Genomic DNA, 115,343 nt, shown 5'->3' with positions numbered 1-115,343 from the left:
GAAGACGCCGAGGCTGTGCCCGCGCGGGCCCCAGCGGCGCGCGTACACGCCCGCTCCGACGACGGCGAGGAAGGTCAGATCCCTGGCCACCGGGTGGTCGTGCAGCTCGGCCGCGGCCGTGAGGACGGGCAGGCCGACGGCGGGCAGCAGAGCGGTCGTGACGGCCTGGCCGCGGACCGTGGCGTCGGTGACGGTGAACAGGGCGAGAAGGGCGGCGAGACCGCCGGTGACGGCGCCCGCGAGGGAATGCCCGGCAAGGCCGCACACGGCGACCGCGAGCGTGATGCCGAGCACGGCACGCGCGGCGAACCGCAGCCGCGTCCGCCCCGGATCCGGAGCCATGAACACCCTCTTCAGCACCGCTTACCGCCCCTCTCGCCACACCGGCCATGAGCACGCATGAAAAAGGCGCCGCGGGGTCCGCAGCGCCATCGACGCATCCATATCAGCATCCCGGTGGCCAGTGGCTCAACCGGCACCTTCTAGACTGGGCCATTGGTCCAGTGCGAGCGGTCGGCGAACGGCCGCGGCAGAGCCAAAGGACGAGGAGGAGGCGCCATGCCCGTGGACGAGCTCGACACCCGCATCCTGCGGCTGCTGCTGGAGCAGCCGCGCACGAGCGTGCGCGAGTACGCCCGGATCCTCGGCGTCGCCCGGGGCACCCTGCAGGCCCGGCTCGACCGGCTGGAGCGTGACGGCGTGATCACCGGCACGGCACCGGCCCTCTCCCCCGCCGCACTCGGGCATCCCGTGCTCGCGTTCATCCACATCGAGGTCACCCAAGGCCATCTCGACGAGGTGGGGGACGCTCTGGCGGCGGTGCCGGAGATCGTGGAGGCCTTCTCGATCACCGGTGGCGGGGATCTGCTCGCCCGGGTGGTGGCCCGGGACAACGCGCACCTGGAGGACGTCGTCCAGAAGCTGATCAGCATGCCCGGAGTGGTGCGCACCCGTACCGAGGTCGCGCTGCGCGAGCGCGTGCCCCACCGGATGCTGCCGCTGGTGGAGTCGATCGGGCGATCGGCCCGCGGGTGATCTTTGAGAGCATGACGGCATGAGCAGGCTCCGCGGAATATCAGTCATCTTCGATCTCGACGGAACACTCGTGGACAGCGAGCCGAACTACTACGAGGCAGGCCGCCGGACGCTCGCCCAGTACGGCGTCGCGGACTTCACCTGGGCGGACCACGAACGCTACGTCGGCATCAGCACGCAGGAGACGGTCGCGGACTGGAAGCACCGCTACGGCCTGTCCGCCCCGGTCGAGGAACTGCTCGCCGTGAAGAACCGCCACTACCTGGAGCTGGCCCGCGGTGCCACGCGCGCCTACCCGGAGATGCGTGCGTTCGTCGAGTTGCTGGCCACCGAGGGCGTGCCGATGGCCGTGGCCTCGGGCTCGTCGCCGGAGGCCATCGCGGCGGTGCTGACCGGGACCGGGCTGGACGCGCGGCTGCAGACGGTGGTCTCGGCCGACGAGGTCGCGCACGGCAAGCCGGCTCCGGACGTCTTCCTGGAGGCGGCCCGCCGGCTCGGGGCGGCCCCGGACGACTGCGTCGTGCTGGAGGACGCCGCTCCGGGCGCCGCCGCCGCGCACGCGGCCGGCATGCGCTGCATCGCGATCCCGTACGTCCCGGCCCAGGCGGACGCACCGGAGTTCGCGACCGCGGGCCTGCTCCTGCCGGGCGGTCAGGAGCAGTTCACGGCACGGTCGGCGTACGACTGGCTCGCCGGCTCGGCCGACCTGTCCTGATCTGCTCCGTCCCGCCCCGTACAACGGACCATGGCGGGCGGACTCCGCGAACTTTTTTGCGGCAGGGGTGATTGTTTCGCCCCCGGCGTCCGTACCTCTTGGTGTTGGGCCGTTCATATCCCAGGAGGCACGATGCGCATCTCGCGCAGCACGGCAGGAACCGCGTTCGTGGGCGGTGCGTTGATCCTTACGCTCACCGCGCTCGCCTACCCGAGCATGCTGGGCGTGCAGAACGCGGCTTCCGGCCAGGACCGCATCATCGCCAACACCCAGTGGGGTCCGCTGACCGAGGCGGACCGCGACTTCGTGGTGCGCGTGCGCGCGGCCGGACTGTGGGAGTACCCGCTGGGTCAGCTGATCAAGCAGCGGAGCACATCGCCGGAGATGCAGGAAGTCTCCAAACATCTGCTCGTCGGGCACGGTCGGCTCGACGCGGGCTGCCGCAAGATCTCCACGGACCTGGGCATCACCCTGCCGAACGAGCCCTCGCCTCAGCAGCAGCAGTTCGTGGCGACGGCCGAGGGCAGCAGCGGCAAGGAGTTCGAGTCCACGGCCGTGACGATCATGCGCGTCGCGCACGGGGGCATCTTCCCGACGATCGCCAAGATCCGGGCGACCACTCGGAACAGCCTCGTGCGAGAGCTCGCCGACACGACCAACGACACCGTTCTCGATCACATCACGGTGCTGGAGAAGACCGGCCTGATCAACCAGGAGCAGGTCAGCTTCCAGATCACCGCTCCGCCCAAGCTGCCCGGGGACCAGACGACACCGCCGCCGCCGCAGCAGGGTGCGCCGGTCCGCGTGCTGCCGATCCCCGACGACCTGAAGGACTTCCAGACGGTCGCCCCCAATCCGTCCTACGGGGCACCGGCGCCTTCTCCGTCGGCGGGCTGAGCGGGTACGACCATGCCTCCGGGGCCGCGGTCCGTCCAGCAGCCCCGGAGCTACGAACGGCGGCGGGGCTTGCCCCGCCTGTTGCCCTTGGGAGCGCCGCCCCCGCTCTTCCCCGTACGCTTCGCCCCGGCCGACTTGCCTGCCGCCGACTTGCCGGGCACCGGCTTCCGCCGGGCGCCTTCCCGGGCCCCCTCAGTGGACCGGTCCCGCGCCGGGGGCTGCTGACGGCCCCGGGTGCTGTTGACCGTGCGGCCGCGGACGACGCCGATGAAGTCCTCGACCTGATCCGTCTTCGCGTCCTCCGGCCAGGAGAGGGCCACGCTCGACTCGGGAGCGTCCTTGAGGGGCCGGTGGGTGAGGTCCTTGCGGTGGTGCAGCCGGGCGAGCGACAGCGGGACCACGAGGACGCCGATGCCCGCCGCGACCAGTTCGACTGCGTCGGCGGTGGTGGCGGGCCGTTCGAGAGCGGGACGCCCGGGGAGGGTCTGCCAGTCGAGGACGTCGTCGAGCGGGTGCAGGACGATGTCGTCCGCCAGGTCCTCCGGCGCCACCTCGTCCACGGCCGTGACCAGATGATCCTTGGGCACCACGACGACCGTCTGCTCGGTGTAGAGGGGAATCGCGCTGAAGACCGCCCGGTCCACCGGGGTGCGGACGAGGCCCGCGTCGGCGTCCCCGCCCAGCAGCCGCTCGGCCGCCTCTCCGGCGGGCACCTGGGTGAGGATCAGCGGGACATCGGGCTGCCGCTCGTTCCAGATGCGCACCCACTTGTCGGGCATCACCCCGGGGACGTAGGCGAGCCGGAACGAGGGGGTTTCATCCGAGCCTGTCACCTCGCCAGGTTACCGGGCGTGGTCAGGGGTCGTGCACACGCTCGATACCCTGGGAGCCATGACGTCGCACCAGAGCACCCAGACGATGAAGCCCGCGACCGCGGCGAAGAAGCTGGGTGTGTACCTCGAGGCCACACCCGCCGAGTTCCGGGAGGGTGTGGTCTCGCGCGCCGAGCTGAACGAGCTCCAGGCGAACCCGCCGCAGTGGCTGCAGGACCTGCGGCGCAACGGCCCGCACCCCCGTCCGGTCGTCGCCGCCAAGCTCGGCGTCTCCATCGCCGGTCTCGCCCGCGCGGGCGTCACCGAGCCCCTCACCACCGAGCAGATCGAGGCGCTGAAGCAGGAAGGCCCCGAGTGGCTGGAGCGGGAGCGCACCACCCAGGCGGAGGTCCGCAAGGAAGCGGTCCGGATCAAGAAGAAGAACGCCGAGCGCAAGGCCTGACCTCAGCACCCCTCGTTTTCGGCCCCCACCGGATGATCCGGTGGGGGCCGTCGCTGTTTCCTGGGTGGTCCCGGGCGTCGTGTGGCATCGGTGAAATCTTTCGGCCATGTCTTGACATGGCCAGGAAGCGATCCGTAGCTTGGCCGATCATTTAGATTCGTGAAGCGGGTTCACGAATATGAACGGAGAACCACCCATGCGGGATCGCCGACGAAGTCTCCGCCTGGCTGCCATGCTCGCCGTCTCGGGCCTCCTGTTCGAAACGGCCGGCTGCGGCTCCGGTTCCGGCAGCGCCGGGGCCGGTGACCCGAACACCCTGGAGGTGTGGACCCGGAGCGATCCGGACTCCGCCAAGACCTACGACCGTGTGTTCGCCGCCTTCACCAAGAAGACCGGCATCAAGGTCGACTACCAGCCGGTCATGAACTTCGACCAGCAGCTCCAGAGCCGCGCGTCCGTCAAGGACCTGCCGGACGTCATGATCAACGACACGGCCCTGATGGGCAGTTACCAGTCCCAGGGGCTGCTCGAGCCCATCACCCCGGCCTCCATAGCGGGCCACGGCGAGATCACCGCCAAGTCCTGGTCGTCCACCGTGGGCCGCGACGGCAGGCACTACGGCATCCCGTACTCCCGCCAGGCCATGACACTGTTCGTCCGCAAGGACTGGCGCGAGAAACTCGGCCTGCCCCAGCCGAAGACCTGGCAGGACATGCTCGCGCTCGCCAAGGCGTTCGCCTCCCGTGACCCGGACGGGGACGGCAGGAAGGACACCTACGGCATGGTCGTCCCGGGCAGCGCGCAGAACGGTTACGTCGCCTGGTGGGGCGCCAGTTATCTCTGGCAGGGCGGGGTGCGGATCCTCCAGAAGGAGGGCTCGGGATTCCGGCCCGCCATGGACTCGGCGGCCGCGGTGCGCACCGTCACCTGGTTGAAGAAGAACCTCTTCTGCGGCGACAAGGGCGTCGTCCAGCCCAGCGCCCTGACCTCCGTCACCTCGAACACCACCAACTTCCAGGACGGCAACGCCGGGATGTACCTCACGGGCCCGTACAACATCGCGACGTTCGACGAGGCGCTCGGCAAGGGCAGGTACGAGGTGCTGCCGGCGCCCGCGGGCCCGGCCGGATCCACCGTGCTGGCCGAGGGCGAGAACATCTACTTCGGCGCCAGGACCGGCAAGACGAAGCAGGAGCGGACCCTCGCCGCCTTCCTGGTCTCCCCCGAGGGCCAGAGGCTCGCCATGACGGGCGCCCACCAGCCGGTCGTGCGTATCCCCGTCAACTCCACGCTCGACGCGGCGAAGGTGCGCGACGACCCGCGCTGGAGCGTGGTGCAGAAGGCGTACGAGAACCACGCCGCGCAGTTCCCCAACGCGCCCGACTTCGCCCCGATCAAACAGGACACCGCCGACGCGCTCAACGCGATCTTCACCTACTGCGGCAGCGACGTCCGCGCCGGCCTCAAGGATCTCGACGACACCCTCGCCGGTGACCTCAAGGACCAGGAGCTGCTGAAATGACCGCGACCGCGACGACGCCCGGGCCGCGCAGAGCCCGGGGCATCGGCAAGAAGGCCGTACTGCCCTGGCTGTTCCTCGCCCCGGCGCTGCTGCTGGCCCTCGTCTTCAAGTTCCTGCCGATGGGCAAGGGCGTCTGGCTCAGCTTCTTCGACGTACGGCCCTTCCTCGGCGACCAGTGGGTCGGACTCGACAACTACACGCGAGTTCTGACCGACCACCGCTTCCAGGACGCCATCGGCCACACCCTGGTCCTCGGCATCGGCATGTCCCTCGGCGGGATCGTCGTCGGCTCCGCGCTGGCGCTGCTGCTGGAGGGTCAGGCCCGCTCGCTGAAGATCATCCGTACCGCCGTGTTCCTGCCCGTCGTCACCGCCACCGCAGTGGTGGGCGAGATGTGGCGGCTGATGTACTACCCGACCTCCGACGGCCTCATCAACAGCGGTCTCGGGCTGTTCGGCCTGGGCCCGGTGCCCTACCTGGACAACCCCGGCACGGCGCTGTGGGCCACGATGGCCATGGGCATCTGGATGCTCGCCCCGTACAACATGGTGATCATCCTCGCGGGTCTCGCGGGCGTGGACCGCTCGCTGTACGAGGCCGCCGCGATGGACGGCGTCTCGCTGTGGCAGCGCCTGCGGCACATCACCCTGCCCGCCATCCGTCCCGCCCTCGGCATCGTCCTCACCCTCGCGGCCATCCGCGGACTGCGCGTCTTCACCGAGGTGTACGTCCTCACCGGCGGCGGCCCGGCCGGCTCCACCGACGTGTGGATGACCCGCGCCTACACCCTCGGCTTCACCCGTAACGACATCGGCGGCGCCTCGGCCGCCTCCGTGGTCCTGCTCTGCGTGACGCTGCTGCTCACCGTCACGGTCAACTACCTCCGCACGAGGGGAGACGCGAAATGAGCGCCCCTGCCATCGAACCCGTCCGCACCCCGGTGACCGCCTCCCCCGCGCGCAACTCCGGCGGGGACCGGCGCACCACCCCCGCCCGTTTCGACACCGCCCTCGGCTGGAACGACCGGCCGGGACCCGCCTGGGCGCTGCGCGTCCTGCTCTGTCTGCTCGCCCTCGGGGTCTTCGCCGCACCGTTCCTGACGATCTTCTCCGGTTCCTTCAGCGAGAAGGCCAGCGGTTCGACGCTGTCGTTCCTCCCCCACCATCCGACCCTGCTGAACTTCCAGGTGGCCGGCGAGCGCGGCATCTGGGACTACTTCGGCAACTCACTGGTCATCGCCGGCGGCGGGCTGCTGCTCCAGCTCGCCGTGTGCACGCTGGCCGCATACGCGCTGGCCCGGCACAGATTCCGCGGTCAGGCGCTGGTCCTGACCCTGTTCATGCTGACGATGATGCTTCCCGAAGAGGTCATCGCCATCCCGCTGTCCCTGGTCCTCGGGCATGTGCCCGTGCTCGGCATCGACCTCAAGGGCACGGTATGGGGCGTGATCCTGCCGCTCGGCGCGTGGGGCTTCTCGGTGATGCTGCTGACCGAGTTCATGAAGGACATCCCCACCGAGATCGAGGAGGCCGCCCGCATCGACGGCGTGGGCGAGCTGCGGATGCTGTGGCAGGTCGTCCTGCCGCTGTGCAAGCCCGCCCTCGGGGTCGCCGGGGTACTCGGCTTCATCATGATCTGGGACCAGTACCTGCTGCCCCTGATCGCCGCCAAGGACCCCACCGACTACACGGTCACCGTCGCCCTGTCCATCCTGCGCACCGACCCCCAGGTCGGCTCCGGGGTGGTGCTGGCCGGTGCGGTCATCGCCCTCGTCCCCAGCCTGATCGTCTACCTGCTCCTCCAGCGCTCGCTGGTCACCGGCATCGCCGCCGGGGCCACCAAGGGCTGACCACCCACCCCCACGTTTGAGGGAGACATGAAGTTCCACGGAGTGCTGTTCTTCCCGGTCACGCCGTTCGCGGCGGACGGTTCACTGGACGAGGAACGGCTGGCCCAGCACATCGAGTCGGGTGTCGCCGCGGGCGCGGGAGGTGTGTTCGTCGCCTGCGGCACCGGCGAGTTCCACGCGCTGTCGACCGAGGAGGTCGAGCGGGCCACCCGGGTCGCCGTGCGGACCACGGCCGGACGCGTGCCGGTCCTCGCCGCGGCCGGCGGCCCCGCACCGGTCGCCCGCGACCAGGCCGCCCGCGTCGAGCGCGCCGGTGCCGACGGTGTCCTGCTGCTGCCGCCCTACCTCGTCAGCGCCCCGCAGCAGGGTCTGGTGCGTTACGTCGAGGAGGTCATCGCGGCCACGGACCTGCCGGTCGTCTTCTACCAGCGGGGCACCGCCCGGCTCACCGACCGGACCGCCGCCGAGATCGCCGCCCTGCCCGGGGTCGTCGGCCTGAAGGACGGCATCGGGGACATCGAGCGGATGCACCGCATCGTCCGAGCGGTGCGAGCCGTGCCGGGCACGGAGGACTTCCAGTTCTTCAACGGGCTGCCCACCGCCGAGATGACCGCGCCCGCCTACCGGGGCATCGGCGTGGAGCTGTACTCCTCGGCGGTGTTCGCCTTCGCCCCGGAGATCGCACTGGCCTTCCACCGGGCCCTCGCCGAGGGCGACGAGGCCCTGGTCTCGCGACTCCTCGACGAGTTCTACGGCCCGCTGGTCGCCCTGCGCGACGAGGTCCCCGGGTACGCCGTCTCGCTGGTCAAGGCCGGTGTGACCCTGCGCGGCCTGGACGTCGGCGGCGTACGGGCGCCCCTGGTCGACGCGGCGCCGGAGCACATCGCCCGGCTCGCGAAACTCCTCGACCACGGCCTGGAGGTGGCCGCCGCATGAGTGCCACGCGGATCCGCGAACTGGTCGTCACCCCGATCGCCTTCGGCGACCCGCCGCTGCTCAACTCCAACGGCGTCCACGAGCCCCTCGCCCTGCGGATCATCCTCCAACTCGTCCTGGAGGACGGCACGGTGGGGCTCGGCGAGTCCCCGGGCGGTGCGGCCCGCCTGGAGCGGCTGCACGCCGCCGCGAAGGTGGTCGCCGGCATGGACGTCTTCGACACCACCGCCGTGTCCGCCGCGATCGACGCTGCCCTGCTGCCGAACGTGCCGAGCTCCCACGAGCGCGGCTGGACCACGTCCGCGGTCGAGGTGGCCTGCCTGGACGCACAGGGCAGGCTGCTCGGCCGTCCGGTCAGCGACCTGCTGGGCGGGAAGGTACGCGACGCGGTGCCGTTCGCCGCCTACCTCTTCTACAAGTGGGCCGAGCATCCCGCGCTCGACGGCCGTGCGGCGATCTGCGACGACTGGGGCGAGGCCCTCGACCCGGCCGGCGTCGTCGATCAGGCCCGGCTGATGCAAGAGCGCTACGGCTTCCGGTCGTTCAAGCTTAAGGGCGGTGTCTTCCCCCCCGACGAGGAGATCGCGGCGATGCGGGCCCTCGCCGAGGCCTTCCCCGGGCAGCCGCTGCGGCTGGACCCGAACGTGGCGTGGACGGTCGAGACCTCGAAGTACGTGGCGCGTGAACTCGACGGCGTGCTGGAGTACTTGGAGGATCCGACCCGGGGCATCCCCGGGATGGCGGAGGTGGCGAAGGGCTCCCCCATGCCGCTCGCGACCAACATGTGCGTGATCGCCTGGGAGCATCTGAAGCCCGCCGTCGAGCAGAATGCGATCCAGGTGCTGCTCACCGACCACCATTACTGGGGCGGGCTGCGCCGCACCCGTGAACTGGCCGCCGTGTGCGAGGCGTTCGGGCTCTCCCTGTCGATGCACTCCAACTCGCACCTGGGCATCAGCCTCGCCGCGATGACCCATGTCGCCGCCGCCATCCCCAACCTCGACCACTCCTGCGACACGCACTACCCGTGGAACTCCGCGGACGACGTGATCGTGCCCGGCGCGCTGGAGTTGCGCGACGGTGAGGTCGAGGTGCCCACCGGACCGGGACTGGGAGTCGAACTCGACCACGACCGGCTGGAGCGACTGCACCGGCGGTACCTCGACTCGGGGAAGCGCAGCCGGGACGACACCGGTTACATGCGGCGGTTCCGGCCGGAGTACGAGTTGAAGCTCCCCCGCTGGTGACAGCCGTACGCAACCCGTGCAAAGTTGAACGCGGTTGTACGGAACGTGCCGTCTGCTGCCCTGGTTCGACCGGGACCGGCACGCCCCAAACGCCACACCGCGCCACCCCTTCCGACGCGTAGAAATATCTACCAGCATGGCTACGGCCGGGCGGCACGCGGGACCCCGCGGGCCACCGGCCGTGTCCAGCGCGCCCGACCGCGGCGCCACCGACTGTGCCTGGGGTGGCCATGCAGAGCGTCATGTGGAAGCAAGCCGTCGAGTGGCTCGCCGCGGCCGCCACGGACCCCAAGGAATGCAAGCGGGAGTGGGACTACGGCGCGGGGACCATGCTCGTGGAGGCCGGGCGGTACTGGGACGTGCTGAGCGTCCCCGACCGGCTCGGCCTGCTCGCGCTGGACATCCTGTGGCGCGATCCGCTGAAGGTGCCCGGCCCCACCCTGGTGGACTGCGCCGCACGCAGAGTGGGGTTCTTCCTGCCGCCCGATCCGGTCAGCGAGTGGATCGGATTCGGCGTACGGCACGTCGGCCGGGGCTCCTGGGTCGCCGTGCCGCCGCCGTACCGGCCCGCGGGCCGGCTGGAGTGGCTCGTGCCGCCGGACGGATCCGGCACCCTGCACACTCCCGGCCCCCTCGAATCGGCCCTGCGGGAGGCCAGCGGAACCCTCGCGGTGCTGGCACCGGTCAGCGCGGAGCCGGTGGCGACGGACGGCTGGTGAGGCGGGCACCGGACGACGGCCCGGCTGCCCCCGGGTGCCGGCCGGAGGCCGGGCGGGTGCCCGCGGGCGCGACCGGGCCCGGATGCCGGCCGGTCGCCGAGTGCGGGGTGGCGGCGTGGTGAGGCGTGGCCGCCGGACGGGGGGTGCCGGGGACGACCGGGCCCATGTGCCGGCCGGCGGTCCATGAGGGGACGGCCGTCCAGGTCTCGCTGTCGGCCGGCGCGGCGAAGGAGACCCACTGGCCGTCGCGGTGCTCCGGAACCGCGTGGCCCCTGGCCTCCCACTCGGCGACCAAGGCCGCGTAGATCGGCGGATGTCCCGCGTATCCGCTGGTGAGTTCGGCGTACGAGCGGGGCGTCGCGTGATTCCCCGGACGGCGCCGCGCCGTCTCCGTGCTGTCCATGCCGGGGGAACGCGCCGCCGCGCACCACTGGTACGCGGGCCGGACCCCGTCCGTCGGGTCGAGTGAACCCGTCACCCGGACGGCGGTACGTGGGCACCGGACAAACATCCAGTCAGGCGGTCGCCCGTTCAGAACGTCTCACCCCGGGCCCGACGGAGTTCTCGACCGGGGCCCGCGCGCCCGGTACCACTGACCTCACCCCGAGGAACCGGTACGACGGCAGGGAGAGGCCATGTCACAGCGCCCTGACCTCACGCGGCGCAGGGCCGTGCTGGAGCACGAGTGGTCCCACTGGGTGCCGCGGCTGGGCGTGCCGGGCACGCGGCCCGGCGGCTCCGCGGCACTGCGCCACGAGGTCAGCGAGTCCTGGGCGCGTTCGCTGGGCAGCGTCGACCCGGGCCGCGACAGCGCCCCCGTCACGGACGACGGCCGGGTGCACCAGCGCTGGACGTCGTCACCGCTGTACGGACCCGTCTCCACACTCGCCGGGGAGCTGCACAGCATCGCCGAGGACGCCGGATTCGTCACGGCGGTCACCGACGAGTCCGGCACCATCCTGTGGACCTGCGGCGGCCGGACCATGCGCCGCCGGGCGGAGCGGGTCAACTTCGCGCCGGGCGGCCGATGGGACGAGCAGGCCATGGGCACCAACGCGCTGTCCCTCGCCCTGCGCACCGGCCGTCCCAGCTCCGTGTTCTCGGCCGAGCATCTGGTGTCGGCCCTGCACGGCTGGGTCTGCTACTGCGCACCCGTGCACGGCAGGGACGGCAGCGTCCTCGGCGTACTGGACCTGTCCACGACCTGGGACCGCTCGCACCCCCTGGCCATGTCCACCGTCCGCACCCTGGTGTCGGCGATCGAGGCCCGCCTGGCCACCGAGGTCTCCCGCCCGGCCCGGCTGCGGCTCACGTGCCTGGGCACCGAGCGAGCCGTGCACGAGGGACGGCCCCTCCCCCTGCGCCCTCGGCAGTGGGAGATCCTCACCCTCCTCGCGCTCGAACCCGACGGCTTCGCCCCGCAACGGCTGCGCGCGGCCCTGTACGGTGACCGGCCGGTCACGCCGTCCACCTTCAAGGCGGAGATCTCCCACCTGCGCCGGGCGCTGGGCGGCGCGATATCCCCCCGCCACTACGCCCTCACCACCCCCGTGTCCTGCGACGCAGCCGACGTCCTGCGCGCGCTGGAGCAAGGCGACACGGACACCGCCCTCGGCCGCTACGGCGGCCCGCTCCTGCCCCGCTCCGAGGCCCCCGGCATCGAGGAGTGGCGCACCCGGCTCGAAGTGGCGGTACGCGAGGCCGTCCTGGCGAGCACCCGGCCGGAACACGCCCTGCGCTACGGCGAACGGGCCCCGTACGACGCGCAGATCCATGAACACGCGCTGCGGCTGCTCGGCCCCGAGGACACCCGCCGCGCGATCGCCCGGGGCCGGCTGACGACGGCCCTGCGCGACTGACATCCGTGTGCTGCGGGCGCCAACCCCGCACCAACCTCCCGGCAGCACAGTGAGGGACGTCGCAACCGCCCCGCCCTTCACCGAGGAGAGCCGCCATGGTGTACGCGCAGCCAGGAACCGAAGGCAGCATCGTGTCGTTCGCCCGCCGCTACGACAACTTCATCGACGGCGATTGGATCCCTCCGGTCGAGGGCCGCTACTTCGAGAACCCGACGCCGGTGACCGGCAGGACCTTCTGCGAGGTCGCCCGTTCCACCGCGGCCGATGTCGACCTGGCCCTGGACGCCGCGCACCGCGCGGCCGACGGGTGGGGCCGTACGTCCCCTGCGGAACGCGCGAACGTCCTCAACAGGATCGCGGACCGTATCGAGGAGAACCTGGAGAAGATCGCGGTCGCCGAGACGTGGGAGAACGGCAAGCCGGTCCGCGAGACCCTGGCGGCCGACATCCCGCTGGCCGTGGACCACTTCCGGTACTTCGCCGGAGTCGTCCGCGCGCAGGAGGGCAGCATCGCGGAGATCGACGCCGACACGGTCGCGTACCACTTCCACGAGCCCTTGGGCGTGGTCGGGCAGATCATCCCGTGGAACTTCCCCATCCTCATGGCCACATGGAAGCTCGCCCCCGCGCTGGCCGCCGGCAACTGCGTGGTCATCAAGCCGGCGGAACAGACCCCGGTCAGCCTGCTCTACGTCATGGAGCTGATCGCCGACCTGCTCCCGCCGGGCGTGATCAACGTCGTCAACGGCTTCGGCGTGGAGGCGGGCAAGCCGCTGGCGTCCAGCCCGCGGGTGGCGAAGGTGGCGTTCACCGGCGAGACGACGACCGGCCGTCTGATCATGCAGTACGCGAGCGAGAACATCATCCCCGTCACGCTGGAACTGGGCGGCAAGAGCCCGAACATCTTCCTGCCCGACGTCATGGCCGCCGACGACGACTTCCTGGACAAGGCCGTCGAGGGCTTCGTGATGTTCGCGCTCAACCAGGGCGAGGTCTGCACCTGCCCCTCCCGCGCCCTGATCCCCTCCGCCATCTACGACGACTTCATGGCCCGCTGTGTCGAACGCACCGAGGCCATCGTCGGCGGCGACCCGCTGGACCCGGCCACGATGATCGGAGCGCAGGCGAGCAACGACCAGTACGAGAAGATCCTTTCCTACCTCGACATCGGCCGGAAGGAGGGCGCCGAGGTCGTCACGGGCGGCACGTCCCGCGCGGTGCCCGGCCTCGAGGGCGGCTACTACGTCGAGCCGACCATCTTCCGCGGCACCAACGACATGCGGATCTTCCAGGAGGAGATCTTCGGCCCGGTCGTCTCGGTCACGACGTACGACTCGGTCGACGAGGCACTGAAGATCGCCAACGACACGCTGTACGGCCTCGGCGCGGGTGTCTGGACCCGCGACGGCAACACGGCCTACCGACTGGGCCGCGAGATCAAGGCGGGCCGCGTGTGGACCAACTGCTACCACGCGTACCCGGCGCACGCGGCGTTCGGCGGTTACAAGAAGTCGGGCATCGGGCGCGAGACGCACAAGATGATGCTGGACCACTACCAGCAGACGAAGAATCTTCTGGTGTCGTACTCGCCGAAGAAGCTGGGTTTCTTCTGAACACGACATGGATCTCCCTGGCCGGCCGCTGTTCGCCCCGTGGGCTAGGCGTGCTGTCCGGACGGGCCGGTGACGCGGCGGAGTTGGAATCGCTGGTGGGTGCCGCCCGTGACTGCCCACTGGGAGATGCGGGCTCCGTCGGCGGTGGAGGCCTCCCACACGTCCAGGGCGAGGCCGCTCTGCCGGTTGACCACACTGATCACGCCACCACCGTGGTCGACGATCCGCCACTGCTGGCCGGCGGCGTCCGTACCCGGCTGCTGGGTGATGTCGGCGCCGCTGCTGCTACTGGAGACCTGCAGGACCAGACCACTGTGCCCCACCCGGATCTTGTAGTGCCCGCCGTCGGAGGGCAGGAACTCGAAGTGCTGGTTGGGACCGGTGGTGATCTGCCACTGGATCAGCCGGGCACCGGCGGTCGTGGACGCACCGTTGATGTCGGCGGCCTTGCCGCTGTGCTGGGCCACGAGCCGATAGGCCACGCCGGTCTCCACCGGTGATCCCGACCCGAGCGCGGACGCGCGGTAGGTGGTGCCGGCCCGGCCGGGGAACTCGATGAGATCGGCCTCGAGCCGCTTCGGCTGGACCGGCTCGCCGCTCGCATCGTCCTTCAGCGTGAAGTCACCGGTGAAGATCCGACCACGCACCCGGACGGGGCCGGTTCGGTCGGGAGTGACGACGAACTCGGTCCGTCCGCTGCTCCACTCGGCGCCGACCGTGTATCCGCCCCGGCCGCGCAGTCCGCTCACACGCCCGGCGGGCCAGGCGGCCGGCAGCGCCGGCAGCACGTGCAGTTCGCCGTTGTGGCTGTGCAACAGCATCTCCGCGATGCCCGAGGTGGCGCCGAAGTTTCCGTCGATCTGGAACGGTGGGTGCAGGTCGAACATGTTGGGCGCGAGCCGGTCCGTGCGCACCAGGTCCCGGATCAGCTTGTGGGCGCGGGAGCCGTCCTCCATCCGCGCCCAGAAGTTGATCTTCCAGGCGAGCGACCATCCCGTCCCGTCGTCGCCGCGCAGTTCCAGCGTCCGCCGCGCGGCCTCGTGCAACTGGGGTGTCCCGCGCTTGGTGATCTGGTTGCTCGGATGCAGGCCGTACAGGTGGGAGACGTGCCGGTGAGTCCGCTCGGTCTCCACCCAGTCGGCCAGCCACTCCTGGATGTTGCCCCTTGACCCGACCCGCGTCGGCGCCAGCCGGTCCCGGGCCGCAAGCGCCTGGGCGCGGAAAGTGGCGTCCACGCCGAGGATTTCGCCGGCGCGGGCGACGCTGCTGAAGAGGTCGCGCAGGATCTGGTTGTCCATGGTGGGCCCCGCGCAGACGGTGGCGTTCGTGTGGTGAGGGAGCTCCGGGGAGTTCGACGGGTTGGTGACCAGGTGTCCGAGCGTCGGGTGGGCGACCAGGGTGTCGAGGAAGAACCGGGCGGCGCCCTTCAGGGCCGGATAGTTGGAGCGGAGGAAGTCGATGTCACCGGTGAACAGGTAGTGGTCCCAGATCAGCGTGGCCAGCCATGCGCCACCGGTCTGCCACATCCCCCACTGCGCTCCGTCGACGACCGAGGCGCCCCGCCACGCGTCGGTGTTGTGGTGCGTCACCCAGCCGCCCGCGCCGTACTGTGCCTGGGCAACCCGGGCGCCGGTCACGGTCAGGTCGTCGATCATGTCGAAGACCGGGCGGAAGCATTCGGACAGGTTCGTCGTGTCGGCGGGCCAGTAGTTCATCGGCAGGTTGGCGTTGATGGTGAACTTCGAGTCCCAGGACGGAGCCATCTGGTCGTTCCAGATGCCCTGCAGGTTCGCCGGCTGGGTGCCCGGCCGCGAGGACGATATGAGCAGGTACCGGCCGAACTGGAACAACAGGGCGGAGAACTGCGGGTCGTTCACCTGCGCGTGCTGTGCGATCCGTACGTCGGTCGGCTGGTCGGCCGCCGCCGTACGTCCCAGGTCGACCGATACCCGGTTGAACAGGGCCTGATAGTCGGCGCGATGCCGACTGCGTAGTTCGTCGATGCCGATGTCGCGGGCGGCGTTGAGGTGGCGCCGCGCGATCCCCTGGTAGTCGCCGTCGGCCCTCCGGAAGTCGACGTAGCTGGAGCCGATCGACACCAGCACCGTCACGCTGGTGGCGCCCGAGACCCGCAGTGTGCCGCCCGAGCTGCTGACCGTGCCGCCCGTCACGGCGGCGTGGGCCAGGGCAAGGAACCGGACCCGCCCGGTGATGCCCTCCATGGTGCCGGAGATGCCGTCGAGGGCGATCGTGGCCCCGTCCGGGCTGGACACCGTGGTCCGCTGCGGACTGTCGAACGTGGCGTTGAAGGCGATGGAGTTGGCCCGGTCGGCCGTCAGCCGGACCACGAGCACCTGGTCGGGTGCGCTGGCGAACACCTCACGCTGGTACCGCACGCCGCCCAGCACGTAGGTCGTGACGGCCGTGGCGGTCGTGAGGTCGAGCATCCGGTTGTACTGCGACGCGCCGGTAGCGCTGCCGACGGAGAGCAGGAGGTTCCCGACCGGCTGGTAGGCCAGTTGCCCGGCCGGGCTGCCCAGCATCGTCTGATTGATCAGGTCCTGCGCCGGCCCCCACTGATCCGCGAAGACCCGCCGCCGGATCTCAGCGAGGTCGGCGGCGCCGCGGGGGTTGGCGGAGTCGTACGGACCGCCGGCCCAGACGGTGTCCTCGTTGAGCTGCAGCCGTTCGGTGTCGACGTTGCCGAACACCATCGCGCCGAGGCGTCCGTTGCCGATCGGCAGGGCCCGCAGCCAGTCCGCACCCGCCGGCTTGTCGTACCACAGTGCGAGGTCGTTGGCGGCCAGGACCTTCGGCGGCGCGGCCGAGCCGCTCCTGGCAGTGGCCGTCCACCCACCCGGCACGATCCCGATCCCCGCTCCAGCCGCCGCCCCGGCGGCGAGAAACCGTCTGCGTGTCACCTCGGACATGTCGTTTCTCCCTTCACTTCACGGACTGGAGCAGGTCGCCGGCGGTCACCGTCCACGGTGTCCGCCGAGTCGGGCGTCGCGTCGCGCGTCAGTGTTCGGGATCTGCCACCTCTGGTTGCCGCCGCCCCAGCACGTCCACAGCTGCACCTTGAAGGTGGTGGTGTTCACGTCGAGGCAGAGGCCGGAGCGCACGCTGCGGACGGTGCCGTCGGCGCCCACCGTCCAACGCTGGTTGTCCCCGCCGTTGCACGCCCACGTGCCGACCACGGTGCCGTTCGCCGTCCCGCTGTTGTACGCGTCCAGGCACTTCTGGCCCCCGAGTGCGGTGATCTGCCCGCCGGCCGTCGAGGTCCACTGCCGGCCGACCGTGCCGGCGCAGGTGTCCACCTGGACCTGGGTGTTCGCGGTGGTCCCGCCGGGGACGTCCAGACAGCGCCCGGTGCCGACGTTGCGCAGCAGGCCGGCCGGGGCCGGGACGCCGCCGTCCAGACCCCAGCCGTGCCTGAGGCGCTCGCGGCCGCTGGCGTTGGGGGTGCTGAGCGTGAGGCCGGTGCCGGTGCCGTGCAGTTTCTGCATGGCGTACCAGTCGTCGCCCTGACCGGCGCGTATCTTCCCGCCCAGCCCGGGCCAGTAGATGGAGCCGATCCGCAGTTCCCGAAGCACCGTGGTGGTGGCCCGGAAGTAGCGCACGAAGTTGTCGGTGCTGCCGGCGTCGTGGTAGTCGAGCCCGGTATCCATCGGCGCGCCGAACTCGTCGACGACCGTGCGGTCGGCGCAGGAGCCGATCGCGTTCCGCAGGTACGCCACCCACTGGTCGTAGGTCTTCGCGCCGCTGAAGAAGGTGTAGTGGTGCAGCGACAGGAACGTCCCGTCAAGGCGGCGGTCCGCGCACATGGACTTGATGTCGGTGTTCAGCCCGGCGCCGCTGACGAAGACGCGGTTCCGCGGAATCGACGGGTGGCTGCTGACCCAGTTGCTCACCACGTTCGCCCACTCGGCGGCGCTGTGCCCGCCCGGTTCGTTCATCGGCTCGAAATGGACGAGGCTGTTGGTGCCGTACCGGGCAAGAACGGTGTTCCACATGGTGTCGAAGGCACTCGGGTTGACGATGCGACCGTCGCGGGCGGCCACCCCGTCGTCCCAGTAGGAGAGGACGACCTTGAATCCCTTCGCGGTGGCCGCGTCTATCGCTCCCGCGTACGCGCTCCACCAGTTCGTCCCGACTGTGTAGGTGTTGATCGGGAGCCGAACGGTGTTGGCACCGAGGTTGTTCTCGAAGCCGGTGTAGATGGCGCTCGCCTTCGCCACGACCGTCTCGTAGCTGTCGGAGGCGCTCAACCCGTGCAGGACCAGTGGTCCACCGTGGAAGTTGTCGCCGAGCCGGGCCCAGTTGACGCCGCGGAACCGGGCGGTGTCGGCGGCGGCCGGCGAGGCGCTTTGGTGCTCGGCGACCGCGAGCGCGCTGAGAGCGGTCAGGACGCAGGCGAGCGCCCGGGCGAGGTGGCGCCGACGAGGGGTGTGGGGCATGGTCGTGCCTTCCCGGTTGGCGGTGTGGTCACGTCTGCACTGTGCGGATCCGCTGACGCGGGCCGCCCGGCGGCAGCCGGCCGAGCCGGCGCGGAGCTTGCCCTCTCCGCGCCGGCCCCCTCCCAGATCGCTCGCGCGGCGAGCATGTCAGCGTCATGCCGCTGCCCTGGCGCCTGGAAAGCCTCGCTCCTTCGATTCGCCCGGATCGCCGGGCCCGCGCCCAGCCGGGCCGCTGGGCATGCCAGAGCAGCAACGGTCGCGGATTGTCATGCCGTTGGCCCGGTCATGGCTGACCGTTCGGACCTTTCTTTTTGGGCTTCCGCTTTCACAGGTCATGAATGGGGAAAGCGGCGGGTAGACGACTAGAACATAGCCAGATTGTCATGGTCCATTCAAGAGGGGAAGCGTCGATATATCGGGGCTTGAGCCGTCGCACAACCCACTGGAGAAGCACGACTATTGGCCGCCGCCCCGCATAACCTTTTCAGGCGGTGAATCGGAGTGACGGTCGCATGGAAATCGCGGCAGTTCTCTTTATGGGCGGGTACTCGGGTGCCGACTCCGGCGGCGTCGGGCGAACTGGCCGAGTAGGCCCGCCACAGGTTGGCCGGGCACCGCGGCCGACCGCCCCGGCGGTACGGGGAGCAGCGCCAGGGCGACACTCAGCCGCTCGAGGGGGACCAGTTCGTCGGCGGCCCGGCCGCAGTCCGCACAGGACCGGGTGTGCCGGGTGATGCGCTTGCGCCACAGCGCGCTCGGCACGCCGTCCCAGCCCCCCAGCGCGACGGTCAGCAGTGGGCACCGGGGGCCGGCTTCCAGCGCGGCGACGAGTGACCGGCTCAGCTCCAGTTGGTTGCGCATCCGCTGGACCCGCACACCCGCGTGAGCCACGCTCGTTCCCAGCGCCGCCGCGAGCTCGGCTCTCGTCAGGCGGCCTGCGGTCTCCAGCCACCACAGCGACAGCAGCGCCCGGGCGTCCGGGTCGAGCCATCGGCTGGCACGTACGGTCCTTCGGCGATGACCGGACAGCTCGACGTGGATCAGGGCCAGGTTCTCGGTGTCGGCGTCCGGCGGGTCGGTCATCTCGTCTAGTGGGGCCGTCCGTTCGGCATCCGCCTGCCGCCGGTGCAGATGGGTGCTGATCTGCCGTGTCGCGATCGTGGCCAGCCAGGGCCGGAAGCACTCCGGGGCGCGCAACGTGCGCAGCTCGGGAAGTGCCCGCAACATCGTCTCCTGCACCACGTCGTCGACGTCCGCGAGCTCGCCCAGCGCCCTGCGCACGATCGCGTACACCAGCGGCAGGTACGTCGCGGCCAGGTCGTCGAGCGCTCGTGGATCGCCGGCCTGTGCGGCGACGACCAGGCTCGTCTCGTCGGCTCGGCCGCTTCGCATCACAAGCCCGTACGCGTTGCCTCGGGCGAGGCCGCCCCGCATGCCTCGCACGTCGCCACCCTCGGGTTCGCAGGCACGGTCGACTCGGGCGCGGCCGGCTGGTAATGCCTGGCAGCCCGTCATCGCCCCGGCCGTCCGCCGTCGACGGGAAGAACGACGCCGTCGATTCGGTCCGGTGCCGGGGAGGCGAGGAACACCGTGGCCGCGGCGAGATCGCCGGCGTGGCTCCGGCGACCGGCCGGGGTCCGGCCGAGGACGGCCTGGTCGTGCCGGGATTCCGCGCATAACGCCCTGGTACTGTCGCCGGCGACGCGGCCCGGTGCGGTGGCAATGACGTCGACGCCGCGCCCGCCGCGCTCTTTCGCCGGGGCCGGCGCCTCGGCGGCCCGGCTCTCGATCTCCATGGGCCAGGGCCCGCGGTGGACAACCGCCTTCATCGATCCTCCATCCCCATGGTGTCGAACGTCCCTTCCGCGGTGGATCGGGTCGGCCCAGGAGCGACCGCGAGCAGCCGCCGGCCGGCCCGCTCCGGCCGTATGTGCGGTCCGTCGGGTGCGTGTGCCGTTCTCTGACGGGCCGGGGTCATCGCCGTTTCGTCGATCCGGATGCCCAGGCCCGGTGTGTCGCCGAGCACGAAGGCGCCGTCGTCGACGTGCAGGTCCATCGCGACGCCGATCGGAGGCCGCAGGCCCTGCAGTTCGCTGACGAGGTGGTTGGGCACCGACGTCGCCGCGTGCAGCAGCGCGACGGGCGTGTCGCCGATCGGGCTGACCGGCAGGTCGTAGGCGTGAGCCAGGGCCGCGACACGCAGGAAGTGAGTGACTCCCCAGACCGCGGCCGTCTGGACGATGTCCACGCCTCCCGCGGCGATCAGAGGGCGGAACTGTTCGAGGCCGGTGAGGTTCTCCCCGCTGGCGACCGCCGCCCCTACGCCACGGCTGACAGCGGCCAGGCCGTCGGCGTCCCAGCGCCGGACCGGCTCCTCGATCCAGGTCAGGTCAAGTGCGCGTTCCAGTTCACCGACATGGCGTACCGCCTGCTTGCGGCTCCAGCACTCGTTCGCGTCCAGCATGAGCCCTGGCCGCCTCCCGTGCGCGGCCTCGGTCAGTACCTCGCGTACGAGCAACAGCCGGTGCCGGTCACGCTCGATGTCCAGGCCGCCCTTGAGCTTCGCCGCCCTCAGCCCCCGTTCGGCATAGACCTCGTAGGTGGCGACGAGCTCGTCGTCGGTGAGGCCGATGTCCAGGCCGGAGGCGTAGGCGTCGACCACGCGGTCGTTGCCGCCGAGCAACCGCCACAGCGGCTCACCCGCCGCCTGTGCCTTGATGTCCCACAACGCCGTGTCGAACGCGCCGATCGTGCCGAACACCGCGCCCGCGTGCCCGGCTTTGAAGGTGTGCCGGAGCATGCGGTCGTAGAGGGCGGTCACCGCGCGCGGGTCCTGGCCGTCGATGGCGGCGAAGATCGTCTCGGCTTCCACGTGCGGTCCCAGGCCGACTCCGGTGATCCCCTCATCGGTCTCGACGACGACGACCGGCACGGGCACGACGCCGTCGGCGTGGACGCCGTTGGCGTCACCGACGGGTCGGCCCCATCGCTGTGCCGTCGTCAGGGTTCGGTACCCGGTGATGCGCATGCGTCAGCCCTTCGTCGCGCCGGCCGTCACGCCTTCGGCGATCTGGCGCTGCAGGAACAGGTAGGTCACCAACACGGGCAGCCCGGCGATCAGGACACCGGCTGCGAAGGTGGGGATGTCGGCGGAGTACTGGCCGCGCAGTGAGGTGATGCCCACCATCAGGGTGCGATGGTCGGCCGACGGCATCATCAGCAGTGAGATGAGCACGTCGTTCCAGCAGAACAGCGCGTCGAGGATGCCCACCGACAGCAGTGCCGGGGCACCCATCGGCAGCATGATCCGCCGGTAGACGCCGTACAGGGTGTTTCCGTCGATCCGTGCCGCGTCGACGAGCTCGGTGGGCACCGCTCGGTAGTAGCTCGTCAGCAGGAAGACGGTGAAGGGCAGGAACTGCGCGACATAGGCGAGGACCAGTCCGGGATAGGTGTCGATGAGACCGCCCTCGGCCATGATCCTGGCCAACGGCACCATGATCACCTGGAACGGGATGAACAGTGCCGTGAGGCCGACCAGAGCCAGCGCGGACGAGCCACGGAACCGCACCTGGGCCAGCGCGAAGGCGGCCATGGACCCGATGAACAGCAACAGCGCCACGGCGCAGGCCACCACGATCAGGGAGTTGAGGAAGTACCGCCCCATGCCGACGCTGTTCCACGCGGTGCTGAGGTTGTCCCACCGGAGAGTGCTCGCCAGGGAGAACCGGTCGAGGATGTACTCCCGGCGGGTCTTGGTCGCGACGTTGGCGGTGAACAGCAGCGGGTAGACCGTCGCCATGGCGAGAAGCCCCATGGGCACGGCGACCAGCCATCTGCTCCACCCCAGGCGGGACATCAGTCCTCCCTCCCCGCCCGGCGCAGCAGGCCGACCTGTACGAGGCCCACGACCAGCATGACGAGGAAGAGGACGGTGGAGGCGGCCGAGGCGAGCGCCGGGCGGCTCATCTGCCCCTGCTGGACCCAGATGTAGTACTCCGGCAGGTAGGTCGACCCTTCCGGGCCACCACTGGTCATGACGTAGAGCAGCCCGAACATCGAGGTCAGCATTCCGATCATCGTGGTGACGACGACGAACTGGATGGTTCGGGACAGACCCGGGATGATGACGTGCCAGATCATCCGCGCGAGCGAAGCGCCGTCGACCCGGGCGGCGTCCAGAAGCGCGGGGTCCAGGGTCGCGAACCCGGCCAGGAAGACCACCAGCGCCATCCCCGCCGTCGCCCAGATGTGCACGCCGACGACGGTGAAGATGGCCACGTCGGGATCGCCGAGCCAGTCGACCCGGCCGACCCCCGAGCCGCCGAGCACGGTGTTCAGCGGACCGTCGAAGGCCAGGAGCAGGTTGAAGATCGCGCCGACGATCACCGGTGAGAGTACGGCCGGGAAGAAGTAGACGCTTCGGAAGAACGAATGCCCGGGCACCCGCAGGTGGATGAAAGTGGCGAGCAGTCCCGGGATCGCGACCGCGACCGGCAGCAGCAGCACCAGCCATCCGACGTTGCGCAGCGCGGTGCGGAACAGCGGGTCGCCGAGAAGCTCCGCGTAGTTGTCGAGCCCCACCGTGGCGCCGTTGCGTTCGCCGTCACCGGTGAAGGAGAAGCTGACGCCCAGTCCCAGTGGCCAGAGCCGGAGCACCACGATGATCAGGACAGCGGGAGCGACCAGGACGTAGGGGGCGAGGCGTTCGGCGCGTCGGCCGACCGGTGACATGGCCTCAGCCCGCTCGGTCGGACGCCGCCAGCTGCTTGACCGCCGCGTCCACCGTGACCGATCCGCTCAGCAGTTGCTGAGACAGCCGCCCCATCAGCTCCACGGTCCTGGACGGCAGGGCCACGTGCAGAGCGGGCTTGCCTCGGTCGATCTCGGACACGATGGTGGCGACGGCCGGGCCGCCGCTCGAGACGTCCACGGTGCGGTCGGCCGCGATGGCGCCCGCGTCGGCGTAGAACGACTCCAGTGCGCCGGTCGCGGTCAGGGAGCGCACCAGGTCGGCGGCGACCCCGGGATCCCTGGTCCACTTCGCTACGGCGTAGCCGATGCCGCCGTCGTAGGGAAGGCTGGGAGTGGCGCCGGCCAGGACGACCGGCGACTTCATGACGCCGATGTCGTCGGCGTCGAGGAATCCGGCGAAGTCCTTCCAGTGCCCGGTGTCCGACATCAGCCCGACGACGTGGGCGGCCTCGGTGGACTGGAACACCGCGAACGCGTCGTTGAACATCGCCGTCGAGTTCGCCCCGTCGTTGTTCAGGCCTTTGTCGTTGACCTCTTTCCAGAGCGAGAAGACCCGCTTGACCGCCGGCGAGGACCAGTCCCGTCTGCCGGCGATCCAGTCGTCGTACTGCCTGGGCGACAGGACCCCCGAGCCGAGCCCGGACAGGAAGAACTGGATACCGATGCCTTCCTTGTTGCCCTGCGCGAAACATCTGGCGCCGGTCTTCTTGGTGAGGGTCCGGCAGTCGGCGACGAACTCGTCCCAACGGGTGGCCGGCCGCTCCGGGTCCAGCCCCGCCTTCCGGTACAGCGACTTGTTGTAGTAGATCGGGTGACCTTGCAAGGTCACCGGGGCGGCGTAGGTCTTGCCGTCCTTGGTGAAGGCATCCCACCCGGCCAGCCGCTTCCTGTCGTCACGGACGTACTCGTCCAACGGCAGGAGGGAGTCCGCGCGGTCACGGATCTGCCCGCCACCGTTGAACAGCATGACGTCCGGCCCCTTGCCTGCCTGGATGGCGGCCCCGAGCAGGGTGTAGTACTGATCGTACGGCTGCGCGACGAACTCGACCGTCACGCCGGGATGCCGCTGGGCGAAGTCGGCCTTGGCCTTCTTGACGTAGGAGGACGCTGTGGCGTCGCCGGACTTCCAGTCCCAGACGACGAGCTTGCCCTTCGAACCACCGGACGCCGCATCCGGGTCGGAGGCGCCGCCGCAGCCGGCTAAGACGACGAGACCGGCAACCAGGGTCAGCGACCCCAGTGTTCGCTGTTTCATTGCTGCCCCACTCTCCTGAGGTGGCCGGCTGTCCGGCGGTTGAGGTTGAGGAGGAACGCAACTCGTATGACGTATGTAACTCGTATGACGTATGACGTCAACCGGATGCCGTATAGTGGGCCAGCATCCGTGTGGTAAAGCGCGGGTTTGGGGGGTGTCATGACGGCAGAACCGCAGCCATCCGCAGAGGCATCCGAGGCCCCCGCATGGAGCCGGCGCCCGGCGAACCTCGCCGCCGCGGTCACGGCTGAGCTGGTGCAGCGGATCGTCCGTGGAGTGCATCCATCCGGTTCACCGCTCCCCCCCGAGCCCGTGCTCTGCGCGACCTTCTCGGTCAGCCGCACCGTGGTCCGCGAGGCGGTGAAGATCCTTCAGGAGAAGGGGCTGGTACAAGTCCGCCAGGGCGCGGGCACGATGGTCACCCCGCCGGCGATGTGGAACATGCTCGACGAGCTGGTCCTCGGCGCGACCATCGCCGAGGACGAGAGCCTGGCCGTCCTCGATCACCTCGTCGCGACCCGCCGGGTGCTGGAGGCCGACATGGCCAATGTCGCCGCCCGTCTGGCGGACGCCGAGGTGATCGACCGGCTGGGCGGTCTGGTCGAGCGGATGGACGAGCTCGTCGACGACCCCGCCGCGTACCACGAAGAGGACCGGGCGTTCCACGACATCGTCATGCAGGCGTCGGGGAACCGCATCGGCCGTGCCGTGGTCCGTTCGCTGGAGCGTCAGGTCATCGACTCCGCCCGTTACGTGGGCCGAACCGGCCGCGCCTTCTGCGTGGCCTCCAACCAGGGCCATCGGCGCATCTACGAGCGGATCGTCGCGCACGACCCCAAGGGTGCGGCCGAGGCGATGTTCACCCACATCACCGAGGCGTGGGTGGTGCGCCGCAGCGGGCCGGGCGAGCCGACCCGGCTGCGGCGTTAGTTCCGTGCCCGCTCGCGACTCCCGTCGCGAGCAAGGCCGACGGGTTCCGCTATCGCTGTGCCCACTGCTGGTTGGTGCCGCCGTTGCAGGACCAGAGGATGATCCTGGTTCCGTTGGCGGTGCCACCGGCGTTGGCGTCGAGGCACAGTCCGGACTGGACGCCGGTGATGCACTTGCCGCCCTGGACCGTCAGCTGTTTGCCGGTGGTGTAGGTCCAGGTCTGGCCGGCCGCGCCGGTGCAGTCCTGGAGTTGGGTCGGCGTGCCGTTGACGGTGCCGGGGACGGTCAGGCAGCGGCCTGACTGCACGCCCACGATCTGCTGGGCCGTCGTCGGCGGTGGGGTGGTGTCCTGCGGTCCGGCGGACGCCATCACATCCTGGGCGCCGGAAGGCCAGTTGCCGTTGGTGACCGTCACATTGCCGGAGACCACGTTGCCGCGATCCCCGTTGGTCACGTTGGTGCTGCCGTTGGTCGACCAGTTGTCGGTGACGGTCCAGTTCCCCATGTTCTCGCCACCCCAGTAGTTGGCCGTCGCCCACGTACCGGTGTTCGAGAAGACGTTGTTGGTGGCCTTGTAGTACTTCGAACCCTCGTCGAAGTACACCCCGAAGTATCCGTTGGTCCGCAGGCAGTGGTTCCGGCTGATCTGCGCGCCCGGGTTCCATCCGAGCGTGTAGATGCAGCCACCGTCGTTCATCTGCTGCATGACGTCGTGGATGTAGTTGCCGATGAGCCGGTTGTCGGACGCGGTGGTCGGTGTCGTGTAGCGCGGCTGGTAGTTGTACAGGCCGCGGTTGGCATAGTGGTTGCTGCCGCCCGCGTCGTTGGCGCCCCAGCCGTACCCGATCGACATGCCGGAGTACGGCATGTTGTAGACCTCGTTCCGGGCGACGGTGCTGCCCGCGACGTACGTGGTCAGGACGGAGACGACGCCCCGGTAGTCCGCCCCGAGGTCGTGGATGCGGTTGTTGCTGATCGTGATGTCCCTGTTGACCATGCGCTGGTCGCCGGGGTGGTGGGCGTCGGCGCGCACACCGCCCACGAGGATGCCGCCGGCTGAGCTCCGGGCGATCTCCGACCGGGTCACCGTGATGTTGGCGGCGCCCAGGCCGACGCCACTGGCGTGCGCGCCCGCGTCGTTGCCGATGCCGATGGCCGTCTGGCCCAGGTTCACGAACCGGGAGTCGCTGAAAGTGATGGTGTCGGCGGCGGAGACCTGCACGGCGGCCGGCATCTGCGACCAGTGCGGCCGGGCGGCCTCGAACTGCGTGCAGCCGTTGTGGCAGGAGTCGAAGCCCGGCCGGCTCCAGTCGCCGGCGAGGTAGGCGCCGGTCTGCTGGTCCACGTAACCCTGGTTGCTGCTGGGGCCCAGCCAGCTCGTACCGGTGAAGGTGATTCCGCTGAACGTGATGTGGTGCGCCGGCTCGCTGTACGTGCCGCCGACGTGCACCAGCGACTGCAGCGTCGGCAGTTCCACGTCGGCGGTGCTCATGTTCTGGCCGGCCCGGGGGATGTAGTACAGGGCCCCGGCCCTGGGGTCGAGGTACCACTCGCCGGGCGCGTCCAGGAACTCGTAGGCGTTGGACAGGTAGAACGGACCGGCCCGGTGTGGCCGCATCAGAGTGTCGTAGCCGAAGTTGTTGTTGCTCCACGCCGGCTGCTGCATCGTGATGAAGTTCGCGTTGATGCTCTGCACCGGCGAGTACCGGTCGGTGAAGGAGTTGACGCCCTCCACCTCGATCCGGCTCTGGTCGGCCAGGTTGTTCAGATAGCTCAGCGCACCGCTCGAAAACCTCATCCCGGTGCCGGAGGCCGTGAAGTCGGCCCTGTTCACCTGGGTGCGCGCCCGGGTGGCGACGGCGCCGTCGACATAGAGCTGCCTTGCGTCGAGATCGGCGGGCACATCGGCCTTCCAGATGTTCCTGGCCGCGTCGGCCACCGACCAACCGGTGACCGCCCGGGCACCGGTGATCACCGGACGCGCCGACGGAGCGGCCTGCCACACGACCGTGTGACCGCCTGAGCCGGAGTCCTCCGCCGTCAGCCGGAAGGGCTGGGACAGTCGGTACACACCGTCGGCCAGCTGCACCACGACGTCGTCCGACATGGTGTCGTTGAGCGATCTCACCGCCGCCTGCGCCGCTGTCAGTGAGCACGGCCGCGCGCTGGAGCAGTCGGTGCCGGTGCCGGACGGCGAGACGTACACGGTGCGGGGAGCCGCGGACGCGGGCGCGGGGAGCGCCATCACGGCGGTCGCGGTCAGACCGGCTGTGGCGGCTCCGGCCAGAAGCCGCCTTCGTAACCTGAGAGTGATGAACACGATTTCTCCTTTTGGCGGTTCCCGGGCCGAAGGGGAGGACGGCGCGAGCGGCACAGCGACCCCTAGGACCCGTGTGAGGGAGCGATTTCCAGGTCGCGCAGGACAGTTCGGAGGTAGGCCAGCCCGTCACGGGCCAGGGAGTCCTGGGACGGGGCGAGCGACCGCCAGATCGAGGCCGCGGTGGCGATGGCCTCGTTCCGCGCGGTGAACGACTCGATGCACAGCGCGCCGCCGTAGCCGGTCGTGGCCAGGCAGGCGAGGAAGCGTGGCCAGTCGAAGTGGTCGCCGCCCGGGGCGCCTCGGTCGGTGCCGCTGACCTGGACGTGCATGATGTGCGGACCAGCCGCTACAAGCGCCTCGTAGGGGTCGGCCTCCTCGATGTTCATGTGATAGGTGTCGATCATGAGACCGACGTTCGCGGGCAGGCCGTCGATCAGCTCCACCGCCTGCTCGACGGTGTTGACGACGCTCGTCTCATAGCGGTTGAGGGCCTCCACGCCGATGCGCACGCCCCGCTCCCCCGCGTGGTCGGCCACGGGCCGCAGGGCACGCCGGACATCTGCGTAGCAAGCCGCGCGCTCAGGCGGTGACATGCGCCAGGTCCGCCCCACCGCGGCGTAGACCGGGCCGCCGACGCAGGGCGCGCCGACGGCCTCCGCACTGTCCACACACGCCTTCAGGTACGCCACGGTGGAGGCGACGGCCTCCGGCGGGGCGTTCACGAGGTCACGTCCGGGCGAGGTGACCGCACAGACGCCGGCCGCGCGCAGGCCGTGCTCCGCCAGCAGGTCCCGGGTGCGGGCCGGGTCCCAGTCGCCGGGGCGCTCGACCGGCAGCTCGACCGCGTCGAATCCGAACGCGGCGATGCGCGGCACCAGTTCGGCCAGGGCCTCGTCGTCGACCGGCGAGGCCCAGACCCACGGGTTGACACCGATGGTGTACATCGCCTACTGCCAGCGCTTCGGGTAGCCGGGCAGGTCGGTGCAGCCGCACATCGCGTAGTGCAGCGGCGGCATGGTGGGGTCGACGTACTCGTCCAGGTTGTCCTGGGTGATGGTCGGCTGGGGCAGCTTCCACGGGTTCGGCACCCGCTCGCCGTCGAGGATCTTCAGGGCGGCGATGACGGGGGTGCGCCACTGGTAGGTCGGGTAGGTCGGGGCGATCGCCGTGAGCCTCTTGTCCTTCCACAGCTTCAGGAAGTCGAGCTGGTCCTCGCCGTTGATCGGCGGCACGGGCTCGCCGGCGTCCTCGAACGCCTCGACCGCGGCGCCCGCGACCGCTCCGGCGTCCATCCAGACGCCGTCGATCGTGCCGTACCGCTGGATGTAGTCGTTGACGATCTTCTTCGTCCTGGCCGGGTCGCCGTCGGTGAACTCGACGCCGACGACGTCGACGCCCGCCTTGTCGAAGGCGACCTTCGCCGCGGACCAGCGGGTCTCCAGCACGTCGACGCCAGGCAGGATGCGCAGTGCGAGCACCTTGCCGCCCTTCTTCATCTTCCGGGTGACGAACTCCGCCGCGACATGGCCGAATCCGTAGCCGCCGATCGGGTTGATGAACGTCACCGGGCAGTTCGTGTCGACACCGCGGTCGAAGACGATGACCGGCAGGCCCTTCTCGCAGGCGGCCTGCACGGCCGGGGTGAGCGTCGCGGTGGTGTTCGGCGAGACGATGAGCGCGTGGCAGCCCTTGCCGAGGAGGTCGTTGATGTCCGCGATCTGCTTCTGGTCCTTGCCTTCGGCGTCGACGTGGACGAACTCGGCGATCCGGCCGCGGTGCGTGTCGACCTCGGCCTGCATGGTCTTGAAACCGACCTGGCGCCAGGGGTTGTTCAGCCCCGCGTTGGAGAAGCAGATCTTGTACGGTCCGGGCTTCTTGAACTTCGCGGTCTTCACCGTCTCCGCGTCGAGCGCCTGCTCCCAGGGCTTGCCGGCCGGCCCGGTGGGCGCGGCGTCCAGGAGCGCGAGCTGCTCCTCGTAGTCGGCCCGCACGAAGAACTTCGACTGCTTGCCGGTGCCCGAACCGCTGCCCGCGGAGGGAGAACCCGATGCGCCGGTGGTGGGCTCGTCGGTGGCGCAGCCGGCCAGCACCAGCAACGTGCTCACGGCCAGCGCCGTCATGGAATGCCTCACTGGACCCCCTTTACCGGGACGGGAAACGGAAGGACGCCGTCGCCACGGCGAGCAGGATGATCGCGCCCTGGACGGTCGGTCTGAGGGCGCCGGAGACGCCGTAGAAGTTCATGAGTGTGAAGAGCGTCTCGAGGGTCAGCGCGCCCAGCATCGCGCCGAGGACCGAACCGCGGCCCCCGCCCAGAGCGACACCGCCGAGGACCGCCGCGGTGATCGCGCCGAACTCCAGGCCGGCGCCGGCCTGGAACGACACTCCGCTGTATCCGCCGATGAGGACGGCCGCGAGCGTGGCGGCGAGCCCGCTGAGGACGAACGCCGTGGTCTTGGCGCGCCACACGCGCACGCCGCTCAGCTCGGCGGTCCGCGGGTTGCCGCCGACGGCGACCAGGGTGCGGCCGAAGTCCGAACGGGTCAGCGCCAGTGCCAGGGCGGCCGCCGCCAGCAGGACGAGAAGGGCGTAAGGGATCCGTCCCAGCACGGGCACGTCCTCGAACGCCGACCGGCCGAGCCGGCGGAACCCCTCGGAGAGGCCGCCCTTCGGGGCACCGTCGGACCACAGGTACACGGCACCGACGAGGATCAGGAACGTGCCGAGGGTCGTGATGAACGAGGGCACCCGCAGCCGCGTGGTGACGAGACCGTTGAGGAGGCCGACGGCGATGCCGGACGCGAGCAGGAGCACCACGACGGGCCAGCCGGCCGACGGGTCGCCGTCGATCAGCCGGGCGGCGACGACCACCTGCGCGGTGACCAGAGAGCCGACGGACAGGTCCAGCTCGCCGGAGACGATCACGAAGTACTGACCGGCGGCGAGCAGGACGACCGGCGCCGAGCGGCCGAGGAACGACATCAGCGACGGCGGCGAGAGGAAGTCCGGCTGGCGGGCGGTCAGCACAACCAGCAGCACCGCCAGGATCACGACGATCGGTGCGAGACCGCCGGAGCCGAACGTAAGGAGCCGCCGTGGGCGCGTGATCCGCATGCTAGGACGCCTTTCGCATCGCCCGGCGGGCATAGACGGCGACCGCCGCGATGATGATCACGCCACGGATCACCTGCTTGAAGAACACGTCGACCTCGAGCTGGTTGAAGATGGCGTCGATGCTCGCGAGCAGCAGCACGCCGCCGACCGTGCCGACGACACCGCCGCGCCCGCCGGCCAGGGCGGTGCCGCCGAGCACCACCGCGGCGATCGACTCCAGGTCGTACAGTGACTCGGTGCCCACCCTGGGCGCTCCGGCGCCGAGCCGGCCGGCGAGGTAGACCCCGGCGAGTCCGGCGCAGAGGGCGCACAGCACATGGGCGGTGACGAGGACCCGGTTGCCCCGCACGCCGGAGAGCCGGGCGACCTCTCGGTCACCGCCCACGGCGAACAGGTGGTGACCGAAGCGGGTGCGCGTCAGCACGCACCAGGCCGCGGCGGCGACGGCGAGCAGCAGCAGGAACGACAGGGGCACCGGGCCGACGCGCTGGTACCCCAGGCCCTGCACCAGGGCGGGTGCGGTCTTGCCGGCCGGGCCGTCGTATCCGTTGTCGAGGTATCCCTTGAGCAGCAGTCCGACGCCGACGGTCGCGATGAAGGGGTTGATGCGCGCTGTGGTGACGAGCAGGCCGTTGACGAGGCCGATCGTCGCGCTGACGGCGAGCGTCAGGCCGATCGCCGGCAACAGCGCACCGTCGTCACCGGCCATGGTCTCGGCGGCGACGAGGGTGCTCAGACTGACCACGTACGCCACCGACAGGTCCAGCGAGCCCCCGACGACGACCAGGGTCTGGCCGACCGCGACGAGGCCCAGACCGGCGGCGACGTGCAGCAGGCTCACCGTCGTCGGCAGGCTGAACAGCCGGCCGCCGTCGAGAGTGACGACGATCCAGCCGATCGCCAGGGTGAGGACCAGGGCGACGAACACGCCGGGCGGGGTCCGCCGGGCCGGCAGGGACGGCGCGGCGCTCATCCGGCCGCCTCCCCCACGGTGCCGACCGCGAGGGCGATGACATCCTCCTCCGTCGCGCCGGCGACCAGCTCGCCGGCGATCCGGCCGTCGCGCATGACGACGATCCGGTCGCTCATGCCGAGCAGTTCGGGCAGCTCGGACGAGACCATCAGCACGGCGGCGCCGTCGCGGGCCAGCCGGCGGACGAGGTCGTGGATCGCCGACTTGGCGCCCACGTCGATACCCCGGGTCGGCTCGTCGAAGAGCAGGATCCTCGGTGCGAGCGCGAGCCATCTGGCCAGCACGGCCTTCTGCTGGTTGCCCCCGGACAGGTAACGGATCTCCTGGTCCTCCCCGGCGGCGCGAAGGTCGACGGCCGCGAGCAGCTCCCGGACCCGCGCGGTCCGGGCCTGGCGGCCGCTCCCGCCCGGGTGAACGGCGCGGACGGCCAGCAGCGCGTTGTCGAGCACCGACTGCTCGGCGACGATCCCCTCGCCCTTGCGGTCCTCGGAAACGTAGGCGATACCGGCCCGTATCGCGGCGCGGGGCGAGCGCAGCCGGACCGGCGCTCCGTCGACGGTCACGTGGCCGGTGCTGAACGGTGCGGCGCCGAACAGTGCGCGGGCCAGCGCCGACCGGCCGGATCCCTGCAGGCCACCGACGCCGAGCACCTCACCCGCGCGCAGCCGCAGGTCGATGCCGTGCAGCTTCCGGTTGCCTCCGCCGCGGACGGTCAGCCGCACCGGGCCCAGCTCCTGCGGTGTCGCCGGGTCGGGGTAGTAGGTCGACAGCTCGCGGCCGACCATGTGGCGCACCAGCTGATCGGCGCCGGTGTCCGCGGTGTCCAAGGTGGTCACCGCCCGGCCGTCCTTGAGCACGGTGATCCGGCTGGACAGGTCGAAGACCTCCTTGAGGCGGTGCGAGACGTACAGCACGCCGATCCCGTGCTCCTGCAACCGCCGTACGAGCGCGTAGAGCTGGTCGACCTCGTGGTCGGCGAGAGCCGCGGTGGGCTCGTCCATGATGAGCAGCCGCGCGTCGAGGGCGAGTGCCTTGACGATCTCGACCACCTGTTGTTGTGCCACGCCGAGTCGTCCCACGCGGGTGCCGGGCGGTAAGGAGCCCTCCCCGACGGAGGCGAGGAGCCGCGCGGTGTGGCTGAGCATCGCCTTCCGGTCGACAAGCCCACGACGCAGGGGCTCGCGGCCCAGCCAGACGTTCTCCGCGACGGTGCGCTCGGGCAGCAGGGTCAGCTCCTGGTGGACGGTGCCGATACCGGCCTGTTGGGCCTCACGCGGGGTGCGGAACGTCCGCGGTGCGCCGGCGAACTCGACCGTTCCCTCGTCGGGCTGGTGGACGCCGGACACCACCTTCATGAGCGTGGACTTGCCGGCGCCGTTCTCGCCGACGACCGCGTGCACCTCGCCCGGCCGGACCTGGAGGTCGACGCCATCGAGCACCCGCACGCCGAGGAACGATTTGCCGATGCCTCGCAGAGCGAGCAGCGGCGAAGGCGGCAGGCCAGACATCGTGGGACCCTCTACATTCGCGTCGTCAGCAGGATTGCGTCACCAACAGCTGAAGCGTTCGGGTACGACCGGCAGGGAATGACAGCTCCCGCCCGCGAGCTATCGTCGAATAGGCCGCGAACTCTCGCCGGACACGATGGCGACATCGCGGCCCCGAGGGTAAATGCCTCGATGAGCGCCTGGCAATACCACCGGCCTGCGATATGCCGACGGCTGTCGATACACCGAAATCTGTTATCGGATCGGCCCGTCCGGAGTCGCGCACCGAGCCAGGAAGATTGATTCACAGAATGTGTTACGGAATCGGCCCGACGACAGTCGCGCGCCGAACCGCGACGATTGCTGCGCAAAATGTGTTATGGAATCGGCCGCACCGGAAGCATATTGACTGTTGCGATAGGCGGTTGCATGCTGACCGGCAGACCACGGGAGACGGTCGCATCGGGTGTGACGCCCTATCTCTTCCGTAGGGACTTGACTGCCCGTCACGGCGGACGGGATGACGAGCTGACGGAATACGCGTGCCTCCGACGCGCTCAGGTACTCCGGCGCATCGGAGGTGCGGCCGGCGCGTGTCCGTGGTCATGCCATCGTTGCTCCGCCGACCTAGGAGACGGCATGCGTCGCATCATATTAATCTTCGGGGCGATCGCGAGCGTGCTCCTGTCGCTCGTCATCGCCCCACCGGCGTCAGCGGCGCCGGCCTTCCGAGCCTTGGTCTTCACGAAGACGGCCGGCTACCGGCACGACTCGATTCCCGCCGGACTCACCATGCTTCGGGAGCAGGCGGCGGCCAACGACTTCGAGCTGGTCCACAGCGAGGACTCGAGCGTCTTCACCCCGGCGAACCTCGCCACCTTCGACGTGCTCATCATGTTGCAGACCTCGGGAATGGTGTGGTCCACGGCCGCCCAACGTCAGGCGGTGGAGGGCTACCTCGCCAGTGGCAAGGGCATCGTCGCGATCCACAACGCCACGGACATGGGCATCGAGAACGAGTACCCGTGGTGGGACCAGACCATCAACGGCGGCGCGCACATGCCGGAGCACTCCCCCGGCGTGTTGTCCGGCACCGCGATCGTCGCGGACAAGAAGCACCCGTCGACGGCCGGCCTGCCGGACCGCTGGAACCGCAGCGAGGAGTGGTACAACTTCGACCGCAACCCCCGCGGCGACGTCCATGTCCTGGTCACAGCGGACGAGCGCACGTACAACCCCGGCCCCCGTGCCATGGGGCCGGACCACCCCATCTCCTGGTGCCGCAACACGGGCGGCGGTCGCGTGTGGGCCACCGGCATGGGGCACAGCAGCGCGGCCTACAGCGAGACCCATTTCCGCAACCACGTCCTCGGGGGCGTCAAGTGGGCGGCCGGCAAGGAGCCCGGCGACTGCGGCGGCACCGTGTGGAGCAACTTCGAGAAGCGCACCCTCGACGACAACACCGCGGACCCGATGGCCCTAGCGGTCGCCCCGGACGGGCGGGTGCTCTACGTCCAGCGGGGCGGGCAGCTGAAGATCTTCAAACCAACCACCAACAGGACCGTGACAGCCGCCACGCTCAGCGTCTACACCGGCGGCGAGGACGGCCTTACCGGACTGGCGCTCGACCCCGACTTCGCCGACAACGGCTACGTGTACCTGTATCACTCCCCGGCCGGCGTCCCGAACGACATCAACCGGGTCTCCCGGTTCACGCTCACCGGCGACACCCTGAACATGTCGAGCCAGGTGACGATCATCGATATCCCCGCGACCCGGGACCGCACGTTCGCCGAGCCCGGGCACACGGGCGGGTACATCGAGTTCGGCCCCGACAAGAACCTCTACATCGGCACCGGCGACGACGTCCCGCCGAACCTCGACCCCGACTGGCAGGGCTACGCCCCGCTGGACTGGCGGCCGGGCAAGGCCAACCTCGACGCCGCCCGCACCGCCGGCAACACCAACGACCTGCGGGGCAAGCTCCTGCGCATCCGGCCGTCGGCGGGCGGCGGCTACACCGTCCCGGCCGGCAACCTCTACCCGCAAGGCACGGAGAAGACCCGGCCGGAGATCTACGCGATGGGCTTCCGCAACCCGTTCCGCTTCTCGATCGACCCGGACAACGGGTGGGTCTATCTCGCCGACTACGGCCCGGACCGGAACCCACCCACGACCAACCGCGGCCCCGAAGGGCTCGTCGAGCTCAATGTCATCAAGTCCCCGGGCAACTACGGCTGGCCCTTCTGCCACGGCGACAACCAGGCCTACGCGCCCTACAACCCGGACACCCGCGTCGTCGGAGCCAAGTTCAACTGCAACGCGCCGGTCAACAACTCGCCGAACAACACCGGTCTGGCCGGCCTCAAGCCGATCGTCGCGCCGAACATGTGGTACGGCTACGGCGTCTCGCCGAACTTCCCCGAACTCGGCTCGGGCGGCTCGGGTCCGATGGGCGGACCGGTCTACCGCTACGACGCCGCGAACCCGTCCGAGACGAAGTTCCCGCCCTACTACGACGGGGTCCACTTCTTCTACGAGTGGTCGCGCCACACCGTCAAGGAGGTCCACTTCGACTCCGCGACCGCGGTCACCCGGACCAACCCCTTCATGCCGGCCGCCAAGTTCCTCAAACCGATGGACATGGAGTTCGGGCCCGACGGCTCGCTGTACCTGCTCGAATGGGGCAACAACTTCTCCGGTGGCAACAACGACTCGGGGCTCTACCGCATCGACTACAACCACGGCGGACGGTCGCCGGTCGCCAAAGCCACCGGAACGCCCACCAACGGGGACGCGCCACTGAACGTCCAGTTCAGCAGCGCGGGGTCCACGGACCCGGATCCCGGCAGCACGCTCAGCTTCCACTGGACGTTCGGCGACGGCACCACGTCCACGGCGGCCAACCCGTTGCACACCTACACCACCAACGGCAACTACACCGCCCAGCTCAAGGTCACCGACAACACCGGCAGGACGGCCTTCGCCAACGTGCCGATCACCGTGGGCAACACCGCGCCGATCGTCACCCTCACCCTTCCGTCCAACGGCGGCATGCTGGACTTCGGCGACCGCGTCCCGTACAAGGTGTCCGTCTCGGACCCCGGCGGCGCGCCTATCGACTGCGCCAAGGTGTTCGTCAATCCAGCGCTGGGCCACGACGACCACCAGCACGAGACCACGGACCATCCGGGGTGCTCGGGCACCATCGACACGTCGCTGCTGGGCGGGCACCCCGACGGCGCCAACCTGTACTACGTCCTCAACGCCCGCTACACCGACGACGGCGGCCCCGGCGGTGCGAGCCCTCTCACCGGCTACGCCCAGGTGATCCTCCAGCCCAAGCACAAACAGGCCGAGTTCTCCACGGACCAGTCGGGCGTGAAGATCGTCGAGCAGGCCGGCGCGGAGAGCGGCAAGCGGGTCGGCGACATCTCCAACGGCGACTGGATCGCGTTCAAGCCGATGAGCCTGTCGGGCGTCACGAGCGTGAAGTACCGTCTGTCGTCGCCGAGCGGCGGCGGATCGATCGAACTGCGCGCCGACTCCCCGACCGGCACGCTCCTGGCCACGACACCGGTGCCCAGCACCGGCGGCTGGGACACCTACCAGTCGACGTCAGCGGTGAACACTGCCGATCTGGCCGGCTCGCACCAGCTCTATGTGGTGTTCAAGGGCTCCTCGAACAACTGGTTCGACCTCGACTCGCTCACCTTCGGCGGCGACGGGGTCGGCGAACCGGGCAGCGGCGGCGGTGGCGGCGTGGCAGGAAGGACCTGGACGGTCGCGGCGCAGCACAGCGGCAAGTTCATGGACGTCGGCGAGGCCTCGACCGCTGACGGCGCCCAGGTCGTCCAGTGGCCGGCCACCGGCGGCAACAACCAGAAGTGGCAGGCCGTCGACGCCGGTGGCGGCGCCGTCCACCTGAAGGCGCTGCACAGTGGCAAGTGCCTCGCCGTCACGGGCGGATCCACCGCCCAGGGCGCGTTCCTGCAGCAGTCCACCTGCGACAACGGCAACGCGCAGAAGTTCCTCGTCACACCCACCGGCACGGCGGGTGTGTACACCGTGAAGAGCGTGCCCAGTGGACTGTGCGTGGACGTCAACGGCGGCTCGACGGCCGACGGCGCACGACTCCTGCAGTGGAGCTGCCACGGCGGCACCAACCAGCAGTGGCGGTTCACCGCCGTCTAGCCCGTCCGGGTGCCCGGCGCGGTCGAGCGCCGGGCACCCTCCCTACGAACAGGTGAGGAACCGCCATGGTGTTTCGGATACCCCGGCCCCGCCGGTACGGACGGCCGGCCGCGCTGGGCACCGCCCTGGCGCTTGTCGCCGTCGGCGCCACCGCGGTGGCGGCACCGATCGATCCCGGGCAGAGCGCCCCCGTCGTGGGCGTGCAGTCCGGCCGCTGCCTGACCGTCCCCGGCACCACCAACGGCACGGCAAGTGCCTCGACGCCAGCGGACGCGGCACCACCAACGGCACCGCCGTCATCGTCTGGGACTGCAACGGGCAGAACAACCAGCAGTGGAACGTCAACCCCAACGGCACCATCACCGGCGTCCAGTCCGGACTGTGCCTCGACGCCAACGCCGGTGGCACCGCCAACGGAACCAGGATCATTCTCTGGTCCTGCAACGGCGGCACCAACCAGCAGTGGAACTCGCCGACCCCGCCGCCGGATCCACCGGTGCCGGGCGGCGCGGGCACATGCGACATCTACGCCTCGGGCGGCACTCCCTGCGTCGCCGCCCACAGCACCGTACGAGCGCTCTACGGCGCCTACAAGCTCTACCAGGTCCGTCGCTCATCCGACAGCACGACCCGGAACATCGGCGTCCTGAGCGCGGGTGGCGCCGCCGACGCGTCGACGCAGGACTCGTTCTGCGCGGGGACCACCTGTGTCATCACCGTCGTCTACGACCAGTCCGGCCGCGGGAACGATCTGTGGTACCAGGGATCGAGTGTGGTTCCCGGCTCCAGCCAGAGCCGCCCGGCGCTCGCGACGTCTGAGTCGCTGGCAGTCGGTGGCAGCAAGGCCTACTCGCTCTACATCAATCCCGGCAACAGCTACTGGCGGGACGGCCACCTGACCGGCGTGCCGACCGGCAGCGCCCCCGAAGGCATGTACATGGTGACCAACGGCACCCATGTCAACGGCGGCTGCTGCTTCGACTACGGCAACAGTGAGACGACCCGAGCGGCCGACGCGGCCGGGGCGATGGACGCGATCAACTTCAGCACCCAGTGCTGGTTCGGCGGGTGCGTCGGCAGCGGCCCGTGGATCCAGGCCGACCTCGAATGGGGGCTCTATTCCGGCGGCAGCCAGGCCTGGAACACCAACCAGCGGGCCTTCACCAGCAAGTTCGTGACGGCGATGCTGAAGAACAACGGGACGAGCCGTTTCGCGCTCAGGGGTGGCAACGCCCAGACCGGAAGCCTGACCACGCTCTGGGACGGCGCGCTTCCGCCCGGCTACAGCCCGATGAGGAAGCAGGGCGCCATCATCCTCGGCAGCGGTGGCGACTGCTGCAAGCCGGGCGGCGGCGCGAACCTCAGCGCCGGCACCTTCTACGAGGGCGCGATGGTGTCCGGATACCCGTCCGAAGCGACCGAGAGCGCGGTACAAGCCAACATCGTCGCCGCCGGCTACCGCTGAGTTCGCTCCACCCATGAAGGAAGGGAGAAACGTGATGCGACAAGGCAAGAATCGTCACCGATGGCGCACGCCGATCGCCGTGGCCGCCGCGCTCCTGCTCGCCGTGGTCGGCATCAGCGGCATCTCGCCGACGCCCGCCGCCGCCGAGGTCCGCTCCGTCGCCGCGAGCGCCGGATGCGGCAAGTCCCCCACGCTGTCCAGTGGTCCGCACTCGATCCAGAGCAGCGGCAGGACGCGGAACTACATCCTGCGGGTGCCCGCCGGCTACGACAACAACCGCCCCTACCGCCTGGTCTTCGGTTTCCACTGGAACGGCGGCACGGCGGGCGACGTCGACTCGGGCGGAACCAGCGGATACTCCTGGTCGTACTACGGCCTGCGGGCACTCTCGAACAACAGCACGATCTTCGTCGCGCCCCAGGGCCTCGGGAACGGCTGGGCCAACTCAGGCGGCGAGGACCTGACCTTCGTGGACGACATGCTCAGGCAGATCGAGGCGGGCCTGTGCGTCGACACGAACCAGCGCTTCGCCGGGGGTTTCAGCTACGGAGGCGGCATGAGTTTCGCCCTCGCGTGCGCCCGGCCGACGGTGTTCCGCGCGGTCGCCGTCTACGCGGGCGGGCAGTTGAGCGGATGCAACGGCGGGACCCAGCCGGTCGCGTACATCGGACTGCACGGCTTGCGGGACCCGGTGCTCCCGATCTCCACAGGCCGTTCCCTGCGTGACAGGTTCGTGCGGAACAACGGCTGCACTCCCCAGAACCCGCCGGAGCCGGCACGGGGCAGCCTCACCCATGTCGTCACGACCTACTCGGGATGCCGCGCCGGCTACCCCGTGGCATGGGCCGCGTTCGACGCCGGTCATACGCCCGGTCCTGTCGACGGATCGGCCGGCGACTACGAACCGGGTGAGCGGTCGTGGACCCGGGCGGTGGTGTGGAACTTCTTCACCCAGTTCGACGACACGACGCCCACCCCGCCGCCGAACCCGGCCGCCTTCCGGCTGCGCAACGAGGGTTCGGGCCGGTGCCTGGACGTCAACGGCGCGAACGCGGCCAACGGCACGCCCATGATCATCTGGGACTGCCACGGCAACGCCAACCAGCAGTTCACCCAGAACGGTGCGGCGTTGCAGGTGCTGGGCAAGTGCCTGCACGTCCCGGCCGGCGCCGCCGCCGGCACGCGGGTGCAGATCCAGGACTGCGGCGGTGGCGCCAACCAGCAGTGGGTCTTCAGCAGCAACGGCACGATCCGCAACGGCCAGAGCGGGTTGTGCCTGGACGTCAACGGCGCAGGCACCGCGGGCGGCACCGCGGTCGTCGTGTGGAGCTGCCACGACGGCGCAAACCAGCGCTGGTCGCGAGCATAGCCGCACGAGAGGGCCACCTCCCCGTGGGAGGTGGCCCTTCCAGCGTGCCGTGTCAGCTTAAGGGCAGGGTCCACTTCTGGTTGGCTCCGCCGTGGCAGGTCCACAGGTGCACGAGGGTGTTGTCGGAGGAGTTGGCTCCCGACACGTCCAGGCACTTGCCCGCCTGGGGGTTCCGCAGCGACCCGTCCGGATACGCCTGCCAGTTCTGGTTGGCGCCACCGTTGCAGGACCACAACTGGACCTTCGCCCCGTCCGCCGTGCTGTTGCCGCTGACATCCAGGCACTTGCCCAGCGCCTTGACCGTCGACCCCGGCGTCACCGTCCACCGCTGCCCCGCCGAACCCGTGCACGACGAGATCTGCACCGCCGTCCCGTCCGCCGAACCGCCGCCCCGGACATCCAGGCACTTGTTCGCCAGCCCCACGACCGGACCCGTGCCGGGAGTGGGTGGCGGGCTGCCGCCCAGGTCCTTGATCCGGATGTTGCGGAACGACACGTCGTCCCCTGTGCCGTGATTCTGGATGCCGATGTGGCCGGCGAGCGAGCGGGTGGGGTCGGTGTCGGTGAAGTCGTTGATCTTCACGCCGTTGAGCCAGACCTGGAGCCGCTCCCCCTCCACCAGCAACTCGAAGGTGTTCCACTCGCCCGGTGGGTTGAGCGCCGCGTCCCGGGCAGCCGTGTCCGGGGCCTTGACGGCGTAGATCGAGCCGGTCGTGCGGTCGGGCGCGTCGGTGGCGTCGATCTGGACCTCGTAGCCTTTGTCCAGTGCCGACTGCGGGTCGCTCGTCGGGGGGAAGCCCACGATCACGCCGGAGTTGTCGTCGCCGGGCATCTTCCAGTCCAGCTTCAGCGAGTAGTTGGTGAACTGCCGGGCGTTGTTCCAGAGCATGCCCAGGCCGCCGTACGAGGTGAGGGTGGCGTCCGAGTTGGTGAAGCCGCCCGGGCCGGCCTGCGACCAGCCGGCGGTCGAGCCGTTGTAGAGGGCCGTGTAGCCGGTCTCGGGCCGGCAGTCGGCCTTGGTCCGGCCCGCCGCGTACCGGATGCCGCCGAGCAGGTGCGCCCGGAACGCCGGCTCCGCGTACGACGCCTGGCTGTGCCCGCCGCCGGTGTAGAAGGACCGGCCCCCCGAGTGGGTCTTGCACCAGCTGTGCGGGTGGTCGGCGCCCATCGAGCCGCCCGAGTAGGACGACTCGTCCAGCGTGGTGAGCACACGCGCGGTGGTACGGGGGTTGGTCCGGAAGTCGTACCACTCGTCGGTGCGGGTCCAGGTCTGCGGCAGAGGGGCGGTCGCCGCGTGCGCCCGCCCCTCCACCTTGACGTCGGCCCGCTGGACGGCGGGGTGCGAGGCGAAGTAGGCGCCGACCAACTCGCCGTAGAACGGCCAGTTGTACTCCGTGTCCGCGGCCGAGTGGACGCCGACGAAGCCGCCGCCCGATCCGATGTACGACTGGAACGCCGACTGCTGGGCGTCGTTCAGGACGTCGCCGGTGGTGTTGAGGAAGACCACCGCCTCGTAACGGCTCAGGTTGCCGGTGGTGAACTGGTTGCCGTCCTCCGTGGCCGTCACGGTGAAACTGTTCGCCGCGCCGAGGTCGCGGATGGCCTGGATCCCCGCCGGGATCGAGTCGTGCCGGAAACCGGCCGTCTTGGAGAACACGAGGACGTCGTAGGGCGTGTCCGCGGCACTGACGGGTGTGGGTTGCGCGAGGAGTACCAGGGCGGCGAGTGTCGTGGCCGCCCCGCCCAGCAGCATTCGGGCTTGTCTGCGCATGTCCGTCGCTCCCTTCTCGGTGACAGAGATCAAGGCAGGGTCCACTTCTGGTTGGCTCCGCCGTGGCAGGTCCACAGGTGCACGAGGGCGCCGTCGGCCGAACTGGCGCCCGACACGTCCAGGCACTTGCCCGCCTGGGGGTTCCGCAGCGACCCGTCCGGATACGCCTGCCAGTTCTGGTTGGCGCCACCGTTGCACGACCACAACTGGACCTTCGCCCCGTCCGCCGTGCTGTTGCCGCTGACATCCAGGCACTTGCCCAGCGCCTTGACCGTCGACCCCGGCGCCACCGTCCACCGCTGCCCCGCCGAACCCGTGCACGACGAGATCTGCACCGCCGTCCCGTCCGCCGAACTGCCGTCACGGACGTCCAGGCACTTGTTCGCGAGCCCCACGACCGGCCCCACGCCGGGGGTCGGGGGCGAGCTGCCGCCGGTGTCAAAGGTGAACGCGTCGACGTCGAAGAGGAATCCGGAACCGCCGGCGAAGGTCAGGTAGAGCGTCGTGGTGCCGGCCGGCGCACCGGAGATCGAGCCGCCCACGGTGGTGAAGTTCGTCCATGAGCCGGTGACCGGGACCGTGGCGGAGCCGAGGACGGTGCCGGTCGGTGAGCCGGCCCGAACCTGCAACGTGCCGCCCGCGCCCGCTGACGACACCCTGGCGCTGAACGACGTGGCCTTGCTCAGCTTGTACGGCTCGAATGCGATCCAGTCGCCGTTCTCGATGTCACCGACGGACTTGCCGCCTTCGGCTGTGGACTTGTCGAGGACGGCGATGCCGGACGATGTCTTGTAGTGCTCGGCTTGCCGGTGCTTCGGCTGCAGGATGTGCTGCTTGTGCGTGGTGAGCCCGGCGCTGTCGGTGTACTCGGCGTCGAAGACCCCGAAGATGTTCGCCGCGTCGTCGTGCTCACCGTCGACCGGGATGGTGATCGAGCCGGAGCAGCCGGTCTTCGAGGTGACCGGGTGGCCGTGGCTGTCGTGACCGACGATGTACGTCAGCTTGACCTTGTCGCAGTCGACCGTGCCGTCCTCCGGGTCCGTGACGGTGATACGGAACGGCACGGTGTCGCCGAAGGCGAAGATCTCCCCCGCGTCGGGGCTGTCGATGGTCACGGTCGGCGCGGTGTTGCCGACGGTGATCCGCACATCGGCGGTGCCGGTGGCACCCTGCGGGTCCCGCACGGTCAGCCTGGCCGTGTAGTCGCCGTTCGTGTCGTACGTCTTCGTCGGGTTGGCGGCGGTGGAGCTGGTGCCGTCACCGAAGCTCCACGCATAGGTCAGCGCCCCACCCTCGGGGTCGGACGAGCCGGCCGAGGAGAAGGTCACGGTCAACGGCGCCGCTCCGGAGGTCCGGTTGGCGCCGGCCACCGCCGTGGGCGCGCGGTTGCCGACGCCGACGTAGTCGAAGCGGTACAGGGCGGAGTTCTGGTCGCCTTGGTAATACCCGGTGCCGTAGTCCAGCACGTAGTAGGAGCCGTCCGGGCCGAACGCCGAGTCGATCACCTGCTTGCCGGTCCACGGGAAGCTGTCGATGGTCCCCGGGGAGCCGTCGGCGTTGAGGTGGATCGGCCTGATCCAGCCGCGGCCGAACTCCGTGGCGAAGAACTGCCCGTCGAAGGACTGCGGGAACTTCGTGGGCGAGCTGACGTCGGGGTCGTACCGGTACACCGGGCCCGCCATCGGCGACTCCGAGCCGCCGCCGAACGCCGACGGGCTGCCGGCGTCGCCGCCGTAACGGATCCAGGCGGCCTTGGCGGCGGGCAGTGTGCTCAAGCCGGTGTTGCGGGGGGAGTTGTTCGTCGGGCCGCCCGAGCAGTTGTACTTCGGGCCTGCGGTGTTCGTGGCGAAGTCCCACTCCGCGTACGTCTCGGAGCTCGTGTTCGTGCCGGTGCAGTACGGCCAGCCGTAGAAGCCGGGGCCCGTGACGCGGTTGAACTCGACCTGGCCCTGCGGCCCGCGCGCCGAGGTGGCGCCGGCGTCGGGGCCGTAGTCGCCGACGTAGACGGTGCCGGTGGCCTTGTCCACGCTCATCCGGAACGGGTTGCGAAAGCCCATCGCGTAGATCTCCGGCCGGGTCCTGGCCGTGCCGGGCGGGAACAGGTTGCCTGCCGGGATCGAGTACGACCCGTTCTCGTTCACCTTGATCCGCAGGATCTTGCCGCGCAGGTCGTTGGTGTTGGCGGCGGTGCGCTGCGCGTCGAACGCCGGATTGCGGTTGGTCCGCTCGTCGAGCGGGGAATAGCCGGCGGACTCGAACGGGTTGGTGTCGTCGCCTGTGGACAGGTACAGGTTGCCTGCCGCGTCGAAGTCGATGTCTCCGCCGGCGTGACAGCAGGTACCGCGGTCGGCCGGCACGTCGAGAATGTCCACTTTGCTGGACTGGTTGAGCGTGAAATCGGCGTTGAGGGTGAAACGGGACAGCCGGTTGACGCCCTGCCACGCCGACCAGTTGCCGCCGGTGGCCGGCGCGTCGCCGCCTGGTGTGGACAGCGGCGGGGCGTAGTAGAGGTAGATGTTCCGGTTGGTCGCGAAACCCGGGTCGATGCCGATGCCCTGGAGGCCGTCCTCGTCGTGCCCGTACACGGGGATGTTGCCGATCACCGTGGTGTTGCCGCCCGCATCCGTGCGGCGCAGGGTCCCGTTGCGAGCGGTGTGCAGCACCGACCGGTCGGCGAGGACGGCCAGCGACATCGGCTCCCCGACTTCCGCGACTCCGCGGGCCAGTTGGACCTGCTGGAAGTCGGCGGGGTTGATCGGGTGCGCCGAGGCGGAGGTCGCACTGGACAAGGTCGCGACGAGAGCGGCCGCGACCAGGAGCAGAGCCGATCCGATGGCCTGCCAGCGCGCGGCCACGACCCTCTTGGTTAACATGCGCATGACAATGCAGTCCCCTTCCCGAACAGGTGGTTGCCGGCTTGGGGCGCGCGCTGCCGCGCCGATGCCGTAGCGGGGTGTCGCCGTTTCGGCCCGCCGGGTGTGCTTCAGCAGGCCAGTACGCCGAGCGGGGGCAACAGCTCGGAAACAGGAGAAGTCGATGGCTGCCGCGCTGCCGGGTCACATCGACGACCGTGATGGGTCTGCCGACAAGGCTAGAAGACTTCAGCCCGATGCGTCCACACTTCCCTCAGGACCAGCGGAGCTCTCGATGCGCCGCTTCACGCGCACGGGACGCCGGGCAGCACGTGAGTACGGGCGACCTCCGCACACCGGCGGGCGCCGGCCTTGGGCATGCGGGCGCGGCCGGGCGGTCGACGTACACGGCGCAAAGCGCTCGCCGGAGCCGTGAGCCCCCTCGAATGCGTCCAGCACGGACCACAGGAAGTGGCCGCAAAGGTTCCAGGCCCCGGCATCCGGTTCAGCCGTCGCCGGCGTCATTAACGGGATTTCAGCCGACGACCGGAATGTTTACCGAGAAGCCGCCGTCTCCCCGCATGATTCCCGGATCACCAATGCGCAGTCGAGCAAATGTGATTCCACCGATCCGGCACCGATCGCATCGATCAGCGTATCCACCGCCAGCGCCCCCATTCTGGCCACCGGCTGCGACACCGTGGTCAGCGGCGGATCCAAGAGCTGAAACCAGGGCGGATCGTCAAAACCGGCCACCGCTATGTCTCTGCCGATCCGCAGCCCCCGCCTACGCGTTTCCTGAAAGACTCCCAAGGTCATCAGGTTGTCGATGGCGAACACCGCCGTGATCGGGTCGTCCAGATCGAGCAACTCGGCAGCGGCCCGCCTGCCGCTGTCCGCCTGGAAGTTCCCGAAACGTACGAGTTCATCGGGAAGGTCGAGCGAACGTGCCCGCATCGCGGCGCGGAAGGCGGCCAGCCGTTCGCGGCCGGTGACCGTAGCCTGCGGGCCGGTGATCACCGCGATCCGTTCATGCCCCAGATCCACCAGGTGATCGACCAGTTGCGAGATCGCCAGCGTCCCGTCCGCACGCACCACCGGCGCCTCCATGCTGGCCAGCGCCCGGTCGACGAACACCATCGGCACGCCCTGGCGTGCCACGGCGCGCAGGGCCTCCGACTCCTCCAGCACCGGCGTCAGCAGCAGACCGTCGACACGCCGGGCCAGCAGCAGCTCCACGTACCCGTCCTGGCGGTCGGTCTCCTCGTTGGCGTTGCACAGGATCACGCTGTAGCCGTGCTCGTGTGCCGCCTCCTCGATCGCCCAGGCGAGCTCGCTGAAGAAGGGGTTCACCATGTCGGGGATGATCAGTCCGATCGTCTGCGTCCGTGTGGTCCGCAGCGAACGAGCGACGGTGTTCGGCCGGTACCCCAGCGCTCGAGCGGCCGCGATGACGCGTTCCCGCACCGCCTCGCTCACGCCGTCCGCTCCCGACAGGGCTCGTGACACCGAGGCCGTCGAGACCCCGGCACGCCGAGCGACATCTGCGACGGTCACCCCCATCGCCACCTCCCACACCTGGACCAAGGCCCTCTTGTAATCGATTACACCCCGCCCGGTCAAGGGTTCGGCACCAACTCTGTGCGATGACTTTCCACCCTTGACACCCTTTACGGCCCATGGTTTAAATAGCTCGCCATCAGCAGCGTAATCGATTACGTAACGCTTTACAGATTCTTGGCTGACTGTTCCGGAAAGGAACGTGCGTGATGCAGCCTCGCGAAATATTCGGCTTGTCGCGCGCCGCCAGCCAGTGGTCGTGGACATGGCCGCCTCGAGACGATGGTCGGAGACGGCCTGCCCCCGGAACTTCGCTCACTCCGGGGGAATTGCAGTCCAACCGGCTCGGCTTACCATCGTTCCGCCTTTTGATCCACTAGGCGGCAAGGCAAGGCGACGAACGGAATCAGATGAACCAACGCCCCGTGGCACGGGAATGAGCGAACATCATTACTCCCACGTGATTCCCGCAGTCCGTCCGTCTGCCGACGCCGCTCGGCGCTGAGCGCTCAGCCGGCGTGGCCGCGGCGCCGCCGCATCACGATGGCGGCACGCCGGCCACAGCGTCGCCCTGTACCCGAACACGCCATGCCGCCCGTCGGTTCCCCCCTGCCGATCAACGATCGACGGCAGCCGGAATCGCCGATCCCCGAACCCTTGGCATCACAGCCCGTCTGCCCGGTCCTCCGGGACATCAGCACCGGTCGGCTGCCACCCCACCCCACCGCACCCACCCGCCGGCGGCGCCGAGCCCGGACCCGTCGGCGGGTCGCCTCCGCACCTTCGGCACGTAACGGCCGGAGACCGGATCAGCCCTCGGCTGCACGCTCCTACTGAGCATCCCCTCGGCCCACTGCCCGAGTCACCTTCTACCGGTCGGCACAGATCCGACCGGACGCAATGACGCGAAGAAAGGCACACCGCCATGTCCAACCACACCAGACGCAGGCTGCCCACCGTGACCATCGCCATCACCCTGCTCGCCGCAGTGGCGGCCTGCGGCCGGGGCGGACAGAGCGACGGCAGCGGGAGCAGTCAGAGCAAGGACGCCCCCCGCATCGCCATCGTCACCCGTGACTTCACCAACCCCTACTGGGCGGCCCTGCGCGACGGCGCGATAGCCGAGGGCAAGAAGCTGGGCGTCACGGTGAACGTCCAGGCCGGTCAGTCGGAGACCGACTCCACCGGGGAGAACGCCAAGCTGTCCGCCCTGGCCGGGCAGAACTACAACTGCTTCGGCGTGGTGCCGGTGAACGCCACCAACGTGATCACCCCGCTGGTCCCGGTGGCGCAGAAGAAGATCCCGATCCTCAACCTGGACACCCAGATCGACCCGGGCGCCTCGAAGCAGGCCGGCGTGTCCTACGCGTCGTTCATCGGCTCCGACAACCTGACCGCGGGCAAGCAGGCCGGAGAGGCGTTGCTGAAGCGCATGGGCGGACATGGCGATGTGGCCCTACTGCAAGGCATCGCCGGAGAGCAGAACGGCATCAACCGCCAGAAGGGCTTCTCCGACGCGGTGGCCGGCAAGCTGAAGATCGTGGCCACCCAGCCGGCCGACTACGACCAGGCCAAGGCGCAGACGGTCACCGAGGCCATTCTCAAGGCGCACCCGGGGATCACCGGGATCTTCGCCGCCAACGACTCCATGGGCCTGGGCGCCGCACAGGCGGTGAAGAACGCGGGGCTGACCGGGAAGGTGTCCATCATCTCCGTGGACGGCATCACCGCCGCGCTGCATGCCGTGAAGGCCGGCACGCTGAGCGGCACCATCTCGCAGTACCCCTACGCCGAGGGGCAGATGGCCGTGCAGGCGTGCATCAACCTGGTCAAGCACAAGACCGTGCCGACCCGGATCGTCTCTCCGACGGCGCTGATCGACTCCGGCAACGTGGACAAGGCGATCAAGTCCTTCCCGCAGCCGATCGAGCCGTTCACCAACCCGCTGACCACGGACGGGAAGTGAGCCGGCGATGACAGACGTTCAGGCGCCCGCGCATTTCACGGAGCGTCTCTCAGTCGGGGCGGCGGCGCGTCTCGCCGCCCCGATCGGGGTGGTCGCGGTGTTCGTGGTGTTCTTCATCGCCACGCCCGACTTCCTCACCGTGAGCAACATCAGCGACCTGCTGGTGTCCACCTCGATCCTGCTGGTGCTCGCCATGGGCCAGCAGCTGGTGGTCACCGTGGCCGGTATCGACCTCTCGGTGGGGTCCAACCTGCCTTGGTCGGCGGCGGTGCTGGGATACGCCTACACCCACGGCTGGGGGTTGCCTCTCTCGGTGCTCCTGGCGCTGCTGGCCGGCTTGGCGGTCGGCGTGGTGAACGGCCTGTTGGTGGCCCGGCTGAACATGACGGACTTCATCGTCACACTCGGTTCGCTGTCCGTGGTCAGCGGTCTCACCCTTCTGCTGAGCAGCGGCAACACCGTCGCGGTGAACTCCGGCTTCCTGCGCGATCTGGCGCTGGACGGGATCGGCCCGGTGCGCTGGTTCTGGTTGGTGGCCGTCCTGGGGGCCGCGGTGATCGGCTTCCTGCTCTTCCGTACGCGCACGGGTACGTACCTGCTGTCCACCGGCGGCAACAGGGAAGCCGCTCGGGAGGCCGGCATCCACGTCGACCGCATGCGGCTCATCGCCTACGCCAGCTCCGGTCTGGCGTGCGGTATCGCCGCCGTGCTGTTCGTGGCCCGCACCGGCGGCGCCGACCCGAGCCTGCAGACCGACCTGCTGCTCGGCTCCATCGCCGCCGTCGTGCTCGGCGGGTCCAGCCTGTTCGGAGGGAAGGCCTCCGTACTGGGTTCGGTGGCCGGCGCGGTGCTGCTGCAGTCCTTGGTCAACGGCTTCACCCTGCTCGGCATCTCGCAGTACTACCAGCCCGTCGCGGTCGGTGCCGTGGTGCTGGGCGCCGCATTCATCTCCCGGTTCCAGAAGTAGGGGCAGCCATGACAGATACCGCAGCCCGCACGACGGGCGATGCCTCCGCCGTCGACCCGCCGCTCGTGACGATCAGGGGACTGTGCAAGTCCTTCGACGCGGTGCGCGCATTGCAAGGAGTGGACCTGACTCTGGCCGAAGGTGAGGTCACCGCACTGCTGGGAGACAACGGGGCGGGCAAGTCCACCCTGGTGCGCTGCCTGACCGGGGTGCATCCCCCGGACGCCGGTGAGATCCGTTTCCGGGGCGAGCCGATTCGGCTCAACTCCCCTGACGACGCACGTCGGCGGGGCATCGAGACGGTGTACCAGACCCTCGGACTGATCGAGGACCTCCCGGTGTGGCAGAACCTGTATCTCAACCGGGAGCTGACCCAAGGGTTCGGACCGTTTCAGGTGCTGGACAGGAAGTCCATGATCGGCCACAGCCAGGACATCCTGGCCAGGCTGGACGTCAACGTGCCCAACGTACGCGCCACGGTTCGCCGTATGTCCGGAGGCCAACGGCAGAGCATAGCCATCGCCCGGGCGGCGAACTGGGGCAAAACGCTGGTGATCATGGATGAGCCGACCGCCGCCCTGGGCGTGCGGGAGACGGCGGCCGTGGAGGCCCTGATCCACCGGTTGCGCGACGCGGCGGTGACCGTGCTGCTGATCAGCCACGACATGGCGCAGGTGCTGCGGGTGGCGGACACCGCGTACGTGCTGCGCCGTGGGCGGACCGCCGCGCGGCGGACCGTCGCCGACACCACCGGCGACGAGTTGGTCGGCCTGATCACCGGAGCACTCGAAGGGGACGCCCGTGTCTGAACCCCGGCCGCCCCTGGTGGTGGTGATCGGCTCGGTGAACATCGACCACGTCGTGGTGTCCGACGCCTTCCCCGCCCCCGGGGAGACCATCCTCGGCCGGTCCACGCAGGTCACGCTCGGTGGCAAGGGAGCCAACCAGGCCGTCGCGTCGTCGGCCGTCGGCGTACGCACCGCGATGATCGCCCGGGTGGGCACCGATCCGCAGGCCGCTCTCGCACGTGCGGGGCTCCTCGACAGGAATGTGGAGGTACAGGGGGTCGTCCCGGTGCCTGACGCCGAGACCGGAACCGCGTGGATCACCGTGGCGGCCGGAGACAACACCATCATCGTGATCCCCGGGGCCAATCACGAGTGGCCGTCCCAGGGCGACCCGCTGGAGGGCGCCGGCACGGAAGCGGACGTCGTGCTGGCCCAACTGGAGGTACCGCTGGACGTGGTGGAGCGTGCGGCGGCCGCCTGCACGGGCCGGTTCCTGCTCAACGCCGCGCCGGCCGTCAAAGTGCCGGATCAGCTGATCTCGCGGTGCGAGGTGCTGATCGTCAACGAGCACGAACAGGCGGTGGTCTCCGGGCAACCCGCCCAGGGCAGGGCCACGGATCCGTCCGCCGTACGGAAAGCGCACGCCGCGCTGCGCGCTCGCGGCGCCAAGGCGGTGATCACCACGTTGGGAGGGGCGGGCGCGATCATCACCGATATCGACGGCATCACCACCGCACTCCCTGCCATCCCCGCCGAAGTCCGGGACACCACCGGTGCCGGCGACGCGTTCGCCGGGGTGCTCGCCGCCCGGCTGGCCGCCGGTGACTCACTCCTGGAGGCCGCCCGGCTGGGGACGGCCGCCGGTTCCCTGGCAGTCCGGACCGCCGGTGCCCAGCAGTACCGCGCCGACCTGGACACCCTGCGCGCCACTCTTGCCACCGTCACCCCTGCCGAGAAGGGCTGAACCGTGATACGAAAAGGCATCATCCACCAGGAGCTGGCCGGCCTGATCGCCGGGCTCCGGCACACCGACACCTTCGTGATCAGCGACGCGGGACTGCCTCTGGCACCGGGAACCCCGGTCGTGGATCTCGGCTACCGGTACGGCCAACCCGGGTTCCTGGACGTCGTGGAGGCCGTGCTGGCACAGGTCGTGGTCGAGCACAGCTGGGTGACCGACCGGATCCGCGAGATCAATCCCAGTGTCCACACCGGGCTGCGCTCTCTGGGGCTCGAGCCCGAGCCCCTCGATCACGACGAGTTCAAGGCGAGAGTCAGGGCCGCAGCCTTTGCCGTGCGCACGGGTGAGGACAGCTTCTTCGCCAACGTGCTCTGCCGTGCCGGAGTCCCGTTCTCGGGAGGGCGCTGAACGTCCGGCTGGGACTTCCCGCCGGAACCGCCTCCCGGACGGATCCGGAACGACAAGGCTGATCACGACATCACACAGCCCCTGGGAGCGCAGGAAGGCCCCGTCGGGGCAGGGTGACCAAGGGGGTCCCCGGCCCGACGGGGCTCGGTCGGCCGGACGGCGGGTACCGGTGCAAGGCAGGGGCCGGTGCCGTGTCCGGCGCTCTCCGGCTCAGCCGAAGTTCACGTCGCTGCACCACATGTAGGCCTGGTCGAGGTGCGAGGCCTGCCAGATCACGAACAGGACGTGGTGTCCGGTGTAGCCGGAGGTCTGGACGGGGAACGTGATGTCCTTCGCCGGGGCGAAGCGGCCGGTCTGCGTGATGAAGTCGAGGTTGCTCCAGCCCAGGGTCTGGGTCTTGGGGTTGAAGCCCTGCTTGCTCACGTAGACCTTGAAGTAGTCGGCACCATGGGACGCCTGGTCGTACAGGTGGACCGAGAAGTTGTTGCCGACGGTGGTGGTCTTCCACGGTCCGGGCTTGTTCAGGCTGTCATTCCTGGAGAGGTTGTTGCTGCAGAGCGTCCCGTCGGGGGTCCGCGCCTGGAACTGGCCACCGAGGCCGTCGCGGAGCGCGCTCATCCAGTTCCACATGGTGTCGGGGTTGGCCTGGAAGGCCTGCCAACACATGGGGTCCTGGGTCTGCATGGCCGGGTTCGTGTGGTTGCTGCCCCACGTCTTCCAGCACTGGTACGCGCGGGTGGCGGGGCCGACGACGGTGCCGTGGGCCTGGGCGGGGGCCGACCAGGTGAGTGCGCCGACAACCACGGCGAACAGCATGACGAGCGCCTGGAGAGGCCGGCGGAGGGGTGAACGCGAACGCCCGGCTAACGGACTCTGTTTGCGCATGTGGGGGGACTCCTTCCAGTTGCAAGGCTGTCATGGGAGCGCTCCCAACGGTAGGTCTTCTGAGTGAGATGTCAATGAAACGAACGGAGTTGGTTACGGGCCGGGCGGTGAGCAGGGAGCCTGCCGTGAGGACGCCGGTTGCCTTCACGACCTCACGCACGGCATCGCACACGTGGTTCGGGCGGGCAGAACGGGCCGGCCGACGGCGGAAGCAGGCCGGCAACGACGGATCGAGCGCCATGTCGTGAAGGCCGACGATCTTGCCATGGCGTCACCTCCGCCACGGGCGGCTCCGGGGAACAGGACCGGGTCAAGGGCAGGCTGCGGCTGCCTCGGGTGAACCGGTCAGCAGCTTCGGCCAGTGGTGGGCGTTGCTCGCCCGGCAGGTGAGGCGGGTGACCTGGCGGACATCGAGGTTCCAAAGCCGCACCTTGGCCATGGGCTCGCCGAGGGTGGTGGCGAGGGTGCGGCCGTCAGGGCCGAGCGCCAGGTCGTTGAGGCGGTCGGCGTTGCTGCGAAGGACGGCCACGGTGCGCCGCCTGGTGACATCCCACAGACGCAGTGTGCCGTCTTGTCCACCGGTGATCAGCAGGTGCCCGTTCCGGCTGAATGCGATCGCGGAGACGGCCGTGTGGTGTCCGGTGAGGGTGGCGGTGCTCTGCTGGGTGGTGGTGTCCCACAGTCTGGTGGTTCCGTCGGCGCCGGCGGAGGCGAGCGTCTGTCCATCGGGGCTGAACGCCACGTCCGACACGGCGTCTTCGTGTCCGGTGAGGGTGGCGGTGCTCTGCTGGGTGGTGGTGTCCCACAGTCTGGTGGTTCCGTCGGCGCCGGCGGAGGCGAGCGTCTTCCCGTCAGGGCTGAACGCGACGGCGAGGGCCGCGTCGGTGTGCCCGGCGAGGACGACGGCACGCCGCGAGGAGACGTCCCACAGGCGCACAGTGCCGTCGTAGCAGGCGGTGGCCAGGATGCGCCCGTCCGGACTGTAGGCGGCTGCCAGCACGTTCTTCCGGTGGCCGGTCAGGACGGCGGTTTGCCGGTGGGTGGCGGTGTTCCACAGCCGGACGGTCTTGTCGGCGCCGGTTGTGGCCAGTGTGCGGCCGTCAGGGCTGAAGGCCACGCCCCAGGCCCCGTTGTCGTGAGCGGTGAACATCGCCGTCTCCTGCTGTCGGTCGACGTCGTACAACCTGACGGTGCCGTCGCCGAAACCGGTGGCCAGGGTGCGTCCGTCGGCGCTGAAAGCGGTGCGCAGGGCACTCGGGGTGTCGCCGAAGGTGATCAGCGCTCGGCGCGTGGCGGGGTTGTACAGGCGCACCGTGCCGTCGGCGCCGGCCGTGGCGAGCAACCCCCCGTCGGAGCTGAACACCACAGCGTTCACGGCGTCCGTGTTGCCGGTGAGGACGCCGACTTGACGGTGTGTGTCACGGTTCCACAGCCTTACGGTGCTGTGCGCGGCTGTGGTGGCCACGGTGCGGCCGTCCGGGGAGAAAGCGACGGCCCGCACTGAATCGCCGTTGCCGCGCAGGACGGTGATGATGCGCTGCGTCTTGAGGCTCCACAAGCGGGTGGTGGTGTCATCGCCGGCCGACGCCAGAGTGCGGCCGTCCGGGGAGAAGGCCAGGGCACGGACGGTGTCGACGTGCCCGGTGAACCTGGCGGCGATGCGGCGTGACGCCGCGTCCCACACGCGTACGGTGCGATCGGCACCGGCCGTTGCCACCTTGCGTCCGTCCGGCGAGAAGGCCACCGCGTGAACGGCCCCGGCGCGACCGGAGAGCGTGGCAATCGCCCTGCGGTGGGACGTGCTCCACAGGCGTACCGTGCCGTCGTTGCCGGCGCTGGCCAGGACGCGTCCGTCAGGGCTCAGAGCCAGCGCGTTCAGGGCGCTGCCCTGGCCGGTGAGAGTGGCCGTTTCCCTTTGCGTTGCCGGGTTCCAGAGTTTCACACTGCCGTCGGCGCCGGCTGTGGCCAGAGTGCGTCCGTCCGAGCTGAACGCCACGCCGGTCACCGCGTCCGTGTGCCCGCCGAGAGTGGCGGTCAACCGCCGCGTCGCTGTGTTCCACAGCTTTACGCTGTGGTCCTCACCCGCCGACGCCAAGGTGTGCCCGTCGGGGGTGAACGCCACGGCGTTCACACTGCCGGTGTGTGCGGTGAGCTGATTGGCCCGGTGCATGTTGTAGGCGCTCAGCAGACTGCTGCGCGCCTCTGTCGTGGGCGCCTTCCGGAGCCCTCCGAGTGCCAGCAGCATCGCTTCCTCCGGGCGGCGATTCAGGAGAGCGTCCCCCCGGGCTGACAACTCCCGTGACATGGCGACGTCGCGTTCCCGGTCCGCCGTGCGCTGCGCTTCTGTCGCCCAGATCGCGGCTGTGGTGGCCACCAGGGCGAGGACGCCCAGCAGAGCCACCGCCAGGCGTCGGATCCGCGTCCTGTGCCGGACTGCCGCACCTTCGCTGACTCTCGCGGCGAAGCCGGCATCGAGGAAGGATCGTTCCAGGGCGGACAGTGATCGATGTCCGAGTGCTGCGGCCATGTCCAGGCGGGTGCCGCGGTACAGCGCGCCGGGGTCGCCGCCCAGCTGCTGCCATTCCTGGGCCGCGTGGGTGAGCTGGCGTAAGGTGCGCAGGGCGTCGCGGTCCTCGGACAGCCAACCGTGCAGCCTGGGCCAGCAGCGGATCAGGGCTTCGTGGGCTATCTCCACGCGGTCGCAGTCCAGGGACAGCAGCCGCGCCTTGGCCGCCTCGTCGAGTATGACGCTGACGTCGTCGCCGGAGTCGGCCAGACCTTCCAGTTCCCGCCGTTGCGCCGGGCGTCGAGTGTCCTCCGTGTCCTCCCCCAGTGCTGCCAGCCGTACGAACACCTCCCGGGCCAACTCGCGCTGCTTCGCGTCCAGACCTTGGTAGAACCCCTCCGCTGTTCGGGCCAGAGCGCCCTCCAGCCCCCCTGTCGCGTCGAACGCCTCCAGTGTCAGCACGTTGCCGCGACGCCGGCGCCAGGTTTGCAGCAGCGCGTGCGACAGCAGCGGCAGCACGCCTGCCTGGCGGTGCGCTTGCGCTGTCAGCGCTGCCAGCAGCGCTCCCTGCACGGTCAGCCCGGCCCGCTGGGCCGGCTGAACCACCGCCTGCCGCAGTTCCTCCAGCGTCATCGGCCCCACGGGCATCGGCCCCTCGCGCATCGCCTCCACCAGCAGCGCATGGCGGGTGCAGTGCGCGAAGAAATCGGCGCGCACCCCCAGGACGATCCGGCACCGGCTGCCGACAGCGGAAGCGGCGGTGACCAATGCGGTGATGAAGCCGTCCCGCTCGGCATCATCTCCGCAGAGAGTGAAGACTTCCTCGAACTGATCGACGACGAGCACGACGTCCCCGTCGCCTTCCCCCTGCCGGGCGGCGATCTGCCGTACCACCCGCCCCAGATTCTCCGGCCCCGAGGCCAGTTCCGCGTACAACCCGCCGGGAGTGACCCCCGCCAGCGCGCCCAGCCGCACAGCGCACTCCTCCAGGGGCCGGGCGCCCGGCGTGAAGACGATCACGGGCGTCGTTGTGATGAGCCGGTGAGCCAGCCCAGCTCGCAGGAGTGACGACTTCCCCGATCCCGAGGCCCCATAGACCACGACGAACCGTTGCCGGTCCAGCCTCTCCACCAGCTCTGCCACCAGCCGCTCCCGGCCGAAGAACCACTGTGCGTCCCGCGTCTGAAACGCTGCCAGACCCAGGTAGGGCGCCCCGCCCTGGGCCTCCACCGGATCGGCGTGCGCAGAGCTCTCTCCGAGCTCGGCCGCCACCGTCCGCCAGACACGCTCCCACTCCTGCGTGTCTCCGTCCCAGGCTCGCACGTACGCCAGAGTCACCTCCAAGGATGGCAGCCGCTGTCCTGACGCCGCGCTGGAAAGAGTCGAGATCGAGTAATGCGCGTGCTCTGCCAGCGTCCGGTACGGCGGGCTGCCCGCTTCCTTGCGCAGCCGTCGCAGGTCCGCGGCGAACTTCAGCAGCGGGCTGTCTCCGGCTTCCAGCGGTCGCTCTCCACGCGGCACAGCAACACCACCTGCCTTCCGGCACGTCACAGGAATCGAGGGGTGTCACATTTTTCAGCATTGATCGGCCCGGCACCAGCCTCGCTGCTTCGGGTGGGCGCCGGGTTCGAGGACACCGGCAAGTGGATCGACTAGGTCTTTTGCGGGGTGTTCTCCTGGTAGGCGTCGGCCTGGAGCCGGAAGAGGCGTGCGTAGGCCCCCTCCGCCGCCATCAGGCTCTCGTGGTCGCCCTCTTCGATGACGCGGCCTTCGTCCATGACGTAGATGCGGTCCGCGCTGCGGACGTTGGAGAAGCGGTGGGAGATGACCAGCACCGTGCGCCCCGCGAACAGTGTGCGGATCCGGTCGAAGAGATCGGCCTCGGCCTGGGGGTCCAGTGAGGCGGTGGGCTCGTCCAGGATGACGAAGGGAGCGTTCCGGTAGAACGTCCGCGCCAGGGCGAGACGTTGCCACTGTCCCAGGGACAGGTCGGCTCCGTCGGTGTACTCCTTGCTCAGCACGGTGCCGTATCCGTCGGGCAGCGAGCGGATCAGGGCCTCGGCCCCGGCGCTGGCGGCGGCCCGCTGCACTCCGGCCATGTCGAGGGCCGCCTCCGCCCGTCCGAAGGCGATGTTGTCCAGGGCCGGGAGCTTGTAGCGGACGAAGTCCTGGAAGAGGACGGCCGACGCCGCCCGCAGTCCGGTCGTGTCCGTCACACACAGCCCGTCCCGGAGCAGGGAACCGCCGTCGGGCCGGTAGAGCCCGGCGAGGATCTTGGCCAGCGTCGTCTTGCCCGAGCCGTTGCGCCCTACGAGCGCGACGACCTCACCTGCCCGCAGTTCGACCGACACCCCGCTCAGGGCGTACGCGGGGGAACCGGGGTAGCGGAACTCGATCGCCCGGGCGCGCAGAGAGGTGAAGGGCGCCGGGTCCCCGGCGGGACGCACGGCATCGGGATCCGCCGTCCGTGGGATGGTGAAGGTCCGGATGTCCTTCACGTACAGTGCGGCAGCGCCGATGGTGTTGAAGAGGTAGCCCAGCATCTGCACCCGGGTGGCGAGCAGCAGGAGCGCCCCGAGCGCGGCCAGCGCCGTGGACAGTGGCACCTCGCCGAGGTGCACCATCCACCACAGGGTTGCGACGACGGCGACGAGGCCGCAGTCGCCCAGCACCCGGGCGACCGCCTTGCGGCGGGTGTGCACGCGCACCATCGCGGCGGTGCGGTGGATCTCCTCGCCGTAGCGGTCGCTCCAGCGGCGGTGCAGCGCCCGGCCGAGATCGAGGGCGCGCACCTCCTTCGCCTCGTCGCGGCCGGCCAGCAGCTGTTCCAGGTACTGGCGGGCCCGTCTGCCCTCGGCGAGGTCACCGTGCAGGCTGTAGTCGGCATCGCGTTCGTCACGCGCCGCCTTGAGCATCGGAAGGGCGGACAGCGCCGTGAACGGCAGCAGCCACCAGGTCATGACGGCGAACGCCACGGCGACCGCGACGATGCTGAGCACCGCTTGCAGCGCACCGGTCAGCGCCGTCACCAGCATGACGGGCTGGGAGCGGGAGGCGAAGACGGCCCGTTGCAGCCTGTCGTGGAAGCGGGCGTCCTCGAACGACTCCAGGTCGGCACGCGCCGCGCCGCGCAGGACGTCGGCCATGATGTGACGGTCCACCGCCAGCGTGAGGAGTCGCTGCCAGCCACTGCTCAGCGTGCGCAGCACACCGCTCGCGGAGGCGAGCGCGATCAGGACGACCACGGCGATGACGAGCCGCGTGCTCTGCTCCCCCTCCCCCGCCGTCGGCGACGAGCCCGACCCGGAGGAGTCCGAGGGCAGTACGTCGCCGAGCGTCCCCCGCAGGAGGAGCACCACCGCGGCGAGGCCGGTGGCGGTGGCGAGTTGGACCAGGAGGACGCCGGTCAGCCGGGCGCGGTCGGCCTGCCAGGCCGTCCTGACGACGTAGGCACAGGCAGCGGCCATGTCGGCGGTGCTGACCCGCTCCGTCTTCGGCCTGTCTTTCACGGCCGTTTTCCCGTCACGCATGGGTCAACCCCTCCGCCGGTCGGTCGCTGCGATGGTCGGCGCAGACTCGGAGCCAGGCGCGGTGTTCCGCCGTGACGGCCCGGAGGGTTTCCCGGTGCCGGAAGGTGTGGCCCTCGTACGGCAGCAGCAGCAGCCGGGCCCGCCCTCCCGTGGCGACGATGGCTCGGTAGAGGCCGACTGCCTGGTCCGCCGGGGTCGCGCTGTTGGTGTCCTCGCTTCCGTGCACGATCAGCACGGGCCGGTCGAGCCGGTCGGCGAAGTGCAGGGCGCTGAAGGCGTGATAAAGGTCCGGGACGGTCCAGTAGTCGCGTTCCTCGTACTGGAAGCCGTGCGGCGTGAGCGTCCGGTTGTAGCAGCCGCTGTGCACGATGGCGCCCGCGGCGGCGGGCAGTCGGGCGAGGGCGTGGAGGGCGACGGTGGCGCCGAAACTGTGCCCGCCCAGGACGACCGGGCCCGGGTCCGCGGACTCCGCGTACAGGGCGAGGAGCGCCTCGGTGACCGCCGAGGTGATCTGGCGGCTCAGGTGCGGGAGTGTCGCGTCGGCGGGCCAGTCCAGCGGGAGGTCGAGAACCGCCGTCGCCGCGTCCGAGCCGACGGGTTGTGGCCCGGCGAACGACAGGTGGCGGGGATCCGGAGGCCGGGTTCCCGCTCGGCGGACGCTGATCCAGAGGAGGCGCGCGGCGCACGGGGCGCCGTCCGCCGGTGAGGAGCACGCCGGGGGATCCGCCGGGAGCAGCAGGCAGGCCGGGTCTGGGAAGCCGCCGGGCAGGACCGCGCGGCGCGGCGCCCCGGCTCGTCGGTTCAGGCCCTGGAGTGGGCCGGTCGCCCGTCCGGCCGTCGCCACCGGGGGTGGGACACTCCGCTCCAGGGGCTCCAGCCGGTCCCCGCGCAGGACATGGCGGCGGAACGCTCCGGCACGCCGTGTGACGAGCTGTGGGGCGTCGCCGTCGTGCCCCACCCAGGCAGCCTCCAGGGGAGCGGACGGCCCTCCGTCCGAGGCGCCGTCGACGAGGACCGCTCGCACGGCCGGCCTACGCCAGTCGACGACGAGGACTCCGGCCTGGCCGGCCCGTTCACAGGCGACCGACAGCAGGTGCTCGTGGGCTGCCGCTCCGGGGCCGGCCCTGCCTGGCAGGGGCCGCACGCCGGGAAGGGGAAGGACCCGGGTGGAGTGCGTGGTGGTCACCCGGGCCGTCTGCCGGTGGAGGGTGATCGTGACGGGGTCGTCGGCCGTGCCGAGGAGCCACCAGTGCGTGACGGGGTCGTCCTGGGGATGCTCGACGTCCTGCTCGTGCGGGGCGGCAGGCCCCGCCGCCTCGCCTTCGTCCGGGTGGAGCCGGATCGCGGTGCCGGACGGGGTGCGCCGGGCGGAGACCGGGAGGTCGTCCGCCGTGAGGCACCATCGGGCGCCGGGCGGCAGCGGCCGTTCGCCGGTGGGTACGGGGCGGGCGCCGGCCGGGCCGTCCGTGCGTACGGTGGTGCACGCCCAGCGCAGGGCCTCCGGCGCCCGGCCGGCAGGTCCCCTCGGAGGCGAGGCGTCGATGCCGTCGGCATGGGTGACGAGCAGACTCCGTCCGCTGGGAGAGGGTGTCAGACCACTGACGAGCAGGGGGCCGGTGAGCACGCGGACGTCTCCGGTGACGCGGTGCAGAAGACTCACGGCCGCCGCCGCCCGCTCCGCGAGGTCGTCGAGGCCCGCGAGGAACACGACGTTGGCCGGTCCGGTGGCCTCGTACGCCGTGGGGCTCCAGCCGTCGCCGGCCGGTTCCCGCATCGGGGGGCGCGTCAGCAGGGCCAGTTCCTCGTCACCGCACCAGGCGAGGGCCGACGGTGTTCCGCCGTGCGCGGTCAGGGACAGCGCGGCTCGGACCCGCGTGTGCACGGTGAGTTCGCACCGCTCGTAGTCGGCGATCCACACGACCGCGTGCCGCCGGCGCCGTACGAGCCCCGCGACGAGCGGCAGCCGCGGGTGCCAGGCGAGTTCGACGGGCAGGGCCGCCTTGAGGTCCAGCGGCCAGACGCCGTCCCGCTGGAGGCTGCCTATGCGGATGGACGTCAGTGTGGGGCGTTCGGAGGCGACTCCCCCGAGATCCGGGTCCACCGGCAGGTCGCGCCAGTAGAGGGTCGCCGGGTTGTGGTCGGCGACGGAGGGCGAGTGGGGCGCGGTCATCACGGCCCAGGCGGACAGCGTGGGGGCGAACGCCACGGTGTCACGTCCGCGTTCGGGTTCGTGTCCGGGCCGGCATGGCACGTTCCCCGTGGTCTCAGCGCGCACGTGTGACGTCCGCCCGGCCGACGGTGATGGTGTCGATCAGCGCCTTCACCGATCCGATGCCGGAGGTGGGCTCGCAGACCGGTGTCCCCCGGCCGTCCACCGCGGTGGCACACGGCACCGACATGTCCGCGAGGTGGGGCGGCAGATCGCTGCCCCGCTCCACCACGGTCACCTGTACCGCCGCCTGCCGTGCCGGTTCCATCGCGGCCAGCAACTGGCGGAGGGCCCGGCAGGCGGGGCAGTTCTCCGACACATACAGATGTACGCCGTCGACCTGCGACGTGCAGGGCACGGCGATCGCCTCGCGCGCCGCACGCCTGCGATCGGTGACCAGGACGGTCGCTGCGACGAGGCCGGCGGCCACGACGGCGAGGGGACCGCGCACCTCCGGTCGTGACGGTACGTCGGGAAGGAGCAGCACGGCTGCCACTGCCGCGCCCATGGCGTTGGCGCCGATGTGCAGGCGGCCCACCGCGGCCAGCCGGGCGGCGCCGAAGCAGGCGCAGCGCCGTCCACGCATCGCGTGGGCGGCGGCGGTGAGCGCCCCGTACGCGATCAAGGCCAGAGCGGCGGCGGCCCGCCCGGGGAGCAGCACGAGGCAGACCGCGGCAGCCGCCTCCACGGCTCCGGCCAGCCGGGGGCCGTGCGGGGCCCGCAGCAGTGGGGAGTGGAACGGCCAGGCCAGCCGCGCCGGTGGCGTGCAGAGCTTGGCCACCCCGGCGGCCGCCAGCGGTCCGGCCAGGGCCGCGAGAGCGGAGTGGAAGAGGAGGGAGGACATCGGGACCTCACTTCGGTTCGGTGACGGCGACGAGCAGTCCGGAACGGAAGAGTTGCCGCGCCAGCCGCTGAACGTGGACGTCCGTCGGGTCCGGTCGGCCCGTGGCCAGGAGGCGGTCCAGGGCGTCGGCCTCGTACTCGGCGCACTCGACCAGCCGCAGGGAACGGACGTCGACCAGAGCGGCACCCCCGAAGGGCAGCCGGGTCACCCGGACTCCCTCGGCCGGCGCAAGTCGCACCCCGTCGGGAGGGAGAAGGGCGGTGCCAGGAGAGGACGTGGCGTCCGCCGGAGAGCCCGCGGCCGCCGCAGGAGCATCCGCGCCGGACGCGGGAGAACGCACGCCACTCGCAGGAGAATCCGCGCCGCTTCCGGGAGAACTCGCGGCGTTCTGGGCAGATGGAGGCATCGTCAGCCCTTCCTCAGCCATTGGTCGATCCACAGCAGGCGCAGCAGCGGGAGCGCGTGGTCGGAGCGGTGCGGTCCTTCGCGTACGAGTCCGGCTACGACGCGCGGGTCGACGAGCCCCAGGTCGCCGAGGGCGCACTCGCGTTCCAGTTCGGCAGCGATCTTGTCGCTCTCGCGGTGGAGGTACGCGGCTGCCGCGAGCCGCAGGTCGAAGGAGGAGGTGGAGCGCCGCAGCCCGCGGATGCGGCGCTTGTCGAGGAGTTCACGCAGTGGCTGGTGGTTCTGGTACAGCCCGCCCCTGATGCGGCCCATGCGTCGGGTCGGTATCGCGTCGACGGCTCCCAGGACCGCAGGTTGCGTGACGGGGAGGACGAGTGGGCCACCGGCCGGGACGCGTGCCGCCAGTCCGGCTTCGAGCCGGCCCAGGACGGGGCCGAGGAAGTCGAGATGGTTCTTCCACACCGACAGCGCGGCCTGCTGAGCGGACTGGAACGCCAGCCTCCCCTGCCGGGTGAGCCCCGGAAGGTCCCTGCGACCCAGAGGAGTCGGGGGCGGGGTGGGCGAGTCCACCGGTTGAGCATCGCCCGAAGGAGTGCCCGACGGCGGCCGCACCGGGCTGTCGCTGCGTACGACGCCTTCGGCGAGCAGGGAGGCCGCCTCGCGCAGTGAGCCGAGAGTGCCACTGAGGTGGAACGGTTCGCAGGTCAGCAGACGCCAGTCGCGCCGGCCCCGGTCGGTCTGCGACAGCGAGGAGGAGACGATGTCCTCCAGCAGGGTGCCTACGGCCAGGGGAAGCCCCGCCGCCGCGAAGAGCCGCTCGGCGAGGCGGCGTGGGAACTCCTGGTCGGGCAGAGGCGGGATGACACCCGCTCCGGACACCCGGTGGTGGTCCAGGAGCTCGAAGACGTCCAGCGGAACGGTCCGTGTACGCAGTCCGGGAATCTCCGGCAGCGGCGGCCGTTCTCCCGGCAGGCCCAGATCCGCGTACAGCAGCTGGGGCCGGTGGCCGGCGGAGAGCGCCGCCATCGCGAGGTACGCGGACGACAGACCGCCGCTGTAGGCGACGGCGTAGTCGTCGGGGCCGGCGGTCAGGACATCCCCGAGCGAGGCGAGCAGCCCTCGCCCCGTGCTCGGCAGAGCCGGCTGCCGCCGGGAGACGGTGACGCCCCGGTTGTCCACCTCGACGCGGGTGCCGAGGGTGAGCCGCCGCACGCCGGGCAGCGGTGTGGCGTCCGGCGGTGGCGCCAGACCGTGGACGAGGGCGAGCAGCGTTCCCGGATCCGGCGCGGGCCGGTCCGTGTCCGGGCGGAACGCCGCCGCGTCCGCGCCCCACTCCAGACGTCCGTATCCGACGCGGTAGTACACGGGAGTCGTCCCGGGGCGTTCCCGGGAGAGCAGGAACCCGTTTGCCGTGCGCTCCTCGCGCACGCCCTCGCACCGGTCGGTCCCGTCGGCAGGGGTGCCGCCGACGCCGTCCGGAGTCACTTCCGCAGTGCCGATCACGGTACGGTCACCTCTCCTGAGCGAAGCACCTCTGTGTACTCCTCCCGCACGGGCAGCGAGGTGGTGAGCACCTCGTCGCCGTACTGGGCCCACGCGTAGAACCCACCGGGCGCCACAAGGGGCGCCTTCTCGCGCCCGAGGTGGAAGGTGACGGGGTGCCCCAGGGTCCGTAGTGCGGCCGTCATGAACAGGGCGTCCTCGACGGGATCGAGAAAGCCCATCATGATCCGCTGGGCCATCCGCAGCGGGGCCACGGCCTTGGCCGCACCGTGGGGTGTCGTGCGCGCACGGGGCCGTACGGCGGGCCAGTTCAGTGCGTAGGTGCCGTTCTCGCGTCGGGCGGAGATCACGAACTCTCGTGCGTAACGGGCGGCTTTCCAGACAGGGTGCATTTCCTCACCAGTTCCAGTTCCCCAGGTGGAGCGAGGGCGGGGGCCTTCGCCGGGCCGCGCCGTCGCGGCGCGCCCCGGCGAAGGCCCTGCTCCACTCACTCGTCGAGCAGAGCCGGGCGGTCGCTCAGCCCTGGAGGTAGCAGTGGAACCACTCGCAGATGAGGCCGTGGCAGCACTCCGAGTCCCACCAGCAGTCCTCGTAGCGCGGAACGCAGGCCTCCTCGACGGCGGTCGTCTCGGAGTGCAGGTGCTGCTGCAGTCCGTTTCCGGCCAGCCGCTCGGCCAGGGATGTCACTGGCATCGGTTCTCCTTCGGTCGGTTGTCGAGGCCGATCGGTCGACCGGCCTCCGTGCCGGGGCAGCGGCCCTCCTGGACGCCTCTCGGCGCGGCGTGCCCAAGCCCCCGTGACCCAAGGTCTAGCGGCATACGCGTTGTTCGTTTTCGCCGCACATCACCGAACAAACGAACGCCGAACAATGGCCGCGGGGTTCGCGACCTGTCCGGGAAGAGGTCGGCGGTCGGGCCTCGGTCGCGTTGCGCTCAGCAAGGCGGCTGGTAGGTGCGCTGGGGAAAGTACCGGCGCCATTCGCCGGGGGTCAGAGCCGACGAGGTGGTGTCACAGATGCGGGCGGCGACGCGCTCGATGTCGGGGTCCCACAGCAGTGCGGTCCAGTCCTCGCTGCCGGTGGCCAGGACGCGGCCGTCGGGGCTGAAGGCGAGGGTGTCGACTGCCTTGGTGTGGCCCGTCAGAAGGATCGGTTCCCCGGCATCGCCGCGGCCGGTCAGGCCGTACAACCGCACCGTGTGGTCGGAGCTCGCGGTGGCGAGCATCCCGCCGCCGGGGGCGAAAGCGACGGCCATGACGCCGTCGGTGTAGCCGGTGAGCCGCTCCCGCGCGACCGGGTGCCGTGGAGCGGTCAGATCCCACAGCCGTACGGAGCGGTCCTCGCTGCCGGTGGCCAGGGTGCGGCCGTCGGGGCTGAACGCCACCGACTTCACCGCGTCGGTGTGGCCGGTGAGGACGGCCCGGCGTGCGGGCTGCCGCTGTGCGGTCAGGTGCCACAGGACGACCGTGCGGTTCCGGCTCGCCACGGCCAGGCCGCGGCCGTCGGGAGCGAAGACCGTGGAATCCACCGGGCTCGTTCCCCGCAGGGTGGCGAGCGGGCTGAGGTGCCGTACGTCCGTGGTGTCCCACAGCCGCACGGTGCCCGACTCGCCGCCGGTGGCCAGGGTGCGGCCGTCAGGAGTGAACGCCACCGAGTTGACATGGCCGATACGACATCGAACGGTGCTGAGCAGGCGGGGCCGCTGTGCCGCTCCCACGCTCCACAGCCGCAGTGTGCCGTCGGCGCTGACGGTGGCCAGAGTGCGGCCGTCCGGCCGGAAGGCCACCGAGTTGACGGGTCCCGTGTGGCCGGTGAGCCGGGCCAGTTCCCGGGGATGGCGTACGTCCGACAGGCTCCACAGGCGCACGGTCCGGTCGTAACTGCCGCTGGCCAGCGTCCGTCCGTCGGGGCTGAAGGCGACCGAGTAGATGGAGCTGCTGTGGCCCGTCACGGCCGGCCCGGGCAGATCCCAAAGGCGCGCGGTCTGGTCCTCGCTGCCGGTGGCCAGGGTGCGGCCGTCGGGGCTGAACGCCACCGCGTGGACGTTGTTGGTGTGGCCGGTGAAGACCGACAGTTCCCGGGCGGATCCGGAACCGGTCACCTGCCAGCGGCGTACGGTGGCGTCGGCGCCCGCAGTGGCCAGGGTACGGCCGTCGGGGGCAAAGGCCACCGCGTTGACCGCGTCGGTGTGCGTCGTGAGAACCTCCGCCGTGCGGGCGTGGCCCCGCCGGGTCACGTCCCACAGCCTCACCGTGAAGTCGGCGCTTCCGGTCGCCAGCCGGCGATCGTCGGGGGCGAACGCCACCGCTCTCACCTCACCACCGTGGCCGGAAGCGGTCGACAGCTCACGCACCCGCTCCCCCGACGCGGTCATCCGCCAGAGCCGTACCGCGTGGTCGGCATGGCCCGTGGCCAGCGTCCGCCCGTCCCGGCTGAACGCCACCGCGGTCACGGCCGCACGCACGTCCCGTTCGGCGAGCTCGCGCGGGCGCCCGGGATCCGTCAACTGCCAGACGCGGATTGCGTTACGGGCGACCGCCGCGAGTGTTCGCCCTCCGGGGCCGAACCTCAATCCAGCGATCGAGCCGGCGCCGCCCGGCAGGCGTGCCGAGATCCGGGGGCGCCGTACGTCACCGATGTCCCACACCAGCACCGTGCCGTCGTCGATGCCCGCGGCCAGCATGCGTCCGTCCGGGCTGACGGCGACGGTACGAACCAGGCCTGCGAGGCGGGGCGACGTGCTCAGCTCGCGCGGCCGGTGCGGATCCCCGGCCCGCCACAGGCGCAGCACGCGGTCGGCCCCGCCGGTGACCAGCATGCCCCCGTCGCCGCTGAACGCCACGGCGGTGACCGCCCCCGTCTGACCGGTCAGACGCGTGGCGTACGGAGTGGCGAAGGAGCTCAGGACGCTGCTGCGTGCCTCTGGAGTGGGCGACACACGGTAGGCCGCCAGGCTCAGCTGGGCAGCCAGAGCGGGGTCGACCATCCGCAGCGCCCTGGCCTTGTCGGCGGCCCGCTGCGAACTGGCGGCGTCGCGCTGCCGGTCCGCCGCCCGCTGCGCCCGCACCGCGAGGACCGCGGTCGTGGTCGTCAGCACGAGCAGGACGCTCAGCAGCGCAGTCGCCATGTGCCGGAGCCGGGCGCGACGCCGTTGTGCCGCACGTTCACCGGCCTGCGCGGCGAGGCTCGCCTCCAGGAACTCTCGCTCCTTCACCGACAAGGACGTACGGTCGAGCCCCGCTGCCGTCTCCAGTCGGGTCCCGCGGTACAGGGCGCCGGGGTCCCGCCCGAGCGCTTCCCACGACTGGGCGGCGTCGGTGAGCCGGCGCAGGGTCCGCACGGCCTCGCGGTCCTCGGTAAGCCATCCGTGCAACCTGGGCCAACAGCGGATCAGGGCCTCGTGCGCCAATTCCGCCCGCTCGCGGTCGAGCGTCAGCAGCCGCGCCTTGGCGGCACGGTCCAGTACGGCGCCCAGGCCGCCGCCGGACTCTGCCAGTCCGTCCAGCTCCGCCAGGCAAACCGGCCGTCGTGTGTCCTCCGTGCCTTCTCCCAGCGCGGTCAGCCGCAGGAACACCCGGCGGACCAGCTCCCGCTGACCGGTGTCCAGCTGCTGGTAGAACTCCTCCGCCGTCCGCGCCAGCGCGCCCTCGAGCCCGCCCGCCGCCTCGAACGCGGACAGTGTCAGCGCGTTGCCACGACGCCGCCGCCAGGTCTGCAGGAGTGCGTGCGACAGCGGCGGCAGCATCCCGGCCCGCCCCTGTGCCTGGGCGGTGAGCGTCGCCAGCAGCGCCCCCTCGACGGACAGGCCGGCCCGCTGGGCGGGCTTCGTGACCGCCCGGCGCAGCGAGTCCAGGTTCATCGGCCCGACCGGCACCTGCGCGTCGCGCATCGCCTCCACCAGCAGGGGGTGGTGGGTGCAGTGCGCGTAGAAGTCGGCCCGCACCGCCAGCGCCACCCTGCACCGGCTCCCCTCGGACGAGGCGGCTGCGATCAGCGCTTCGACGAAACGGTTGCGCTCGACAGCGTCCTGGCACAGGGTGAAGACTTCCTCGAACTGATCGACGACCAGCAGGAGATCGCCCTCCGGGCCTTCGGAAGACGCGATGGCCTGCCGCACCGCACGGCCCAGATTCTCCGGATCTTCTCTCAACTCCCCGTACAGCACCCCTGCCGTGACACCCGCCAGTGCTGCCAGCCGCACCGCGCACTCCTCCAGCGGCCGCGGCCCCGGCGTCAACACCACCGGCATGGTCGCCGGAGACCGCAGGTGCGGCACCAACCCTGCTCTCAGCAGCGAGGACTTACCCGAACCAGAAGCCCCGATCACCACCACGAACCGCTGTCGCTCCAGCCGCTCGGCCAGTTCCTCCACCAGCTGTTCCCGGCCGAAGAACCACTCCGCGTCCTCCTCCCGGAACGACCGCAGGCCCACGTACGGCGGGGGCGGGCCGGCCCCTTCCGCTCCCCCTGAGGCAGGGTCCTCCTCACCCAGGCGCACCGCCGCCTCGCGCCAACGGCGCTCCCACTCCCGCACGTCCCCGTCACAGGCACGGACGTACGCCAGCGTCACCTCCAGCGTCGGCAGCCGCCGGCCGGACGCCGCGGACGACAGAGTCGAGATCGAGTAGTGCGCCTGTTCCGCCAGTCTCCGGTAGGGCGGATTCCCGGCCTTCTGCCGCAACTGCCTGAGTCCCGTGGCGAATTCCAGTAACGGGCCGTCTTCCGTGGACAGTGGTCGCTCTTTGCGCGGCATGGCCGCACCTCCCCGTGGTTCCCCGTTCCCCCGTGTCACAGCCTGCGCGACATCCTCACATTTTCCGGGACTTGTCCGTGGGGTACCAGACGGCGCTCCGTGGCGTCGCTGAAGCCGCGGTCGGCGAACGACGCGTCTGGCCGTCGCCGTGTCGCGGCTGTCACGACGGGGCGGGGTGTGCGGCTGACCATCGATACTGGAGCTTGCGTCCCGCCGCACACCGCGTCATTCCGGAGGAATGCGGAACTCGAATTCGGGACGGTCCCACGGTACGGCGGGCGGGTTCGCGAACGCGGTCCCGGTCCGCACCGCACCGACGCGGTGGTAAAAGTCCGCTGCGGGAAGATGCGACACGACCTTGACCCGGTCCAGCCCGGCGGCCCGGGCCTCGGACTGCATGTGCGCCACGAGCAGCCGTCCGATACCCCGCCCTTGCGCTTCGTCGGCGACGAACAGCAGGTCCAGCTCCGGGGGAGCCAGGACCAGCGCATAGAACCCGAGGACCCGGCCTCCGGGCTCGTCGGCGCCGACGGCCACAAAGACGCGGTGCGCCTCGATGTAATCAGGACCGACCCGGTAGCCCGCGACCGCGGCTGCGTACTTGCCCTCGTAGGCGCCGGAGCCACGCACGAGCCGCGTGAGCCGTTTGGCATCCCGCGCGACGGCCCTCCGTATCGTGACCGGCCGGCTGATCGGAGAAGGGCGTGGACTCATCAGGTGAGTATGTCGCACAGGGACCACCATCCCGGCGGGTCGGCTGGTCGGGCAGGGTTCCCGCACAGCGCCCGGGAGCCGATCGGCCACGAGCCCGCAGGCGCGGACGGCTCCCTCGCCTGCACGCCTCCTCCTGCGCGCACGGTCACCCGTCGTCACGCCGCCCGGTGCACCCCGGCCGATCTCCGGCCCGCGTATCCGTCCAGCGGCGTGGACGAGGACACGGCCCGGCAGTCCTGGAAGCCTGTCTCAGCCGCGCCGCACTCGGGCCGCCTTGCGGGCCTCCGCGAGCTTGCGGGCCTCGCTGCTCTTGCGGGAGGACGACCTGCCGCCGGAACCGCTCTTGGCGTCCTTGGTGCTGCCCAGGCCGCCGAACGGGACGTTGTGGTTCTTGGGGCGCGGTACGGCCGGCCCGCCGTCGAGGGGCTTTCCGGAGGGGGCCTTGGCGCCGGTGATACGGCTCAGCTCCGCCTCGCCGGACCGCACCTTGGTGACCCTGGGGGTGACGTCGGCGTCCGCCATGACCTGGCTCGTCTCACGGCGCTGTCCCGGCAGGACGAGTGTCACGACGGTGCCGGAGCGGCCGGCCCGGGCCGTGCGGCCCGCGCGGTGCAGATAGTCCTTCGGATCGTCGGCCGGGTCGACGTTGACCACGAGGTCGAGGTCGTCGACGTGCAGGCCGCGTGCGGCGACGTTCGTCGCCACCAGCGCGGTGATCTGCCCGTTCTTGAACTGGGCCAGGGTCCGGGTGCGCTGCGGCTGGGACTTCCCGCTGTGCAGGGCGGCGGCTGCCACGCCGCTGGCCCGCAGATGCCGCGTGAGCTGGTCGACGCCGTGCTTGGTGTCCAGGAACAGCAGGACGCGGCCGTCTCGAGCGGCGATCTCCGTGGTCACGGCGTACCGGTCCGGGCCGTGCACGACGAGCACGTGGTGCTCGATCGCGGAGACGGCGCTGGACGAAGGGTCCACCGAGTGGACGGCGGGGTCGCGCAGGTAGCGCTGCACCAGCTGGTCGACGTCGCCGTCGAGGGTGGCGGAGAACAGCATCCGCTGCCCGTCGGGACGCACCTGGTCCAGGATCCCGGTGACCTGCGGCAGGAACCCCATGTCACACATCTGGTCGGCCTCGTCCAGGACCGCGATGCGCGTCCGTCCCAGTCGGCAGCCCTTGCGCTCGATGAGGTCGTGCAGCCGACCGGGCGTGGCGACGACGATCTCGGCGCCCTCCCTCAGCACGGCGGCCTGCCGTGCGATGGACACGCCGCCCACCACGGTCGCGAGCCGCAGCCGCAGCGCCTCGGCGTACGGGGTGAGCGCCTCACCGACCTGCTGTGCCAGCTCCCTGGTGGGCACCAGAACGAGCGCCAGCGGCTCTTTCGGCTGGGCGCGCTGCCCGGCCGTCCGGACGAGCATCCCCAGGCCGAAGGCGAGCGTCTTGCCGGATCCTGTGCGGCCCCGGCCCAGGACGTCCCGTCCCGCGAGCGCATGCGGCAGCGCCGCCGCCTGGATGGGGGAGGGCACAGTCATACCCTGCTCATCGAGCGCCCGCAGAGCCTCGGCCGGCAACCCGAGCTGGGCGAAGGACGTCGCCGCGGGCACTGCCGAAGGGGCACCCGCCGTCTCGGGCACATCGCCCTGCTGCGGGGCATCGGCACGTGTTGATTCGCTCACAGTGAGCCTTCCTCCGAAGGGACCGTACCGAGGAAGGCGCGGCACAGACGCGGCCGCCGACCAGAGACGCCCAACGGAGCACCGACACAGCGACACGGCAAAAGCGAAATGCTAGCACTGGGCACACCGCCCGGGCCTCCCGTATCGCGGGGGCCGCGCCCATGAACGCCGGCCCGGTCGGCCCGAGCCGACCGGATACAGTGCGCGAGAGAGGGCAGCCTGGCCTGGGAGGGCAAGTGTGACCGACACCGGCGACACCCGACCAGCCGGGGGTGAAGCGCAAGCGCCGCGGCAGAGCCGACTGCACCGTCTGATGCGCTACCTCCCCCTGATCACCCCCGTCCTGCTGTGGGCCGTGCCCTGCTGGGTGCTCCTGCACACCGGCCAGCATTGGCCGCTGCCTGTCACGGTGGCCGGCACTTCCCTGTTCGCCCTCGGCCTCATAGGTATGCCGCTCGCGATGGTGCGCGGCCACGGCCGGCGCCAGCAGGACCGCGCGGCGATCACCGGTGACACCCTGCTGGGCACCAGCTGGGTTCTGTTCACCTGGTCCGTCCTGCTCGGTGTCCTCCTCCGGCTCGCCCTGGCCCTGGCCGGCATCGGCGAAGGCCAGGACCGGGCCCGCGTCGTCACCTGGGCCGTCCTCGGCACGACCGCCGTTCTGCTCGGCTGGGGGTACGCCGAGGCCCGCCGGGTGCCGCGCGTGCGCCGGCTCGACGTGCGGCTCCCGCGACTGGGTCCCGGGTTGGACGGCCTCCGCGTCGTCCTCATCACCGACACCCACTACGGCCCGCTCGACCGCGCCCGCTGGTCGGCGCGGGTGTGCGAGACGGTGAACACCCTGGAAGCCGACCTGGTCTGCCACACCGGCGACATCGCGGACGGCACGGCCGAACGCCGCCGCGCCCAGGCCGTCCCACTCGGTACCGTGCGGGCCACCCGGGCCCGGGTGTACGTCACCGGCAACCACGAGTACTACAGCGAGGCTCAGGGCTGGGTCGACCTGATGGGTGAGCTGGGGTGGGAGCCGCTGCGCAACCGCCATCTGCTGCTCGAACGCGGAGGCGACACCCTCGTGGTCGCCGGCGTGGACGACGTCACCGCCGAGTCCTCCGGACTGGCAGGGCACCGCGCCCACCTCGCCGGAGCCTTGGACAACACCGATCCGGAGCTGCCCGTTCTTCTCCTGGCACACCAGCCCAAGTTCGTCGACCGGGCGGCAGTGGCCGGCATCGACCTCCAGCTTTCCGGCCACACCCATGGCGGTCAGATCTGGCCTTTCCACCACCTGGTCCGCATCGACCAGCCCGTCGTGGCGGGCCTGAGCCGGCACGGCAGCCGCACCCTCCTCTACACCAGCCGCGGCACCGGCTTCTGGGGCCCGCCGTTCCGCGTCTTCGCCCCCAGCGAGATCACCCTGCTCGTGCTCCGCTCCCCGCACCTGCCCACCTCGCCGTAGCACCAGGGCTCGTCCGGCAGATCATGGGCCGAGCCGGAGCCGGACCGAGGCGAGAGCCGGCCAGTGCCCCAACCGGCCAATGCTCCCGTCGTGTTGACCGCCCACCGCAGACGGTGCTGGAGTCGGCACGTGGACAGCATCCCCGCCAACCGGCGGCTCTGGAACCGGATCAGCAGCGCCTACCAGCACGAGCACGACCCGCAGATCGGCGCCGCACCCCGGCTGTGGGGCATGTACTCCATCCCCGACGCGCACCTGCACGCCCTGGGCGACGTCACCGGCAAGCGCGTCCTCGAACTCGGCTGCGGCGCCGGCCAGTGGTCCAGGGCGCTCGCCGCCGAGGGCGCCACGATGGTCGGGCTCGACCTGTCCGAAGCCCAGCTCGCCGCAGCGGCCCGGACGATGGGAGCGGTCCGCTACCCGCTGGTGCAAGGCGCCGCCGAACAACTCCCCTTCGCGGCCGACAGCTTCGACCTGGTGTTCTGCGACTTCGGTGGGCTCAGCTGGGCGCCCCCGCACCTGGCCGTCCCGCAGGCCGCACGCGTCCTGCGCCGAGGCGGGCGCCTGGTGTTCAACGTCGCCAGCCCATGGTTCGAAGCGTGCTACGACGAGGCCGCCGGCCGCGTGACCACGACGCTGCAGCAGGACTACTTCGGGCTGAACACCATCGCCGAAGACGACGGCGCGACCAGCTATCAGCTCACCTACGGCGGCTGGGTCAAGGTCCTGCGCGGCGCGGGTCTCCTCATCGACGACCTCATCGAGCCGCGGCCCGAAATCGGAACACCCAACGGCTACAACGAAACCGACCCTCCCGACTGGGCACACCGCTGGCCGGCGGAACTGCTCTGGGTAACCCGCAAACCGTGACTTCTGCGCGGCTCCACCTTCTCGGCCGGCCGGCGGCCAAGGACTGGCATCTGCCGGACACCGCAGCCGGGTCGGGCATCGATGAGGCTCAACTGGGCCTGCGGCTGGAGTCCGCGGGCTTCGGCCTCCTGCTCCGCCGGGATGTCCTGGACGCATACCGCAAGCAGGAGCGAACCCGGAATCAACGGTGGGTGAGCGTGCGGCCCCACGGTTCCCGGATCCATCGCAAGTATCCGACGAGGTCGCTTCCCGGAGCCGAACAGGCGTCGGCAGACCCCTCGATCCGGAAAATGTGCGGCCCGGGCACGCTCTTACAGAAAAATTTGCGGTGATCCATTGACCGGGACCTAGGCGCCCGGTTAGAAAGTTCATCTTCAGGATCTCGATCAGTCAACTTCCTGCTCGTGGCTGTCGGCTTCACCGCGTACTGCCTGGTGGACGGCTTCGCCACGTTCCTCGCGGTCGCCTGTGCCATCGCGGTCCTGGAGACCTCGGCGGGCGTGCTCAAGGCAGCGCCGGCCTGAGCGGACCGGCCGGCGACCGTCCGGACCACATCCGTCACACCTGTCCGACCGAAACAAGTAGGCGAGCACCATGACCGTACAGCGACGACACGACCCGGACGAGCGCGGCTTCGCCAGCGACAACTACGCGGGCGCGCACCCCGAGATCCTGGCGGCGATCGCCCTGGCCAACGGTGGCCACCAGGGCAGCTACGGCGCCGACGTCTACACCGAGCGCCTCCAGGACGTGGTGCGCGGCCACTTCGGTCCCACCGCGCACACGTACCCCGTCTTCAACGGCACCGGCGCGAACGTGGTCGCGCTGCAGACCATGCTCGACCGCTGGGACGCCGTGGTCTGCGCCGAGTCGGCCCACATCAACGTCGACGAGGGCGGGGCGCCCGAGAAGGTCGCCGGGATCAAGCTCCTGACGGTGCCGACATGGGACGGCAAGCTCACGCCTGAGCTGATCGACCGACAGGCCTGGGGCTTCGAGGACGAGCACCGGGCCCGGCCCAGGGTCGTCTCGATCGCCCAGTCCACCGAGCTCGGCACCTGCTACACGCCGGAGGAGATCCGTGCGATCTGCGACCATGCGCACGACCTCGGCATGCTCGTCTACCTCGACGGCGCCCGGCTCGCCAACGCCGCCGCCACGCTCGGCGTGTCCCTGCGTGAGATGACCACCGACGCCGGCGTGGACGTCCTCTCGCTCGGCGGCACCAAGAACGGGCTGCTCTTCGGCGAGGTGGTGATCGTGCTCAACGAGGACGCGGTGCGCGGCATGGCTCACCTGCGCAAGTCGAGCATGCAGCTGGGCTCCAAGATGCGTTTCGTGTCGGTGCAGTTCGAGGCGCTGCTGGGCGGCGACCTCTGGCTGCGCTCGGCGGCCCGCTCCAACGCGATGACCCAGCGGCTGTACGAGGCGGTGCGCCGGCTGCCGGGCCTGGAGATCGTCCGCCCGGTGCAGGCCAACCAGATCTTCGCCGTCCTGCCGCCGGCCGTCACCGAGCGTCTCCAGAAGCGCTTTCGCTTCTACACCTGGGACGAGCAGGCCGGCGAGGTCCGCTGGATGACCTCCTTCGACACCACCGAGGCCGACGTGGACGCCTTCGCGGCGGCGATCGCGGAGGAGCTGGCGGCGGAGCAAGGCCGGACGCCGGCGGGCGCACTGTCCATGGCCGAGCGGGAGGAACTGGTGCAACTTCGTCGCAGGGTCCGCGCGTTGGAAGAGACGATCGAAGGGCTGGCGAAGGAGCCTGCCTCCTCCGCGAACGGCAAGACGAAGTAGCCGCCTGAGCAGGGCTTCACAGGTGAGGGCCCTGCCCCGACGAGGTGGAGCCAGGATCGTCCTGGCTCCACCTTGGTGCCGGCCCGTCACTGGAACTGTGCGAAGAACCTCCAGATCTCTGCCTTGGTCCAGGTGGTGACGCCGCTTTCGCCGGAGGAGCCGTCGACCGGACCGGGCAGGTGGCCGCCGTCGAACGCGGCCCATTGGACCGGGTACCCGGCGCGGCAGCCCGAGTAGGTGGTGGTGATGTGCGTCCGGCTGCCCGGTGCGGGCTCTCGCGGGCTCTGGGGGGTGCAGCCGTTGTTGGCGACGAACCTGTCGCGCAGGGACCGCCCTTGCCCGATGCCGAGGACGGAGTCACTGATGCCGTGGATCCCGAAGTAGGCGATGGGCTGGGTGCCACCGCTGCACCCGCTGATCTGAGCGCCGGAGATGACCGCGACGGCCCTGAAGACGTTCGCCCGGCTGCACGCGACGGCGTAGCTCATACCGCCGCCCCAGCTGAATCCCGTGGCGAAGCGCTGTGCCGGGTTGACGCAGAGACCGCCCTCGATGCGCCGGATCATGTCGTCGACGAAGGTGATGTCCTCGTTGCCCGTGTTGGCCCAGCCGTTGCCAAGGCCCTGGGGGGCGACGAGGATCGCGGTGTTGTTCGACTGTTCCTGCTGGCCGTAGTAGGACCAGGCGTTCCCGCTCGTGCCGCCCGAGGCGACGTCACCGGCGGTTCCGCCCCGCCAGTGGAAGGCGAAGATCAACCGGTAGCGGTGGTTGTTGTCGTAGTTGGGCGGAACCCTGAGGATGAAGCTGCGGCTCTTGCCGCCGCTCTGGATCGTGTGCGTCCCGCTCGCCAGGGCGGGGGCGACGCCGCATCCGCCGCCACCGCCGCCGCCACCGGACGACAGCTTGACCATCTGCCATTGCTGGTTGGTGCCGCCCCAGTCGGTGTACTGGACGACGTTGCCGCCGTCGGCCGTGGAGGCTCCCTGCACCTCCACCGCCTTGCCGCTGGTGCGGTTGATCAGCCGGACATGGCCCGCGTCGGAGTCGGCCAGGCGGAACTGCTGGTTGGCTCCGTTGTGGTCGGCCCACTGCTGGATCGCCGCGCCGTCCGCGGTCGAGGCGCCGGCCACGTCGAGGACCTTGTCCGAATGCCGGGCCTTGAGGCGGTAGAAGCCGCCGCCGGAGTCGACGAAACGCCACTGCTGGTTGGCTGCGTCGTTACGCGTCCACTGGCCGACCCGCGCGCCGTCGGCGGTGGATGAGCCGGAGACGTCCAGCGCCTTGCCGCTGTTGCGATTGACCAGGACGTACCAGGCATTGGTGTCCACCGTCGCCGCCTCGGCGGGCGAGGGGTTCACCGCGACGAGCATGCCGATCGCCAGGGTCGCCGCCACCACGGCGGCGACCCTCGACCACCAGCGGTGTTGCCGTGCAGGGGCGGGAGGAACCGCACTATCGGTCTTCATCGATTGACCCTTTCGCCTCTGGACAGGTTTCCTCAGGTGCGGGTCCAGCGTTGGTTGCCGGCGTTCGAACAGGTGTAGAGCTGGATCAGCGTGCCGTTGGCGGTGCCTCCCGAGACGGCGTCGAGGCAGAGGCCGGACTGGACGCCGACGATGGATCCGTCGGAGTTGAGGCGCCATTTCTGGTTGTCACCGCCCCAGCAGCTGTAGATCTGGACTTTGGCGCCGTTGCCGCTGCCGGCGGCGTCCAGGCACTTGTCGCCGTAGACCCTGAGCTCACCGGCGGCGGTGTACGTCCACTGCTGGTTGGTGCCGTTGTGGCAGTCCCACAGGTGGAGCTGGGTACCGTCGGCGGTGCTGGTGCCGGGCACGTCCAGGCAGCGGCCCGAGCCCACTCCCTTGATCGTTCCGCCGCCCGGAGGGGGCGTGGAGGTGCCGCCGTTGAGGGCGTTGAGTACGGCGGTGTAGGCGGGCTTCTTGCTGCCGTTGTCGTTGAACAGCAGCGGTGTCTGCTCCCGACGCCAGGAGTCGCTGTCGCGCACACCCCAGACGGTGATGCCGAGGCAGCGCGGGACGGCGAGACAGTCGTTGGTCACGTTGGCGTAGGTCGTGGCCGAGGCGCCCTGGATGTCGAGTTCGGTGATGGCCACATCGACGCCGAGGGCGGCGAAGCTCTGCAGGGTGGTGCGGAAGTTGCTGTTGTACGGGCTGTCGTTGTTGAAGTGCGACTGGAAGCCGACGCAGTCGATCGGCACGCCGCGCTGCTTGAAGTCCCGGACCATGGCGTACATGGCCTGGGTCTTGGCCCAGGTCCAGTTCTCGACGTTGTAGTCGTTGTAGCAGAGCTTGGCGGCGGGGTCGGCGGCGCGCGCGGTGCGGAAGGCGACCTCGATCCAGTCGTTGCCGGTCCGCTGCAGATTGGAGTCGCGCCGGGCTCCCGAACTGCCGTCGGCGAAGGCCTCGTTCACGACGTCCCACTGGGCGATCTTGCCTTTGTAGTGAGCCATCACGCCGTTGATGTGGTTGATCATCGCTTGACGCAGGGCGCTGCCGCTGAGGCTCTGCATCCAGCCGGGTTGCTGGGAATGCCAGGCCAGGGTGTGGCCGCGCACCTGCTTGCCGTTCTGCACCGCCCAGTTGTAGACGCGGTCGGCGGCGGCGAAGTTGAACTGACCCCGCTGCGGTTCGGTGGCGTCGATCTTCATCTCGTTCTCGGCCGTCACCGAGTTGAACTCACGGCCCGCGATCGCGGTGTACGCCGAGTCGCCCAGTCTGCCCGAGGCGATGGCGGTGCCGAAGTAGCGGCCGCTCTGCGCCGCCGCGGCGCCGAGCGTGTTCTCGGCGGCGTGTGCGGCCGGCGGCGCGGCCAGTGCGGCGACCACACCGAGGACGCCGACCACCAGCGCCAACAGCAGGCCGCGGATCTTCCGGCGGACAACCGGTCCGGGTAGGGCGTACGAGCCCATGACTGTGCCTCCAAGGTGGACATCACGGAAGGAGCGAAGTGCGCGGACGAGACCCGGCCGGCCGGGGTGAGTGACGCACGGCGGTCACCGCAACGTGACGGGGTGGCGCGCGTTTTCGGCGCACGGTTCGTGATTTCGAACCGCTTCCGGTTCCTCAGACAGGGATGTTGAGGTGTTGACGATGCATCGTCAATACTCACAGCAAGAGATGTTTCGTTTAGGCGATCGAAACTTTCTGAACCAGGCACCGGTCCGGACGACCCCCAGCTTCCTTTACGCAGACGCCCGAGGCGCTGTTTGTGGACAGATCGGCGATAGACCTTGACCGGACGGCTCCGCATTCCTAGCTTGTGGCGTCAAAGCTTCCGGGAATTCAGCGAAACATTCGAGATTACCTGCCTCCTGGCAGCCCGCTCTGCGGTTCACCGGGGTCACCCCACCCCCGTCCCTCCCCTAAGGAGCGCCCTCATGCGTCCAAGACGCTTACTCGCCGTGCTCGCGCCCTTGATGCTCGTGGCCGCCTTCCTCGGCGCCCAGCCCGCCGCCGCGGCGACAGTGGACCCCAACGCCTCGTATGTGCTGGTCAACCGCAACAGCGGCAAGGCCCTGGACGTGTACAACATGGCGACCGGCGACGGGGCCCGCATCACCCAGTGGTCCAGGAACGATCAGAACCAGCAGCAGTGGCAGTTCGTCGATTCCGGGGGCGGCTACTACCGCATCAAATCCCGCCACTCGGGCAAGGTCCTGGACGTCCACAACCAGTCCACCGCGAACGGGGGCTCCATCGTCCAGTGGACCGACCTGAACGCCGCCAACCAGCAGTGGCGGCTGGCCGACAGCTCTGACGGCTACGTGCGGCTCGTCTCGCGGCACAGCAACAAGGCCCTCGAAGTGCAGGGCGCCTCCACCGCCGACAACGCCAACGTCGTCCAGTACGACGACTGGGGCGGCACCAACCAGCAGTGGCAGCTCGTCAAGGTCGGCGGCGGCACCACCGGCCCGTGCGACCTTCCGTCGACGTACCGCTGGACGTCGACGGGCGCGCTGGCGCAGCCCAAGCCGGGGTGGGTCTCACTCAAGGACTTCACCGTCGCCCCCTACAACGGCAGGCAACTCGTCTATGCGACGACGCACGACACGGGGACGCGCTGGGGTTCGATGAACTTCGGCCTGTTCGGCAACTGGTCGGACATGGCCTCGGCAAGCCAGAACGCGATGTCGACCTCCACCGTCGCGCCCACTCTCTTCTATTTCGCGCCGAAGAACATCTGGGTGCTCGCCTACCAGTGGGGCGGGACCGCCTTCTCCTACCGGACGTCGAGCGACCCCACCAACCCGAACGGCTGGTCCTCCCAGCAGGTGCTCTTCTCCGGCAGCATCGGTGACTCCGGAACAGGCCCCATCGACCAGACGCTCATCGGCGACGGGACGAACATGTACCTGTTCTTCGCCGGTGACAACGGCAAGATCTACCGGGCCAGTATGCCGATCGGTAACTTCCCGGGCAGCTTCGGCTCGACCTCGACCGTGGTGATGAGCGACACGAAGAACAACCTGTTCGAAGCCCCGCAGGTCTACAAGCTGCAGGGCCAGAACCGCTACCTCATGATCGTCGAGGCGATCGGTGCGCAGGGCCACCGCTACTTCCGCTCGTTCACGGCCACCAGTCTGAACGGCTCGTGGACACCCCAGGCCGCCACCGAGGGCAATCCCTTCGCCGGCAAGGCCAACAGCGGCGCCACCTGGACCAACGACATCAGCCACGGCGAGCTGATCCGCACCAGCCCCGATCAGACCATGACCGTCGATCCCTGCAAGCTGCAGTTGCTCTACCAGGGGCGCAGCCCCAACTCGGGTGGCGACTACGGCCTCCTGCCCTACCGTCCGGGTCTGCTGACACTGCAGCGCTGACGGCCCTGGAAACAGTGCCAGGCCGGGAAGCGAGCGCTTCCCGGCCTGACCGTGTGCCGGCCCCGGCCAGGTCCGACCGGGGTTCGGTCCTGCCCCCGTGCCACCGGTGTTTCACCTGGGTGGAACGGGGGTCATCGCCGTCTCGGCGTTCCGGCCGGGCCGGGTCACCGTCCCCCTGTCGTTCCGCACACACCGGAGCAGCGGACCCGTCATGGCCGTGGTGAGTACGGCCACCACGACGAGCACCGAGTAGAACTCCTCGTCGATGAGGCCCATCTGCAGCCCGACCGTGAGGATGACGACCTCGGTGAGGCCACGGGTGTTCATCAGGACCGAGATGGTCAGTGCCTCGTCGCGGTGCAGGCCCGACGTCCGGGCGCCGACGTAGGCGCCCGACATCTTGGTGGAGACGGCCACCGCCAGGGCCGCCAGCAGAAGGCCCAGGCTCGAGGCGTCGAACGCGGCGAGGTCCACCCCGGTGCCCGCCACCACGAAGTAGACGGGCAGCAGCACCTGTGTGCCCGCCTGCTCCATCCGGGCCATGACCTCGGCACGCAGCCGGGCCAGACCGGCCCTGGGCATCACGGCACCGAACGCGAAGGCGCCGAAGATGAAGTGGACACCCAGCCATTCCGTGGCCGCGCAGGAGGCCATGAGACCGGTGGTCACCATGAGGAGTGCCCGGGCCGGCCGATCCTCCTCGGCTTTCCGAGGCCGCAGGAGCCGGGCCATGGCCGGGCGCACGACGCAGACCAGCACCAGCAGGTACACGGGGACCAGCGCCACGCGCCACTGGCCGGCGGTACCGAAGCAGGCGACGACCACCGCGAGCAACACCCACGCGACCAGGTCGTTCACGGCAGCCGCTGCCATGGTGCGCCGCCCCACGGCCGTGCGGTTCAGTCTCCGGTCGGCGAGGATCCGCGCCAGCACCGGGAACGCGGTCACCGACAGGGCCACACCCGTGAACAGCACGAAGCCCGCACCCCCCGACGGCCCGTGCTCCGCGGCGAAGGGCAGTGCCACGAGGCAGCCGCCCACCAGGGGAACCAGCGTGGAGCCCGCCGCGACGTGCAGTGTGGTCCGTCCGCCGTCGCGGAAGAAGGAGGGGTCCATCTCGTAGCCGATGACGAACATGAACATCGCCAGGCCGACCTGGGCGAGCGCTCCGAGGAGCGGGCGCACACCGTCGAGCGGAGCCGTCTCCCCCCACGGGCCCCAGGTGGTGGACAGCAGTGTGCTGCCGAGCAGGATCCCCGCGACGATCTCGCCGACCACGGGCGGCTGTCCCACCTTGCGGGCCGCCGTCGCGAACAGCCGGGCCAGCCCCAGAACCACCGCGAAGGCGAGGAAGAAAGCGGCGGCCTCGTCCCCCTTCACGCTCCCTCCCGGGCGCCGCCGCGCGCGGCGGGTGAGTCCGGCCCGGACCTGAGGACGGCACGTCCGATGAGGTCGCGCATCACCTCGCTGGGGCCGGCGGCGAGGGTGGCCGCCCGCGCGTCCCGGTAGGTGCGGGCGGCGTCGGAGGAATCGAGGTAGCCCTGCGCCCCCTGCAGGTGCAGGCCCGCGTCCGCCATCCGGCAGGCCAGCTCGGTCGTATGCAGTTTGGCCATGGAACACTCGGTGGCCGGAAGGTCGCCCTGCTCGTACAGCCATGCGGTGTGGTGGACGAGCTGCCGGGCGGCGGCCAGCTCGGTCGCCAGGTCCGCGATGCGGTGGGCGGGCGCCTGCCGTTCGGCCGGCGTGCCGCCGGAGAGCCGGCGTTCGGTCAGGCAGCGGCGGGTGTCGTCGAGACAGCGGTCCATGCCGCCCAGCGCCAGGACGGCCGCGACGAGCCGTTCCAGTTGCAGCCCCCGCATCAGGTAGTAGAAGCCGGCGTCGACGCGCCCGATGACCCGGTCCGCCGGTACGCGGACGTCCTCGTACGCCACGGTGGCCGTGCCGGCCGCGCGCCAGCCCAGCGTGGGGGTCGGTGTGGTCGTAAGGCCCGGCAGGCCGGAGTCGATCACCAGGAGGGACAAGCCGGTCGTTCCGTACGGCCCGGTGCCGGTGTCGGGTGAGGTGCGCACGGCGACGACATGGAAGTCCGCCGCTGTGCCGTTGCTGACCATCGTCTTGACCCCGCGCACCACGAAGTGGTCGCCGTCCCGTTCCGCCGTGGTGGTCAGCCCGGAGAGGTCGGCTCCGGTGCCGGGTTCCGTGATCGCCAGGGCCGCCACGCGCTCGCCTGCGACAGCGGGGGCCAGGTAGTCGCGTTGCAGTCCGGGCCCGCCGGCCAGGGCGAGGTAGTGGGTGGCCATGTACGCGTGCACCGAGATCGCTGCCCGCAGGCCGCCGAATCCCGTGCGCCCGAGCTCCTCCAGGAACACCACCGACGTGAACAGGTCCCGCTCGCCGCCGCCCGCGCCGCGCGGATGCAGCAGCCCGAGAAGGCCCTGCTCGCCCAGTGACTTCCACAGGGAGCGCGGCAGGCGGCCCTCCTGGTCCCAGGCTGCCGCGCTCGGCATCACCTCGGCCGCCAGGAACTCACGGGTACGTTCGCGGAACGTCGCGTGGTCGGCGGTGAAGTACGGGGATCGCACCATTGGCTCTCTTCCTTTTCGTCTGCCCGCCGGGCGATCTCGCCGCACAGCAAGGAGCAGACGTCGTCGGCCGAGTCGTGGGGAAAGAAGTGGCCCCCGGCCACCCCGTGGCTGCGGAAGCCATGGGGTGCCAGAGACCGCCAGGCCGTCACAGCGGCTCGGGGTGCGACCTCGTCGTCGACTCCCCAGAGGGTCGTCACCGGTACGGGAACGGGCCGGGCGGGGCCCTGCGGCCAGGTTTCCGCCAGCCGGAAGTCCGCGCGGAGCGTGGGCATGAGCACCCTCATCAGTGCGGAGTTCGCCAGGACCGGTGGCGGTGTGGCGGACAGCCGGGCCACGTGCTCGACGAACCGCGCGTCGGGCAGGTCATGGATCAGGGGCGGTTCGCCGGTGGTACCCGGCGCCCGGCAGCCGGAGATGACGACGCGTTCGGGAGCACGGCCCAGGGGCCGCGTGACCGTCTCGTACACCAGCATGCCGCCCATGCTGTGGCCGAAGAGCACGTACGGGGAGGCGATCTCCTCGGCCAGCGCCTCGCGGAACGCGGCGGCCAGCGGGCCCCAGCGCGCGTACGGACGTTCGCGGATGCGGCTCTCCCGGCCGGGCAGCCGGACGGCTACGAGCTCCACGTCGTGGGGGAGCCGGGCCGCCCACGGCGTGAACACACCGGCGCCGGCGCCCGCGTACGGCACGCACACCAGCCGGAGCCTCGCGCCGGGCCGGGGGGCGGGGCGATGGAACCACAGCGCCGTCGGTCCCCGCGCCGTCGCGTCGGTCATGGAACTCACAGGTCACCGTGCTCCGGGCTGCGCTCTTCTCCCCCGGCCCGGTGTGTGCCCGCCGCGGCTGAGGCCCGCTCGGGCGCGGAGGCCTCGATCGCCGCGGCCAGCCCACCGAACGTGCCGTCCGTGAAGATCAGGTCCGGGGTCAGGGCGTCCTCCCCCAGGCGCTCCTCCACCTGCGCCAGCAGACGCACGGCGGTGAGCGAGTCGCCGCCGAGGTCGAAGAAGTCCGCATCCGGCCGCACTGCTTGCGAACCGAACAGACCGGCCCAGATCTCGGCGAGGTGCCCGGTGCGACCGGTGGCGTCCGGCGCCGGAGCCGGGGACTCGGTGATCGCCTTGTCGAGGCCGGGCACCACGACGAAGCGCCCCGGTGTGCCGGCCGACGGGTCCTCCCGTGTGAGGAGTGCACGCAGCTCCCGGTCGAGCGTGCGCAGATTCGGGCCGTGGTCAACGGCGGTGACCGTCCCGCTCGACGGCTCCCGGTCGTGGGCCGTGGCCTCGGGCCGGTGGGCGTACACGTGGTGGCAGGGCGTCAGGGTCAGTCTGGGGTCCTGCTCGTGCGTGACGGAGAAGCCCTGTGCGGTCAGCGTGCCGAGAACGGACGCCAGTCGGCCGTCGATGTCGTGGACTTCCATGACGATGCGGTCGATACGCGGCCAGAGCGCGGCGTCGATGCCGTCGAGGACCTGCGCCTCGGCCTTCTCCACGTCGACCTTGAGCAGGTCGATCCTGGTCAGGCCGTGCTCGGCGGCGATGCGGGTGAGCGTGGTGGTGGGCACACGCCTGCGCACCGCGGTCATCCGGTCGGCTGCGAGCCGGTCCAGGTGCGCCCCGTCCTCGGCGCCTTCGCCGGTGAGGAGGTAGCCGCGCAGCACGTCGAGGTCCTCGTCGGCCTGGGCGAATCCGCCCGACATCACGCTGTTGTGCGGGTAATAGGTGAAGTCGGTCTCCGACTCCGCCCGTCCGAGAGCGCACCGCAGGACGACGGCGTCCACGCCGTGCAGCTCGGCGTTGACCGCTGCCGCCGCGGCGAGTTCCTCCACCGGTTCGACGGCGATGACCCGCGCGCCGGGGCTGCGCCGCGCGACGGCCAGAGTGAACATGCCGATGTTGGCCCCGGCGTCCACGACGACGGCGTCCGGCGGAAGGGTGACGCCGTGCTTGAAGTAGGCGTTCCCGGCGAAGATCTCGCGGTACAGGAAGTCGGTTTCGCTGCGGTTCACCCCGGCCACCCGGAGATCATCGGCGGGTTCGTGCCAGCCGAGCGTGCCGAGCCGCCCCGTCGCCTCGAGCGCGGCCGCACGGTGCAGCAGCGGGGCACGGCTGGGATCGGGCACGAGCCACGCGACGCTCTCCCGGCCGTCCGCCCCCGCTGTGACGGTGGCCGCGGTGACCGCGGGGTGGGTGCACAGCAGTCGGGCCATGAGGCTGGTGCGGTCGCTGTCCATCGGTCGCTCACGTGTCCTTCCGGTGGGGTGCGCTGACGTCGTGGAGGAATTCCTCGGCCAGGCGGACCAGTTCCGGGCCCGCGTCGAAGGCGCCGAGGTGATCTCCGTCCGGCAGCATGCGCAGGTCCGCCCGGGTGAGCCGCGTCGCGACGTACTCGGATCCCGCGGGGTGGGCCGTCGTGTCCTGGGGGCTGCTGACCACCAGAGCCGGCTGGCCGGCTGCCAGGAAGGGGCGGCAGTCCGTGGACATGATCGCGCCGTTGAGCAGGCCGTAGCGGTGCAGCAGGCCGGGAGTCGCATAGGGGTGAATGAGGTGGTGGGCGAGGTCGGGGCGCATGCCGTTCAGCGCGGACGGGCGTCGCATCAGCCGGTGCAGCCCGGCGGCCTGTTCCAGGTTCCGGGAGGCCCTGGCGAGCAGTGACCCGACGTCTCGCTGGTGGTCGGTCTTGGGCGCTGCAGCGCCCAGTTCGTAGTCGCCGTGCCACAGGCTCATGGACATCACGCGTGCCGAGCCGGAAGCGGCGGCCAGCGCGATGGCGGCGCCCCCGCACAGTCCCATGATGTGCGCCCGCCGGATGCCGAACCCGTCGAGGACCGCCAGCAGATCACCGGCCTGCGCGGCGAGACCGTGGTCCGCGAGCGCGCTCGGGCCGGTCCCCGTGGGGAACATCCCGCGGCTCTCCCAGGTCACCACCCGGTAGGAGCCGGACAGTGCCGCCATCCAGCGGGCCACCAGGCCCACCGGCATGCCGCACGCCGTCACGAGGGCGACGGCCGGACGGTCCTCCCGCCCGGCCGTGAAGCAGCGCAGCGGGGTGCCGTCGTACGCGGGCACCATGACCGGCCGGCCGGGGAGAGCCGCCGACGCGGACCGTGCGACGCCCTCGACGTCCCCGGACGCGCCAGGGCCCGGCCGGGCACCGCCCGCGACCGCGTCGTACCCGCCGGAGCCCAGTGCCAGGCGCCTGCTGAGCGCGATCTCCACGGACCAGGGCCGGGCAGGTTGCGGCACCACGTCGAGCCGGGGCAGCTCCAGCGCGTCGGTGAGCCGGTTCAGCAGACGCTGGAGCGCCGGTACCGAGCCCGGTGGGACTCCCTCGGCCGGTGCCACCCTCAGTCGTTCCGGCACGGCACGGACGAGGGTGGCGCTGTCGACCAGTGCCGTCGCCAGCCGGCGCGTCGCGTCGTTCGCCCCTGCGGCGACGCCCTCGGGTTCCGTCATCCCTGGGTCCGTCGCCCGGGCCGGTGGCGGAACGGCTGGTCGCGGGTGGTGCGGTCGACCAGACGGTTGTGCCCGTAGGTGTCCGTGCCGCCGACCAGCACCGCCCCGTAGCGGTCGAGGCCGACGCGGCCGCCGTACTCCTCGATGACGGAGGTCCCGGGGTAGACCTGCACGGAGGTGGGCACGTAGCGGGAGGCGAAACCCATCCGCATGTCCTTCGTCGTCCCGGCGTGCGGATGTGAGGCGTGCATGAGCGTGGACCAGAAGACGATGAACTGCCCCGCCTTCATCTCCATGGACACCGCCTGCGACTCGTCCGGCTTCCACTCCGGGTCGATCTGCAGTTCCCGGTAGTCGTAGCCGAAGAATCCACGCCGTACGCCGTCCTTCTCCACCGCGGTGTTGCGGTCCGGCGCGTAGTGCATCCGCTTGGTCTCGTCGTAGAACATGGTGCGATGCGTGCCGGGAATGAACTGCAGGCAGCCCATGTCGACGGTGGCGTCGCTGAACGCGCACCACACGGTGATGGTGCCGCCGAAGTCGGACCCGCCCGGCCACTGGATCTGCGGGGCTCCCGAGGCGTTGGCGAAGGTGTCCGCCTGGTGCCAGTCGGTGCCCTCGTCCCCCGGGTACTTGGGGAAGAACTCGCTGCGCCAGCACAGCACGTCGGGGCCGAGGATGCTGCCGACCCGGTCGACGATCTCCGGCCGGGCGATGTGCTCGGCCAGGAAGCCGTGATCCAGATGACGGTCGTAGTTCGAGATGTTCGTGGCGCCCGATATCGCGGCGCCGTCCTGGTACACGGCGGCGCTGCGGTCGAGGAGTTCGAGGCGGGCCCTCCCCCACGCCGTCCTGATCTCCGACGGCTCGTAGAGGGTGAAGGGTCCGGCGAAGCCCTGCCGGTGGAAGGCGGCCAGCTCCTCCGCGTTGAGGGAGAAGTCGGTGGTCTGCGTGGTCATGCGGTCTCCTCGGTCGGTGACGCGGTCAGCGCGGCGTCGACGTGCCGCCCGAGGAGGCGGACCGTCGCGCCGTCGATCAGCACGGTGATGTCGAGGTCGAGTCCGAACACCTCGTTGACACGGTCGAACATGCGCAGCAGCGACAGCGAAGTGCCGCCGAGGTCGAAGAAGTCGGCGTCGCGCTCCACCCGGGGGACGTCCAGAACGGCGCGCCACACCTCGGCGATCCGCTCTTCCGTACCGGTCCGTGCGGAGCCGGCCGCGTCCGGGCCCTGGGCGGACGCCCGGGGCGTTTGCGGGGAGGGCAGCCGCGCTGTGTCGACCTTGCCGTTGAGCGTGAGCGGAAGCTCGGGCAGCACGACGTACCTGGACGGTCGCATGTACGCGGGCAGCGCGGCGGCGGCCCGCTCGGCGAGCACCGCCGCGAGCTCGGGACCTGCCGTGCGGGACGCGACGTAGGCGATGAGCCTGACGTCGTCCTCGCCATGGTCGTGCGGCAGGACGACGGACTGCGTCACGTCCGGATGGCGGTCGATGAGCGACTCGATCTCCCCGGGCTCCACCCGGTGGCCCCGGATCTTCAGCTGATCGTCGGTGCGGCCGAGGTAGCCGTAACCGCCGCCGGGCAGGGCGACGATCCGGTCACCGGTGCGGTAGCAGCGGCGCGGTACGCCGTCGGCGCCGACGACCTCGACGAACCGCTCCTTGTCCAGGTCGGGGCGGCTCAGGTAGCCGCGGGCCAGTCCGGGGCCTTCGATGTACAGCTCGCCGGGTTCGCCCTCCTCGACGGGCCGTTCGTCCTCGTCCAGGACGTGGAAGGCGAGATCGGGCAGGGGCTCCCCGATCGGGCTGGGTCCTTCCCCTTCGAGGTCGGCACGGAGCAGCCGGCGGTAGGAGCTGTGCACGGTCGCTTCGGTGATGCCGTACATGTTCACCAGACGCGGGTGTTCGTCACCGTGCCGCTCGACCCAGGGGCGCAGCGTGGCGGGGTCGAGCCTCTCGCCACCGAGTACCACCGTCCGCAGCCGCGGCAGCGGGTGGGCTGCCCGCGCCTGCGTCGCGGCGAGCCGCCGGAAGGCGGACGGCGTCTGGTTGAGCACCGTCACTCCCTGCGCGAGGAGCAGCGCGTGGAAGTCCTTCGGCGAACGGGCCGTCTCCTGCGGCACCATCACCAGCCGCCCGCCGAAGAGCAGCGCACCCCAGATCTCCCACGCGGAGAAGTCGAAGGCGGCCGAGTGGAACGCGCTCCAGACGTCGTTCTCGTCGAAGCCGAAGAGGGGCTGGGTCACGTCGAAGAGACGCACAACGCTGCGGTGTTCCACCTTCACGCCCTTGGGCAGGCCGGTGGACCCGGACGTGTAGATCACATAGGCGAGGTCGTCGCCGTCGGCGGAAGGCGGCTTCGCGCGGTCCGCCCGGCTCGGGGCGGCGGGGAGAGAGTCCAGCAGGACGACGTCGGCGTCCAGGCCGCAGAGCGGTCCGCTCAGCGCCGCGGTGGACACGACGACGGGCGACCTGCTGTCCTCGACGGTCCACCGGATGCGGTCCGCGGGCGAGCCGGGGTCGATCGGCAGGTACGCGGCACCCGCCTTGAGGATGCCGAGCATGCCCACGAGCAGGTCCGCGTCCCGGGGGGCGAGCAGGGCCACCACCGCTCCCGGCCGCACCCCTGTGCGAGTGAGCGCGTGTCCGAGCGCGTCGGCCCGTTCGTCCAGTTGGCGGTAGGTGACTTCGCCCTGCGCCGTGGTCACCGCGGTCTTGTCCGGGAACCGCTCCACCACGTCCTGGAACCGGTCCGTGAGCGTGCGTCCTTCTGCTGCCATGGGTATCTCCTGCCTGTTCGGTCGCTTCGGCGGTACGCGGCTTTCCCCGCCGCTCTGAACGCGGTGGCGGCGTGCGCCCTCTCACGCGTCGGACACGCTCCTCAGACGGCTACGGTCGCGGGTTCGGTGGGCCGGTCCCTGCGCAGGAGGCGCAGTTCGGTCACCACCGCGGCCGCGCACAGCACCGCTGCCGTCAGCGGGAGCCATCGGGGTGCCACCTGTCCCAGGAACAGTCCGCCGACCGCGCCCCCGAGTGCGGCGCCCACGTAGATGACGGAGCTGTTCAGGGACACGGCCACGGATCCCGCCGGGCCGGCCAGCCGGAGCAGGCGGTGCTGCTGTGGTGCGGCGTACATCCAGCCGCTGACCCCCCACAGCAGCATGGCGACGAGCGCGCCCGGGAACGACCCGGTCAGCTGTGGCATCGCCAGGAAGACGACGGTCATGCCGGCCACCGAGGCCAGGACGAGTCGCCGGCCCGCCGGACGGTCCATGTAGGCGCCGGCGAGGGCGTTGCCGGCCAGGCCACCGAGCCCGAAGGCGAACAGCAGCACCGCGAGCCGTCCGCCCTGCCCGTCGGTCGCCTCGGCGAACACCGTGGCGGCGTAGGTCAGCACCGCGTACTCCGCGATCACGGCGAAGACCGTGACGGTCAGCACCATGCGGACCAGTGGTCCGCGCAGGGCGGCGAAACGTTCCCGAGGCCGGTGGGCGGTGTGCTCGGAGTCGACGCCGCGCAGCCCGGCCGCGAGGGGCACGGCCACGGCGGCGGTGGCCGCTGCGAGGACCGTGAGCGTGGGCCGCCAGCCGAAGACGTCCGCCGCCCAGGTGCCCGAGGGCACGCCCACGACCGACCCCATCACCAGGCCGCTGGTGACCAGCGCGAGGGACTTGCCGGAGCGTCCCTCCGGAGCGAGGGAAGCCGCGAGCGAGCAGGCGTGCGGGGTGAACTGACAGGCCCCGGCGGCGACGAGCAGCCGCCCGGCCATGGCGGCCGGCAGCGAGTCGGCGACCGCGCAGACGACGTTCCCCGCGGCGACGGCGACCAGCGCGGCGGTGAGCGCGGCCCTGGGTGAGCGGCGGCTGAGAGGGACCGCGAGCAGCGGGCCGAGCACCGCGTACCCGACGGAGAACACCGTCATGAGCTGTCCCGCCGCCGCTATGGAGACGCTCAGCGAGTCGCCGATCTGGGGCAGCATGCCGGCGATGACGAACACGTCGGTGCCGATGAGGAAGGTTCCCACGGCCAGCAGCAGAAGCCTCATGTGTCCGTCCTGGTCCGGGCCCGCGCGATCGCGCCGGTGGTGCGGGTGAGCGCGGTGCGTACCGCCTCCACGATCAGCGGCGGGAAGCCGTTCAGATAGAAGTGGCCGCCGGCGAAGTCCCGGGTGTGGAACCCGGCGGTGGTGTGCTCGGCCCACGCCTGTACGTCGCCGTGGGTGAGTTCGTCGTCCCGGCCCGTCCACGCGGTGACGGGGCAGGAGAGCAGCGAGGGGCAGCTGCCGGGCCGGTAGGCGGCGGCGGCCCGGAAGTCGCTGCGCAGGGCCGGCAGGACCATCGCCCGCAGCTCGGGGTGGACGGCGATGGCCGGGTCGGTGCCGCCGAGCCTCAGCAGCGCTTCGAGGGCGGCCTCCTCGTCGTCGCCCGGCAGTCGCGGGGCCGTGCGCCGGTACGGCGCCTGCATGCCGGAGACGATCAGTCCCGCGGGCGACGCACCGTACCGGTGCTCGAGCCTGGTGGCCGTCTCGAAGGCGACCAGGGCGCCCAGGCTGTGTCCGAACAGGACCGGAGGGGCGGCCGGCCGCGGTTCGGCGAGCAGTCGGGCGATTGCGTCCGCGAGCAGCGTGACGTCCTCGAAGGCGGGCTCGGTGCAGCGGTCCTGGCGGCCCGGATACTGCACCGCCAGGACCCTGACGTCGGGCGCGAGCGCAGCGGAGAGCGGGAAGTACTGGCCCGCGGTGCCGCCGGCGTGGGGGAAGCACACGAGCGTGCGGGCCTGGTCGTGGGTGTCGTGGAAGGCCCGGATCCAGGCGGCGCGTTCGTGCGGCCCGCCCCGTGCGGTCGGAAGGCTCATGCGGCGGCTCGTTCCGTGATCAGCGCGGTGATCGCGTCCACCCGGGGGTCGTACAGGAACTCCTGCACGGACACCCGGACCTGGAAGCGTTGTTGGATGCGGGTGACGACCAGCGCGGCGGAGAGCGAGGTGCCGCCCAGGTCCGCGAAGTGCCGGTCGGGAGGTATGTCGGCGACGCCGAGGACCGTCGACCAGATGACGGTGACGGCCGACCGCACATCGCCGGGCTCGGGGAGCGGACCGGCGCCGTCGTCCGCCTCGCCGGGCTCGGGGAGCCGACGGCGGTCGATCTTCCCGTTCGGGGAGAGCGGCAGCTCGGGTGCGAGGACCACGTGGTGCGGAACCATGTAGTCGGGCAGCAGCCGGGCGACGTGGGCACGCAGTTCGCCCGCCTCGGGGGCCTGGCCGGGCCCGGCCACGACATGCGCGACCAGTTTGCGTTCGTCGGCGCCGGGCGGTGTCCAGGCCGTCACGGCGCACTCGCGCACCGCGGGATGGCGGAGCAGGATGGTCTCGATGTCGCCCGGCTCGACCCGGTACCCGCGGATCTTGAGCTGTCCGTCGGTCCGTCCCAGGTACTCCAGGACTCCGTCGGGCCGCTCGCGCACCAGGTCGCCGGTGCGGTACGCGCGTACGGGCCGGCCCTCGATCCGCCTGCTGCGGAACCGCTCGCGCGTCTGCTTCGGATCGTGCACGTATCCGTGGGCGAGGCCGGCCCCGGCCAGCCACAGTTCGCCGCCCTGTGCCGGCGGGTCGACGTGGGCCGTCATGCCGGGAAGCGGGCGCCCGATGGGGGGCAGGTCGGGCCAGGAGTGCGGCGGACCGGTGAGGGTGTGGGCGACGGCGACATGGGTCTCCGCCGGCCCGTAGTGGTTGTGCAGACGCGCGGCAGGCAGCCGTGTGAACAGGTCCCGGACGGCGGGCGTGATGTGCAGGGCCTCACCGGCCACCGCCACCTCGCGCAGAGCCCCGGGCAGGATGCCGAACTCGGCGGTAAGCTCCGCCAGTCGGCGCAGGGCCACGGGAGGCAGGAAGATCCGCTGGATCCCCCATTCCCGGCACAGCTCCCACATCCGCTGCAGGTCGACGCGTTCGGCGTCGGACGGCGTGTACAGGCAGCCCCCGCTGCACCAGGCGGTGAGGACCTCCTGGACGAACACGTCGAAGCCGAGCGGGGCGAACATCAGGGTGCGCAGCGGCTCGGGGGACGTACTGGCCAGCGTCCATTCGATCAGGTTGTCCACGCAGCGGTGCGGCATGGAGACCGCCTTGGGCCCTCCGGTGGACCCGGACGTGAAGACCAGGTAAGCGGGATCCTCGCTGCCGGGCGCGGGCACGTGGGGTGCCGGGGCGCCGTGCGCCGCGCCGGACGTGGGGTACTCCCGGAGGGGAATCACGACGGGCCCGTCCGGCTCGTCGGGGGTCCGCAGGCCCGGCTCGACCAGCGCGAACCGGGCGTGGCTGCGCCGCCACATGTGCTGGACGCGGTCTGCCGGATACTGCGGGTCCACGACGCAGAAGGCCCCTCCCGAGCGGAGCACGGCGAGGACGGCCACACCGAGAGCGACGCCGCGGGAGGCCTGGATGAGCACGACGTCCCCGGCGCGCACCCCCTGGCGCGTCAAATGTCCGGCCAAGTCGGCCGATCGGCGGTCGAGTTCGGCGTAGTCCAGCGTGCCGTCGGGTGCGACCAGCGCGGCGGCACGGGGACGGCGCCGGACCTGTGCGGCGATCGAATCCCCTACGCGGCCGGGCAACGCGCAGTCCTCTCCCCCGTGTCCGGCGTGTCCGCGAGGCCCAGGGCCTCCAGGACCACCGCACGCGTCTCCTCGGACCTGAGCAGCTCGAACCGGTCGCAGTTCAGGCGCAGTGCGCGTGAACTGCGACCGGCAGCGCAGGGGAAACCGAACGGGTCGCTGTCCGCGGAGCCCAGTCGCAGCACCTCCCCCTCCCAGGGCCGGGTGCGCGCGTGGTGGGCCGCCACCAGATGGGTGAGCCAGTCCGTGTACGCGCTCACCATGTGCGTGGCGCTCGCCGCGCTCTCCGCCTCGTCGGCACCCGCCGCGCGCAGCGCCGCGCGGGCCCTGCGAGCCAGTTCGCCGGTCAGCTCGTCGACGAGGCGCTCGGGGTCGTCGGTCAGGGCCACGGCATCGACCGGCCGGCTCGGTTCCCGCTCGTCCGGTGGGACGCCGAGGCCGGCGAGCCTCGCGCGGTAGTCCGCCGCGATCGTCTCCGGGGATGTCGCCTCGGCGTCGAACAGCACGATCGCCGGTGGCCTGCCGCCCAGGGCGGCGGCCACCTCGAAGGCGAGCGGCGCCGAGGCGCAGTACGCGGCGACCGCCGCGACCGGACCCGCCCCGGACGGCACGTTCGCCAGCAGGCGGGCCGCGTAGCCGGAGCCGCTCACCGCCCGCGGCAGAGGGCCCCGCAGCAGGTTGTGGACACGGAACCCGTGCCGCTCCAGACCCAGTTCCTCGATCCGTGCCTCCTTCCGGTATCCGGGGTAGTCGAGTGCGAGAACCAGGGGGTTGTCGTTCTGGTGCATGGACGGGGTCCTTTCGCCGCTCACCGCGGGTCTCCGCCGACGAGGCCGGACAGGGTGCGCAGTTGTGCGTTCATCAGGTCGTGGGTGCCGTCGACGAGGTCCTCCAGGGACGCGAGCTGCTGCCCGGCGACCGCCCTCAGGGCGTGTGGCGGGGTGACGGGTGCCGGGGCCGTCGTCACGGCGGGTGCGGGGGCCGGGGGCACCGTGAGGACGGTGGCCGGTGCGGTGGCCGCATCCGTGGAGGGGGCCGGCCCGGGCGCCGTGCCCGCCGACGGGAGCGGCCCCTCCCCCGGCGGCTTCTCCCGGGTGAGCCAGGGCGGCGCCGGCGTGGGGTACGGCTCGCGGCGGAAGGGATAGCCGGGCAGCCGGACCCGGCCGCCGCCCGCGCCGACGGCCCGCCAGTCCAGACGCACGCCCCGGCGGTACAGCTCTGCCAGTGCCTCGTGCGGTCCCCCTCCGGTACCGGCCAGGCTCGCGGTCCAGTGACTGCCGGGCAGCGCCGTCCTGGCCAGTGAGGTGAGCACGTCGGCGGGCCCGAGCTCCAGGAAGTCGGAGTGACCCAGTGCGTGCACGGCGGCCAGCGTCCGCTGGAACAGCACGGGCCGGCGCGCCTGGCGCACCAGATGGTCCGCGTTCACCACGGATCCCGCGGGGAGCACCTCGCCTCGGGCGCTGTCGCCGCACGGCAGCCGCAGCGGCGTGAAGGTGAGGGACCGGGCGGCCTCCCTCAGCGCGGGGAGCACCGGGTCGAGCAGCGCGGAGTGGAAGGCCCGGTCCACGTCGAGTTGTCGGCAGGCGATGTCCTGTCCGGCCAGTGTCCGGTGGGCCGCCTCGACGGCCTCGGGGTCACCGGACAGCACGAGGGAACGCGGCCCGTTGATCGCGGCGATCTCCACCGGCAGCCCGGCGCACAGCTCCTCGACGGTGTCGGCGTCGCCGTTCAGGGCCAGCATGCGGCCGGGGGCGGCGGCTCGCATGAGGTCGTCCCGCGCGGCGGTGAAGCGCAGCCCGTCGGCGAGGGAGAAGGCACCCGCCGTGCAGAGTGCCGCGATCTCGCCGAGGCTGTGCCCGAGCACGCACTCGGGCTCCACCCCGAACTCCCGCCACATCCGTACCAGTGCCATCTGTAGGGCGAACCGGGCTGCCTGAGAGTCCGCTCCCGCCCCGTCGGCGGACGGTGTGAGGAGTGCGTCGAGCAGGCTGCCGTGGGCCGCCTGCCGGTACGTCTCCTCGCACGCGTCCAGGACCTCGCGCACGACGGGGTGTCGCCGGTACAGCTCCCATGCCGTTCCCGCGAGGGCCTGGCCCTGCCCGGAGAAGGCGAAGGCGATCGGCCCCGCGGTGGCCGGTTGTGTCTCGCCGGGCCGTCGCAGGAACCGGTCGAGGCCGTCGGCCAGTTCGGCGGCGGTCCGGCCGTGCACCACCGTGCGGTGGGGGTGGTGCGTGCGGCCGAGCGCCAGCGTGGTGTGGACGTCGGCGACTCCGAGGCCGGGGCGTGCCCGCAGCTCGTCCCGAAGCCGTGTGGCGACGTCGTACAGGGCCTCCGGGGATCGTGCGCTGATCGGGACCGGAAGCGGCTGGTCGGGCTGCGGGCGGACCGGCGCGGCCGGCGCCTCTTCGAGGAGCACGTGGGCGTTCGTACCGCCGAACCCCAGCGCGCTGACTCCGCCGCGGCGCGGGACGCCCCGCGGTGTCCGCCATGCCTCGGCCGCGGTGGCCAGGCGGAACGGACTGGTGTCCCAGGGCAGCCGGGGGCTCGGCCGGGTCACGTTCGCGGTGGGCACGATGGTGCCGTGCCGCAGCATCAGCACCGTCTTGACGAGCCCCGCCATTCCGGCACAGGTGTCCAGGTGCCCGAGGCTGGGTTTGACGGAGCCGAGGGTGCAGAACCCGGTCCTGCCGCGCTGCGAGCGGTACGCCCGGGACAGCGCCTCGAACTCGACGGGGTCGCCCAGCTCGGTGCCGGTGCCGTGAGCCTCCACATGGCCGACCGAGTCGGCGTCGATGCCCGCACGGGCCAGGGCGAGCCGGACGACCTCCGTATGGCCCTGTACACCGGGGGCGGTGAAACCGGCCTTGGCGGCGCCGTCGTTGTTGACGGCGGAGCCGAGGACGACCGCTTGGATGTCGTCCCCGTCGGCGAGGGCCGCGTCCAGCCGCTTGAGCAGCACGACGGCCACGCCGTTGCCCCCGACCGTGCCGTCCGACGCGGCGTCGAAGGCCCGGCACACCCCGCTCGGGGACAGGATGAACTCCGGGTCGGGCGTGTACCCCGCGTCCTGGGGCAGATGTACGGCCGCGGCCCCGGCCAGGACCAGGTCGTTCTCGCCCGACAGCAGTGACTGAACGGCCAGATGGACGGCGACGAGCCCGGTCGAACAGGCACTCTGGACGGCGACGGCCGCGCCGGTGAGACCGAGGCGGTAGGCGACCCGGGTGGCGAGGAAGTCCTGCTGACCGCCGATCAGCCCCTGCATCTCCTCCATGATGTTCGCCGAGGACGCGGCGCCGCCCATGCCGTGCCGGGCGAAGTACGGCAGGCCGGGACCGTACAGGTTCATGCCACCGCCGGCGTAGACCCCGATGCGGCGTCCGTGGGCGTGGCCCGCGTACCCGCCGTCCTCCAGGGCGTGGGCGCAGCATTCCAGGAACAGCCGGTGCGCCGGATCGGTGAGACCTGCCTCTTTCCGGCTCATGCCGAAGTGGTCCGCGTCGAAGCACTCGGCGTCGTCGACGACCCCTGCGACACGCACCCGCCCGTCGCCCTGCCCGGTATCCAGGCGGCGCACGCTGCTCCGGCCGGCGCGCAGGTTCTCCCAGAGTGCGGCGAGGTCCGGTGCGCCCGGCAGGCGCACGGCCATGCCGATCACGGCGACCCGTCCGTCGGTGGCCGCCGGCCCGGGCCCGGTGCCCTGGGGCACGTCGGCCTCGCCGGCCGCGAGGTGTGCGGCGAGCGCGGCGATGCTGCCGTGCTCGAAGAGGGCGGTGTCCTCCACGGGGAGGCCGAGCGCGGTTTCCAGACGGACCTTGACCCGCATGAGCGCCAGGGAGGTGAGTCCCAGGTCGAAGAACGAGGTCCGCGGATCGGCCGTGCCGCCGGTCACCTCCTCGACGAGCGCACCGATGCGCTGTCGCAGCTCCCGCTCGCTGAGCCCGGCCATGTCAGCCCTCCTCTCCCCGCAAGACGGCCAGGCGGTGTGCGACTCCGCGGACCGTCGGGGCGGCGAAGAAGTCGGCCACGGGGATGCGCTGCCCGAACTCCATGAAGACGCGCTCCAGGACACGGACCGCGGACAGCGAGTTGCCGCCGATGTCGAAGAACGAGCGGTCCGGCGCGATCGGGTCGACGCCCAGTTCGGCCGCCCACAGCTTGTGCACCCGCCCCTCCAGCTCGTCGAGCTCGAAGTCCTCGGCCGTGACGGCGGGTTCGGCCCGCAGGGTGAGGAGTTCGTCGCGGGCGAGTTTGCCGGTCGCGCCGTAGGGGATCCGGTCGAGTCGTACCCAGGACTGCGGTACGAGGTAGTGCGGCAGTACGGCGGCCAGCTGCTTGCGCAGGGGGGCGCTCCAGTCGCCGTCGGGCTCATGCGCCGGCGACAGCACCACGAAGGCGGCGAGTTCGGTGTCACCCGACTCGTCGGGACGGGCCAGGACGACGGCCTCGCGGACACCGTCGAGGCGGCCGAGCGCCCATTGGGCCTCTTCGGGTTCCACTCGGTAGCCGCGGATCTTCACCTGGTCGTCGATGCGGCCGATGTACTCCAGGACACCGTCGTCGCGCCAGCGCACCAGATCACCGGTGCGATAGCGCCGTTCACCCGAGCCGGGCGCGTCGAAGAAGCTGCGCGCGGTGGTGTCGGGGTTGTTGTGATAGCCGTGCGAGACGGCGACACCGCCGATGACGAGCTCGCCGGGCACACCGATGGGCACCGGCCGCCCCGAGTCGTCGGTGACGACGAGCGTGACGTTGTCCACGGGCCGTCCGATCGGCACCACCGTCTCGGTCGCCGGATCCACCTGGTGCGAGGTGACCACGACGGACGTCTCGGTGGGCCCGTACTGGTTGTACAGCCTCAGCTCGGGGCACGTGGCGGCGAGTTCGCGCAGCTCGGGGGTGAGGGTCAGCTTCTCGCCGCCGATGAGCAGCTGGCGCAGGGACGGCACCGTCGCCAGCTCCCGAACCAGGTACTTGAGGGGGGTGAACGGCACGCTCATCCGCTGCACCTCGAAGTGGCGCAGCTGCGCCGCGACGGCCGCCGGGTCGTAGCGGGTCTCGTCGTCGATGGTGATGAGTGCCTGCCCCGAGGCGAGGGTGGAGAAGATCTCCTGGACGCTCACGTCGAAGCCCGCCGATGCCCACTGCACGGTCCGCATCGCGCCGAGCGTGCGCAGTTGCCAGCGGATCAGGTTCACCGGGCCCCGGTGCGGTACGGCCACCGGCTTGGGGCGGCCGCTGGAGCCCGAGGTGTAGATGAAGTACGCCGTGGCCTCGTCGTCCACGGTCCGCTCCGGCGGCCCGTCCGCCCCGTCCGGTGGCACGTCGTCCAGCCACTGGACCGGGCAGGGCAGGGTGTCGGCCAGGTCTTCGTCGAGCGTGCGGTCGGCGATGACGAACCGGGCTCCGCTGTCCTTCAGCATGAAGGAGCGCCGCTCGGCGGGCAGCGCGCGGTCGACCGGCACGTAGGCCGCGCCGCACTTGAGCACGGCGAGGACCGCCGTCACCAGGCCCGGGCCGCGTGGCACGCCGACCGCGGCGACCTCGCCCTGGGCCAGTCCCCGGTCGGCGAGTCGCCGTGCGAGGCGGTTGGCCGCGTCGTCGAGCTGCGCGTAGGTGAGCGGTTCGCCCACACCGGCGACCGCGAGGGCGTCCGGTGTCAGAGCGGCCTGCTTCTCGAACAGACCGTGAAGCGTGGCGGGTTCGGGGGTGGTGCGCTCGCCCTGGAAGCCGGCCAGGGCGCGCTCGTCCCGTGCGGTCAGCGCCGGCAGCTCGCGGAGGGGGGTGCGGGGAGCGTCGACCGAGCCACGCAGCAGGTTCTCGACGTAATCGACGATCCGCTCCACCGTCGACTCGTCGAAGAGCGCGGCGTCGTACTCGACGGTGCAGCGGATGCCCGCCGGGTGATCGGTGAAGTAGAAGGTCAGGCCGAACGGGGCCTGTGTCCGCGGCACTTGACGGAGCTGCGCCGTCAGCCCGGGGGCCTCGAAGACGGAGTCCCGCTCCTCCTCGTACTCCACCATGACCTGGAACAGCGGGTTCGCGCCGCTGCCGCGGTCGGGGTTGACGGCCTCCACGATCCGGTCGAACGGGACGTCGCTGTGGTCCATGGCCTCCGTGGTGCGGGCCTTGACGCGGTGCAGCAGTTCACGGAAGCCGATGCCGCCGGACAGGTCGAGCCGCAGTGCGACCGTCTCGACGAACATGCCCACCACGTCGGCGGCGTTCTCGGGCCGGTTCGTCACGGCCGTACCGATGACGATGTCGTCCTGGGCGGCGAACCGGCCGAGCGTGGCGGACACCGCCCCGAGCAGTGCCATGAACACCGTGCAGCCCTCGGCCCGGGCGAGAGAGCGGACGCCGCCGCTCAGTTCGCCGTCCATCTCGTGCACCAGCGTCGCTCCGCGCACCTCGTGTCCGGTCGAGCGCGGCCGGTCGGTGGGCAGGCTGAGCGGGGTGGCGTCCGCCAGTTCCCGCTGCCAGTAGGCCAGTCCGTCGGCACTGGTGCTTTCCGGCGTGCCGGAGGGCCACCGGGGCAGTTCGGGCAGGTCGGTGGGTTCACCCGGCCAGGCACGGTAGTAGGCGGCGAGGTCCCGGCACAGGATGCGCGTGGACAGGGCGTCGAGCACGGTGTGATGCGCCACGAGGTACAGCAGATGGCGCCCTTCGCCGAGCCTGCCGATCCCGGCGCGCACCAGCGGGCCGGCGGCCAGGTCGAAGTCCGCCTCGTCCATGAGGTCCCGAAGCCGCAGGAGTGCCGCCGTGTCGTCCAGGCCGGTCAGTTCCGTCACCGGGCAGTCCACCGCGACCGTGTCGAGCACGATCTGTTCCAGCCGGCGCTCGTGCTCCCGGAAGACCGTGCGCAGTTGCGGATGGCGGGCCACGACGCGACGCAGGGCGCTCCGCAGCGCGTCGGTGTCGAGCGGGCCCTCGATGAGCAGGGCCTTGGGCTCGTAGTAGGTGTGGCTCCCGGGGTTCATCCGGTCGAGCAGCCACAGCCGGCGCTGCAGCGGGGTGGCCGGGGCGGTGCGGGGGACGGCGTGGCCGGGGGCGGTTCCGGTTCGGGGTTCGGAGGAGGCGGCGCGCAGCCGGTTGAGCTCGGGCAGCCCGGCGAGCATCCGCTCGGGTGCGACGCCGAAGTCGATGAAGCATCCGATCTCATCCGCGCCGGCTGCCGTCAACGAGTCCAGGACGGGGCGCACTTCGGCTGCGCTGCCGATCAGGGCCCGGGTTTCGCAGTAGCGCTCGTAGGCCATGTCGAGCACGTAGTCGAGGTCGTCCTGGTGCGTGGTCAGCAGGTCCACGTCGACGCCGAGGCTGTTGGCGGCGTTGTCGAACAGGTCGATCGAGGAGCGCAGGTAGTCGCAGAACGGCTTGCGGGCCTCCTGCCTCGCGCGGTCCGCGTCGGGCCCGAGGTAGGTGTGCACCAGGACCACGACGCGTCCGGCGGCGGGATCGAGGCCGTGGGCCGCGCGGGCGGCACGGTAGCGGGCGATGTTCGCCGCGAGGTCCTCGACGCTCTGCGCCATGAGGTTGGTGACGATGCCGAGCCCGGCCCGTGCGGCGCGCTCGTAGCTCTCGGGGTTGGACAGGACCGCGGCGAACAGCGGGACGTCGTCGCCCTGTACGGGCCTGGGGTGCAGGCTCACCTCCGTCGCGTCGCCGGAGCCGGAGGTCATGGTCAGCGGTCGGCCGGACCACAGGTGCCGGAAGGTGTCGAGGTGTTCGTACATGATGTCCCGCTGCCGGCCGTAGTTCTCCGGTGCCAGGACGAAGTCGGTGGAGTGCCAGCCGCTGGCGAAGCCGAGGCCGACCCGCCCTCCGGAGAGGTTGTCGACGACGGCCCACTCCTCGGCCACCCGGACGGGGTGGTGCAGGGGCAGCACGACGGAGCCCGCGTGCAGTCGGATCCGGGAGGTGCGTGTGGCCAGGGACGCCGCCAGGACGGAAGGGTTGGGGAAGAGGGCGCCGAACGAGTGGAAGTGACGTTCCGGCAGCCACAGGGCGTGGAAGCCGTGCTCGTCGGCGTACTCCGCGGCCCGCAGCAGATGCTGGTAGGCGACGGCACTGTCGGATGCCGGGTAGTCGCCGAAGAAGTAGAGGCTGAAGTCGGGGGACGTGCCCGTGGCGGTGCCGGCGGGCTCGGGGCCGGGTGTGCCGGTGGGGGGCGCGGGCACCCGGGCCGGCGGACGGCGGGTGGTCGCGGGGTCGGGGGCGGGCCCGGCGGTGGTGGCACCGGTGTGGTCCGTCCCGGGCCGGGGCCGCTCGGCGGGCAGGGCGGGCGGAGCTCCGGCGGCCTTGTCGGGCCGCAGGGCGCTGAGGACCTTCAGCTGTTCGGCCGTCAGTTCGGAGAAGCGGGTCATCATCTTGCCCGCCAGCTGCAGCTGGTCGGTGAACAGGGCGAGCGCCGACTCGAAAGCGTCTCCGGTCGCCGCCGGGGGCGGTGTGACGGGCGGGGTGGCGGCGGGAGCGGGCCGGACGGGCTCCGGGGCCGCGACGGGCATCCGAGCCGAGGGGGGCGGAACGGCGGGGGCCGCAGGGCTCGTGGCCCGGTCCGCCACCGTTGCCGCCAGCTTCTCCGGGGTGTCGATGTCGTTGAACAGCTCGCGCAGGGAAACCCGCACTCCGAACTCGGACTGCACGGCCCTGGCCAGCGCCATGAGTGCCAGCGAGTCGGCTCCCGCAGCGACGAACGAGCGCCGGGGGTCCAGCTGTTCCGCCGGGAGGCCGAGCCGGTCGCAGACGAGGGCGAGGACCTCGCCCGCGGTTGTGGTCACTTCCGCTGCTCCATTCGTCGGGCTCATGCCGCACGCCGCCAGAAGACGCCCAGGCCGTCGATGTCCTGGATGGGGTCCGTGACCCCGTTCTCGGCCCTCCAGTCGTGCACGGCCTCTGCGCACACGGGGATGTGGTAGTCGTCCACGATCACGAATCCGCCGGGCGAGAGCCGGGGGTACAGGTGGACCAAGGTGTCCATCGTCGACTCGTACAGGTCGCTGTCCAGCCGCAGCACCGCGAGTCGTTCCACGGGAGCGGTGGGCAGCGTGTCGCGGAACCAGCCGGGCAGGAACCGCACGTGGTCGTCGAGCAGGTCGTAGCGTTCGAAGTTCCGGCGGACCGTGGGCAGATCCGTCGCCATGAAGTCGTTGTAGCGGTCGGACGCGAGCTCCCGGTCCCCCGCGTGGGTCGACGCGTCCGCGGCCGGCATCCCCTCGAAGGAGTCCGCCACCCACACGTTCCGGTCGGTCACGCCGTGGGCTTTGAGCAGGGCCCGCATGAAGATGCAGGTGCCGCCGCGCCACACGCCGGTCTCGATGAAGTCACCGGGTACGCCGTCCGCGAGTGCCGTCTTCACGCAGTACTCGACGTTCTCGAGGCGACGTATCCCGATCATGGTGTGCGCCACGCTCGGCCAGTCGACGCCGAGTCTGCGGTTGAGCTCGTCGTACTCGTGCGCCGGGGCCCAGCTGGCCGGTACGGGCGCGTCCTCGTAGATGGTGTTCGCCAGTACCTTCTTCATCAGATCCAGGTAGAGCTGTGCCGTCGGATCCATGCATTCGTTCCTGTCGGGTGGGGTGCGGCTCACGCTTTGGTGGCAAGGGGCTGCTGTGCCGCGACCGGTACGGGCTTGTCTTTGCCGGAGGCCCGCACGTACCAGACCGCGACCAGGATCAGGGCGCAGATCAGGGCGAGCGCGACGGCGTCGAAGGAGCCGTGGAAGACGGTCTCCGCGAGGTAGGTGACACCCGGCAGCGTGGTGAGGAGGACCATCGCCACCATGGGGTCCGTACGCTGCAGCCCCGCCTGCAGCGCGAACAGCGGAAGGGTCACCGCCAGCACGCCGGTGAGCAGCATGGTCAGCAGCTCCCCGGTCCAGTTGCCGCCGGGTCCGCCGACGAGGAGCAGGAGCAGTCCGCCGCAGAGGTAGGTGAGGTGGAACCGGTGTGCCGTGACGTACACCGGGTCGACGCCTCGCCGGCCCAACTCGGCGGACACCAGGGCGAGCAGGGGCGCACCGACCCCGGCGACGACCACCAGGGCGAGGCCTGCCGCCGCCCCCGGGCCGACCGCGCCGTCCGCGGTGAACCGCTGTCCGATCACGACACCGAGCAGCACGAGCACGACCGCTGCGAACCAGCCCTGCCGCGACACCCGGCGCCCCTGTCCGACGAGGCCGAGCAGCGCGAGCACGACCGGGCCCATCGCCGTCTCGACACCGGTTGCCAGCGTGGCGGGCACCCAGGTCAGTGAGGCGTAGAAGCTGAGGAAGGTGACGGCCGTGACGACGTTCATCACCACGAGCAGACCGCGGGTCCCGGGGGGCGTGGAGGTGGGCCCCCTGCGCAGACGGCGCGCCAGCAGAACCGTGTTGAACAGCACCGCGGCGGCGCCGAATCCTGCGCAGGACAGCGCCAGGCTGCCGCTGGAGTCCAGCGTGCCCGACACGAAGCCGTACACGCCCGCCTGCAGCAGGACGGAGGCGACGATGCAGAGAACGGGCATGGTCAGCCCCCGGCTTCGGAGACCTGGAACAGGGTTCCGGAGTCCTCCATCTCGTGCAGCACGGCGAGGCTGTGCTCGATGAGTTCGGCGTCCTCGTGCACGAAGAAGGCCGTGCCGCAGGAACCCGTGGTGAGCTGGGTGTCCCGCAGTACGTCGTTGACCTGCGGCAGCCGGGCCACGCTGTGGAAGCCGGGCAGTCGGCGTACCTCTCGCAGACCGTCGGCGGAGGTCAGGATGCCGGGGCGGTCGGCGCGCAGGAAGACCTTGGCCAGGGTGCGGGCCGGCCCGTACGGCAGGTCGAACCGGTTGTGGAAGTCGTCGGGTCGCAGCAGCCGTTCGGCGACCAGGTGGGGGCTGCTGTAGCCGAAGGCGCAGTGGTAGGCGTCGGGCGACAGGTAGGGGCCCATCAGCCGCGAGTTGACTTCGACGAGCCGGGGTCCGGCGGCGGTGAGCATGACCTCGGTGTGGGCCGCGCCGTCCTGCACGCCGAGCGCGTCGAGGCAGCTCATGGTGTAGTCGACGAGCTCCTGCTCGCGCTCGTCCGGAATGGTGCGGCTGATGATGTGCCGCAGCACCGGGCTGCCCTCGATGCGATCGATGCGCTCGGCGTAGAGCTCGGCGAGCAGATGCCGGCCGTCCATGCTCACCGTGTTGACGATGTACTGCGAGCCGGACAGGAATTCCTGTGCGAGGACGCCTTCGTTGATCTCACCCATGAGGTTGCGCCGCCCGACGACCGCTCGGAAGGCGGCCAGAGCCTCGTCCGCGGTGGAGCAGATCCGGCAGCCGTCACTGCCCGCACTGTTGAACGGCTTGATCACCAGCGGGTACGACGACGCCCCTGAGGCGAGGAAAGCTTTCAGCTCCTCCTCGGTGCGCACCACGGTGCTGTGGGCGTGGGCGAGACCGGCCTCGGCGAGGGCCTGCTGCATCCGGTACTTGTCGCGGCGGGCCGCGCGCAGTTCATGCCGGTGGTGCGGGAGTTCGAGCCGCTCGGCGAGTTCGTCGGCAAGGGTGACGCCGAACTCGCTGCCCGCGACGACGGTGCGCACGCCCAGGGCGCGCAGCTGCTCCGCTGTGCTGTCGAGGTCGGAGTGCAGGACGGTCTTGATGCCGGTGCGCTCCGTCCCCGCCAGCGGCGCGCGGTCCTGGGGATGGACCTCGAGGAATTCGGCCCCCTCCTCCTGAAGGGCGTCGGCGAGCTGGGCGCCGCTGGAGGCCGGGATGACGAGCGCGATCACAGAGCGGTCCTTTCGGCGAGCGGGGCGACTGCATCGGTGCGGGGCCGGACGATCTGGCCTCCGGCCACGGCCGCGTGCTGGGCGGCCGCGCGCAGGTAGTTGACGATGGGGTGACGGGCACCCGCGGCGGCGCCGAGGACCCAGATGCGTTCCGCGGTTGCGCGTTCGGGGAACCGGATCCGCAGGTCGGCGAGGAGTTCGGGCTGGGGGCCGTCCCCGTCGTAGCCGACGTGCAGTCGGCCGACGGTTCCGGTGAGCCGCCGCGTGCGGTACCCGGCGGCGACGACCACGTGGTCGAAGCTCTCGAGCGAGCCGTCCGGCCAGTGCACCCGCCAGCCGGTGTCGGTCCGCTCGATGCGCCGCGGGTAGCCGGGGGCCACGCGCAGCCTGCCCTCGGCGGCGTGGGATGCGAGCAGCTTTGCGTTGCGCACCGGAATGGCGGAGATGTACCGCGACATCAGGGTGCGGTAGCGGGCCAGGACATCCGCGGCCGCCCGGGGCCGCCAGTGCGGTACGTGCTCGTTGAGTGCGTCGATGACCTCGGCGACGATGTCCTGCCACGGCACGCGACCGTCGTCCGCGAACCGGGCCTCCTCGTGCAGGAGCCGGGTGGCCGTGTCCGCGCCGGAGCGGGTGCGGACGCCGCGCGCCGTCGGGTGGCTGCGGCGCACGGCCCGCACGAGCATGCGGGTGAGTGAGCCGTCGAAGGAGGCATCCTCGGGGTCGAGGGCCGCCCAGTCGCGCCGTCCGATGGCCGGCTCGGCGCTGCGGCGCAGGCGGGTGCGTACGGCCGGCAGGGTGGCGGAGGGCGAGGTGAGGACGCAGTGCCGACTGCCCTGCCGGGACAGGACGAGGGCGGCGTCGATGGCCGACAGCTTGGAACCGAGGACGAGGACCCGCGCGTCGTGCGGCAGCCGCCGCAGCCGGTCGGCCGGGTAGGGCGATTCGAGGAGGCGCGGGTCGCCCTGGTGGGCGCTGACCTCGGCGGGCAGCCGGGGCGTCTCGGCGCCCGCGCAGAAGACGATGTCGGTGCCCGTGACGGTGGCGCCGTCGCCCAGCTCGACCTGGTAGGTGCCGTCGTCGAGGCTGTTGATGGCGACCGCGCGTTCCCGGATGTGCGTGACCTTGGTGCCCGTGGCGCGGGCCCGGTCGCGGTACTGGCCGTAGCGCTCCCGGCAGTACTGCCCGACGAGGTAGCGGGGCACGAAGTCGTCGCGGTGCACGGGGTGTCCGCGGGCCGCCAGGTAGTCGAGGAAGTCGGAACGACCCTCGCTCAGCAGGGACGTCACGTCCACGGAGGTGTTGCACAGAAGCGTGGGATCGGTGGTGCCGAAAGCGGTGCCGAACCCGATGGCACCGGGCGCCACCAGGGTGATGCGTTCGATGCCGGGCGCACCGGCCACGTGGGCCAGCGCACTGACAGCGGTGGCGCCACCTCCGATGATGACAATTCTCTTGGTCACAGGCCTATCCGTCGCAGCTCGACTGGTGCCCGGCCGGGCAACTCGGCCGGAACGGGCAGATGGTGATGGGTCGTCGGACCTGGCTGGGTCTGCGGTCCCCGGCCGAAAGGGCATGCCGTCGCCCTTGTCCGGGGCGGTCCGGCGGGCTCGGGGTCCGCCGGAGCCGGCTCGGCGCAGACCTCACAGAGGGAGAACCGCGCGGCGGCACGGAGGGACCACGGCCGTCCGGAGGAAACGCATCTCACACGGAGCCGCAGGTACCCGCCGCCGGGAATCGCCGGGAGCGCCCGTACTCGGGCCATGCCGGGCCGGGCGGCGTGCGGAAGGGGGGATGTTCGGTGTGGCCCAGGGCGGCCCTGTCCCAGGATGCCGGGCAGGACCGCCCCGCGAAACGCCTGGACCGGATCAGTCCTGCGGCGTGGCGTACACGACCCAGTTGTCGTGGGTGTGCGGGTAGGGGCGGAAGTCGCCGTGCGGCGGGTCGTCCCAGGAGATCCGGCGGATCTCGTGGATGTTCCAGTCGGAGAAGAGCTCGCGCATCTCCTCCTCGCTGTAGTAGCGGAACAGCGTGTCCTTGTAGGCGAAGGTGTGCGGCGCGATCTCCTCGCCCTCGCCGTAGGTGCCGTCCTTGAGCGTGAAGGCGTTGGTGACGAACAGGCCACCGGGCGCCACGATGCGGCGGGCCTCGGCTATGAGGTCGGTGGGGTCCTGGATCTGACCGAAGACGTCGAAGCACGTCACCGCGTCCACCGAGGCGTCGACGAGCGGCAGCTTCGTCGCGTCGGCGCGCAGCAGGAACGAGCGCTGCTTGATCACGCGCCGGGCGTTCGCCAGCCCGGTGGGGGCGATGTCGACGCCGACCGCGTTGAACCCGGCGTCAGCCAGCGCGGCGAGGTTGCGCCCGTCGCCACAGCCCAGGTCCACGACCGTACGCGTGTGGCGAGCCTGGAGGGCCTCAACTGCCTGCGGGATGACCGGAATCGGATCCTCCTGCCACAGCGGACCTGCATCCTGATCCTGGTAGGCCTTCTCCCATCCGTACTGAAGCTCCGCATACTCAGCCGTGCTTGTCATACTGCCTCCTTGGGATGACTTACATACGTCATCTTATTGATTGCTGATGACTCGTAAAGGGGCGTCTCAAGATCTGAACGCGCACCCTCAACCGGCCAGGTCGAGCCACCTCAGACCGGCTGTCGTGGCGGCCGCGGCCACCACCACGACCAGGAACGGGGCCCGCCGCCACACCGCCACACCCGCGACAGCGAGCCCCACGACCCTTTCGTCCAGGGCGAGTTGCTGCTGATCGACGAAGGTCTGCGTGGCGATCAGGGCCGCGAGCAGCGCGACGGGCACCACGCCCGCCACCCGTGCGACGGCCGGCCGGTCGAGCGCCCTCTCGGGGACCAGCAGCCCCGCCAGCTTGAGCGCGAAGCACGCAGCCGTCGCGAGGAGAATCCAGGTCCAGCTCATGAGGCACCTCCGCGCCCAGCGGCGCCTTCCCCTGCGCCCACCCCGTCCGCCGGAGCACCGTCCGCGGACCCGCCGTCCGGCGTTTCGCCGCTCGTATTCCGGCCAACCTGCTGCCGCGGCCGCACCGTTGGCAGCAGCAGAACGCTCAGGGCCGTCAGTCCGGCGATCACCACGGGCAGACCCGAGCCGACGAGCGGGGAGACGGCGACGGCCACCAGGCTCGCGAGGACGAAGACGAACCGGCCGGCCCGTTCACGCAGCCTCGGTGCCACCAGGGCCAGGAACGCGGCGGATGAGGCCACATCCAGCCCGAGCACCTTGGGGTCCGCCAGCAGCGAGCCGGCGAGGGAGCCGACCAGGGTGGTCACGTTCCAGAACAGGAACACCACGGAGCCGGTGACCCAGTAGGCGAAGCGACTCTCCGACGGCGTCCGCTTGGCTATCGCCATGGCCGTGCTCTCGTCACTCAGCAGATGGGCGGCGGGCAGCAGGAGCCTGGCGCGCACTTTCAGCACCGGACGCAGACTCACCCCGTAGAAAAGACTGCGCACTCCGAGTAGCGTCGCGGTCGCGGATGCGGCAACGCCGCCGCCACCCGCGGCGAGCGTACCCACCAGGGCGAGTTGGGCCGAACCTCCGTACAGCAGGAGGGACAGGAACTGCGTCTGCCCGATGCTCAGGCCGCTGGAAACGGCCAGCGCCCCGTAGGACAGGCCGTAGGCACCGACAGCCAGGCCGACCCCGAGGGCATCGCGCACAAGCCTCGCTTTCTCCTTGCGCGGCAGTTGGTCTTGCTCCTGGATCACCACGGGGGAGCCCTTCCACGAGTCGCGTCGACGGGGCAGCCCAGATCCTGAGACACCCCCTTTACGTCATGGATCATACTTAGTATGACTGTCTTGTGTCATCACAGCGGCCGGACATGACATGCAATACGCGCAGGTGACCGGTCGGCCGCACGACAGGTGAGGGAAGATGAAGCACTACTTGGACCGCTTCGAGGCCCTGCTGGGGCTCACCCCGATCAAGCCCGTCACGATCGATGTCCAGGGGGAGCCACGAACGATCCAGCTGAAGCTCGAGGGGTACAACATCTCGGGCTCGATCAAGGCCCGTACCGCCTACGGCCTGGTACGCGGCCTCGTGCAGGCCGGAAGGATCAGGCCCGGCGTGCAACTGCTCGAGTCCACGTCAGGGAACCTGGGTGTGGCGCTGGCCGGCATGGCCCGCTATCTGAACATCGGCTTCACCGCCGTACTCGACCCCATGAGCACGGCCGAGGTCCGCACCCGCCTGACGGACCTCGGCGCCCACATCGTGATGGTCGACGAGGTCGACGAGGCGGGCGGGTACTTGCTGTCACGGCTCGCCAAGGTCCAGGAGATGCTCCAGATCGATGACAGCTATGTCTGGGTCGACCAGTACAACAGCCCCGAAAACCCGGACATACACTGCCGGATGACCGGCCCGGAGATCCTCGATCAGCTGCCGTCCCCTCCGGACGCACTGTTCGCCGCCGTGTCCACCGGGGGTACGTTCGCCGGGATCAGCCAGTGCTTCCGCGACCGGGGCGTGGCCACCCGCATGGTGGCCGTGGACGTCAACGGCTCCGTCGCCTACGGCGGCATTCCCGGCCGACGCCACCTGTCGGGCATCGGGGCGAGCCGCCCGTCCTCCTTCCTCAAGGATTCCCTGATCGACCACTACGCCTACGTGGATGTCGGCGAGGCCGCCTACTACTGCCGCAAGGTTCTGGCGGAGACGGGCGTTCACCTCGGCGCTTCCTCCGGAGCGGTCGTCGCGGCCTGCGCACGCTTCCTGGGGGAGAACCCCGACGTGCGTGACGCCCTGTGCATCTGCGCGGACGGCGGTGAGAAGTACGAGAGCACCGTCTATTCCGACACATGGATGAAATCGATCGGGGCGATTGCCCAGCCGACCGGCGTCACCGGATAGAACTGCGCGATCCGGCGCGTACGCCCGCCCTGAACACATAAGGATAGGACCGAGGTGCAGACAAGCAGCTTGGCCGAGCGCTTTCACGCGCTCGAGAGGCATGCCTCAGGCGGCCCCCGGGGGGACGTGGAAGACGTGGTCGACGTATCGGCTGCCGAACTCCGATTCGCCGACGAACATGATGTGGCGCAGACGCTCGTACTCGGCGCGTTGTGTGCCCGCATCGACGGCGGCGCGTCCATCGTCCCCCTTCTCGGCAAAACCGCCGAGCGCTATGTCAAATCCTCGATCCTGTACACGGGCCGGATCCTGCCCCGGGCGATGGAGCTGATCGAACTTCTCGACCGCGGAGCGGACGAGAAGTCGCCGGATCTCCTCACCGAAGCGGCCGACCACCTCAGCCAGGGCTGGGCCGGCTATCCGCAGTCCGTGTTCCCCGCGGCTTTCGCCAGGCTCGCCGGCCGACTCGGCCTCGACGTGCCCCTGCGGCAGTTCTCCGAGGTCTCGTTCGTGTCGTGGAAGCGGGGACTGGCCGGCGCCACGGCGAACGACGCGGAACGGGCACGGTCCGCCTTCGAGGTGGCGCTCGACCGGTACCGCGACTACCGCTACTACGCGGACGCCGCCTGGCTGCACACGGACCTGGTCATCGCCCATCTGCTGGCGGGCCGCCAGGACCGCGCGTCGGCCACCGCGGAGGCACAGCGGGATTACGTGGAGGAGATCCTCCGCACCCACCCGCTCGTCGACAGCGTCGCGGACGAGTCGTACGCCTTCCATCTCGGCGACGTGCGCAGCGGCAGCTACGGCACGTTCGTGGAGTCCTCCACGACCAGACCGGATGTGCTCACCACCCGGGACGAAGCGCTGCTGAAACGCTATGTGCACACCAGCGAGTACCTCATCGCGGCCTGCCGGTACGGGGCCCGGCGGGACTTCGACGCGGCGCTCGACGTCTTCTCCTGCGGGTGGTCCACCTTCCAGGCCTCGCCGTATCCGAGGATCTTCCTGCACCTGGCCGACCGCTACACGGACCGCCGGCACGACTGGAATCCCCATCTGACCGCGTACGAGGGCTGGCACCGGATGCTGCGCTCCTACCGGATCCGGGTCAAGCCGGGTGTGCTCATCGACACCGCGACAACTCTGCACGACCGGTTCGCCTACGCGGGCCTGGAGACCAGTGCCGCCGTCGTGCTGCTCGACGCGGCCATCCTGCACGCCCGGCTGCACGGCAGGACCGGGGCGGTGGAATGGGTCACCCGCTATCTGCAGGAACTGCGTCCGGTCGTACCGGAGATGGTGAATGCGACGGCCCATTACCTGCAAGCGCCCCAGAGCAGCCAGTTCCAGTGGCAGCTCAGCAAGTACATCGGGCTGCGCCCTGTACATCTGACGCCGGAATTTCCGGTGGAGCTCGGCGCGAACACCGCGCCGGACCTCGACCGGTTCGAGGTGGCACTGTACGGATCGCTGCTCTCGCTGGAAGGAATGACGGTTTATGAGATCACGCCGCAGCCCCTTACTGATACGCTCAGGGTGCTCGGTGAAGCCTTTACACAGAGGCAGTCGGACGGCGAGGTTCCGTTCCTTTCGGCGACAGAACTGTCACAGCGCACGAACCGTACACCGGCAGCAATAGCCCAGACGGTGCGCCGGTTCCGTCATGCCTGCCAGAAAATCTTCCGGGAAGCCGCCGATCACGAGTTGATCCAGGACGCCGTCATCCAAGGACGCCCTGGATACCGCATCAACCCTGCAACGGTTCAGCGTTTTCGCGACTACTCCTCGGTCTCCTGACCTTCTCGTTTCGCACCACAACAAAAAAAGGACCACAGCGTACGCCATGCCCGAAAACACTCGGATCGTCGTGACACCCGAAGACGTCGACGCGGAATTCAAGTTCGTGGTGGCTCTCAAGGCCAAACTCGATCCCGGAGTGGCCACGAACGCCGCCTCCCACCTCTGTCTCGGTCTGGTCGCCAAGGCGGCGGCCGAACGCCCCGAACTGCTCCCGCACATGTCGTTCCTGGACTTCCCGGATGCCGACGAGGGCACCCACGCACCTGTCTCCGGGCTCTCGCTCGTCGTACTCGAAGGCCGCCCCGCCTGGCTGCGTCGACTGCGCGGCGAAGCGTCCGCCGCCGGACTCCTGAGCACCGACTTCACCGCTCAGATGACCGGCGGGAGTTACGCCGACCAGCTCGAGCGCATGCGCCGCACACCGGAGAGCGAACTCGACTACTACGGCGTGGCCGTCTTCGGTCCGCGCGACGCGGTCGACCCGCTGACGAAGAAGTTCTCCCTGCTGCGCTGACCCGGCCCCGGGGCGGCCGGGCCCGGCCGCCCCGCCCCTCCCCCGACACGATCTGACAGCGAGGTACACATGGACCACTCCGAGCAGTCCCCCGACCAGAGCCTCACCATCGTCCCCGCGGCGGCGGTCGGAGAGGTTCTGCAGTCCCTGGGCACGGCGTCCAAGGAGCTTGTCGAGGACATCTACATCAAGGCGGCCCGCGGGCAGCTGGTCAACCCCGACAGCCTGTTCCTGCGCCCGGACGAACAGCGCAGGGAGCGCGTCATCGCCCTGCCCGCGTATGTCGCCGGCGACTCCGAGGCCATGGGGGTGAAGTGGATTTCGAGCTTCCCGGAGAACGTCGGCCGCGGGCTGCCCCGGGCTTCCGCCCTGATCGCTCTGAACGATCCGCGCACCGGCTTCCCCCAGGCCGTCCTCGAAGGAGCACAGATCAGCGGGCACCGTACCGCGCTGTCCGCTGCGGTCGGCGCGGAGGCGCTGCGCGCGGGCGACCGTGCCCCGGCCAAGGTCGCGATCATCGGCACCGGCTACATCTCTCGCACCACCCTTGATGTGTTCGCCGGTCTGGGCTGGTCCTGCGAGCGTCTCGCGGTGTTCGACCTCGACCACGAACGGGCCCAGAGCTTCGCCTCGGAGAGCGGGAAGCTCCCCGGCCGGCTGACGGCCGACGTCTTCGCGGCCGCCACTCTTCAGGAGGCCGTGGCGGACGCCGACGTCGTGCTCTTCGCCACCACCGCGGTCGTGCCGCACCTCGGCGAGTCGAGCTGGTTCAAGGACGACGCCGTGGTCCTGCACATGTCGCTGCGCGACCTGACGCCCGAAGCCATGGCCGGCGCCGTGCACGTGGTCGACGACGTCGCTCACGCCCTGCGCGAGAAGACCTCGCTCGCCCTCGCCGTCGAGCAGGGCACCGTCGAGCGCCAGGACATCGTGCCCGTCGGTGACCTGCTGAGCGGCACGGTCAAGCCCGACCGCGGCACACGAGCCGTTTACTCGCCCTTCGGCCTGGGTTCGCTGGACATCGCCCTGGCCCGGCTCGTCCTGGACAGGGCGCGGGGCGCGGCGGGCGTCGTGACCGTCCCCGGATTCACATGCACTTCCTGACCCTCACCCTCCCGCCGTTCACCCGGCGCCGTCCCCACGTCCCCAGTACCCCTTTATCAAGCAGAGGAGAAGCGGCGATGTCCCGTCGACTGTTCACTTCGGAGTCCGTCACCGAGGGCCACCCCGACAAGATCGCAGACCGGATCAGTGACACGATCCTGGACGCGCTGCTGCGGGAGGACCCGGCCTCCCGGGTGGCGGTGGAGACGCTGATCACCACCGGTCAGGTGCATATCGCCGGCGAGGTGACCACCAAGGCGTACGCCCCCATCGCGCAGCTGGTGCGCGACACCATCCTGGACATCGGCTACGACTCGTCGGCCAAGGGCTTCGACGGCGCCTCGTGCGGGGTGTCGGTGTCCATCGGCGCGCAGTCCCCGGACATCGCGCAGGGCGTGGACAGCGCCTACGAGCGGCGCGTGGAGGGCGACGAGGACGAGCTGGACGCGCAGGGCGCCGGTGACCAGGGCCTGATGTTCGGTTACGCCACCGACGAGACGCCCACCTTGATGCCGCTGCCCATCGACCTGGCGCACCGGCTGTCGCGGCGTCTGACCGAGGTCCGCAAGAACGGCACGCTGCCCTACCTGCGGCCCGACGGCAAGACGCAGGTGACCATCGAGTACTCGGGCAGCCGCCCCGAGCGTCTGGACACCGTCGTGGTCTCCAGCCAGCACGCCGCCGACATCGACCTGGACACCCTCCTCGCCCCCGACGTCCGCGAGCACGTGGTCGAGCACGTCCTGGCCGAACTCGCCCTGGACGACATCAAGCTGGACACCGAGGGCTACCGCCTGCTGGTGAACCCCACCGGCCGCTTCGAGACCGGCGGCCCGATGGGCGACGCCGGCCTGACCGGCCGCAAGATCATCATCGACACCTACGGCGGCATGGCCCGCCACGGCGGCGGCGCCTTCTCCGGCAAGGACCCCTCCAAGGTCGACCGCAGCGCCGCCTACGCCATGCGATGGGTCGCAAAGAACGTCGTCGCCGCGGGTCTGGCCGCACGGTGCGAGGTCCAGATCGCGTACGCCATCGGCAAAGCCGAGCCCGTGGGCCTGTTCATCGAGACCTTCGGCACCGCCACCGTCGCCCACCGCACCATCGAAGAGGCCGTCGCGGAGGTCTTCGACCTGCGCCCCGCGGCCATCATCCGCGACCTCGACCTGCTCCGCCCGATCTACACCCAGACCGCCGCCTACGGCCACTTCGGCCGCGAACTCCCCGACTTCACCTGGGAACGCACCGACCGCGCCGACGCCCTCCGCAAGGCCGCCGGCCTGTCCTGACCAGGTCTGTCCGACAGGCAAGAAGGGAGATGGCTGTGCGCATTGCAGTCACCGGTTCGATAGCCACCGACCATTTGCTGATCTTCCCCGGCCGCTTCAAGGAGCAGCTCCTCACGGAGCAGCTCGACCGGGTGTCGCTGTCATTCCTCGCCGACCGCCTGGACGTGCGCCGGGGAGGTGTCGCGGCGAACATCTCGCTGGGGCTCGGCCGGTTCGGCCTGCGTCCCGTGCTGGTCGGTGCCGCCGGCGTGGACTTCTCCGAGTACGACGCCTGGCTCAGGGAGCACGGTGTGGACACGTCGTCGGTCCGGGTCAGCGAAACGCTGCACACCGCCCGCTTCGTGTGCACCACGGATGCCGACCAGAACCAGATCGCCACCTTCTACGCGGGAGCCATGGCCGAGGCCGGCCGGATCGACCTCGGCGAAGTGCACCGCCGTGCGGAACCCCTCGACCTCGTCATCGTCGGTGCCGACGACCCCGAGGCGATGCTGCGCCACACGACCACCGCTCATGCGCTGGGTGTTCCGGTCGCGGCCGACCCGTCCCAGCAGCTGGCCCGCCTGGACGCCGAGCAGACGCGACGCCTGGTGGACGGTGCCCGGCTGCTGTTCACCAACGAGTACGAGGCGGCGCTGCTCCTCGAGCGGACCGGCTGGAGCCGCGACGAGGTTCTCGCCAGGGTGGGGACGTGGATCGTCACCCGCGGAGCGGACGGCGTGTCCCTCGCGGCGGCGGGAACGAGGACGCTGGACATTCCGGCGGTGCCGACGGACGACGTGGTCGACCCGACGGGGGTCGGCGACGCGTTCCGCGCGGGTTTCCTCGCCGGCCTCGCGTGGGAGCTTCCCTACGAGCGCGCGGCCCAACTCGGCTGCGCACTGGCCACGGTGGTGATCGAATCCGTGGGCCCACAGGAGTACAAGCTGCTCGCCGCGGATCTGCTGGCGAGGATCGGTGCGACCTACGGTCACCGGTCGGCCGAGGACATCGCCTCACGGCTGGCGGTCACCCCATGACCGCCTCCGCCCCGGCCCGGGCAGCCGCTCTGCGGGAAGCGCTCGCCACCCGCGTGGTGGTGGCCGACGGAGCGATGGGCACGATGCTGCAGGCGCAGGATCCTTCTCTGCAGGACTTCCAGCAGCTCGAGGGCTGCAACGAGATCCTCAACGTAACCCGTCCGGACATCGTGCGGTCGGTGCACGCGGAGTACTTCGCGGTGGGCGTGGACTGCGTGGAGACCAACACCTTCGGGGCCAACTTCGCGGCTCTGGGTGAGTACGACATTCCGGAACGCGTCTTCGAGTTGTCCGAGGCCGGTGCTCGTCTCGCCCGTGAGGTGGCCGACGAGTTCACCGCGTCGAGCGGGCGGCAGCGCTGGGTGCTGGGGTCGATGGGGCCCGGCACGAAGCTGCCGACTCTGGGCCATGCCCCGTATATGACGTTGCGCGATGCCTACCAGCAGAACGCCGAGGGCATGATCGCCGGTGGTGCGGACGCGCTGCTGGTGGAGACGACACAGGATCTGCTGCAGACCAAGGCCGCGGTCCTGGGGGCCCGGCGCGCGCTGGAGGCGACGGGTGCGGACCTGCCGGTGATCTGCTCGGTGACGGTGGAGACCACCGGCACCATGCTGCTCGGCTCCGAGATCGGCGCGGCCCTGACCGCACTGGAGCCGCTCGGCATCGACCTGATCGGCCTGAACTGTGCGACCGGCCCGGCCGAGATGAGCGAGCATCTGCGCTATCTGGCCCGGCACGCGAGGGTGCCGCTGTCCTGCATGCCCAACGCCGGCCTGCCGGTGCTCGGCAAGGACGGCGCCCACTATCCGCTCTCCCCGTCCGAGCTCGCCGATGCGCAGGAGACGTTCGTCGGCGAGTACGGGCTGTCGTTGGTGGGTGGCTGCTGCGGTACGACGCCCGAGCATCTGCGTCAGGTGGTCGAACGGGTGCGCGGGATGGTCCCGGGCGAGCGGGATCCGCGACCGGAGCCGGGTGCGGCGTCGCTGTACCAGTCCGTGCCGTTCCGGCAGGACACCTCCTACCTGGCCATCGGTGAGCGCACCAACGCCAACGGCTCGAAGAAGTTCCGTGAGGCCATGCTG

At 70.7% G+C, this 115,343-nt stretch carries 85 protein-coding genes and 1 pseudogene (1 of these 86 running past the window's edge); 32 read left to right on the top strand and 54 right to left on the bottom strand.

Annotated features, from left to right (window positions below; translation table 11 throughout):
* Positions 1–360, bottom strand: the 5' end (the start) of a protein-coding gene (locus ADK65_RS04535) for an FUSC family protein (protein ID WP_053668475.1). Its footprint begins 1,131 nt before the window's first position; the window shows 360 of its 1,491 coding nt (coding positions 1–360); the start codon lies at positions 358–360; its stop codon lies off the left edge, out of view.
* A 198-nt stretch (positions 361–558) separates the two neighbouring features.
* Here ADK65_RS04535 and ADK65_RS04530 point away from each other — a divergent pair, with 198 nt between their 5' ends.
* From ADK65_RS04530 to ADK65_RS04520, 3 genes are all read left to right on the top strand, one after another.
* A complete protein-coding gene (locus ADK65_RS04530; RefSeq protein WP_053668474.1) occupies positions 559–1,035 on the top strand; it encodes an Lrp/AsnC family transcriptional regulator in 477 nt (158 codons plus the stop codon).
* 19 nt (positions 1,036–1,054) lie between these two features.
* Positions 1,055–1,750: an HAD family hydrolase gene (locus ADK65_RS04525; RefSeq protein WP_053668473.1), complete on the top strand. Its 696-nt coding sequence runs from the start codon at positions 1,055–1,057 to the stop codon at positions 1,748–1,750.
* 132 nt (positions 1,751–1,882) lie between these two features.
* Entirely contained in the window at positions 1,883–2,647 is a 765-nt protein-coding gene (locus tag ADK65_RS04520) for a DUF4142 domain-containing protein (RefSeq protein WP_053668472.1), read from the top strand.
* Between the two features lie 50 nt (positions 2,648–2,697).
* Here ADK65_RS04520 and ADK65_RS04515 read toward each other — a convergent pair whose 3' ends face one another.
* Positions 2,698–3,480 (bottom strand): LysR family substrate-binding domain-containing protein, encoded by a 783-nt coding sequence (locus tag ADK65_RS04515; RefSeq protein ID WP_053668471.1) that lies wholly within the window; start codon positions 3,478–3,480, stop codon positions 2,698–2,700.
* 58 nt (positions 3,481–3,538) lie between these two features.
* Between ADK65_RS04515 and ADK65_RS04510 the strand changes: the two genes are divergently transcribed.
* The 7 genes from ADK65_RS04510 (at position 3,539) to ADK65_RS04480 (ending at position 10,195) form a co-directional block, all read left to right on the top strand.
* Positions 3,539–3,922, top strand: a complete 384-nt coding sequence (locus ADK65_RS04510) for a DUF5997 family protein (protein ID WP_053668470.1) — start codon at positions 3,539–3,541, stop codon at positions 3,920–3,922.
* A 196-nt stretch (positions 3,923–4,118) separates the two neighbouring features.
* Positions 4,119–5,444 (top strand): ABC transporter substrate-binding protein, encoded by a 1,326-nt coding sequence (locus ADK65_RS04505; protein WP_053668469.1) that lies wholly within the window; start codon positions 4,119–4,121, stop codon positions 5,442–5,444.
* Positions 5,441–6,352, top strand: coding sequence for a carbohydrate ABC transporter permease (locus ADK65_RS04500; RefSeq protein WP_053668468.1), 912 nt, complete (start codon positions 5,441–5,443; stop codon positions 6,350–6,352). Before ADK65_RS04505 ends, ADK65_RS04500 begins: the two co-directional genes overlap by 4 nt.
* Complete coding sequence (locus ADK65_RS04495; protein ID WP_053668467.1) at positions 6,349–7,293, top strand: carbohydrate ABC transporter permease; 945 nt, start codon at positions 6,349–6,351, stop codon at positions 7,291–7,293. Before ADK65_RS04500 ends, ADK65_RS04495 begins: the two co-directional genes overlap by 4 nt.
* 27 nt (positions 7,294–7,320) lie before the next feature.
* Entirely contained in the window at positions 7,321–8,229 is a 909-nt protein-coding gene (locus ADK65_RS04490; RefSeq protein ID WP_053668466.1) for a 5-dehydro-4-deoxyglucarate dehydratase, read from the top strand.
* Positions 8,226–9,476 (top strand): glucarate dehydratase family protein, encoded by a 1,251-nt coding sequence (locus tag ADK65_RS04485; RefSeq protein ID WP_053668465.1) that lies wholly within the window; start codon positions 8,226–8,228, stop codon positions 9,474–9,476. Before ADK65_RS04490 ends, ADK65_RS04485 begins: the two co-directional genes overlap by 4 nt.
* A 230-nt stretch (positions 9,477–9,706) precedes the next feature.
* On the top strand, positions 9,707–10,195 hold the full coding sequence (locus tag ADK65_RS04480; RefSeq protein WP_053668464.1) for a hypothetical protein: 489 nt from the start codon (positions 9,707–9,709) through the stop codon (positions 10,193–10,195).
* Here the strand turns inward: ADK65_RS04480 and ADK65_RS04475 are convergent.
* Complete coding sequence (locus ADK65_RS04475; protein ID WP_053668463.1) at positions 10,161–10,673, bottom strand: hypothetical protein; 513 nt, start codon at positions 10,671–10,673, stop codon at positions 10,161–10,163. The genes ADK65_RS04480 and ADK65_RS04475 overlap by 35 nt on opposite strands.
* Before the next feature lie 157 nt (positions 10,674–10,830).
* Between ADK65_RS04475 and ADK65_RS04470 the strand changes: the two genes are divergently transcribed.
* The gene (locus tag ADK65_RS04470; protein ID WP_053668462.1) at positions 10,831–12,054 is read left to right on the top strand and encodes a helix-turn-helix domain-containing protein; all 1,224 of its coding nucleotides are present in this window, start codon (positions 10,831–10,833) and stop codon (positions 12,052–12,054) included.
* 95 nt (positions 12,055–12,149) lie between these two features.
* Positions 12,150–13,667, top strand: coding sequence for an aldehyde dehydrogenase (gene adh, locus ADK65_RS04465; RefSeq protein ID WP_053668461.1), 1,518 nt, complete (start codon positions 12,150–12,152; stop codon positions 13,665–13,667).
* 44 nt (positions 13,668–13,711) lie between these two features.
* On the opposite strand, the gene ADK65_RS04460 is transcribed toward adh, so the two are convergent.
* The 8 genes from ADK65_RS04460 to ADK65_RS04425 form a co-directional block, all read right to left on the bottom strand.
* A complete protein-coding gene (locus ADK65_RS04460; RefSeq protein WP_053668460.1) occupies positions 13,712–16,597 on the bottom strand; it encodes a glycosyl hydrolase family 95 catalytic domain-containing protein in 2,886 nt (961 codons plus the stop codon).
* A 45-nt stretch (positions 16,598–16,642) separates the two neighbouring features.
* The gene (locus tag ADK65_RS04455) at positions 16,643–18,124 is read right to left on the bottom strand and encodes a ricin-type beta-trefoil lectin domain protein (RefSeq protein WP_053668459.1); all 1,482 of its coding nucleotides are present in this window, start codon (positions 18,122–18,124) and stop codon (positions 16,643–16,645) included.
* A gap of 534 nt (positions 18,125–18,658) precedes the next feature.
* Positions 18,659–19,516, bottom strand: a complete 858-nt coding sequence (locus ADK65_RS04450; protein WP_234352792.1) for an RNA polymerase sigma factor — start codon at positions 19,514–19,516, stop codon at positions 18,659–18,661.
* A 119-nt stretch (positions 19,517–19,635) separates the two neighbouring features.
* Positions 19,636–19,920 (bottom strand): SDR family oxidoreductase, encoded by a 285-nt coding sequence (locus ADK65_RS04445; RefSeq protein ID WP_234352791.1) that lies wholly within the window; start codon positions 19,918–19,920, stop codon positions 19,636–19,638.
* 29 nt (positions 19,921–19,949) lie between these two features.
* Positions 19,950–21,152 carry a mandelate racemase/muconate lactonizing enzyme family protein gene (locus ADK65_RS04440; protein ID WP_053668456.1) on the bottom strand — a complete coding sequence of 401 codons (1,203 nt, stop codon included), beginning with the start codon at positions 21,150–21,152 and terminating at the stop codon, positions 19,950–19,952.
* Between the two features lie 3 nt (positions 21,153–21,155).
* The gene (locus tag ADK65_RS04435; protein ID WP_053668455.1) at positions 21,156–21,983 is read right to left on the bottom strand and encodes a carbohydrate ABC transporter permease; all 828 of its coding nucleotides are present in this window, start codon (positions 21,981–21,983) and stop codon (positions 21,156–21,158) included.
* Positions 21,983–22,858 (bottom strand): carbohydrate ABC transporter permease, encoded by an 876-nt coding sequence (locus tag ADK65_RS04430; protein ID WP_053668454.1) that lies wholly within the window; start codon positions 22,856–22,858, stop codon positions 21,983–21,985. Before ADK65_RS04430 ends, ADK65_RS04435 begins: the two co-directional genes overlap by 1 nt.
* Positions 22,859–22,862: 4 nt before the next feature.
* Positions 22,863–24,134: an ABC transporter substrate-binding protein gene (locus tag ADK65_RS04425; protein WP_053668453.1), complete on the bottom strand. Its 1,272-nt coding sequence runs from the start codon at positions 24,132–24,134 to the stop codon at positions 22,863–22,865.
* A 159-nt stretch (positions 24,135–24,293) separates the two neighbouring features.
* Between ADK65_RS04425 and ADK65_RS04420 the strand changes: the two genes are divergently transcribed.
* Positions 24,294–25,064, top strand: a complete 771-nt coding sequence (locus ADK65_RS04420) for a FadR/GntR family transcriptional regulator (RefSeq protein ID WP_078955810.1) — start codon at positions 24,294–24,296, stop codon at positions 25,062–25,064.
* Between the two features lie 49 nt (positions 25,065–25,113).
* On the opposite strand, the gene ADK65_RS04415 is transcribed toward ADK65_RS04420, so the two are convergent.
* From ADK65_RS04415 to ADK65_RS04390, 6 genes are all read right to left on the bottom strand, one after another.
* Positions 25,114–27,309: a ricin-type beta-trefoil lectin domain protein gene (locus ADK65_RS04415; protein WP_053668451.1), complete on the bottom strand. Its 2,196-nt coding sequence runs from the start codon at positions 27,307–27,309 to the stop codon at positions 25,114–25,116.
* Between the two features lie 137 nt (positions 27,310–27,446).
* Positions 27,447–28,328 (bottom strand): sugar phosphate isomerase/epimerase family protein, encoded by an 882-nt coding sequence (locus ADK65_RS04410; protein WP_053668450.1) that lies wholly within the window; start codon positions 28,326–28,328, stop codon positions 27,447–27,449.
* Between the two features lie 3 nt (positions 28,329–28,331).
* Positions 28,332–29,504, bottom strand: coding sequence for a substrate-binding domain-containing protein (locus tag ADK65_RS04405; RefSeq protein WP_053668449.1), 1,173 nt, complete (start codon positions 29,502–29,504; stop codon positions 28,332–28,334).
* Between the two features lie 22 nt (positions 29,505–29,526).
* Complete coding sequence (locus tag ADK65_RS04400) at positions 29,527–30,498, bottom strand: ABC transporter permease (RefSeq protein ID WP_053668448.1); 972 nt, start codon at positions 30,496–30,498, stop codon at positions 29,527–29,529.
* A 1-nt stretch (position 30,499) separates the two neighbouring features.
* Positions 30,500–31,471 (bottom strand): ABC transporter permease, encoded by a 972-nt coding sequence (locus ADK65_RS04395; RefSeq protein WP_053668447.1) that lies wholly within the window; start codon positions 31,469–31,471, stop codon positions 30,500–30,502.
* Positions 31,468–32,979 (bottom strand): sugar ABC transporter ATP-binding protein, encoded by a 1,512-nt coding sequence (locus ADK65_RS04390; protein ID WP_053668446.1) that lies wholly within the window; start codon positions 32,977–32,979, stop codon positions 31,468–31,470. The genes ADK65_RS04395 and ADK65_RS04390 overlap by 4 nt, the downstream gene beginning before the upstream one ends.
* A gap of 618 nt (positions 32,980–33,597) precedes the next feature.
* Here ADK65_RS04390 and ADK65_RS04385 point away from each other — a divergent pair.
* From ADK65_RS04385 to ADK65_RS04375, 3 genes and pseudogenes are all read left to right on the top strand, one after another.
* Entirely contained in the window at positions 33,598–37,152 is a 3,555-nt protein-coding gene (locus tag ADK65_RS04385) for a ThuA domain-containing protein (RefSeq protein WP_053668445.1), read from the top strand.
* Positions 37,153–37,217: 65 nt separating this feature from the next.
* Positions 37,218–38,617 (top strand): annotated as a pseudogene (locus ADK65_RS04380) (arabinofuranosidase catalytic domain-containing protein).
* A gap of 34 nt (positions 38,618–38,651) precedes the next feature.
* On the top strand, positions 38,652–39,986 hold the full coding sequence (locus tag ADK65_RS04375; protein WP_234352790.1) for a ricin-type beta-trefoil lectin domain protein: 1,335 nt from the start codon (positions 38,652–38,654) through the stop codon (positions 39,984–39,986).
* A gap of 52 nt (positions 39,987–40,038) precedes the next feature.
* On the opposite strand, the gene ADK65_RS04370 is transcribed toward ADK65_RS04375, so the two are convergent.
* The 3 genes from ADK65_RS04370 to ADK65_RS04360 all read right to left on the bottom strand — a co-directional run bounded on the left by ADK65_RS04370 (position 40,039) and on the right by ADK65_RS04360 (position 46,172).
* Positions 40,039–41,757: a ThuA domain-containing protein gene (locus ADK65_RS04370; RefSeq protein ID WP_053668621.1), complete on the bottom strand. Its 1,719-nt coding sequence runs from the start codon at positions 41,755–41,757 to the stop codon at positions 40,039–40,041.
* 29 nt (positions 41,758–41,786) lie between these two features.
* The gene (locus tag ADK65_RS04365) at positions 41,787–44,636 is read right to left on the bottom strand and encodes a carbohydrate-binding protein (RefSeq protein WP_053668444.1); all 2,850 of its coding nucleotides are present in this window, start codon (positions 44,634–44,636) and stop codon (positions 41,787–41,789) included.
* Between the two features lie 528 nt (positions 44,637–45,164).
* Positions 45,165–46,172, bottom strand: coding sequence for a LacI family DNA-binding transcriptional regulator (locus ADK65_RS04360; RefSeq protein ID WP_053668620.1), 1,008 nt, complete (start codon positions 46,170–46,172; stop codon positions 45,165–45,167).
* 922 nt (positions 46,173–47,094) lie between these two features.
* Between ADK65_RS04360 and ADK65_RS04355 the strand changes: the two genes are divergently transcribed.
* The 5 genes from ADK65_RS04355 to rbsD are packed head-to-tail and all read left to right on the top strand — an operon-like array spanning position 47,095 to position 51,259.
* Positions 47,095–48,135, top strand: a complete 1,041-nt coding sequence (locus ADK65_RS04355; protein ID WP_053668443.1) for a substrate-binding domain-containing protein — start codon at positions 47,095–47,097, stop codon at positions 48,133–48,135.
* Positions 48,136–48,142: 7 nt separating this feature from the next.
* Positions 48,143–49,102, top strand: coding sequence for an ABC transporter permease (locus ADK65_RS04350; protein WP_053668442.1), 960 nt, complete (start codon positions 48,143–48,145; stop codon positions 49,100–49,102).
* A gap of 8 nt (positions 49,103–49,110) precedes the next feature.
* On the top strand, positions 49,111–49,911 hold the full coding sequence (locus tag ADK65_RS04345) for an ATP-binding cassette domain-containing protein (protein WP_078955809.1): 801 nt from the start codon (positions 49,111–49,113) through the stop codon (positions 49,909–49,911).
* On the top strand, positions 49,904–50,854 hold the full coding sequence (locus ADK65_RS04340; RefSeq protein ID WP_053668441.1) for a ribokinase: 951 nt from the start codon (positions 49,904–49,906) through the stop codon (positions 50,852–50,854). The genes ADK65_RS04345 and ADK65_RS04340 overlap by 8 nt, the downstream gene beginning before the upstream one ends.
* 3 nt (positions 50,855–50,857) lie before the next feature.
* Positions 50,858–51,259: a D-ribose pyranase gene (gene rbsD / locus ADK65_RS04335; protein ID WP_053668440.1), complete on the top strand. Its 402-nt coding sequence runs from the start codon at positions 50,858–50,860 to the stop codon at positions 51,257–51,259.
* A gap of 210 nt (positions 51,260–51,469) precedes the next feature.
* Here rbsD and ADK65_RS04330 read toward each other — a convergent pair whose 3' ends face one another.
* The 12 genes from ADK65_RS04330 to ADK65_RS04280 all read right to left on the bottom strand — a co-directional run bounded on the left by ADK65_RS04330 (position 51,470) and on the right by ADK65_RS04280 (position 70,277).
* Positions 51,470–52,075 (bottom strand): lytic polysaccharide monooxygenase auxiliary activity family 9 protein, encoded by a 606-nt coding sequence (locus ADK65_RS04330; RefSeq protein WP_053668439.1) that lies wholly within the window; start codon positions 52,073–52,075, stop codon positions 51,470–51,472.
* A gap of 379 nt (positions 52,076–52,454) precedes the next feature.
* The gene (locus tag ADK65_RS04325; protein WP_159038719.1) at positions 52,455–56,171 is read right to left on the bottom strand and encodes a WD40 repeat domain-containing protein; all 3,717 of its coding nucleotides are present in this window, start codon (positions 56,169–56,171) and stop codon (positions 52,455–52,457) included.
* A gap of 131 nt (positions 56,172–56,302) precedes the next feature.
* Complete coding sequence (locus ADK65_RS04320; protein WP_053668437.1) at positions 56,303–58,159, bottom strand: ABC transporter ATP-binding protein; 1,857 nt, start codon at positions 58,157–58,159, stop codon at positions 56,303–56,305.
* Positions 58,160–58,172: 13 nt separating this feature from the next.
* The gene (locus tag ADK65_RS04315; protein ID WP_159038718.1) at positions 58,173–60,386 is read right to left on the bottom strand and encodes an alpha/beta hydrolase family protein; all 2,214 of its coding nucleotides are present in this window, start codon (positions 60,384–60,386) and stop codon (positions 58,173–58,175) included.
* A gap of 58 nt (positions 60,387–60,444) precedes the next feature.
* On the bottom strand, positions 60,445–61,233 hold the full coding sequence (locus tag ADK65_RS04310; protein WP_053668435.1) for a hypothetical protein: 789 nt from the start codon (positions 61,231–61,233) through the stop codon (positions 60,445–60,447).
* Between the two features lie 7 nt (positions 61,234–61,240).
* Positions 61,241–61,639 carry an actinodefensin-associated protein B gene (gene adfB, locus ADK65_RS39580; protein ID WP_267889705.1) on the bottom strand — a complete coding sequence of 133 codons (399 nt, stop codon included), beginning with the start codon at positions 61,637–61,639 and terminating at the stop codon, positions 61,241–61,243.
* A gap of 2 nt (positions 61,640–61,641) precedes the next feature.
* Positions 61,642–63,141 carry a hypothetical protein gene (locus ADK65_RS04300; RefSeq protein WP_053668433.1) on the bottom strand — a complete coding sequence of 500 codons (1,500 nt, stop codon included), beginning with the start codon at positions 63,139–63,141 and terminating at the stop codon, positions 61,642–61,644.
* Positions 63,138–63,491 carry a lasso peptide biosynthesis protein gene (locus ADK65_RS04295; RefSeq protein ID WP_063787990.1) on the bottom strand — a complete coding sequence of 118 codons (354 nt, stop codon included), beginning with the start codon at positions 63,489–63,491 and terminating at the stop codon, positions 63,138–63,140. Before ADK65_RS04295 ends, ADK65_RS04300 begins: the two co-directional genes overlap by 4 nt.
* 166 nt (positions 63,492–63,657) lie before the next feature.
* On the bottom strand, positions 63,658–63,834 hold the full coding sequence (locus ADK65_RS38410; RefSeq protein WP_158756574.1) for a hypothetical protein: 177 nt from the start codon (positions 63,832–63,834) through the stop codon (positions 63,658–63,660).
* A 239-nt stretch (positions 63,835–64,073) separates the two neighbouring features.
* The gene (locus ADK65_RS04290) at positions 64,074–67,892 is read right to left on the bottom strand and encodes an XRE family transcriptional regulator (protein WP_053668431.1); all 3,819 of its coding nucleotides are present in this window, start codon (positions 67,890–67,892) and stop codon (positions 64,074–64,076) included.
* 225 nt (positions 67,893–68,117) lie between these two features.
* A complete protein-coding gene (locus tag ADK65_RS04285) occupies positions 68,118–68,606 on the bottom strand; it encodes a GNAT family N-acetyltransferase (RefSeq protein ID WP_078955808.1) in 489 nt (162 codons plus the stop codon).
* A gap of 249 nt (positions 68,607–68,855) precedes the next feature.
* Entirely contained in the window at positions 68,856–70,277 is a 1,422-nt protein-coding gene (locus tag ADK65_RS04280; RefSeq protein ID WP_053668429.1) for a DEAD/DEAH box helicase, read from the bottom strand.
* A gap of 238 nt (positions 70,278–70,515) precedes the next feature.
* Here ADK65_RS04280 and ADK65_RS04275 point away from each other — a divergent pair, with 238 nt between their 5' ends.
* The 3 genes from ADK65_RS04275 to ADK65_RS04265 all read left to right on the top strand — a co-directional run bounded on the left by ADK65_RS04275 (position 70,516) and on the right by ADK65_RS04265 (position 74,400).
* Complete coding sequence (locus ADK65_RS04275) at positions 70,516–71,736, top strand: metallophosphoesterase (protein ID WP_053668428.1); 1,221 nt, start codon at positions 70,516–70,518, stop codon at positions 71,734–71,736.
* 129 nt (positions 71,737–71,865) lie between these two features.
* Positions 71,866–72,606: a class I SAM-dependent methyltransferase gene (locus tag ADK65_RS04270; RefSeq protein WP_053668427.1), complete on the top strand. Its 741-nt coding sequence runs from the start codon at positions 71,866–71,868 to the stop codon at positions 72,604–72,606.
* 594 nt (positions 72,607–73,200) lie between these two features.
* On the top strand, positions 73,201–74,400 hold the full coding sequence (locus ADK65_RS04265; protein ID WP_053668426.1) for a threonine aldolase family protein: 1,200 nt from the start codon (positions 73,201–73,203) through the stop codon (positions 74,398–74,400).
* Between the two features lie 86 nt (positions 74,401–74,486).
* Here the strand turns inward: ADK65_RS04265 and ADK65_RS04260 are convergent, their stop codons facing one another.
* Together ADK65_RS04260 and ADK65_RS04255 are read right to left on the bottom strand one after the other, a co-directional pair.
* Positions 74,487–75,797, bottom strand: coding sequence for an RICIN domain-containing protein (locus ADK65_RS04260; RefSeq protein ID WP_053668425.1), 1,311 nt, complete (start codon positions 75,795–75,797; stop codon positions 74,487–74,489).
* 101 nt (positions 75,798–75,898) lie between these two features.
* Positions 75,899–77,329, bottom strand: coding sequence for an endo-1,4-beta-xylanase (locus ADK65_RS04255; RefSeq protein ID WP_053668424.1), 1,431 nt, complete (start codon positions 77,327–77,329; stop codon positions 75,899–75,901).
* 468 nt (positions 77,330–77,797) lie between these two features.
* Here ADK65_RS04255 and ADK65_RS04250 point away from each other — a divergent pair, with 468 nt between their 5' ends.
* Entirely contained in the window at positions 77,798–79,243 is a 1,446-nt protein-coding gene (locus ADK65_RS04250) for a non-reducing end alpha-L-arabinofuranosidase family hydrolase (protein WP_053668423.1), read from the top strand.
* 111 nt (positions 79,244–79,354) lie between these two features.
* On the opposite strand, the gene ADK65_RS04245 is transcribed toward ADK65_RS04250, so the two are convergent.
* The 20 genes from ADK65_RS04245 to ADK65_RS04155 all read right to left on the bottom strand — a co-directional run bounded on the left by ADK65_RS04245 (position 79,355) and on the right by ADK65_RS04155 (position 107,382).
* Positions 79,355–80,623, bottom strand: a complete 1,269-nt coding sequence (locus ADK65_RS04245; RefSeq protein ID WP_053668422.1) for a cation:proton antiporter — start codon at positions 80,621–80,623, stop codon at positions 79,355–79,357.
* The gene (locus tag ADK65_RS04240; protein ID WP_053668421.1) at positions 80,620–81,828 is read right to left on the bottom strand and encodes an acyl-CoA dehydrogenase family protein; all 1,209 of its coding nucleotides are present in this window, start codon (positions 81,826–81,828) and stop codon (positions 80,620–80,622) included. Before ADK65_RS04240 ends, ADK65_RS04245 begins: the two co-directional genes overlap by 4 nt.
* Positions 81,750–82,604 (bottom strand): thioesterase II family protein, encoded by an 855-nt coding sequence (locus ADK65_RS36740; RefSeq protein ID WP_078955818.1) that lies wholly within the window; start codon positions 82,602–82,604, stop codon positions 81,750–81,752. Before ADK65_RS36740 ends, ADK65_RS04240 begins: the two co-directional genes overlap by 79 nt.
* Before the next feature lie 5 nt (positions 82,605–82,609).
* Positions 82,610–84,058: an FkbM family methyltransferase gene (locus tag ADK65_RS04235; protein WP_053668420.1), complete on the bottom strand. Its 1,449-nt coding sequence runs from the start codon at positions 84,056–84,058 to the stop codon at positions 82,610–82,612.
* A gap of 7 nt (positions 84,059–84,065) precedes the next feature.
* Positions 84,066–85,280: an alpha/beta fold hydrolase gene (locus ADK65_RS04230; RefSeq protein WP_053668419.1), complete on the bottom strand. Its 1,215-nt coding sequence runs from the start codon at positions 85,278–85,280 to the stop codon at positions 84,066–84,068.
* Positions 85,277–86,239 (bottom strand): chlorinating enzyme, encoded by a 963-nt coding sequence (locus ADK65_RS04225; protein WP_053668418.1) that lies wholly within the window; start codon positions 86,237–86,239, stop codon positions 85,277–85,279. The genes ADK65_RS04230 and ADK65_RS04225 overlap by 4 nt, the downstream gene beginning before the upstream one ends.
* The gene (locus ADK65_RS04220) at positions 86,236–88,062 is read right to left on the bottom strand and encodes an amino acid adenylation domain-containing protein (RefSeq protein ID WP_053668417.1); all 1,827 of its coding nucleotides are present in this window, start codon (positions 88,060–88,062) and stop codon (positions 86,236–86,238) included. Before ADK65_RS04220 ends, ADK65_RS04225 begins: the two co-directional genes overlap by 4 nt.
* A gap of 101 nt (positions 88,063–88,163) precedes the next feature.
* Positions 88,164–89,327 carry an MFS transporter gene (locus tag ADK65_RS04215; protein ID WP_053668416.1) on the bottom strand — a complete coding sequence of 388 codons (1,164 nt, stop codon included), beginning with the start codon at positions 89,325–89,327 and terminating at the stop codon, positions 88,164–88,166.
* On the bottom strand, positions 89,324–90,136 hold the full coding sequence (locus tag ADK65_RS04210; protein ID WP_063787989.1) for a thioesterase II family protein: 813 nt from the start codon (positions 90,134–90,136) through the stop codon (positions 89,324–89,326). The genes ADK65_RS04215 and ADK65_RS04210 overlap by 4 nt, the downstream gene beginning before the upstream one ends.
* Positions 90,133–91,893 carry a non-ribosomal peptide synthetase gene (locus ADK65_RS04205; protein WP_053668415.1) on the bottom strand — a complete coding sequence of 587 codons (1,761 nt, stop codon included), beginning with the start codon at positions 91,891–91,893 and terminating at the stop codon, positions 90,133–90,135. Before ADK65_RS04205 ends, ADK65_RS04210 begins: the two co-directional genes overlap by 4 nt.
* The gene (locus tag ADK65_RS04200; protein WP_053668414.1) at positions 91,878–92,681 is read right to left on the bottom strand and encodes a hypothetical protein; all 804 of its coding nucleotides are present in this window, start codon (positions 92,679–92,681) and stop codon (positions 91,878–91,880) included. Before ADK65_RS04200 ends, ADK65_RS04205 begins: the two co-directional genes overlap by 16 nt.
* Before the next feature lie 20 nt (positions 92,682–92,701).
* Positions 92,702–95,842 carry a type I polyketide synthase gene (locus tag ADK65_RS04195; protein ID WP_053668413.1) on the bottom strand — a complete coding sequence of 1,047 codons (3,141 nt, stop codon included), beginning with the start codon at positions 95,840–95,842 and terminating at the stop codon, positions 92,702–92,704.
* 1 nt (position 95,843) lies between these two features.
* Positions 95,844–100,670, bottom strand: coding sequence for a non-ribosomal peptide synthetase (locus ADK65_RS04190; protein WP_053668412.1), 4,827 nt, complete (start codon positions 100,668–100,670; stop codon positions 95,844–95,846).
* Between the two features lie 23 nt (positions 100,671–100,693).
* A complete protein-coding gene (locus tag ADK65_RS04185; protein ID WP_053668411.1) occupies positions 100,694–101,446 on the bottom strand; it encodes a TylF/MycF family methyltransferase in 753 nt (250 codons plus the stop codon).
* 29 nt (positions 101,447–101,475) lie between these two features.
* Positions 101,476–102,396, bottom strand: a complete 921-nt coding sequence (locus ADK65_RS04180) for a hypothetical protein (protein WP_053668410.1) — start codon at positions 102,394–102,396, stop codon at positions 101,476–101,478.
* A gap of 2 nt (positions 102,397–102,398) precedes the next feature.
* On the bottom strand, positions 102,399–103,637 hold the full coding sequence (locus ADK65_RS04175) for an ATP-grasp domain-containing protein (protein ID WP_053668409.1): 1,239 nt from the start codon (positions 103,635–103,637) through the stop codon (positions 102,399–102,401).
* The gene (locus tag ADK65_RS04170; RefSeq protein WP_159038717.1) at positions 103,634–105,100 is read right to left on the bottom strand and encodes an FAD/NAD(P)-binding protein; all 1,467 of its coding nucleotides are present in this window, start codon (positions 105,098–105,100) and stop codon (positions 103,634–103,636) included. The genes ADK65_RS04175 and ADK65_RS04170 overlap by 4 nt, the downstream gene beginning before the upstream one ends.
* Positions 105,101–105,505: 405 nt before the next feature.
* Entirely contained in the window at positions 105,506–106,174 is a 669-nt protein-coding gene (locus ADK65_RS04165) for a class I SAM-dependent methyltransferase (RefSeq protein WP_078955804.1), read from the bottom strand.
* 87 nt (positions 106,175–106,261) lie between these two features.
* Positions 106,262–106,573, bottom strand: a complete 312-nt coding sequence (locus ADK65_RS04160) for an AzlD domain-containing protein (protein WP_053668407.1) — start codon at positions 106,571–106,573, stop codon at positions 106,262–106,264.
* Positions 106,570–107,382 carry an AzlC family ABC transporter permease gene (locus ADK65_RS04155; protein WP_159038716.1) on the bottom strand — a complete coding sequence of 271 codons (813 nt, stop codon included), beginning with the start codon at positions 107,380–107,382 and terminating at the stop codon, positions 106,570–106,572. Before ADK65_RS04155 ends, ADK65_RS04160 begins: the two co-directional genes overlap by 4 nt.
* A 166-nt stretch (positions 107,383–107,548) precedes the next feature.
* Between ADK65_RS04155 and ADK65_RS04150 the strand changes: the two genes are divergently transcribed.
* The 7 genes from ADK65_RS04150 to ADK65_RS04120 form a co-directional block, all read left to right on the top strand.
* A complete protein-coding gene (locus ADK65_RS04150; RefSeq protein WP_053668405.1) occupies positions 107,549–108,529 on the top strand; it encodes a cysteine synthase family protein in 981 nt (326 codons plus the stop codon).
* Positions 108,530–108,664: 135 nt separating this feature from the next.
* Positions 108,665–110,329 (top strand): hypothetical protein, encoded by a 1,665-nt coding sequence (locus ADK65_RS04145; RefSeq protein WP_234352789.1) that lies wholly within the window; start codon positions 108,665–108,667, stop codon positions 110,327–110,329.
* A gap of 46 nt (positions 110,330–110,375) precedes the next feature.
* Complete coding sequence (locus ADK65_RS04140; RefSeq protein ID WP_234352788.1) at positions 110,376–110,846, top strand: DUF2000 domain-containing protein; 471 nt, start codon at positions 110,376–110,378, stop codon at positions 110,844–110,846.
* 69 nt (positions 110,847–110,915) lie between these two features.
* Positions 110,916–111,950, top strand: coding sequence for a hypothetical protein (locus ADK65_RS04135; protein ID WP_053668402.1), 1,035 nt, complete (start codon positions 110,916–110,918; stop codon positions 111,948–111,950).
* Between the two features lie 77 nt (positions 111,951–112,027).
* Entirely contained in the window at positions 112,028–113,239 is a 1,212-nt protein-coding gene (gene metK / locus ADK65_RS04130; RefSeq protein ID WP_053668401.1) for a methionine adenosyltransferase, read from the top strand.
* Positions 113,240–113,274: 35 nt separating this feature from the next.
* Positions 113,275–114,258, top strand: coding sequence for a carbohydrate kinase family protein (locus ADK65_RS04125; RefSeq protein ID WP_053668400.1), 984 nt, complete (start codon positions 113,275–113,277; stop codon positions 114,256–114,258).
* A partial coding sequence (locus ADK65_RS04120) for a homocysteine S-methyltransferase family protein (protein ID WP_199825566.1) occupies positions 114,255–115,343 on the top strand: 1,089 nt, incomplete at its 3' end. The genes ADK65_RS04125 and ADK65_RS04120, both read left to right, overlap by 4 nt.

It is taken from the genome of Streptomyces sp. NRRL B-1140 (genome assembly GCF_001280065.1).
In the GTDB taxonomy this organism is placed as follows: domain Bacteria; phylum Actinomycetota; class Actinomycetes; order Streptomycetales; family Streptomycetaceae; genus Streptomyces.
Note: the sequence above shows the minus strand (reverse complement) of the source record. Positions and strands in the feature narration are given on the sequence as shown.

What these genes read in the sequence shown, in the direction of transcription:
- ADK65_RS04530 (WP_053668474.1), top strand. Translation starts at nt 559, where the DNA reads ATGCCCGTGGACGAGCTCGACACCCGCATCCTGCGGCTGCTGCTGGAG.
- ADK65_RS04525 (WP_053668473.1), top strand. Translation starts at nt 1,055, where the DNA reads ATGAGCAGGCTCCGCGGAATATCAGTCATCTTCGATCTCGACGGAACA.
- ADK65_RS04520 (WP_053668472.1), top strand. Translation starts at nt 1,883, where the DNA reads ATGCGCATCTCGCGCAGCACGGCAGGAACCGCGTTCGTGGGCGGTGCG.
- ADK65_RS04510 (WP_053668470.1), top strand. Translation starts at nt 3,539, where the DNA reads ATGACGTCGCACCAGAGCACCCAGACGATGAAGCCCGCGACCGCGGCG.
- ADK65_RS04505 (WP_053668469.1), top strand. Translation starts at nt 4,119, where the DNA reads ATGCGGGATCGCCGACGAAGTCTCCGCCTGGCTGCCATGCTCGCCGTC.
- ADK65_RS04500 (WP_053668468.1), top strand. Translation starts at nt 5,441, where the DNA reads ATGACCGCGACCGCGACGACGCCCGGGCCGCGCAGAGCCCGGGGCATC.
- ADK65_RS04495 (WP_053668467.1), top strand. Translation starts at nt 6,349, where the DNA reads ATGAGCGCCCCTGCCATCGAACCCGTCCGCACCCCGGTGACCGCCTCC.
- ADK65_RS04490 (WP_053668466.1), top strand. Translation starts at nt 7,321, where the DNA reads ATGAAGTTCCACGGAGTGCTGTTCTTCCCGGTCACGCCGTTCGCGGCG.
- ADK65_RS04485 (WP_053668465.1), top strand. Translation starts at nt 8,226, where the DNA reads ATGAGTGCCACGCGGATCCGCGAACTGGTCGTCACCCCGATCGCCTTC.
- ADK65_RS04480 (WP_053668464.1), top strand. Translation starts at nt 9,707, where the DNA reads ATGCAGAGCGTCATGTGGAAGCAAGCCGTCGAGTGGCTCGCCGCGGCC.
- ADK65_RS04470 (WP_053668462.1), top strand. Translation starts at nt 10,831, where the DNA reads ATGTCACAGCGCCCTGACCTCACGCGGCGCAGGGCCGTGCTGGAGCAC.
- adh (WP_053668461.1), top strand. Translation starts at nt 12,150, where the DNA reads ATGGTGTACGCGCAGCCAGGAACCGAAGGCAGCATCGTGTCGTTCGCC.
- ADK65_RS04460 (WP_053668460.1), bottom strand. Translation starts at nt 16,597, where the DNA reads ATGTCCGAGGTGACACGCAGACGGTTTCTCGCCGCCGGGGCGGCGGCT.
- ADK65_RS04455 (WP_053668459.1), bottom strand. Translation starts at nt 18,124, where the DNA reads ATGCCCCACACCCCTCGTCGGCGCCACCTCGCCCGGGCGCTCGCCTGC.
- ADK65_RS04450 (WP_234352792.1), bottom strand. Translation starts at nt 19,516, where the DNA reads ATGCGAAGCGGCCGAGCCGACGAGACGAGCCTGGTCGTCGCCGCACAG.
- ADK65_RS04445 (WP_234352791.1), bottom strand. Translation starts at nt 19,920, where the DNA reads ATGGAGATCGAGAGCCGGGCCGCCGAGGCGCCGGCCCCGGCGAAAGAG.
- ADK65_RS04440 (WP_053668456.1), bottom strand. Translation starts at nt 21,152, where the DNA reads ATGCGCATCACCGGGTACCGAACCCTGACGACGGCACAGCGATGGGGC.
- ADK65_RS04435 (WP_053668455.1), bottom strand. Translation starts at nt 21,983, where the DNA reads ATGTCCCGCCTGGGGTGGAGCAGATGGCTGGTCGCCGTGCCCATGGGG.
- ADK65_RS04430 (WP_053668454.1), bottom strand. Translation starts at nt 22,858, where the DNA reads ATGTCACCGGTCGGCCGACGCGCCGAACGCCTCGCCCCCTACGTCCTG.
- ADK65_RS04425 (WP_053668453.1), bottom strand. Translation starts at nt 24,134, where the DNA reads ATGAAACAGCGAACACTGGGGTCGCTGACCCTGGTTGCCGGTCTCGTC.
- ADK65_RS04420 (WP_078955810.1), top strand. Translation starts at nt 24,294, where the DNA reads ATGACGGCAGAACCGCAGCCATCCGCAGAGGCATCCGAGGCCCCCGCA.
- ADK65_RS04415 (WP_053668451.1), bottom strand. Translation starts at nt 27,309, where the DNA reads ATGGCGCTCCCCGCGCCCGCGTCCGCGGCTCCCCGCACCGTGTACGTC.
- ADK65_RS04410 (WP_053668450.1), bottom strand. Translation starts at nt 28,328, where the DNA reads ATGTACACCATCGGTGTCAACCCGTGGGTCTGGGCCTCGCCGGTCGAC.
- ADK65_RS04405 (WP_053668449.1), bottom strand. Translation starts at nt 29,504, where the DNA reads ATGACGGCGCTGGCCGTGAGCACGTTGCTGGTGCTGGCCGGCTGCGCC.
- ADK65_RS04400 (WP_053668448.1), bottom strand. Translation starts at nt 30,498, where the DNA reads ATGCGGATCACGCGCCCACGGCGGCTCCTTACGTTCGGCTCCGGCGGT.
- ADK65_RS04395 (WP_053668447.1), bottom strand. Translation starts at nt 31,471, where the DNA reads ATGAGCGCCGCGCCGTCCCTGCCGGCCCGGCGGACCCCGCCCGGCGTG.
- ADK65_RS04390 (WP_053668446.1), bottom strand. Translation starts at nt 32,979, where the DNA reads ATGTCTGGCCTGCCGCCTTCGCCGCTGCTCGCTCTGCGAGGCATCGGC.
- ADK65_RS04385 (WP_053668445.1), top strand. Translation starts at nt 33,598, where the DNA reads ATGCGTCGCATCATATTAATCTTCGGGGCGATCGCGAGCGTGCTCCTG.
- ADK65_RS04375 (WP_234352790.1), top strand. Translation starts at nt 38,652, where the DNA reads ATGCGACAAGGCAAGAATCGTCACCGATGGCGCACGCCGATCGCCGTG.
- ADK65_RS04370 (WP_053668621.1), bottom strand. Translation starts at nt 41,757, where the DNA reads ATGCGCAGACAAGCCCGAATGCTGCTGGGCGGGGCGGCCACGACACTC.
- ADK65_RS04365 (WP_053668444.1), bottom strand. Translation starts at nt 44,636, where the DNA reads ATGCGCATGTTAACCAAGAGGGTCGTGGCCGCGCGCTGGCAGGCCATC.
- ADK65_RS04360 (WP_053668620.1), bottom strand. Translation starts at nt 46,172, where the DNA reads ATGGGGGTGACCGTCGCAGATGTCGCTCGGCGTGCCGGGGTCTCGACG.
- ADK65_RS04355 (WP_053668443.1), top strand. Translation starts at nt 47,095, where the DNA reads ATGTCCAACCACACCAGACGCAGGCTGCCCACCGTGACCATCGCCATC.
- ADK65_RS04350 (WP_053668442.1), top strand. Translation starts at nt 48,143, where the DNA reads ATGACAGACGTTCAGGCGCCCGCGCATTTCACGGAGCGTCTCTCAGTC.
- ADK65_RS04345 (WP_078955809.1), top strand. Translation starts at nt 49,111, where the DNA reads ATGACAGATACCGCAGCCCGCACGACGGGCGATGCCTCCGCCGTCGAC.
- ADK65_RS04330 (WP_053668439.1), bottom strand. Translation starts at nt 52,075, where the DNA reads ATGCTGTTCGCCGTGGTTGTCGGCGCACTCACCTGGTCGGCCCCCGCC.
- ADK65_RS04310 (WP_053668435.1), bottom strand. Translation starts at nt 61,233, where the DNA reads ATGTCCTCCCTCCTCTTCCACTCCGCTCTCGCGGCCCTGGCCGGACCG.
- adfB (WP_267889705.1), bottom strand. Translation starts at nt 61,639, where the DNA reads ATGCCTCCATCTGCCCAGAACGCCGCGAGTTCTCCCGGAAGCGGCGCG.
- ADK65_RS38410 (WP_158756574.1), bottom strand. Translation starts at nt 63,834, where the DNA reads ATGCCAGTGACATCCCTGGCCGAGCGGCTGGCCGGAAACGGACTGCAG.
- ADK65_RS04290 (WP_053668431.1), bottom strand. Translation starts at nt 67,892, where the DNA reads ATGCCGCGCAAAGAGCGACCACTGTCCACGGAAGACGGCCCGTTACTG.
- ADK65_RS04285 (WP_078955808.1), bottom strand. Translation starts at nt 68,606, where the DNA reads ATGAGTCCACGCCCTTCTCCGATCAGCCGGCCGGTCACGATACGGAGG.
- ADK65_RS04265 (WP_053668426.1), top strand. Translation starts at nt 73,201, where the DNA reads ATGACCGTACAGCGACGACACGACCCGGACGAGCGCGGCTTCGCCAGC.
- ADK65_RS04255 (WP_053668424.1), bottom strand. Translation starts at nt 77,329, where the DNA reads ATGGGCTCGTACGCCCTACCCGGACCGGTTGTCCGCCGGAAGATCCGC.
- ADK65_RS04250 (WP_053668423.1), top strand. Translation starts at nt 77,798, where the DNA reads ATGCGTCCAAGACGCTTACTCGCCGTGCTCGCGCCCTTGATGCTCGTG.
- ADK65_RS04240 (WP_053668421.1), bottom strand. Translation starts at nt 81,828, where the DNA reads ATGGTGCGATCCCCGTACTTCACCGCCGACCACGCGACGTTCCGCGAA.
- ADK65_RS36740 (WP_078955818.1), bottom strand. Translation starts at nt 82,604, where the DNA reads ATGACCGACGCGACGGCGCGGGGACCGACGGCGCTGTGGTTCCATCGC.
- ADK65_RS04235 (WP_053668420.1), bottom strand. Translation starts at nt 84,058, where the DNA reads ATGGACAGCGACCGCACCAGCCTCATGGCCCGACTGCTGTGCACCCAC.
- ADK65_RS04230 (WP_053668419.1), bottom strand. Translation starts at nt 85,280, where the DNA reads ATGACGGAACCCGAGGGCGTCGCCGCAGGGGCGAACGACGCGACGCGC.
- ADK65_RS04225 (WP_053668418.1), bottom strand. Translation starts at nt 86,239, where the DNA reads ATGACCACGCAGACCACCGACTTCTCCCTCAACGCGGAGGAGCTGGCC.
- ADK65_RS04220 (WP_053668417.1), bottom strand. Translation starts at nt 88,062, where the DNA reads ATGGCAGCAGAAGGACGCACGCTCACGGACCGGTTCCAGGACGTGGTG.
- ADK65_RS04215 (WP_053668416.1), bottom strand. Translation starts at nt 89,327, where the DNA reads ATGAGGCTTCTGCTGCTGGCCGTGGGAACCTTCCTCATCGGCACCGAC.
- ADK65_RS04210 (WP_063787989.1), bottom strand. Translation starts at nt 90,136, where the DNA reads ATGAGCCTTCCGACCGCACGGGGCGGGCCGCACGAACGCGCCGCCTGG.
- ADK65_RS04200 (WP_053668414.1), bottom strand. Translation starts at nt 92,681, where the DNA reads ATGCACCAGAACGACAACCCCCTGGTTCTCGCACTCGACTACCCCGGA.
- ADK65_RS04195 (WP_053668413.1), bottom strand. Translation starts at nt 95,842, where the DNA reads ATGGCCGGGCTCAGCGAGCGGGAGCTGCGACAGCGCATCGGTGCGCTC.
- ADK65_RS04185 (WP_053668411.1), bottom strand. Translation starts at nt 101,446, where the DNA reads ATGGATCCGACGGCACAGCTCTACCTGGATCTGATGAAGAAGGTACTG.
- ADK65_RS04180 (WP_053668410.1), bottom strand. Translation starts at nt 102,396, where the DNA reads ATGCCCGTTCTCTGCATCGTCGCCTCCGTCCTGCTGCAGGCGGGCGTG.
- ADK65_RS04165 (WP_078955804.1), bottom strand. Translation starts at nt 106,174, where the DNA reads ATGACAAGCACGGCTGAGTATGCGGAGCTTCAGTACGGATGGGAGAAG.
- ADK65_RS04160 (WP_053668407.1), bottom strand. Translation starts at nt 106,573, where the DNA reads ATGAGCTGGACCTGGATTCTCCTCGCGACGGCTGCGTGCTTCGCGCTC.
- ADK65_RS04150 (WP_053668405.1), top strand. Translation starts at nt 107,549, where the DNA reads ATGAAGCACTACTTGGACCGCTTCGAGGCCCTGCTGGGGCTCACCCCG.
- ADK65_RS04140 (WP_234352788.1), top strand. Translation starts at nt 110,376, where the DNA reads ATGCCCGAAAACACTCGGATCGTCGTGACACCCGAAGACGTCGACGCG.
- ADK65_RS04135 (WP_053668402.1), top strand. Translation starts at nt 110,916, where the DNA reads ATGGACCACTCCGAGCAGTCCCCCGACCAGAGCCTCACCATCGTCCCC.
- metK (WP_053668401.1), top strand. Translation starts at nt 112,028, where the DNA reads ATGTCCCGTCGACTGTTCACTTCGGAGTCCGTCACCGAGGGCCACCCC.